General features: G+C 54.3%; 104 protein-coding genes, 1 tRNA gene, 6 pseudogenes and 1 riboswitch. Of the genes and pseudogenes, 63 read left to right on the forward strand and 48 right to left on the reverse strand.

The features are described 5' to 3' along the window. Window positions 1-449: 449 nt before the first annotated feature. The 3 genes from ACJBF3_RS18540 to ACJBF3_RS18550 are packed head-to-tail and all read right to left on the reverse strand — an operon-like array spanning window position 450 to window position 1,780. Window positions 450-917, reverse strand: coding sequence for a hypothetical protein (locus tag ACJBF3_RS18540; protein ID WP_045331848.1), 468 nt, complete (start codon window positions 915-917; stop codon window positions 450-452). After that, window positions 914-1,276, reverse strand: a complete 363-nt coding sequence (locus ACJBF3_RS18545) for a tlde1 domain-containing protein (protein ID WP_071994439.1) — start codon at window positions 1,274-1,276, stop codon at window positions 914-916. The genes ACJBF3_RS18540 and ACJBF3_RS18545 overlap by 4 nt, the downstream gene beginning before the upstream one ends. 12 nt (window positions 1,277-1,288) lie before the next feature. Further along, the gene (locus ACJBF3_RS18550; protein WP_045331878.1) at window positions 1,289-1,780 is read right to left on the reverse strand and encodes a type VI secretion system tube protein TssD; all 492 of its coding nucleotides are present in this window, start codon (window positions 1,778-1,780) and stop codon (window positions 1,289-1,291) included. A 578-nt stretch (window positions 1,781-2,358) separates the two neighbouring features. Here ACJBF3_RS18550 and ACJBF3_RS18555 point away from each other — a divergent pair. From ACJBF3_RS18555 to ACJBF3_RS18565, 3 genes are all read left to right on the forward strand, one after another. Next, window positions 2,359-3,783 (forward strand): integrase arm-type DNA-binding domain-containing protein, encoded by a 1,425-nt coding sequence (locus tag ACJBF3_RS18555; RefSeq protein WP_406545237.1) that lies wholly within the window; start codon window positions 2,359-2,361, stop codon window positions 3,781-3,783. Beyond that, complete coding sequence (locus tag ACJBF3_RS18560) at window positions 3,776-4,609, forward strand: hypothetical protein (RefSeq protein ID WP_052951236.1); 834 nt, start codon at window positions 3,776-3,778, stop codon at window positions 4,607-4,609. The genes ACJBF3_RS18555 and ACJBF3_RS18560 overlap by 8 nt, the downstream gene beginning before the upstream one ends. 141 nt (window positions 4,610-4,750) lie before the next feature. Continuing rightward, window positions 4,751-4,960: a helix-turn-helix domain-containing protein gene (locus tag ACJBF3_RS18565; protein WP_045341105.1), complete on the forward strand. Its 210-nt coding sequence runs from the start codon at window positions 4,751-4,753 to the stop codon at window positions 4,958-4,960. 330 nt (window positions 4,961-5,290) lie between these two features. Here the strand turns inward: ACJBF3_RS18565 and ACJBF3_RS18570 are convergent, their stop codons facing one another. Further along, window positions 5,291-5,587, reverse strand: coding sequence for a YlcI/YnfO family protein (locus ACJBF3_RS18570; protein ID WP_014072029.1), 297 nt, complete (start codon window positions 5,585-5,587; stop codon window positions 5,291-5,293). Window positions 5,588-5,780: 193 nt separating this feature from the next. On the opposite strand from ACJBF3_RS18570, the gene ACJBF3_RS18575 reads away from it, so the two are divergent. The 5 genes from ACJBF3_RS18575 to ACJBF3_RS18595 are packed head-to-tail and all read left to right on the forward strand — an operon-like array spanning window position 5,781 to window position 8,111. Continuing rightward, complete coding sequence (locus tag ACJBF3_RS18575) at window positions 5,781-5,993, forward strand: host cell division inhibitor Icd-like protein (RefSeq protein WP_047344599.1); 213 nt, start codon at window positions 5,781-5,783, stop codon at window positions 5,991-5,993. After that, window positions 5,986-6,171, forward strand: coding sequence for a hypothetical protein (locus ACJBF3_RS18580; protein ID WP_047723482.1), 186 nt, complete (start codon window positions 5,986-5,988; stop codon window positions 6,169-6,171). The genes ACJBF3_RS18575 and ACJBF3_RS18580 overlap by 8 nt, the downstream gene beginning before the upstream one ends. Continuing rightward, complete coding sequence (locus ACJBF3_RS18585) at window positions 6,164-6,385, forward strand: hypothetical protein (RefSeq protein WP_006178882.1); 222 nt, start codon at window positions 6,164-6,166, stop codon at window positions 6,383-6,385. Before ACJBF3_RS18580 ends, ACJBF3_RS18585 begins: the two co-directional genes overlap by 8 nt. Then, window positions 6,382-6,750 (forward strand): hypothetical protein, encoded by a 369-nt coding sequence (locus ACJBF3_RS18590; RefSeq protein ID WP_047723475.1) that lies wholly within the window; start codon window positions 6,382-6,384, stop codon window positions 6,748-6,750. The genes ACJBF3_RS18585 and ACJBF3_RS18590 overlap by 4 nt, the downstream gene beginning before the upstream one ends. Next, window positions 6,747-8,111 carry a helicase RepA family protein gene (locus ACJBF3_RS18595; RefSeq protein WP_063445318.1) on the forward strand — a complete coding sequence of 455 codons (1,365 nt, stop codon included), beginning with the start codon at window positions 6,747-6,749 and terminating at the stop codon, window positions 8,109-8,111. The genes ACJBF3_RS18590 and ACJBF3_RS18595 overlap by 4 nt, the downstream gene beginning before the upstream one ends. Before the next feature lie 628 nt (window positions 8,112-8,739). On the opposite strand, the gene ACJBF3_RS18600 is transcribed toward ACJBF3_RS18595, so the two are convergent. Further along, the gene (locus ACJBF3_RS18600; protein WP_047723477.1) at window positions 8,740-9,516 is read right to left on the reverse strand and encodes a hypothetical protein; all 777 of its coding nucleotides are present in this window, start codon (window positions 9,514-9,516) and stop codon (window positions 8,740-8,742) included. Between the two features lie 258 nt (window positions 9,517-9,774). Between ACJBF3_RS18600 and ACJBF3_RS18605 the strand changes: the two genes are divergently transcribed. From ACJBF3_RS18605 to ACJBF3_RS18655, 11 genes are all read left to right on the forward strand, one after another. After that, window positions 9,775-10,941, forward strand: coding sequence for a phage major capsid protein (locus ACJBF3_RS18605; protein ID WP_116609073.1), 1,167 nt, complete (start codon window positions 9,775-9,777; stop codon window positions 10,939-10,941). 51 nt (window positions 10,942-10,992) lie between these two features. Continuing rightward, window positions 10,993-11,553, forward strand: a complete 561-nt coding sequence (locus ACJBF3_RS18610; protein WP_021538173.1) for an HK97 family phage prohead protease — start codon at window positions 10,993-10,995, stop codon at window positions 11,551-11,553. A gap of 1 nt (window position 11,554) precedes the next feature. Next, the gene (locus tag ACJBF3_RS18615; protein ID WP_047723301.1) at window positions 11,555-12,790 is read left to right on the forward strand and encodes a phage portal protein; all 1,236 of its coding nucleotides are present in this window, start codon (window positions 11,555-11,557) and stop codon (window positions 12,788-12,790) included. Then, on the forward strand, window positions 12,787-13,125 hold the full coding sequence (locus ACJBF3_RS18620) for a phage head closure protein (protein WP_047723299.1): 339 nt from the start codon (window positions 12,787-12,789) through the stop codon (window positions 13,123-13,125). The genes ACJBF3_RS18615 and ACJBF3_RS18620 overlap by 4 nt, the downstream gene beginning before the upstream one ends. Next, a complete protein-coding gene (locus tag ACJBF3_RS18625) occupies window positions 13,118-13,411 on the forward strand; it encodes a head-tail connector protein (protein ID WP_001549740.1) in 294 nt (97 codons plus the stop codon). The genes ACJBF3_RS18620 and ACJBF3_RS18625 overlap by 8 nt, the downstream gene beginning before the upstream one ends. After that, window positions 13,411-13,854: an HNH endonuclease signature motif containing protein gene (locus tag ACJBF3_RS18630; protein WP_047723297.1), complete on the forward strand. Its 444-nt coding sequence runs from the start codon at window positions 13,411-13,413 to the stop codon at window positions 13,852-13,854. Before ACJBF3_RS18625 ends, ACJBF3_RS18630 begins: the two co-directional genes overlap by 1 nt. Window positions 13,855-14,129: 275 nt before the next feature. Next, complete coding sequence (locus ACJBF3_RS18635; RefSeq protein WP_000113647.1) at window positions 14,130-14,486, forward strand: phage terminase small subunit P27 family; 357 nt, start codon at window positions 14,130-14,132, stop codon at window positions 14,484-14,486. After that, a complete protein-coding gene (locus ACJBF3_RS18640; protein ID WP_406545238.1) occupies window positions 14,470-16,131 on the forward strand; it encodes a terminase large subunit in 1,662 nt (553 codons plus the stop codon). The genes ACJBF3_RS18635 and ACJBF3_RS18640 overlap by 17 nt, the downstream gene beginning before the upstream one ends. A gap of 13 nt (window positions 16,132-16,144) precedes the next feature. Next, window positions 16,145-16,759, forward strand: coding sequence for a tail assembly protein (locus ACJBF3_RS18645; protein WP_023304451.1), 615 nt, complete (start codon window positions 16,145-16,147; stop codon window positions 16,757-16,759). Beyond that, window positions 16,756-17,106: a hypothetical protein gene (locus tag ACJBF3_RS18650; protein ID WP_235836694.1), complete on the forward strand. Its 351-nt coding sequence runs from the start codon at window positions 16,756-16,758 to the stop codon at window positions 17,104-17,106. Before ACJBF3_RS18645 ends, ACJBF3_RS18650 begins: the two co-directional genes overlap by 4 nt. Window positions 17,107-17,156: 50 nt before the next feature. Beyond that, entirely contained in the window at window positions 17,157-17,492 is a 336-nt protein-coding gene (locus ACJBF3_RS18655; protein ID WP_047723294.1) for a lipoprotein, read from the forward strand. A 423-nt stretch (window positions 17,493-17,915) separates the two neighbouring features. Here ACJBF3_RS18655 and ACJBF3_RS18660 read toward each other — a convergent pair. After that, window positions 17,916-17,991: transfer RNA gene (locus ACJBF3_RS18660), tRNA-Ile, on the reverse strand. 124 nt (window positions 17,992-18,115) lie between these two features. Here ACJBF3_RS18660 and mug point away from each other — a divergent pair. Continuing rightward, a complete protein-coding gene (mug, locus tag ACJBF3_RS18665; protein WP_045330016.1) occupies window positions 18,116-18,622 on the forward strand; it encodes a G/U mismatch-specific DNA glycosylase in 507 nt (168 codons plus the stop codon). Window positions 18,623-18,704: 82 nt separating this feature from the next. On the opposite strand, the gene rpoD is transcribed toward mug, so the two are convergent. The 3 genes from rpoD to rpsU all read right to left on the reverse strand — a co-directional run bounded on the left by rpoD (window position 18,705) and on the right by rpsU (window position 22,794). Continuing rightward, window positions 18,705-20,552 carry an RNA polymerase sigma factor RpoD gene (rpoD, locus tag ACJBF3_RS18670; protein ID WP_023333459.1) on the reverse strand — a complete coding sequence of 616 codons (1,848 nt, stop codon included), beginning with the start codon at window positions 20,550-20,552 and terminating at the stop codon, window positions 18,705-18,707. 165 nt (window positions 20,553-20,717) lie between these two features. After that, window positions 20,718-22,463, reverse strand: a complete 1,746-nt coding sequence (gene dnaG, locus ACJBF3_RS18675) for a DNA primase (protein WP_045330019.1) — start codon at window positions 22,461-22,463, stop codon at window positions 20,718-20,720. Between the two features lie 115 nt (window positions 22,464-22,578). Beyond that, complete coding sequence (gene rpsU, locus ACJBF3_RS18680; protein ID WP_001144069.1) at window positions 22,579-22,794, reverse strand: 30S ribosomal protein S21; 216 nt, start codon at window positions 22,792-22,794, stop codon at window positions 22,579-22,581. 236 nt (window positions 22,795-23,030) lie between these two features. Here rpsU and tsaD point away from each other — a divergent pair, with 236 nt between their 5' ends. Further along, window positions 23,031-24,044 carry a tRNA (adenosine(37)-N6)-threonylcarbamoyltransferase complex transferase subunit TsaD gene (gene tsaD, locus ACJBF3_RS18685; RefSeq protein WP_045330021.1) on the forward strand — a complete coding sequence of 338 codons (1,014 nt, stop codon included), beginning with the start codon at window positions 23,031-23,033 and terminating at the stop codon, window positions 24,042-24,044. An 87-nt stretch (window positions 24,045-24,131) separates the two neighbouring features. Here the strand turns inward: tsaD and ureG are convergent, their stop codons facing one another. The 10 genes from ureG to plsY form a co-directional block, all read right to left on the reverse strand. Next, window positions 24,132-24,749, reverse strand: coding sequence for an urease accessory protein UreG (ureG, locus tag ACJBF3_RS18690; protein ID WP_008503187.1), 618 nt, complete (start codon window positions 24,747-24,749; stop codon window positions 24,132-24,134). Window positions 24,750-24,758: 9 nt separating this feature from the next. Continuing rightward, window positions 24,759-25,433 (reverse strand): urease accessory protein UreF, encoded by a 675-nt coding sequence (locus tag ACJBF3_RS18695; protein WP_045330024.1) that lies wholly within the window; start codon window positions 25,431-25,433, stop codon window positions 24,759-24,761. After that, window positions 25,433-25,972: a HupE/UreJ family protein gene (locus tag ACJBF3_RS18700; protein WP_045330026.1), complete on the reverse strand. Its 540-nt coding sequence runs from the start codon at window positions 25,970-25,972 to the stop codon at window positions 25,433-25,435. The genes ACJBF3_RS18695 and ACJBF3_RS18700 overlap by 1 nt, the downstream gene beginning before the upstream one ends. A 9-nt stretch (window positions 25,973-25,981) precedes the next feature. After that, window positions 25,982-26,446 carry an urease accessory protein UreE gene (gene ureE, locus ACJBF3_RS18705; RefSeq protein WP_045330028.1) on the reverse strand — a complete coding sequence of 155 codons (465 nt, stop codon included), beginning with the start codon at window positions 26,444-26,446 and terminating at the stop codon, window positions 25,982-25,984. A 9-nt stretch (window positions 26,447-26,455) separates the two neighbouring features. Continuing rightward, on the reverse strand, window positions 26,456-28,159 hold the full coding sequence (ureC, locus tag ACJBF3_RS18710) for an urease subunit alpha (RefSeq protein ID WP_045330031.1): 1,704 nt from the start codon (window positions 28,157-28,159) through the stop codon (window positions 26,456-26,458). Further along, entirely contained in the window at window positions 28,152-28,466 is a 315-nt protein-coding gene (locus tag ACJBF3_RS18715; RefSeq protein WP_045330034.1) for an urease subunit beta, read from the reverse strand. The genes ureC and ACJBF3_RS18715 overlap by 8 nt, the downstream gene beginning before the upstream one ends. A gap of 10 nt (window positions 28,467-28,476) precedes the next feature. Then, a complete protein-coding gene (locus ACJBF3_RS18720) occupies window positions 28,477-28,779 on the reverse strand; it encodes an urease subunit gamma (RefSeq protein ID WP_045330036.1) in 303 nt (100 codons plus the stop codon). Window positions 28,780-28,789: 10 nt separating this feature from the next. After that, window positions 28,790-29,617 (reverse strand): urease accessory protein UreD, encoded by an 828-nt coding sequence (locus ACJBF3_RS18725; protein WP_045330038.1) that lies wholly within the window; start codon window positions 29,615-29,617, stop codon window positions 28,790-28,792. Window positions 29,618-29,805: 188 nt separating this feature from the next. After that, the gene (locus ACJBF3_RS18730; RefSeq protein ID WP_045330041.1) at window positions 29,806-31,272 is read right to left on the reverse strand and encodes an MFS transporter; all 1,467 of its coding nucleotides are present in this window, start codon (window positions 31,270-31,272) and stop codon (window positions 29,806-29,808) included. 90 nt (window positions 31,273-31,362) lie between these two features. Next, window positions 31,363-31,977 (reverse strand): glycerol-3-phosphate 1-O-acyltransferase PlsY, encoded by a 615-nt coding sequence (gene plsY / locus ACJBF3_RS18735; RefSeq protein WP_008502955.1) that lies wholly within the window; start codon window positions 31,975-31,977, stop codon window positions 31,363-31,365. Between the two features lie 107 nt (window positions 31,978-32,084). Between plsY and folB the strand changes: the two genes are divergently transcribed. Both folB and bacA read left to right on the forward strand, forming a co-directional pair. Then, window positions 32,085-32,453 (forward strand): bifunctional dihydroneopterin aldolase/7,8-dihydroneopterin epimerase, encoded by a 369-nt coding sequence (folB, locus tag ACJBF3_RS18740; RefSeq protein WP_045330043.1) that lies wholly within the window; start codon window positions 32,085-32,087, stop codon window positions 32,451-32,453. A gap of 106 nt (window positions 32,454-32,559) precedes the next feature. Further along, entirely contained in the window at window positions 32,560-33,381 is an 822-nt protein-coding gene (gene bacA, locus ACJBF3_RS18745; protein WP_045330046.1) for an undecaprenyl-diphosphate phosphatase, read from the forward strand. Between the two features lie 13 nt (window positions 33,382-33,394). Here the strand turns inward: bacA and ACJBF3_RS18750 are convergent, their stop codons facing one another. Together ACJBF3_RS18750 and ACJBF3_RS18755 are read right to left on the reverse strand one after the other, a co-directional pair. Further along, a complete protein-coding gene (locus ACJBF3_RS18750; RefSeq protein ID WP_045330049.1) occupies window positions 33,395-34,636 on the reverse strand; it encodes a multifunctional CCA addition/repair protein in 1,242 nt (413 codons plus the stop codon). Between the two features lie 60 nt (window positions 34,637-34,696). Further along, on the reverse strand, window positions 34,697-35,317 hold the full coding sequence (locus ACJBF3_RS18755; RefSeq protein WP_024906484.1) for a TIGR04211 family SH3 domain-containing protein: 621 nt from the start codon (window positions 35,315-35,317) through the stop codon (window positions 34,697-34,699). Window positions 35,318-35,546: 229 nt separating this feature from the next. Here ACJBF3_RS18755 and ACJBF3_RS18760 point away from each other — a divergent pair, with 229 nt between their 5' ends. From ACJBF3_RS18760 to hldE, 3 genes are read left to right on the forward strand one after another with little or no spacing between them, the layout of a single operon-like run. Next, window positions 35,547-36,848, forward strand: coding sequence for an inorganic triphosphatase (locus ACJBF3_RS18760; protein WP_045330050.1), 1,302 nt, complete (start codon window positions 35,547-35,549; stop codon window positions 36,846-36,848). Between the two features lie 21 nt (window positions 36,849-36,869). After that, entirely contained in the window at window positions 36,870-39,725 is a 2,856-nt protein-coding gene (glnE, locus tag ACJBF3_RS18765) for a bifunctional [glutamate--ammonia ligase]-adenylyl-L-tyrosine phosphorylase/[glutamate--ammonia-ligase] adenylyltransferase (RefSeq protein WP_045330052.1), read from the forward strand. Between the two features lie 40 nt (window positions 39,726-39,765). Continuing rightward, the gene (hldE, locus tag ACJBF3_RS18770; RefSeq protein ID WP_045330055.1) at window positions 39,766-41,196 is read left to right on the forward strand and encodes a bifunctional D-glycero-beta-D-manno-heptose-7-phosphate kinase/D-glycero-beta-D-manno-heptose 1-phosphate adenylyltransferase HldE; all 1,431 of its coding nucleotides are present in this window, start codon (window positions 39,766-39,768) and stop codon (window positions 41,194-41,196) included. 113 nt (window positions 41,197-41,309) lie between these two features. Here hldE and ubiK read toward each other — a convergent pair whose 3' ends face one another. Further along, window positions 41,310-41,606 carry a ubiquinone biosynthesis accessory factor UbiK gene (gene ubiK / locus ACJBF3_RS18775; RefSeq protein WP_045330058.1) on the reverse strand — a complete coding sequence of 99 codons (297 nt, stop codon included), beginning with the start codon at window positions 41,604-41,606 and terminating at the stop codon, window positions 41,310-41,312. A gap of 119 nt (window positions 41,607-41,725) precedes the next feature. Then, window positions 41,726-41,876: riboswitch (FMN riboswitch) on the forward strand. A gap of 106 nt (window positions 41,877-41,982) precedes the next feature. Here ubiK and ribB point away from each other — a divergent pair. Beyond that, window positions 41,983-42,636, forward strand: a complete 654-nt coding sequence (gene ribB / locus ACJBF3_RS18780) for a 3,4-dihydroxy-2-butanone-4-phosphate synthase (RefSeq protein WP_045330061.1) — start codon at window positions 41,983-41,985, stop codon at window positions 42,634-42,636. Between the two features lie 44 nt (window positions 42,637-42,680). Here the strand turns inward: ribB and ACJBF3_RS18785 are convergent, their stop codons facing one another. The 5 genes from ACJBF3_RS18785 to zupT form a co-directional block, all read right to left on the reverse strand. Beyond that, the gene (locus ACJBF3_RS18785) at window positions 42,681-43,742 is read right to left on the reverse strand and encodes a fimbrial protein (protein WP_045330064.1); all 1,062 of its coding nucleotides are present in this window, start codon (window positions 43,740-43,742) and stop codon (window positions 42,681-42,683) included. Continuing rightward, complete coding sequence (locus tag ACJBF3_RS18790) at window positions 43,726-44,487, reverse strand: molecular chaperone (protein WP_045330067.1); 762 nt, start codon at window positions 44,485-44,487, stop codon at window positions 43,726-43,728. Before ACJBF3_RS18790 ends, ACJBF3_RS18785 begins: the two co-directional genes overlap by 17 nt. Before the next feature lie 6 nt (window positions 44,488-44,493). Then, window positions 44,494-46,932 (reverse strand): fimbria/pilus outer membrane usher protein, encoded by a 2,439-nt coding sequence (locus ACJBF3_RS18795; RefSeq protein ID WP_045330109.1) that lies wholly within the window; start codon window positions 46,930-46,932, stop codon window positions 44,494-44,496. Between the two features lie 74 nt (window positions 46,933-47,006). Next, entirely contained in the window at window positions 47,007-47,567 is a 561-nt protein-coding gene (locus ACJBF3_RS18800; RefSeq protein WP_045330069.1) for a fimbrial protein, read from the reverse strand. A 361-nt stretch (window positions 47,568-47,928) separates the two neighbouring features. Continuing rightward, window positions 47,929-48,702: a zinc transporter ZupT gene (zupT, locus tag ACJBF3_RS18805; protein WP_045330071.1), complete on the reverse strand. Its 774-nt coding sequence runs from the start codon at window positions 48,700-48,702 to the stop codon at window positions 47,929-47,931. Window positions 48,703-48,898: 196 nt separating this feature from the next. On the opposite strand from zupT, the gene ygiD reads away from it, so the two are divergent. Beyond that, window positions 48,899-49,687 carry a 4,5-DOPA dioxygenase extradiol gene (gene ygiD / locus ACJBF3_RS18810; RefSeq protein ID WP_045330073.1) on the forward strand — a complete coding sequence of 263 codons (789 nt, stop codon included), beginning with the start codon at window positions 48,899-48,901 and terminating at the stop codon, window positions 49,685-49,687. 77 nt (window positions 49,688-49,764) lie between these two features. Here ygiD and ACJBF3_RS18815 read toward each other — a convergent pair whose 3' ends face one another. The 3 genes from ACJBF3_RS18815 to tolC all read right to left on the reverse strand — a co-directional run bounded on the left by ACJBF3_RS18815 (window position 49,765) and on the right by tolC (window position 53,268). Further along, window positions 49,765-50,925, reverse strand: coding sequence for a glutathionylspermidine synthase family protein (locus tag ACJBF3_RS18815; protein ID WP_045330074.1), 1,161 nt, complete (start codon window positions 50,923-50,925; stop codon window positions 49,765-49,767). Between the two features lie 2 nt (window positions 50,926-50,927). After that, complete coding sequence (locus ACJBF3_RS18820; RefSeq protein ID WP_045330076.1) at window positions 50,928-51,596, reverse strand: DUF1190 family protein; 669 nt, start codon at window positions 51,594-51,596, stop codon at window positions 50,928-50,930. Between the two features lie 193 nt (window positions 51,597-51,789). Continuing rightward, complete coding sequence (gene tolC / locus ACJBF3_RS18825; RefSeq protein WP_045330078.1) at window positions 51,790-53,268, reverse strand: outer membrane channel protein TolC; 1,479 nt, start codon at window positions 53,266-53,268, stop codon at window positions 51,790-51,792. A 205-nt stretch (window positions 53,269-53,473) separates the two neighbouring features. Here tolC and nudF point away from each other — a divergent pair, with 205 nt between their 5' ends. From nudF to parE, 5 genes are read left to right on the forward strand one after another with little or no spacing between them, the layout of a single operon-like run. Next, the gene (nudF, locus tag ACJBF3_RS18830) at window positions 53,474-54,106 is read left to right on the forward strand and encodes an ADP-ribose diphosphatase (protein WP_045330080.1); all 633 of its coding nucleotides are present in this window, start codon (window positions 53,474-53,476) and stop codon (window positions 54,104-54,106) included. Next, window positions 54,103-54,525: a DUF1249 family protein gene (locus ACJBF3_RS18835; RefSeq protein WP_045330081.1), complete on the forward strand. Its 423-nt coding sequence runs from the start codon at window positions 54,103-54,105 to the stop codon at window positions 54,523-54,525. The genes nudF and ACJBF3_RS18835 overlap by 4 nt, the downstream gene beginning before the upstream one ends. Window positions 54,526-54,552: 27 nt before the next feature. Beyond that, window positions 54,553-55,380 carry a 3',5'-cyclic-AMP phosphodiesterase gene (gene cpdA, locus ACJBF3_RS18840; RefSeq protein ID WP_045330083.1) on the forward strand — a complete coding sequence of 276 codons (828 nt, stop codon included), beginning with the start codon at window positions 54,553-54,555 and terminating at the stop codon, window positions 55,378-55,380. Beyond that, on the forward strand, window positions 55,380-55,961 hold the full coding sequence (gene yqiA, locus ACJBF3_RS18845) for an esterase YqiA (protein ID WP_045330084.1): 582 nt from the start codon (window positions 55,380-55,382) through the stop codon (window positions 55,959-55,961). Before cpdA ends, yqiA begins: the two co-directional genes overlap by 1 nt. A 28-nt stretch (window positions 55,962-55,989) precedes the next feature. Continuing rightward, on the forward strand, window positions 55,990-57,882 hold the full coding sequence (parE, locus tag ACJBF3_RS18850; protein WP_032642071.1) for a DNA topoisomerase IV subunit B: 1,893 nt from the start codon (window positions 55,990-55,992) through the stop codon (window positions 57,880-57,882). Between the two features lie 114 nt (window positions 57,883-57,996). On the opposite strand, the gene ACJBF3_RS18855 is transcribed toward parE, so the two are convergent. Beyond that, window positions 57,997-60,138: a TonB-dependent siderophore receptor gene (locus tag ACJBF3_RS18855; protein WP_045330085.1), complete on the reverse strand. Its 2,142-nt coding sequence runs from the start codon at window positions 60,136-60,138 to the stop codon at window positions 57,997-57,999. Window positions 60,139-60,522: 384 nt separating this feature from the next. On the opposite strand from ACJBF3_RS18855, the gene ACJBF3_RS18860 reads away from it, so the two are divergent. Genes ACJBF3_RS18860 through ACJBF3_RS18880 form a run of 5 tightly spaced genes read left to right on the forward strand, consistent with a single transcriptional unit; the run spans window position 60,523 to window position 65,184 of the window. Beyond that, window positions 60,523-61,335 carry an ABC transporter ATP-binding protein gene (locus tag ACJBF3_RS18860; protein WP_045330087.1) on the forward strand — a complete coding sequence of 271 codons (813 nt, stop codon included), beginning with the start codon at window positions 60,523-60,525 and terminating at the stop codon, window positions 61,333-61,335. After that, window positions 61,332-62,315, forward strand: a complete 984-nt coding sequence (locus ACJBF3_RS18865; RefSeq protein ID WP_045330089.1) for an iron ABC transporter permease — start codon at window positions 61,332-61,334, stop codon at window positions 62,313-62,315. The genes ACJBF3_RS18860 and ACJBF3_RS18865 overlap by 4 nt, the downstream gene beginning before the upstream one ends. After that, entirely contained in the window at window positions 62,312-63,352 is a 1,041-nt protein-coding gene (locus ACJBF3_RS18870; protein WP_045330090.1) for an iron ABC transporter permease, read from the forward strand. Before ACJBF3_RS18865 ends, ACJBF3_RS18870 begins: the two co-directional genes overlap by 4 nt. Window positions 63,353-63,361: 9 nt before the next feature. Next, window positions 63,362-64,312: an iron-siderophore ABC transporter substrate-binding protein gene (locus ACJBF3_RS18875; protein ID WP_045330111.1), complete on the forward strand. Its 951-nt coding sequence runs from the start codon at window positions 63,362-63,364 to the stop codon at window positions 64,310-64,312. Beyond that, a complete protein-coding gene (locus tag ACJBF3_RS18880) occupies window positions 64,309-65,184 on the forward strand; it encodes a MurR/RpiR family transcriptional regulator (protein WP_045330092.1) in 876 nt (291 codons plus the stop codon). Before ACJBF3_RS18875 ends, ACJBF3_RS18880 begins: the two co-directional genes overlap by 4 nt. Window positions 65,185-65,275: 91 nt before the next feature. Here ACJBF3_RS18880 and ACJBF3_RS18885 read toward each other — a convergent pair whose 3' ends face one another. The 4 genes from ACJBF3_RS18885 to qseB all read right to left on the reverse strand — a co-directional run bounded on the left by ACJBF3_RS18885 (window position 65,276) and on the right by qseB (window position 68,302). Next, complete coding sequence (locus ACJBF3_RS18885) at window positions 65,276-65,590, reverse strand: putative quinol monooxygenase (protein WP_032642059.1); 315 nt, start codon at window positions 65,588-65,590, stop codon at window positions 65,276-65,278. Between the two features lie 31 nt (window positions 65,591-65,621). Continuing rightward, complete coding sequence (locus tag ACJBF3_RS18890; protein ID WP_023616895.1) at window positions 65,622-66,203, reverse strand: NAD(P)H-dependent oxidoreductase; 582 nt, start codon at window positions 66,201-66,203, stop codon at window positions 65,622-65,624. Window positions 66,204-66,308: 105 nt separating this feature from the next. Continuing rightward, a complete protein-coding gene (qseC, locus tag ACJBF3_RS18895; RefSeq protein WP_045330094.1) occupies window positions 66,309-67,646 on the reverse strand; it encodes a quorum sensing histidine kinase QseC in 1,338 nt (445 codons plus the stop codon). Then, window positions 67,643-68,302, reverse strand: a complete 660-nt coding sequence (qseB, locus tag ACJBF3_RS18900) for a quorum sensing response regulator transcription factor QseB (protein ID WP_045330096.1) — start codon at window positions 68,300-68,302, stop codon at window positions 67,643-67,645. The genes qseC and qseB overlap by 4 nt, the downstream gene beginning before the upstream one ends. 138 nt (window positions 68,303-68,440) lie before the next feature. Here qseB and ACJBF3_RS18905 point away from each other — a divergent pair, with 138 nt between their 5' ends. The 5 genes and pseudogenes from ACJBF3_RS18905 to ACJBF3_RS18925 form a co-directional block, all read left to right on the forward strand. Continuing rightward, on the forward strand, window positions 68,441-68,842 hold the full coding sequence (locus ACJBF3_RS18905; RefSeq protein ID WP_045330098.1) for a YgiW/YdeI family stress tolerance OB fold protein: 402 nt from the start codon (window positions 68,441-68,443) through the stop codon (window positions 68,840-68,842). 118 nt (window positions 68,843-68,960) lie between these two features. Beyond that, window positions 68,961-71,219 carry a DNA topoisomerase IV subunit A gene (parC, locus tag ACJBF3_RS18910; RefSeq protein WP_045330099.1) on the forward strand — a complete coding sequence of 753 codons (2,259 nt, stop codon included), beginning with the start codon at window positions 68,961-68,963 and terminating at the stop codon, window positions 71,217-71,219. Between the two features lie 163 nt (window positions 71,220-71,382). Further along, entirely contained in the window at window positions 71,383-72,120 is a 738-nt protein-coding gene (gene plsC / locus ACJBF3_RS18915; protein WP_024906505.1) for a 1-acylglycerol-3-phosphate O-acyltransferase, read from the forward strand. A gap of 58 nt (window positions 72,121-72,178) precedes the next feature. After that, a complete protein-coding gene (gene ftsP, locus ACJBF3_RS18920; RefSeq protein WP_045330101.1) occupies window positions 72,179-73,591 on the forward strand; it encodes a cell division protein FtsP in 1,413 nt (470 codons plus the stop codon). 159 nt (window positions 73,592-73,750) lie between these two features. After that, window positions 73,751-74,923: pseudogene (locus ACJBF3_RS18925) on the forward strand (YgiQ family radical SAM protein); the annotation flags it as partial. Between the two features lie 138 nt (window positions 74,924-75,061). Here the strand turns inward: ACJBF3_RS18925 and ACJBF3_RS18930 are convergent. Continuing rightward, on the reverse strand, window positions 75,062-75,697 hold the full coding sequence (locus ACJBF3_RS18930) for a hypothetical protein (protein WP_023279901.1): 636 nt from the start codon (window positions 75,695-75,697) through the stop codon (window positions 75,062-75,064). Between the two features lie 613 nt (window positions 75,698-76,310). Here ACJBF3_RS18930 and ACJBF3_RS18935 point away from each other — a divergent pair. From ACJBF3_RS18935 to ACJBF3_RS18955, 5 genes and pseudogenes are all read left to right on the forward strand, one after another. Beyond that, the gene (locus ACJBF3_RS18935) at window positions 76,311-77,558 is read left to right on the forward strand and encodes a site-specific integrase (protein ID WP_007897923.1); all 1,248 of its coding nucleotides are present in this window, start codon (window positions 76,311-76,313) and stop codon (window positions 77,556-77,558) included. Next, window positions 77,545-79,311 carry a hypothetical protein gene (locus ACJBF3_RS18940; protein ID WP_032607906.1) on the forward strand — a complete coding sequence of 589 codons (1,767 nt, stop codon included), beginning with the start codon at window positions 77,545-77,547 and terminating at the stop codon, window positions 79,309-79,311. The genes ACJBF3_RS18935 and ACJBF3_RS18940 overlap by 14 nt, the downstream gene beginning before the upstream one ends. After that, window positions 79,299-81,416: a hypothetical protein gene (locus ACJBF3_RS18945; protein WP_017384059.1), complete on the forward strand. Its 2,118-nt coding sequence runs from the start codon at window positions 79,299-79,301 to the stop codon at window positions 81,414-81,416. The genes ACJBF3_RS18940 and ACJBF3_RS18945 overlap by 13 nt, the downstream gene beginning before the upstream one ends. A gap of 3 nt (window positions 81,417-81,419) precedes the next feature. Continuing rightward, the gene (locus ACJBF3_RS18950; protein ID WP_017384060.1) at window positions 81,420-81,848 is read left to right on the forward strand and encodes a hypothetical protein; all 429 of its coding nucleotides are present in this window, start codon (window positions 81,420-81,422) and stop codon (window positions 81,846-81,848) included. Between the two features lie 90 nt (window positions 81,849-81,938). Then, window positions 81,939-82,627 (forward strand): annotated as a pseudogene (locus tag ACJBF3_RS18955) (IS3 family transposase); the annotation flags it as partial. A gap of 546 nt (window positions 82,628-83,173) precedes the next feature. Here ACJBF3_RS18955 and ACJBF3_RS18960 read toward each other — a convergent pair. After that, on the reverse strand, window positions 83,174-83,482 hold the full coding sequence (locus ACJBF3_RS18960) for a helix-turn-helix transcriptional regulator (RefSeq protein ID WP_032415288.1): 309 nt from the start codon (window positions 83,480-83,482) through the stop codon (window positions 83,174-83,176). Between the two features lie 95 nt (window positions 83,483-83,577). Further along, window positions 83,578-84,702: an alkene reductase gene (locus ACJBF3_RS18965; protein WP_023279877.1), complete on the reverse strand. Its 1,125-nt coding sequence runs from the start codon at window positions 84,700-84,702 to the stop codon at window positions 83,578-83,580. A gap of 260 nt (window positions 84,703-84,962) precedes the next feature. Between ACJBF3_RS18965 and ACJBF3_RS18970 the strand changes: the two genes are divergently transcribed. From ACJBF3_RS18970 to ACJBF3_RS18990, 5 genes are all read left to right on the forward strand, one after another. After that, window positions 84,963-85,895, forward strand: coding sequence for a LysR family transcriptional regulator (locus ACJBF3_RS18970; RefSeq protein WP_158002126.1), 933 nt, complete (start codon window positions 84,963-84,965; stop codon window positions 85,893-85,895). 82 nt (window positions 85,896-85,977) lie between these two features. Beyond that, entirely contained in the window at window positions 85,978-86,853 is an 876-nt protein-coding gene (locus ACJBF3_RS18975; protein ID WP_017384065.1) for an MBL fold metallo-hydrolase, read from the forward strand. A gap of 106 nt (window positions 86,854-86,959) precedes the next feature. Then, a complete protein-coding gene (locus ACJBF3_RS18980) occupies window positions 86,960-87,811 on the forward strand; it encodes a DMT family transporter (protein WP_023279882.1) in 852 nt (283 codons plus the stop codon). Between the two features lie 75 nt (window positions 87,812-87,886). Next, window positions 87,887-88,723: a helix-turn-helix transcriptional regulator gene (locus ACJBF3_RS18985; RefSeq protein ID WP_023279881.1), complete on the forward strand. Its 837-nt coding sequence runs from the start codon at window positions 87,887-87,889 to the stop codon at window positions 88,721-88,723. Window positions 88,724-89,017: 294 nt separating this feature from the next. After that, window positions 89,018-89,677, forward strand: coding sequence for an SDR family oxidoreductase (locus tag ACJBF3_RS18990; RefSeq protein ID WP_007897903.1), 660 nt, complete (start codon window positions 89,018-89,020; stop codon window positions 89,675-89,677). Window positions 89,678-89,718: 41 nt separating this feature from the next. Here the strand turns inward: ACJBF3_RS18990 and ACJBF3_RS18995 are convergent. Together ACJBF3_RS18995 and ACJBF3_RS19000 are read right to left on the reverse strand one after the other, a co-directional pair. Further along, window positions 89,719-90,315 (reverse strand): annotated as a pseudogene (locus ACJBF3_RS18995) (LysR substrate-binding domain-containing protein); the annotation flags it as partial. 447 nt (window positions 90,316-90,762) lie between these two features. Continuing rightward, window positions 90,763-91,089, reverse strand: coding sequence for a four-helix bundle copper-binding protein (locus ACJBF3_RS19000; RefSeq protein ID WP_022649401.1), 327 nt, complete (start codon window positions 91,087-91,089; stop codon window positions 90,763-90,765). Between the two features lie 431 nt (window positions 91,090-91,520). Here ACJBF3_RS19000 and ACJBF3_RS19005 point away from each other — a divergent pair, with 431 nt between their 5' ends. Together ACJBF3_RS19005 and ACJBF3_RS19010 are read left to right on the forward strand one after the other, a co-directional pair. Beyond that, complete coding sequence (locus ACJBF3_RS19005) at window positions 91,521-92,654, forward strand: glutathione-independent formaldehyde dehydrogenase (protein WP_022651297.1); 1,134 nt, start codon at window positions 91,521-91,523, stop codon at window positions 92,652-92,654. 569 nt (window positions 92,655-93,223) lie between these two features. After that, window positions 93,224-93,523, forward strand: a pseudogene (locus ACJBF3_RS19010) (transposase); the annotation flags it as partial. A gap of 71 nt (window positions 93,524-93,594) precedes the next feature. On the opposite strand, the gene ACJBF3_RS19015 reads toward ACJBF3_RS19010, so the two are convergent. Continuing rightward, entirely contained in the window at window positions 93,595-96,246 is a 2,652-nt protein-coding gene (locus tag ACJBF3_RS19015) for an excinuclease ABC subunit UvrA (RefSeq protein WP_012561117.1), read from the reverse strand. 616 nt (window positions 96,247-96,862) lie between these two features. Between ACJBF3_RS19015 and ACJBF3_RS19020 the strand changes: the two are divergent. The 3 genes and pseudogenes from ACJBF3_RS19020 to ACJBF3_RS19030 form a co-directional block, all read left to right on the forward strand. After that, window positions 96,863-97,548: pseudogene (locus tag ACJBF3_RS19020) on the forward strand (IS3 family transposase); the annotation flags it as partial. 672 nt (window positions 97,549-98,220) lie between these two features. After that, entirely contained in the window at window positions 98,221-99,729 is a 1,509-nt protein-coding gene (gene ltrA, locus ACJBF3_RS19025) for a group II intron reverse transcriptase/maturase (RefSeq protein WP_406545239.1), read from the forward strand. 80 nt (window positions 99,730-99,809) lie between these two features. After that, window positions 99,810-100,266 (forward strand): annotated as a pseudogene (locus ACJBF3_RS19030) (IS3 family transposase); the annotation flags it as partial. Window positions 100,267-100,465: 199 nt separating this feature from the next. Here the strand turns inward: ACJBF3_RS19030 and fghA are convergent. The 5 genes from fghA to ACJBF3_RS19055 all read right to left on the reverse strand — a co-directional run bounded on the left by fghA (window position 100,466) and on the right by ACJBF3_RS19055 (window position 104,039). Next, window positions 100,466-101,302 carry an S-formylglutathione hydrolase gene (fghA, locus tag ACJBF3_RS19035; protein WP_012561110.1) on the reverse strand — a complete coding sequence of 279 codons (837 nt, stop codon included), beginning with the start codon at window positions 101,300-101,302 and terminating at the stop codon, window positions 100,466-100,468. A gap of 64 nt (window positions 101,303-101,366) precedes the next feature. Continuing rightward, window positions 101,367-101,765 carry a VOC family protein gene (locus ACJBF3_RS19040; RefSeq protein WP_012561111.1) on the reverse strand — a complete coding sequence of 133 codons (399 nt, stop codon included), beginning with the start codon at window positions 101,763-101,765 and terminating at the stop codon, window positions 101,367-101,369. Window positions 101,766-101,808: 43 nt separating this feature from the next. After that, window positions 101,809-102,918 (reverse strand): S-(hydroxymethyl)glutathione dehydrogenase, encoded by a 1,110-nt coding sequence (gene frmA, locus ACJBF3_RS19045; RefSeq protein ID WP_017384070.1) that lies wholly within the window; start codon window positions 102,916-102,918, stop codon window positions 101,809-101,811. A gap of 34 nt (window positions 102,919-102,952) precedes the next feature. Further along, window positions 102,953-103,228, reverse strand: a complete 276-nt coding sequence (frmR, locus tag ACJBF3_RS19050; RefSeq protein ID WP_017384071.1) for a formaldehyde-responsive transcriptional repressor FrmR — start codon at window positions 103,226-103,228, stop codon at window positions 102,953-102,955. A gap of 113 nt (window positions 103,229-103,341) precedes the next feature. After that, window positions 103,342-104,039 (reverse strand): IS1 family transposase gene (locus ACJBF3_RS19055; RefSeq protein ID WP_223195083.1). Its coding sequence is split into 2 segments (ribosomal slippage): window positions 103,342-103,790 and window positions 103,790-104,039, totalling 699 coding nucleotides; the frame shifts between segments, so codons are not numbered across the junction. Window positions 104,040-104,439: 400 nt separating this feature from the next. Between ACJBF3_RS19055 and ACJBF3_RS19060 the strand changes: the two genes are divergently transcribed. Then, window positions 104,440-105,423 (forward strand): MDR family oxidoreductase, encoded by a 984-nt coding sequence (locus ACJBF3_RS19060; RefSeq protein ID WP_023280857.1) that lies wholly within the window; start codon window positions 104,440-104,442, stop codon window positions 105,421-105,423. 62 nt (window positions 105,424-105,485) lie between these two features. Here ACJBF3_RS19060 and ACJBF3_RS19065 read toward each other — a convergent pair whose 3' ends face one another. Both ACJBF3_RS19065 and ACJBF3_RS19070 read right to left on the reverse strand, forming a co-directional pair. Beyond that, window positions 105,486-106,142, reverse strand: coding sequence for a TetR/AcrR family transcriptional regulator (locus ACJBF3_RS19065; RefSeq protein ID WP_023280966.1), 657 nt, complete (start codon window positions 106,140-106,142; stop codon window positions 105,486-105,488). Window positions 106,143-106,565: 423 nt separating this feature from the next. Further along, complete coding sequence (locus tag ACJBF3_RS19070) at window positions 106,566-106,862, reverse strand: helix-turn-helix transcriptional regulator (RefSeq protein WP_017384073.1); 297 nt, start codon at window positions 106,860-106,862, stop codon at window positions 106,566-106,568. An 858-nt stretch (window positions 106,863-107,720) separates the two neighbouring features. Here ACJBF3_RS19070 and ACJBF3_RS19075 point away from each other — a divergent pair. The 4 genes from ACJBF3_RS19075 (at window position 107,721) to ACJBF3_RS19090 (ending at window position 112,777) form a co-directional block, all read left to right on the forward strand. Further along, window positions 107,721-108,209, forward strand: a complete 489-nt coding sequence (locus ACJBF3_RS19075; RefSeq protein ID WP_023280967.1) for a P-loop NTPase fold protein — start codon at window positions 107,721-107,723, stop codon at window positions 108,207-108,209. A 44-nt stretch (window positions 108,210-108,253) separates the two neighbouring features. Next, window positions 108,254-109,404, forward strand: a protein-coding gene (locus tag ACJBF3_RS19080) for an IS3 family transposase (RefSeq protein ID WP_087855188.1) whose coding sequence is annotated in 2 segments (ribosomal slippage) — window positions 108,254-108,512 and window positions 108,512-109,404 — 1,152 coding nt in all. Because the reading frame shifts where the segments join, the coding sequence is not laid out codon by codon here. Window positions 109,405-109,528: 124 nt separating this feature from the next. Further along, the gene (locus ACJBF3_RS19085) at window positions 109,529-112,243 is read left to right on the forward strand and encodes a P-loop NTPase fold protein (RefSeq protein WP_157843391.1); all 2,715 of its coding nucleotides are present in this window, start codon (window positions 109,529-109,531) and stop codon (window positions 112,241-112,243) included. A 204-nt stretch (window positions 112,244-112,447) separates the two neighbouring features. Next, complete coding sequence (locus ACJBF3_RS19090) at window positions 112,448-112,777, forward strand: hypothetical protein (protein ID WP_000140246.1); 330 nt, start codon at window positions 112,448-112,450, stop codon at window positions 112,775-112,777. The last annotated feature ends 35 nt before the right edge of the window (window positions 112,778-112,812 follow it).

Below are 112,812 nucleotides of genomic sequence, written 5' to 3' on the forward strand. Positions count from 1 at the left end.
ATTCAGCACTGAATTATCAGACGCCATCAGAGTTTGCAGCACGGTGGCGAAATGAAAAATGTGAAGGTAAACAAACCGACATTACTAACTGATAGTTGTATCTAATACTGGGGGCAGGTCAGTGAATGGCAGAGGCTGCGTTATCTGCCTTGTCCATTTTATCAACAGAAGTACAGTCGTTTGCATAAGCCACGCGCGATATCACTAACATAATCAAAAACAGCTGCATCGTTTTCATATCAAGTTCATTCCCGGTGGGATATAGATATTTTCAAATTTCTGCGTCGCACTCATGGCCGAGCAGGCGCTGTTATTTGATACGGTGATGGTTGAAAGGGAGGATTTGGCCATGTGCTCTTTTATTTTTGGATAAACTGGAGTGATATGTGGTTTATTATTTAATGGTTCAAAGATTAAGCGCTCAGAAGAGCGCTTGTTATAATATGATGCTAACGTTTTGAGTCCTTATCCTTTTCTTGCTTAACCTCATTGATTACATCTAGCATATTGCTTAAGCATTCTCTTGCTGGGGAGCCCGCTTTCTCCAATGCTGATTTAGCCTTTGCTAAATAGGTTTCAACCTCCGCATTAGTGCTGTGTATCATCATCGGTATGCTACATATCAAAGTGGTTCCAAACCGTTGCTGTAAAGGATCTGGGTTCAACTCAAATTGATTGGTGACATTCAGCACTAATTTGGGGGCGCGGATAAGCGCCATGCTGATGGCGGTCGCCAACTGCTCAGCATGCTCGTCATCCAGATTATCACCAGTGCTTTTAATCTTCGCTGGTAATGCCTGAATGGCTGCCTGGTCAGCGCTGGACACCCGCTTAATATAGATTATCCAGTCACTCTCTGACGCTATACAGGAAGCCGAAATAATGCAGACAATTAGATACAGTGCGTACTTTTTCAACGCACTACCTCAAGCGTACGATCTGACGAAAGAATTATTTTAGAGCGAATGTGAGGCCCCATGATTATGCAGCCCTCGGACGCAAAACCAGGAATGGCTGGTGCCTTTTTCTCGCCATGGATGCGAAAAAGCGATCGTCCATAACTCTCGCCAGAGGTTTGTTTAAGGTTGATTGTCATTGGCCCCCTTGAGGATGTATGGCCTCCTATGCGATACGTTCCGCGTGGTAATGGTCCCATCCCCTTAACGTGCTGACGGTCTGGATTATTTTTGTTTGTCAGGTTTCCGGAATATCCTGTGCCAATAAGTTTACCTTTATGCCAGAGTTCGCCAGTACTTTGGTAGTAGGTCCATGCCATGAGCTATTCCCCTTATGCCGCGCTGCGTTCTTTCCAGCTATCGGAATGGACAATGTTACCGTCCAGATATTTCCATGTTATTTTTTCATATGTCATTTCTATGGCTTCCATATGATCATAATGTGTGAAGTCGGGATCCTTCACATCTTCCATATAAGGCACAATGCAGGTAATACGTGCATTTTCCATAAAAATATTAAAATATTCTTCCTCCTGCCCTTCATAGTTGATTCGATAAAATTTTAGCTCAGCAGATTTAAGAACTCTTCCCGTACTAACGATCTGATAAAGGTAAGGACTTGAGACGTCTTGCGCTTTTGTAAAAACAAAAGGGGAATGTTGGCGTGTGGCTGTTATTTTTCCGGAGTAATCATCTGTAGGTATCTCCACGCCGTGTGACAGTCCGGTTATTTCAATGCTACCTTCGCGTCTATGTACATCAACGTCACCTTTTAACTGCTTCCCTTCTTCGCTGTAAAGCCAGAGATAAAGTGGTATAGCCATTCTGATTAACTCCATTTATTTCATTAATTGCTCTGACCTTACTCCTTCATGATTTTTCTGTTTGTAACATTTCGTGTCAATGTTGTTACGTATATTGGCGTGGTAAATGATCCAATAAAAAACATACTTTTAGGAAATATATTTAATCATCAACTTTGATGTGTATCTAAAGCCTGATTAGGTGACTGGCGACGTGGACTCATGTTAATCCCTTCATTGAGTAAAGTTAGAAGGGGGAGTTTTTTAAAGGTGCGGAGTCACGACAACGGCCCTATGTGTTCCACTATCGAAATCCCGATATGTATCCAAAAAAGCACATGGGCTGGAGATTTCTCTCCAGCCATTGCTGTATTTGGTGGCCCCTGCTGGACTTGAACCAGCGACCAAGCGATTATGAGTCAGGATGCAACTTCTTACCTAAAAATACTTATCTATAATTTTCATTAACTTAATGGCATTTAGTTTACTGTATAAATAACCAGAAATACTCTAAAATACTCGTTTGCGGTATCCTATAGGTATCCTAGAGCAAAACAAGCGATTTGCAGGATACCTTGATCGCTTGGTATGGGGTGTTTGTGGAAACATTCAAATTCACGAAAGCAAAACTCGAAAGCCTGCCGCCCGCCGAACGTGGCCAGGTGGAGTATGGTGATACCGTTGTGAACGGGCTACGGCTCCGAGTGGGGATCAGTGGCGCGAAGAGCTTTTGTATCTCCAGAAAACGTAATGGCAAATTTATACGGGCCACCTTAGGCAGATTTCCCGATCTTACTATTGATAATGCCAGGGCAAAGGCTCTCGAACTTCTGGGAGACGTAGCCACTACAGGCAGAAACCCTAACGTCGAAAAGCGCATCAATGAAAAGGCTTTGGTTACGCTTAATGATGCGCTGGACACCTATATCAAAAGCCGTGATGAACGGTTAAGCGCCGATACAGCAAAACAGTATCGTTCCATCCTGCAAAATTTCTCTGGTGACTGGATGAAACAACCAATCGCCTCTATCAGCCGTGAACGGGTGGAAACCAGACACAAAGCCGTTACTGATGGTTCTGTGTGGTTTGGTGCTGATAAATCAACGCTACGCGCAGGGGTTGGAAGCGGCAGTAAAGCACAGGCCGATCTCTGGGCTAGGGTGCTTCGTGCTATATACCGCTTCGCGCACGATCATTACCGTGACGAGGAAGGGAAAACGCTTCTTCCGGACCCGCCTACAATGGTACTGAGCACAAAGCGCAAATGGCATGGTACCGTGAGGAAGACTGAGCGTATCCGCACCAATGAGCTTGGAAGGTGGTTTAGCGCCTTATCGTCCGTGCGAGAGTTTGCCGAACAGGGGCGCGATGATATAGCAGCGGCGGTTTGCGATGCTGTGGAAATGGCTATTTTTACCGGACTGCGTAAGTCTGAAATTTTAGAGCTTAGCTGGGATAGAGTTAATCTTGGAGGCCGATATTTTTGGATTGATACCACAAAAAACGGCGATCCGCTTGAACTCCCCATTACTGAAACTCTACTGAAATTATTTCGCCGCCGAGCCAAGATGAAAGCGGCAGATGGATTATTGGTTTTTCCTGGGGATAAAGGTGTCATTAAAGAGTACAGGCACATTATCGATCGCATAAGTGCTGCCACCGTGCCAGACCCAAACCCAGACCTGCTAAAGCCTATTCCTTTCAAATGGCATGACGGCCGCCGAACCTTTGGTACCGTTGCTGAGCTGGTGGGGGTGGGTAATTATATCCTGAAACGCCTGCTCAACCACCGAACTATGAGAAGCGCGGATGTTACCCAGGGCTATCTGCATTTCAGTGCTGATGAACTTATGGAACCAGCTTCAAGAATAGAACGGGCAATACTCGAACACGCCGGGATTATTGAGAGTAAAAAATCTCTTGATGCGAAGTTATTACTTGCTCTTGAAGGTCTGAGCGAAGAAGAAAAGCGCCGTCTCATTTTTGATTTATCCAAAAATATTAAGGTTTCTGAAAATGAATAGACAAATTGAACTTTCTGAATTAATCAGTAAATCATTTATCGAGTCGACCAATAAGATGAGTCAAGACGATAAACTTGCGTTTTATCAGGCCATCTTAGATGGAGATAAAAATATAGAACGTGAAATTTTAAAAAAATATAACTATACAATGGTGACACCAGTTGAAAACATCATGAGCGATGAAGATGCTGAGGCGCTAGCAAATTCGCTTTTGAAGGATGAAAAAGGGGTGTTCAATGAAATCAATAATCTTTTTGTATCTGCCAGTAAAAAATATTGGTCAAATGCAGAAAGGTTGAGCGACTTACCTTTAGAACAGCATGACAAAATACTTAACCATGCAAGAGAGCTTCAAACTTCGTTCAATTCTAAAGAGCATGTTAACTCTGTATTGCATGGGATTTATGGAGAAAATGCGGGGACAATTGTTAAGGCCGCAATTATTGCTGACCTTATTGGTTGCCTTGATTTAAGAAATGATTTGATGGTTGTATTTGGTTCCATGGTTGAGAGTGCTCACAATAGCAAAGCTATGGATATTTTTAAGAAGAAAAAAGTTATAAGCGAAGACAGAAGTTTAGCCAAGAAAGGTAAAACAAACAGACACCATGCAACAGCAATAAAAATCGCTGCCGATACGTGGGGTAAGTATCCAAATGCAAGCCTTGCGGGACTTTCAGAGGACATATCAGCGCATTTGAGAAAGGCGTGGAAAGACGTGCCAGTAGCTGGAACGGTAGAGAAGTGGTTAAAAGATTCTGGGTTAAACCCTGCTGTTAAGCCGAAAAACAGAAATTATGAGTTAATCATATTAGAAGGGGAATAAATCTAGTTTTACGCCCCTTAATCTTGTAAGCAATGCAGTGAACCAGATATAGGAATTTATATCTGGTTTCGCTTTCTCCTAAAGTATATATATCAATAATAAAGTATCACCACTGTTAATCAGAAATACACGGTGATATATATGCGTTTAATTAATAATCCAACCATTCTTGAACGATTAACCCGCGCGGAGGCTGCTGCCTATCTCGGTGTGAATGCTCAGACTTTGGCTAACTGGGCTCATACAGGAAAGGTGGGGATTCCACATCATAAGGTTGGTCGCAAAGTCATTTATATGAAGTCAGACCTCGACAATTACCTTGCGGCGAACCGCCGTACTCAGACGGCTTAAGGTGGCGGGGATGATACATAAAACAAAAGCGGCCATGCAGGGCCGCCAATGTCACTACCAAAAACTTAAGCAAAGTCAGGATACCAGGGTTAATGCTGGTGGTCAAAGCCTGAGCGCTCCTGTGATTGCAGGAACTGCGCCATTGGCGAGGTTACGTGAAACTACCCAGAAATTGGGCTGTTTAGGGTGTGCGGCATTGGCGCACACCCCATTTCCCCAAATCTGGGGAGAACTGGATCAGCGTGCAGGGTGTACTGCAATGCAGCATACCCCGGGAAAATCCCGTAGTTTCGACCGTTATCCAGATATCGGGTATCACTCCTTGTCTGCTTACTTGGCCTTCCTGCGCTGGAGTTCGTCACGAACAACGCTGATAAGTTGTCCGATCTCTTCGGAGGCTTTGACTCCAATCTTTTCTACCTGCGCTAGCGTATCGAGGGAAGAAACAAGGATATTTTCCCCGTTTCCTTCTGCTTGGCGTCGGGCGATCTCCCCGCGCATGGCGGCTACGATGAACGCTGCATTGCTTTCGTCGTTCCGTTTGACGGACTCCATTCCCTCTATGACATCGTGTGGGATGCGGGCGGTTAATGATTGTGACTTCGTGTTTTTGGGGCCTGTAGCCATCTGCAATCCTCCGTATGCTGGTGTAAGACAATATACACAGAATCAGTCTTACACAAAAGCATTGACATGTAAGCCACCTAAAAATAAAGTTACTTACACCTTGGTTGATAATCAGGGTACAGAAAAGACGAAGCCCGCTGGCGCTACCAACACCAACGGGCCTCTAACCAAACCGTTATCTGAGGTAACAGCTATGGCTTTCAAGAAGTCTACCCAAACTCGCCCGGAATTTACATGGAGATTTCTCTCCGCTTCTGAGCACTACCCTACCGCCAAACCATTGGTGATCTACGTCAACGCATCCAGCGAACAGGAGGCCCGCGAGACTATGCCGGGGGTAAACCTCATTTTTGCTGCTCGCCTGCCATTTCATGATCTTCGGGTTGTGGAGGTTTGCCATGCGTGAATTAACCAATAAAAGCACGTCAATAGCCTGTGAACTGGCTGCGTTGTTGATGGTTGTCGAGGAGTGCGACGTAGATCAGGTTGAGCGTGAAAACCTTATCAGTCTGGCCAGACGAGTATCGGATCAACTGGCGGCAAGCATGGTCGAGCAGAATTCAAAGGGGGCGCTCAATGGATAACCTTTATACCTACAAGAGCGATCAGGACTTATTGACCACTGCTCAAGAGGTTTCGGCTCTTCTTTCGTGTGCAGCTTTTGTAGCTATAGCGAACGATGAAAAGAAGCGCATCCACCTGATGGCTTTAATGGATATTGCATCGCGCTTAGCTGATGATCTGGCTAACGCTTTGGATAAGTCATTCGTCCTTCCAGCTGAAGGGGAACGCAAATGATCAGTAACGTGAAATTCAACGAGCTGGCTAACCGCGTTGATCTGCTGGTTGAAAAGATTTTGCATCTTGAGGAACAGGTTAAGTCACTCACCGATAGTCAGGGAGGAGAAATCCCTCCGGGTATGACGCCAGTAGCAACACTGGCCGCTGAATACGGTATCTCAACCAAAAAGGCTGAGGAGCTGGCGAAAAACACAGGGGTGATGCTGGTTAAGCTGAAATCTGGCGGGTTCGTTGCGCCTGATGAAAAGTTCAGGGAAGCGGCGCGGCTGGTGTTGCGCAGTGCTAAGCGCAAATATGGCTCTGCGTACTGGTTCCATCCTCTGATCGGCAAATTCCAGATGAGCGGAGGCATACCAAAATGACGGTACAACTGACAGCTGTAGAAACTGTATCTGATGCCTTGTTCACCTGTTCATATCTATGGGCGCATGGCAAGCAGTACAGTCGCAGCGATTTGGATAAAGCCCTCCACCAGCATAAGGACCCCACTACCCGTTACGGAAAGCTGGTGGCTCGCCTCAACCAGATAGCAGCAATGCCGTATGAGGAGCTTTGTGATGCCGGGTATCTCGACACGGACCGCAAACAAATGATTACCGCGCGGCGTTCTGTGCTGGTGGAAGAGATAGGCGAAGGGGAAATGAATGCCATGCTGTCTGACGTGCAGCGCATTCACCGCGTCTTCCCTGATGCTGGAGCAAAGTTCAGGACAAAGCTGCCTCTCTCTCGCGGTTCTGAGGGCTTTGATATCCGTCAGGACTATATCCTTAAACACTTTCTTCCAGCTCAGTCTCTGTGCAGCATTTACGGCCCAAGCGGTTCGTATAAGAGTTTTCTTGCCGTATCGTGGGCCTGTCATATCGCTGCTGGTCTGCCATGGGCGGGGAAGAAGGTCACTCCCGGCGCGGTGCTGTATGTGGTTGGCGAGGGTGGTGTAGGTGTTCCCCGGCGTATACGGGCATGGGAACAGGTGCATGGCATACAGGCAGAAAACCTCTGGCTGGTCAATCGTCCGGTGTTCCCGGTGCGTGAGTCAGAGGTCACAGAAGTTCTTCTTGCTGCCAGGCAGATTGAAGTCGAATGTGGTGTGCCGGTTCGCATGGTGGTGATCGATACGCTGGCCCGTTGTTTTGGGGGGAATGACGAGAACGATGCTCGTGATATGGGGGCGTTTATTGAGGGGTGTGACGTTATCAAACAGAAAACGGGTGCAACGGTGCTGGTAGTTCACCACTCCGGCAAAGATGAAGGGAAAGGCGCTCGCGGTTCCAGTGCTTTCCGTGCTGCGCTTGATACTGAATTTAACGTTAAGCGTGAAGGGGATGGAAAGGCGCTTATTCTGACCTGTACCAAGATGAAAGACGCGGAGGAGCCAGAGCGTAAAGCGTATGACCTGAGAACGGCAGAGCTTTACACCGATGAAGATGGTGAGCTTGTTTGCTCTCTGGTTGTGCACGATCAGCCGAGAGAGGCTAAAGAGGTTGAGCCTGAACTGGCCAATGTCTCCCGTCTTAGCGATAACCACCATGCACTATGGCAGGCAGTACGCAGCCGCACAGCTAAGGGGGAGCCATGCACTATCTCCGTCATTAAAGACGATCTACGTGCAACGCTGGGTGCAGACAAAGTGAGAAAGTCATTCCCGCGCTGGCTGGACAAGCTGGAGAGTGAGCAAATCATTCGCATCGAGGGTGAGAACCTTTACCCAGTTACAGTCGAGTAAATGCGGCGGTAAGTGCGGCACGTGCGGCATTTAGTATGTTTTATGACCAAATGCCGCACTTAGTCCCTGTATACACGTGCTAAGTGCGGCATTTCACTGAAACCCCCGTCATTACTGGGTTTGCGTAATTTTTTGAGAAAACTGGTGCGGCGCTAAGTGCGGCATTGCTAAACGCGGCGCTAAGTGCGGCATCATGGACAACTCAGGAGTAAGCAAGGGAATTATAAAGACGACTATCGATCTGGCAAAGGGTCATGGCTCAAGCGGAGGAGGTATTAAACCGACTCCAGATGTCGCTTAAATATGGTAAAGATATGCCGGAACGCGGCGAAAAAATTCATTAAGGAGATTTTATGCCAATCACAATACAGGATATTAAAACTCACAAGGACCAATACGGGCTGCATGACCTGGACACGATGAGCACAGAGGAATACCGAAAGGCCTTGTCTGATGGGGCATTCTTCTGGATCGATCACCATGACTTTCTGCGAAGCACTTTATCAGAGGAGATCTTGACTACAAACCGGGAACAATTGGAAACGTTGATTGAATACTTACAAAGCATTAGTGACAAAATGTCATCCTAACCGCAAGTGATGAAAGATGGCCGCTTGTTGGCGGCTATCTAACAATACTTTTCAAGTATGCTTCTTAAATTAGAGTTTAATGTATATTCATAGCCTTTTTGCGGCTGTTCAAAGATGATGGAATCACTGAAATTTCTAAAAATATATTCGCTAGGTGAGTAATGTAATCTTCCACTGCGATCTGTCCATGTTGTTTTTGTGACATCTTTTTCTAAAAGTAATTTAAATGAAGATATTTCCTTTTCAGCCATGGCATTAAACGCTCTGGTTGCAGCGTTTTTTTCCAATTGAGAAATGTCATTATTGAATTTTTTTTCAAGTATATCTTTTGCGATACTTGTTAACGCCACACTCTGTGAGCGTTCTCCTGTTGCAACAACATAGGTGATATTTAAATTGCATAAAGAAAACAACGTAGCACCTTTAGCATGTGAAGCATTATTTTTGCCAATTAGTTTTTTTATTATGTAAAGTTGAAAGACATCCAGTTCATCAATGGAAGAACTAATTTTATCTTTTAGCAATTCTTTTTCACGCTCTTTGTTTTGTTTTTCAATTAGAGCTTGTGCTTCTAATTTTTGTTTCTCTATTTTCTTGGATATCATAGTGTGTATAGTATTAATGACAGAAAACACCAAGCGAATTGAAGTTACTAGGATTAAACTTTGTGGAATCAATTTGGGAACTGGATCTAAAATGAAATGGTCTGGTGAAGATAAGATGATAGCGGCTAAGCAAGTCAGCAATATAGCGATATTCAACCGAACGTCAGTCATTTTTTGTAAGGATTCTAAAAACTCTTTATATCCCTGCATCCACACACCCGTATCAATTTGGAGAGAATTGTAAATTACTTATACCTGATTCTACTCCTTCCTCCTTCTTACTCAAGAGGGGGTTTTATTTAATATTCTCATGTATATCTTGAAGAGTGGCACTCAGACGTGAGCCGCCACTGGCCGTTAAGTCAAGCTGTAGCGAGTACAGCCTGCGAGAGGCAGAAAAAGATTTAACGGCCTCCCCTCCAAGCGCTGGTTTCACGTCTCAACGTTAATTGTTACGGAAACCACTCCATGAAGAAACTACTCGAATTACGCCAGCAGAAAGCCGCACTCAAAACACAGATGCGTTCCATGCTGGAGAAAGCCGACACCGAAAAGCGCAGCCTGAACGAAGAAGAGGGCAAAAAGTTCGATGAACTCCGCGCCCAGGCTGATGCGCTTGAAGTTGAAATCACCCGTCTTGAAGCCGTCGCCGACGATCAGCGCAATCTGCCAGGTACTTCCGTTGAAGGTGAGCCAGTAAGCAACGACGAGCTGCGCCACTACATCATGACCGGTGATACCCGCTCTCTCTCCACGCTGGTGCAGGCTGACGGCGGTTATACCGTTATCCCTGAGCTGGACAAAGAGATCATGCGCCAGTTGCAGGATGATAGCGTGATGCGCTCGATCGCAACGGTGAAGACCACCAAAACCAACGAATACCAGAAGCTGGTATCTGTGGGCGGCACTACCGTTAATCGTGGTACCGAAGGTGAGGCACGTACCGAAACCAGTACGCCGAAGATGGAGCGCGTTGATATCAAACTCAACCCGATCTACGCCTACCCGAAAACCACTCAGGAGATTCTCGACTTCTCCGAGGTGGATATTCTGGGCTGGCTGTCTTCTGAAATTGCTGACACCTTCACCGCTACCGAAGAAAGTGACTTTGTGAACGGCGACGGTGATAAAAAATCCAAAGGGTTCCTGTCTTACCCTCGCGCGGCCAGTGCCGATAAAGCCCGTCCGTTCGGTACGCTGGAGAAGATGGAAGCCGCTGACGTTTCCTCTGATGGTCTGATCGACCTGCTGTATAAGCTGAAAGCCAAATATCGCAAAAACGCCGTATGGGTGATGAACTCCAACACCGCAGCCAAACTGCAAAAGCTGAAAAACGGCAACGGAGATTACATCTGGCGCGATCGTCTGGTTGCCGGTTCTCCCGATACGCTTCTGGGCCGTCCTGTTCAGTATCTGGAAACCATGCCGGATGCGGAGGCAGGTAAAGCATTCCTCGCGGTAGGCGACTTCAAGCGCGGCTATTTCATCGTGGATCACACCACTGGCGTGCGTACCCGTCCTGACAACATCACCGAGCCGGGTTTCTACAAGGTGCATACCGATAAATACCTGGGCGGTGGTGTGGTGGACTCCAACGCCATCAAGGTGCTTGAGCTTTCAGGCTCCGGTTCCTGATTTGACGTTTAAGGGGCTGCGGCCCCTTTTTGCCCTCTGTGGAGTCCAGTAATGAAAACAATCGATTTTGAAATCCGTACCTCCGAAGTGAGCGCCAGCAACAAAAAGCTGGTGGGCTATGCCGTGCGCTGGAACAGTCTCTCTGAAATTATCTGGGACGAGTTCCGCGAGCAGTTTGCGCCGGGCGCGTTTAAAGACAGCCTGGCATCCGGTAGCGATGTGCGTGCGCTGTACGAGCATAACTATACCCAGCTGCTGGGCCGCACTAAATCCGGCACGCTGGTGCTGTCCGAAGACGATACCGGGCTGCGCTTCGAGCTGACCCCGCCGAATACCCAGCTTGGTAACGATGTGCTGGAGCTGGTGGAGCGTGGGGATATCTCCGGCATGAGCTTTGGTTTCCGGGCGCTGAAAGAGGCGTGGGATATCGGCCAGTCTCCATACCTGCGCACTGTTACCGCAGCCGAACTGCGGGAGATTACCGTTACCTCTATGCCTGCTTATCCTGAGTCTGGAGTGGAAATCGCGCACCGTTCGCTTTTCTCCCAACATCCTGAACTGTGCCGCGCTGGCGATAACCGTCGCCGCTGGGCTGAATTAGCGGGGCTCTGATATGTGGAATATCTGGCCGTTTGGCCGTAAGTCTGAACCCTCTGAGCAGCGCAGCATGACTATTGATGAATTTCTGGCGATGGCAGGGATTCCAAATACCGGATCAGGCGAGTATGTGTCTGCGGGTACTGCGGAATCTCTGCCGGCGGTCATGAACGCCGTATCAGTTATCAGTGAGGCTGTGGCAACAATGCCCTGCTATCTCTACCGCGTGCGCAACGATAACGGGCGAGAGGCGCGGGAATGGCTGAGCAATCACCCGGTGGATTTTCTGCTGAACGAGCAGCCGAACGACTGCCAGACACCTTACCAGTTCAAACGCACGATGATGCGCCATTGTCTGCTGAATGGTAACGCCTATGCGGTGATCCAGTGGGGCCGCGACGGCCAGCCGCAATCCCTGCACCCGTATGCGCCGGGGGCGGTTGTTCCTGAGCGTATCGGCCAGCATAAGTACAAATACACCGTTACTGAACCGTTTACCGGGGCTGTGCGCACCTACCTGCAGGAAGAGATTCTGCACCTGCGTTACTCCACCGATGATGGCTTTCTGGGGCGTTCTCCTATCACCGTCTGCCGTGAGGCGCTGGGGTTAGGTCTGGCCCAGCAGCGGCACGGTGCCAGCATTATGAAAGATGGCATGATGGCGGCGGGTGTGGTGGTCACTAAAGAGTGGCTCGATAGCGTGAAGGGCAAACAGGCGATGGATGCACTGGAGCGCTACAAGGGCGCCAGAAATGCCGGTAAAACACCGATCCTTGAAGGTGGCATGGACTACAAGCAGCTTGGCATGAGCAATCAGGATGCCGAATGGCTGGCCTCCCGTCGCTTCACCATTGAAGACATTGCCCGCATGTTCAACGTGTCGCCCATCTTCTTGCAGGAATACAGCAACAGCACCTACAGCAATTTCAGCGAAGCGAGCCGCGCATTTCTCACCATGACGATGCGCCCGTGGCTGGCAAACTTCGAACAACAAATCAAATCTGCGCTGCTGGTGGCCTCTCCGGTTCCGGGAACCCGCTATCAGGTGGAATTTGACTCTGCTGACCTTCTCCGCGCCACGCCAACCGAACGTTATGCCACTTATGAGCGCGGCATTAAGAACGGGATCATGAACCCGAACGAAGCCCGTGAACGTGAGGGGATGCCGCCGCGTGAAGGTGGTGACGAATTCAGCCAGGCATGGAAGCAGGAAGTGAAGATCAGCAAAGACGGCAAGGAAGGTGGCGAATGAGAGCCGGAAAGATGAAACGCCGCATTACCTTTCAGAAGTCTGAATCTCACCGCGACCCGACTGGTCAGATTATCTATGAATGGGCTGATCTTGCCACCGTCTGGGCTGAAATTCGAGCTATCAGCGGGCGTGAGCGCATGTCTTCCGGGGCACTTTACTCCGAGGCTACCGTGCGAATCTGGACGCGCTACCGCGACGATATAACCACCGCAAACCGCATTCTGTACCGATCTCCAAACGTCTGGGGGCAGGTTTACGGCATTGTGGCCGTAATTCCTGATGTGGATCACACCCGGCTTGAGCTGCTGTGCAAGGGAGGCATTTTCAATGAGTGAGTTAATCGGCCTGGAAGAAGCAAAGCTGCATTGCCGTATTGATGATGATTATGAAGACACGCTGATACAGGCGTACATCGAAGCTGCGCTGGAGGTCTGCCAGAAGCATATTGGCAAGCGATTTGATAACGGTCTGGAGTTCACCCCTGCTATCAAGATCGGCTGTCTGATGTACGTTTCTCAGCTGTACGAGTACCGCACGATGATTGGTGACACCGACGCCAAAGAGATACCGATGGCTGTCTCTGCGTTGTGGTCTGTCTACCGAGATGTGGGGGTGTACTGATGCCGTGGCAACCACTACGCCGGTGCACAGAGCCGGGATGCAATAAACGGGTGAAGTCTGGCAAGTGTGACGAGCATAAGCGGGAAGCGTGGCGGGCAGAGGATGCCAGACGCGGCCACCGCCGCGCGCGTGGTTACTCAGCCTCATGGGAGAAGTACCGCGCTCAGTACCTTAAGCGCTATCCGCTGTGCGTTGAGTGTCAGAAGCTGGGCCTCTACGTGCCTGCAAAGATTGTCGATCACATCATCCCTATCAACGGCGGTGATGATGTTCTGTTCTGGCCTGAGTGGAATCACCAGCCGTTATGCCAGGCGCATCATAACCAGAAGACCACACAGCAAGACCCAACCACCAAAGCGAAGCGCAAAGCAGGGCTGTACCGTGAGCAGGAAGATCGTGCAGCCCATCGCAATGACTGGATGTATGAGGCTGACAATGACTGAGCAGGAACAGCAGCGGCTGATAAGTGGGCTGATAAAGCAGCGCGAGGCATGGCAACCATCCAGACAGAGAGCGCACACGAAGCCCGTAGCAAAGCGCATGAGCCAGCGTGACCGGGAGCTTATGGAATGCTTCCGCAACCGCTGACAGGCGGCATGGACGGGGTGGGGGAGGTTTTAAAGACAAACCCCCTGCTGCAAGGCACCGCCTGCCCCCTCAAATTTTTACGCACGGTGAATTTTTTGAAAATAAAACGCGATGGAAACGAGAAATTTTTATGGCAAGACCACCAAAACCGCCAGCTTACCTTGATGAGTTAGCCGCGCAGCAGTGGAAAGCAAAGGCGAAGCAGCTGGCCGAACGCGGTGATCTGACTCCCGCCGACTGGAACAACCTTGAGCTTTTTTGCGTCAATTATTCGATGTACCGCAAAGCCGTTGAAGACCTTGCCAGCCGTGGATTCAGCATTGTTAACAGCCAGGGCGGCGAGAGCCGAAACCCGGCACTGAGCGCAAAGGCCGACGCTGAAAAAATCATGATTAAAATGTCGTCGCTGCTGGGCTTTGATCCGGTAAGCCGCCGCCGGAATCCGGTGGAAACGGAAGAGGAAGACGAACTTGACCGTCTGGAATGACTACGCAAACGCGATAAAAACGGGCGAAATTCCGGCCTGTAAGCGCGTTAAACAGGCCGTGGAAAGGTACTTTTCAGACCTTAAAGACCCCCGTTATGAGTTCGATACGGCGACCGTAGAGCGGTTTATTGCGTTCTCGCGGCTCTGTCCTCACGTCAAAGGCCCGCTTCGGGGCCAGCCAATAAAGCTTGAGCCGTGGCAGCAGTTCGCCTTTGCTAACCTGCTGGGTTTCAAAGTCAGGGAGTCAGGCCGCCGTAAGTACAGCAGCGCATTTATTGAGGTACCGCGTAAGAACGCCAAATCAACCGTGGCCGCCATGCTGGCTAACTGGTTTCTGGTAATGGAGAAGGGCCAGCAGGATATCTACACGGCGGCGGTGAGTCGTGATCAGGCCCGAATCGTGTTCGACGATGCCCGCCAGATGTGCCTGCTGTCAAAACCGCTGAAAAAGCGCGTCAATATCCAGGCGCATAAGGTCATTTTCCCGAAGAGCAACAGCCTGTTAAAGCCGCTGGCGGCGAAAGCGGCCACCATTGAAGGGACTAACCCCAGCCTGGCGATTGTTGATGAATACCACCTTCACCCGGATAACGGCGTTTATTCCGCGCTTGAGCTGGGTATGGGCGCACGTCCGGAGGCGATTTTGTTCGCCATCACGACTGCCGGGAGCAACGTTGTCTCTGCCTGTAAACAGCATTATGACTACTGCTGCCAGATTCTGTCCGGGGAAGAGAACAACGATTCGCTGTTTGTCCTGATCTACGAACTGGACGACGAAAGCGAGGTTGAGCAGCCGGAAATGTGGATCAAGGCTAACCCTAACCTGCATGTGTCCGTTGATGCGGCGAAACTGGAGTCCACCATCCAGAAAGCGCGGGGTATACCGTCGCAGTGGGTGGAAATGCTGACCAAGCGTTTCAATATCTGGTGTCAGGGCTCCACGCCGTGGATGGGGGCCGGGGCATGGGATGCCTGTGCGCTCGACTATACCGAAGACGACCTGGCCGGAATGGAGTGTTATGCCGGGTTTGACCTGTCCTCTACCAGCGACATCACCAGCGTAAGTTACGCGTTCCCGTTCGACAGGGAGATCAGACTCCTTACCCGTCATTATCTGCCGGAAGCCCAGCTACTTAACGTCGCCAACAAAAACCGCGCCATCTACCGCCAGTGGGTGAAAGCGGGCTGGATACGTACCACCCCCGGCGACTGCATCGACTATGACCGTATCCGTGACGATATTCTGCGCGACGCTGAAACCTTCAATATCCGGCTAGTGGGCTTCGATACGTGGAACGCCACGCACCTGCGCACCCAGCTACAGGGGGCGGGGCTTGATGTGGAGCCGTTCCCGCAAACCTATCTCAAATTCAGTCCGGTAGCGAAATCCTTTGAGGTGTTCGTTAACCGCAGAGTGGTGCGCCACCGTGGCGATCCGGTTCTGGCCTGGGCGGTTGGTAACGTGGTGATGGAGTCCGACGCTAACGCCAACATTAAGCCCAACAAGAAGAAATCCTCCAACAAGATAGACCCGGCTGTATCTGCGCTGATGGCGTTCGGTACCTTCCAGGCTGAGCATGAGGATTTTGCTTTCGATATGAGCGACAGCCACAAGCAACGGCTGGCGACATTTAACGGTATCTGACAGGAGTAGAATGATGAATACAGCTAATAATGAAACACTTGCGACTATCCGTATGTTTGGCCCGCTCGGCAAAACCTTCGGTAGAACTCACCAGCGCCTTGTAAGGACTACGCATGAGGCTTTTCGGGCTCTGGCCGTAACAATTCCCGGATTCGAAAAATACATGAATACAAGCAGGGCTCGCGGTTTAACATATGCGATTTATGTCGGAAAAAAGAACATTGGGGCAGATGACCTGGAATTTCCGAACAATGGACGCGAGATTCATATCGTTCCGGTGGTAATTGGAAGTAAAAAAGCAGGGATGTTACAAACTATTCTCGGCGCGGTACTAGTGGTAGTTGGGGCAATTGGAGTTACGGTTGGTCAGGCATGGGGTGGCGGCACATGGGGGCCTGTCGCCTGGAAACTTGGAGCGGCCATGATCGCTGGCGGTGTTGTGCAATTACTTTCTCCACAACCTACTGGACTTGCAAGCAAACAAAGTGCGGACAATAAGGCTTCATACGCATTTGGCGGCGTTACGAATACTGCTGCGCAAGGTTATCCGGTACCATTGCTTTATGGAAAGCGCCGTATCGGCGGTGCAATCATATCGGCAGGTATCTATGTGGAGGATCAGCTTTGACAAATCAGATGCTACTCTGGCCGGAAGGTGAGGTATTTACCCTAGAGGTATTAATACCAACAAAATACGAGCCATTGCCGGTGGAGGTAACTTACATTGTTCCTCCTTTCGATAAGGTTGTGGAGACATGGCAGAACAGGGACCCGGCGAAGGCCTACCCTCTTTTTAGACAGTTCATTGTTGACTGGGATCAGCAGGACAAACTTACCGACGAAATACTTATGTGTTTTCTGACAGCATACCCTGGTACAGATCAAGCTATTTTTGCGGGTTGGTGTGAGCATATGAAGGCGCATCTTGAGAAAAATCAAGAGTCATTTATCCATTCGCCAAACACTATTAATTAAGCCCGCATATCCGTTATGCGGTTGGATTCAAACATAAAGAAGGGGATGAAGTGAGAAAGATACTTTCCTTGTTTGTCGCATCGATTTTACTGGCTGGTTGTTCAGTAGAAACTATTACTAGCAAACCTCCAATTTTCACTGGTAAAAGCCCAAAAAAACCAGCTGAGGTAGTTCGCTGCTTGGCACCCAAGATGTCAGATTTGAACCCATCGGCAACAACAATGGAGACTGAAACGGGCTACAGAATAGTGGTATCAGTTTCTGATGTAGGTGCTTCAGTTGTTGCCTTGGTGGATGCTGATGGTGAGGGCTCAGAGGTCAGAATGCACGCATTTACAGCCGGATACGGAAACCCGTGGGGTAAAATGGCTATGTCTTGTATATAAATAATTTGCTAATGGTAGGAAGGGGTGCCCGGCTTACGCCGGGCGGGCTTTTTACGCTATCTATGCAAAACATAAGAAAGGCAGACTGCTATAAACACTGCTAAAAGCGGAGCAACTCCGCCGGCAGCGAATGCCGTAAACAGCACAGCGATTACTTGTGCACGCTTAGACAGCAGGTCTGAGCCCATAATAGAGTCGAACATAAATTCTCCATCATGGTTCCTGCCGTCTCTTGATGAGTTGGGAGCAAGAGTCCAGACCCGTGGCGCTTTTAGTGTTGATCCAGCGACTTTGGCCGCCACGACCCAACTGGAAGTTTAGGCCTTTCGGCCAAACCGTTACTCCAAAATACCCACTTAAAGTATCCTATGGGTATCCTAGAGAATTGATAATACTTACCAGTTATTGTAAGTCTTTGATATTTGGTGGCCCCTGCTGGACTTGAACCAGCGACCAAGCGATTATGAGTCGCCTGCTCTAACCACTGAGCTAAGGGGCCGTGGCGGTGAATTATAAAGTAACTGCCCGCAGCAATCCAGCCATTCACACCTGCCTGCTGTTTTTATAAACAATGCATAATCAATCCTTTATACTTACCAGACGATGTATCAGCGGGAGTAAAGATGATCAACGATATTCTGGCCCCAGGCCTGCGGGTGGTGTTCTGCGGAATTAACCCAGGCAAGTCCTCGGCGCACACCGGTTTTCACTTCGCTCATCCGGGGAACCGCTTCTGGAAGGTGATTTACCAGGCCGGGTTTACCGACAGGTTACTCAAGCCTGAAGAAGAGCAGCACCTGCTGGACACGCGCTGCGGGATTACCATGCTGGTCGAGCGGCCGACGGTACAGGCGAGCGAGGTCAACCTGCATGAACTGCGTAGCGGCGGGCGGGAGCTGGTCAAGAAGATTGAGGATTATCAGCCCGACGCGCTGGCCATTCTCGGCAAGCAGGCCTACGAGCAGGCGTTTAGCCAGCGCGGGACGCAGTGGGGTAAGCAGAGCATCATGATTGGCGTGACGCAGGTGTGGGTGCTGCCTAACCCGAGCGGGCTGAACAGAGCCTCGCTGGATAAGCTGGTAGAGGCGTATCGTGAGCTGGATGAGGCGCTGATGGTGCGGGGGCTGTAGTCCTCGGCGGGCTGATGCTCTGGGAGAGGGAATAAACAAAAAAAAAGCTCCCGATTGGGAGCTTTTTCACTGTCAGGACAGATTAGTCGTCCAGGAAGCTACGCAGCACTTCAGAGCGGCTTGGATGACGCAGCTTACGCAGCGCCTTCGCTTCGATCTGACGGATACGTTCGCGGGTAACGTCGAACTGTTTGCCCACTTCTTCCAGCGTGTGGTCGGTGTTCATGTCGATACCGAAACGCATACGCAGCACTTTCGCTTCACGGGCGGTGAGGCCCGCCAGCACGTCGTGCGTCGCGGCACGCAGGCTCTCGGTGGTGGCAGAGTCCAGCGGCAGCTCGAGGGTGGTGTCCTCGATGAAATCACCCAGATGCGAATCTTCATCATCACCGATCGGTGTTTCCATGGAGATTGGCTCTTTGGCGATCTTCAGCACTTTACGGATCTTGTCTTCCGGCATCAGCATGCGCTCGGCCAGCTCTTCCGGCGTCGGCTCGCGGCCCATCTCCTGCAGCATCTGGCGGGAAATACGGTTGAGCTTGTTGATGGTCTCAATCATATGCACCGGAATACGGATGGTGCGCGCCTGGTCCGCGATAGAGCGGGTGATAGCCTGACGGATCCACCAGGTTGCGTAGGTGGAGAACTTGTAACCACGACGGTATTCAAACTTATCGACCGCTTTCATCAGACCGATGTTGCCTTCCTGAATCAGATCCAGGAACTGCAGACCGCGGTTAGTGTATTTCTTGGCGATAGAGATAACCAGACGCAAGTTCGCTTCAACCATCTCTTTCTTCGCACGGCGGGCTTTCGCTTCACCAATGGACATGCGACGGTTGATGTCTTTGACCTGCTCGATGGTCAGGCCGGTCTCTTCTTCAATCTGCTGCAGCTTCTGCAGGCCGCGATAGACATCGTCCTTCACGTCGTGCAGTTTTTCAGACCATGGCTTGTTCATCGCGATAGCCGCGTTGAACCAGGTTTCGCTGGTTTCGTTGCCGGTGAAGAGGGTGATGAAGTTCTTCTTCGGCATTTTGCACTGCTCAACGCACAGCTTCATGATGATGCGTTCCTGGGTACGTACGCGATCCATCATCACGCGCATGCTGTTTACCAGGTAGTCGAACTGTTTTGGCACCAGGCGGAACTGTTTGAACACTTCAGACAGCTTCAGGATCTCTTCCTGTGCGGCGGCATGGCTGCGGCCTTTCGCTTTGATGGTGTCACGCGTCACTTCGTACTGGGTACGCAGCTCGGCAAACTTCTCGCGCGCCAGTTCCGGGTCGATGCTGTTGTCATCATCCGCGGTGTCGTCGTCGCTCTCTTCCTCATCTTCGTCTTCGTCGTCATCCATCTCTTCCTGAGACAGTTCGGAACCGACGTGAGTGGCGGTAGGCGCCATATCTTCTTCAGCGTTCGGGTCGACAAAACCGGTGATCAGGTCAGACAGGCGCGCTTCTTCCGCTTCAACGCGATCGTACTGCTCCAGCAGATAGGTAATCGCTTCCGGGTACTCGGCAACGGAGCACTGCACCTGGTTGATCCCGTCTTCGATGCGTTTTGCGATGTCAATTTCGCCTTCGCGGGTCAACAGTTCAACGGTACCCATTTCGCGCATGTACATGCGGACCGGGTCAGTGGTACGCCCGATTTCAGATTCCACGCTGGACAATACCTGTGCAGCAGCTTCTTCCGCATCTTCGTCAGTGTTGTTGGAGGTTTCAGCCAGCAACAGATCATCGGCATCCGGTGCTTCTTCCATCACCTGAATGCCCATGTCATTGATCATTTGGATGATGTCTTCGATTTGATCTGAATCGACGATATCTTCCGGCAGATGGTCATTGACCTCGGCATAGGTCAGATAGCCTTGCTCCTTACCACGTTGGACAAGAAGTTTCAGCTGTGACTGCGGGTTTTGCTCCATAAGACGGTATCCACACTTAATTCGTTTGATTGGTGTCGGCGATGGGGCTGCCAACCTTTAAAGCGAGGGCGTACTTATATTTTTGCCGCTGCCTCTCAGTGCGGCTGCCGGGGGCTTCCCGATCGATATTCGGCACTTAAGCCGTTAAATACTGTTGTCTTTCACTTATTTTCTTGCCAGTTCCTGGTTAATCATCCAGAGCTCCCGGCGTTCTTCGCTGCTTAAACCGTGTGTGCGCTCGCGAGCTATCAACTCTTCCTGGCGCAGCTCAAGCATCGAATCAAACATATGGTTGAGTGAGTCGGTGAACGTTTTTTCTGCAATGTCCTTATCTGCTATATCGTCCCACATCGACAATTTTTCAAGGGTAGCGGCCTCTTTTGTGCCGCGATAATGCTCTAAAAGTTGTCCGGTGGTCAGACCTGGCTGAGACAAACAGGTGTTGACCAGCTCTGAAAACAAGCCAAGTCCGGGCAATTTTTCGTGGTCCAAACCCGCCAGCGACGGCACCTGCGGTGCAAGCTCGGGATTTTGTACCAGCAACCCTATCAGTATACGCATGGTTGTGCGTTTTAGCTGAGGCGCGGGGCGAACCGTGCCGTTTTCAGCCTGTTTTGGCATTAAACGTTCAAGCTGGCTGTCATCCAGAATGCCGAGCTTGTTGCCTAACTCCTGACGCAGGTAGATGCGCAGCGTTTCGCCGGGCACCTGGCTGATTAACGGCAGCGCCAGCGTGCTGAGCTGCGCGCGCCCGTCAGGGGTACTCAAATCGACCTGCGGCATCAGGCTGTTAAACAAAAACGTGGAGAGCGGCTGAGCCTGCTCCATCCGCGCTTCAAACGCCGCTTTGCCCTCTTTACGCACCAGCGTATCCGGGTCTTCACCGTCGGGCAGGAACATAAAGCGCAGCTGACGCCCGTCGGTCATATACGGCAGCGCGGTTTCCAGCGCACGCCATGCGGCGTCGCGTCCTGCGCGGTCACCGTCGTAACAGCAGATGACGTTGTTGGTCACCCTGAACAGCAGTTGAATATGATCGGCGGTGGTGGACGTCCCTAACGATGCTACCGCGTAGTTGATGTCGTACTGCGCCAGCGCCACGACGTCCATATAGCCTTCGACGACCAGAAGACGCGGAGGTTCCGCATTATTCTGCTGCGCCTCATAAAGACCGTAAAGCTGGCGGCCCTTATGGAAAATATCGGTTTCCGGGGAGTTGAGGTATTTCGGCAGGGCATCACCCAGCACGCGACCACCAAAACCAATGACCCGGCCACGCTTGTCGCGGATCGGGAACATCACCCGTTCGCGGAAGCGGTCGTAGCTTCGTCCCTGGTCGTTGGTGACCAGCATGCCTGCATCGATGAGTGACTTACGATCTTCGCTATTGCCGCCAAAACGCTTTAACACGTTGTCCCAGCCGGGCGGGGCGTAACCAATAGCGAAACGCGCAATGACATCGTCGCTCAGTCCGCGCTTGTTCAGATACTGACGCGCAGGCTCAGCCGCAGAGTGCTTAAGAGACTGTTGGTAAAACGAATTCAGGCCATCCATCAGTTGATACAGCGTTTGCCGCTGATGGCGCTCGATCTGACTTGGCCCACTGCCTGCTTCATACGGCACTTCAAGGTTATGCATCGCCGCCAGCTCTTCGACGGTTTCAACGAACTCGAGCTTGTCGTAGTTCATTAAAAAATCAACGGCATTACCGTGAGCACCACAGCCGAAGCAATGGTAAAACTGCTTTTCACCGTTTACGGTGAAGGAGGGGGTTTTTTCGTTATGGAACGGACAGCACGCATGGTAGTTCTTGCCCTGTTTTTTCAGCTTTACCCGCGCGTCGATGAGATCGACGATGTCGGTTCTGGCAAGCAGGTCATTGATGAAAACGCGTGGGATTCTTCCGGCCATATGCCCCAAAATTTTAAGCGACTTATAAACGAAAACAAGCCGCGCATTCCTTCCGGAAGCACGGCCTTACGACTATTACTCTGTCTGTCAATTGAGGGCTGAAGCCCTCAACCAATTAGTACAGACGAGTACGGCGTGCGTTTTCGCGAGCCAGTTTCTTCGCGTGACGTTTCACAGCGGAAGCTTTAGCGCGCTTACGTTCGGTCGTTGGTTTTTCATAAAACTCACGACGACGAACTTCAGCCAGAACACCTGCTTTCTCGCATGAACGTTTGAAGCGACGCAGTGCTACGTCGAACGGCTCGTTTTCACGTACTTTAATTACCGGCATGTAACTCTCACCTTTAATAAATTCGGTTTGCCGCTGGCATCAACGCCAGCTTATTTCAAAATGGTGCGGAATTTTACTGCAAATGCTGCTGCTTTGTAAAGCACCGATGCGATTTTGAAAGGGACTTTAATAAGGGTGAGGAGTATACACGAGCCTTCTTCCTGGGGCGAACAAAGTTTTACATCAACCCGCCCAGGCTCTACACTGCGCGGTATTGAAACGAGGTAAAACAACTCATGCGTGTACTGGGTATTGAAACATCCTGCGATGAAACCGGCATCGCGATTTACGACGACGAAAAAGGGCTTCTGGCCAACCAGCTGTATAGTCAGGTGAAATTGCACGCTGACTACGGTGGCGTCGTCCCTGAACTGGCCTCTCGTGACCACGTGCGTAAAACGGTTCCCCTGATTCAGGCGGCGCTGAAAGAAGCCGGATTAACGGCAAAAGAGATTGATGCAGTGGCGTATACCGCAGGCCCGGGCCTGGTTGGCGCGCTGCTGGTTGGCGCGACGGTTGGCCGTTCGCTGGCGTTCGCGTGGGATGTGCCGGCCATTCCGGTTCACCATATGGAAGGGCATCTGCTGGCGCCGATGCTGGAAGAAAACCCGCCGGAGTTTCCGTTTGTGGCGCTGCTGGTCTCCGGCGGCCATACGCAGCTGATTAGCGTAACGGGCATTGGCAAGTACGCGCTGCTGGGCGAGTCCATCGACGACGCCGCCGGTGAAGCGTTCGACAAAACCGCCAAGCTGCTGGGGCTGGATTATCCCGGTGGCCCGATGCTTTCGAAAATGGCGTCGCAGGGAACGGAAGGGCGCTTCGTCTTCCCGCGCCCGATGACCGACCGTCCGGGGCTGGACTTCAGCTTCTCCGGGCTGAAAACCTTCGCGGCCAACACGATTCGCAATAACGATGACAGCGACCAGACCCGCGCCGATATCGCCCGTGCGTTCGAGGATGCGGTGGTAGACACGCTGATGATCAAGTGCAAGCGCGCGCTGGATCAGACCGGCTTTAAGCGCCTGGTGATGGCGGGCGGCGTCAGCGCCAACCGCACGCTGCGCGCGAAGCTCGCCGATATGATGCAAAAGCGTCGCGGGGAGGTGTTCTACGCGCGTCCGGAATTCTGCACCGATAACGGGGCGATGATCGCCTACGCCGGGATGGTGCGCCTGAACGCGGGCGCAACGTCTGACCTGAGCGTGTCCGTGCGTCCGCGCTGGCCGCTGGCGGAACTGCCTGAGGCGTGAGTTTTTTTGCCCGGTGGCGCTGCGCTTACCGGGCCTACAAAACCGTAGGCCGGGTCAGGCGAAGCCGCCACCCGGCAACAAACCGCACTACACCCGCAGCATCCCTTTCTCTTCCAGAAACGCAATAATCGTCCCCAGGCCGTCACCCGCCTTCAGGTTGGTAAAGGTCCACGGACGCTCGCCGCGCATGCGGTTGGTGTCGCGCTCCATCACCTCCAGCGACGCACCCACGTAAGGCGCGAGATCGGTTTTGTTGATCACCAGAAAATCGGATTTGGTGATCCCCGGTCCGCCCTTGCGCGGAATTTTTTCCCCTTCGGCCACGTCGATCACGTAGATGGTCAGATCCGCCAGCTCCGGGCTGAACGTCGCGCTCAGGTTGTCCCCGCCGCTTTCCACGAAGATCAGATCCAGATTACCGAACTTCTCGCTTAACGCTTCCACCGCCGCCAGGTTCATTGAGGCATCTTCGCGGATGGCGGTATGCGGGCAGCCGCCGGTCTCCACGCCCACAATGCGCTCCGGCGCCAGCGCGCCCGCCTCGGTCAGAATGCGCTGATCCTCTTTGGTGTAGATATCGTTGGTCACCACCGCCAGATGGTACGTGTCGCGCATCGCCTTGCAGAGCGCTTCCAGCAGCGCGGTCTTGCCCGACCCAACCGGGCCACCCACGCCCACGCGCAGGGGATGTTTGTAATCAGCCATGTTGACTCCTCAGGAACGGAATAGTCGTGAATATTGGGTTTCGTGGCGCGCGGAGGCGATGGCGGACAGCGGCGTTGCGGCACCGATCTCGTCATCACTGCGCAAAAATGCCTGTTCGAGCCCGGTGGCAAAATGGTCGCTCAGTTCAATAATCAGCTGCTGCGCGGCCTGTTGCCCAAACGGCACCAGCTTAACGCCCGCCATAACCGCGCTCTCCATCCAGCTGTAGCCGAGGCTCAGCGCCAGCTCGCGCACGTTAATGTCCCAGCGCACGCCGAGCCAGGCCATGCCGCAGAGCTGGCTTTGCCTACTTAGTGCCAGCCATTCTGCCGGGCAGTCCGGCTCCCAGCTTTTAATGAGGCGCGTAAAGGCCGCCCCGCGGTTGCGCTCCTCTTCGCGCAGCTCGCGCGTCTCCCGGCAGGCGAGCAGCCAGGCGGTCCAGCGTTTGGCCGCAGCCAGATCGCGCCGCGTGCAGGCCTGATACAAACGAATAAACAGCGGCAGATCGACGCAGAAAAAACTTTGCTCCATCTGCTGAACTTGCCAGCGTTTAAAGGCGTCGGCGCTCGCGACCCAGCCTGCCTCAACGGCCCACTCCAGCCCCTGCGACCAGGTAAACGATCCGACCGGCAGGCTGCTGCTGGAGAGCTGCATCAGGCGCAGCCGCTGACGAACGTGCTCCATCAGCTCATCAGCGCCAGCAGGGCGGAGACGATCAGCCCGCCGCCGAAGGCTTTGCGCAGGCCGTCGTGACGGCGCAGCAATAATCCTGCCGCGAAGCTGGCGCACAGCACCGTGGCGCTGGCGAACATAAACCCGCTGGTGAAGAGCCAGAAGCTGTGGCCCGACATCTCCACGCCGTGCGCCCAGCCGTGGAACATCGCCAGGGCAGGCACCGCCAGCAGCAGACGGTTTTCGGTTTTAAACATCATCACGCCGCTGACCGCCAGCGAGGCGATAATCAGCATCTCCATGCCGCTAAAGCCGCCGAGCAGGCTGCCCGCAATCGCGCCCACGAGCATCATCCCGAGCGTGGCAAACGGCAGCAGGAGCCTGCGGCCGCTGAGCGCCGAGAGTACGCCCGCGCCGGTGAGCATCAGCAGGTGATCGAGCCCGGTCAGCGGGTGGAGAAAACCGGCCTGAAAGCTGTCGGCCCCGTGGCCGGGATGGGCGAGCGCCGGTACGGAAAAGGCCAGCAGTAACAGAGGTAAATACTTGCGCATGAGGGATCCTTAATGTGAATGGGTATGAGCGTGGCTATGGCTATGGGCATCGCTGGCATACGCGCCCGCTTCCGGTTCAAACGGCAGGCTGGCGTAGGTAACCTCCAGCCCAAACTGGCGCAGCATGTCGTCGAGAACGTGATCGTGGTGATAGCGCAGCTCGCCGGGCATGACCTGCAGCGGCACGTGGCGGTTGCCCAGGTGGTAGCAGGCGCGGGCGAGCAGGAACGGATCGGCGCAGCGCACCACGGAGACCGACTCTGCTGCTGCGATCACCTCGATCACTTCGCTGCCGTCGTCGGTGGTCAGCAGGTCGCCCCCGCGCAGCAGCAGGCCGCGCGGCAGCATCAGCCCGGCGTCGCGGCCGTCGTTCAGCGATACGCGGGCGCGGCTTTTGACCCGCACGTCAATCGGCAGCGTGACGCTGGCGGTTACCGGGTGGGCATGGTCCAGGCGTTGGGTTAAATAGATCATCATCACTCCTCAAAACAGGAAATAGCGTTGCGCCATCGGCAGAACGTCGGCCGGTTCGCTAGTGATCAGTTCACCGTCGACGCGCACCTCGTAGGTTTGCGAATCGACGGTGATGTTGGGCTGCAGGCCGTTGTGGATCATGTCCGCCTTTTTCACCGTCCGGCAGCCTCTCACCACCGCCGTGGCGCTCTGCAGGTTAAGCTGCTGCGGGATGCCGTTTGCCGCCGCGGCCTGCGAGATAAACGTCAGCCGCGTGGCGTGGCGCGCGGCACCCAGCGCGCCAAACATCGGGCGGTAATGCACCGGCTGCGGCGTGGGGATTGAGGCGTTGATATCCCCCATCGGCGCGCAGGCGATCATCCCGCCCTTGACGATGGTGGCGGGTTTTACGCCGAAGAACGCCGGGGACCAGACCACCAGATCTGCCAGCTTGCCCGCCTCAATCGACCCCACTTCATGGGCAATACCGTGGGTCAGCGCCGGGTTAATGGTGTATTTGGCGACGTAGCGCTTCACGCGAAAGTTGTCGTTCTCGCCGGTCTCTTCCGGCAGCGCGCCGCGCTGGACCTTCATGCGGTGCGCCACCTGCCAGGTGCGGATAATCACTTCCCCGACGCGGCCCATCGCCTGCGAGTCTGACGAGGTGAGCGAGAACGCGCCGATATCGTGCAGCACGTCTTCGGCGGCGATGGTCTCCCGGCGAATGCGCGATTCGGCAAACGCCACGTCTTCGGCGATATCCGGGTCGAGGTGGTGACAGACCATCAGCATGTCGAGATGCTCGTCGATGGTGTTCACGGTGTAGGGCAGCGTCGGGTTGGTGGAAGAGGGCAGAATATTCGGATGCGCGCAGGCGGTAATAATATCCGGCGCATGGCCGCCGCCTGCACCTTCGGTGTGAAAGGTGTGGATCGTGCGTCCGCCAATCGCCGCCAGCGTGTCTTCCACAAATCCGGATTCGTTCAGCGTGTCGCTGTGCAGCGCCACCTGAATATCCATCTCCTCGGCGACGTCCAGCGAGCAGTTGATGGCCGCAGGCGTGGCGCCCCAGTCTTCGTGGATCTTCAGCCCGATGGCACCGGCGGCAATCTGCTCGCGCAGGGCGTCCGGGCTGGATCCGTTACCTTTGCCGAGCAGGCCGATATTCACCGGCAGCGCATCGGCAGCCTGCAGCATGCGGGCGATATACCACGGTCCCGGCGTGCAGGTGGTGGCGTTGGTGCCCGCCGCCGGACCGGTGCCGCCGCCAATCATGGTGGTGACGCCGGAGACCAGCGCCTCTTCCACCTGCTGCGGGCAGATCCAATGGATGTGGGTGTCGATCCCGCCTGCGGTGACGATCTTCCCTTCGGCGGCGATGACTTCGGTTGCGGCACCCATCGGGATCGTCACGCCGGGCTGAATGTCCGGGTTACCGGCTTTGCCGACGGCGAAGATCCTTCCGTGTTTCACGCCGATATCGGCCTTCACGATCCCCCAGTGATCGACGATCAGCGCGTTGGTCAGCACCAGATCCACGCAGCCGTCTGCGGTCATCTGCCCCTGGCCCATGCCGTCGCGGATCACCTTTCCGCCGCCGAACTTGACCTCCTCGCCGTAGACCGTGAGATCGTCTTCCACTTCAATCCACAGCTCGCTGTCGGCCAGCCGCACCTTATCGCCGGTGGTGGGGCCGAACATATCGGCATAGGCCTGGCGCGACATCTCAGCCATGCTGCACCTCGCCCATTACCTCGCCGCGAAAACCGAAAATTCGCTGCGCGCCCGCAACCTGAACCAGCGTCACCTCGCGCTTTTGCCCCGGCTCGAAGCGCACGGCGGTGCCCGCAGGGATGTTGAGCCGGTATCCCCTGGTGGCTTCCCGATCGAACTTCAGCGCCGGGTTAACCTCATAAAAGTGGTAGTGCGATCCGACCTGGATCGGCCTGTCGCCGTGATTTTCAACAATCACGGTGTGGGTTTCGCGCCCGACGTTGATCGCAATCGTGCCGGGCTGGATCTGGTATTCGCCTGGGATCATTACGCGCTCCTTAAGCGATCGGGTTGTGGACGGTGACGAGCTTGGATCCGTCCGGGAAGGTGGCTTCGACCTGAATATCCGGGATCATCTCCGGGACGCCCTCCATCACCTGGTCGCGCCTCAGGACGTGGCGGCCCGCCTCCATCAGCGAGGCGACGGTTTCGCCATCGCGCGCGCCTTCCATAATAAAGGCGCTGATCAGCGCGACCGATTCCGGATAGTTGAGCTTTACCCCGCGCGCAAGGCGGCGCTCGGCAACCAGCGCGGCGGTGAACAGCAACAGCTTGTCTTTTTCTCTGGGGGTCAGTTCCATAACGTTTCTCTTATGTCTGCCAGATACGCGGCGAACAGGCGTTTTTGGTGGTGAGAAGCGGGCGAAGCGACCGCCAGACGTCGCGCATCACCCGCTGACAAATCAGGTTGTCGTGGGAGAGAAAACGCACCGACAGCAGGCCGTCGGTTAGCGTTGCGCCCGCAAAATTTTCCAGCGGCGCGAGCCGCTCGCGCACCGATTCCAGGTGCTCTTCACGGGCCGGATAGAACAGCAGGGTGCCGATCCACGGATGGCCGGCGACGGGGGTGAGATCGCCCCCGCTAAGATGCTGGCGCTCGATCAGGCGCGGTTCGTCGTCGACCCAAACCTCAAGGCGGCTCTCCAGCGTGCCGTGGCTGAAGGTCTCATTGATTACCGGGCGTCCCAGACAGTACAGCTCCCACGCCAGCAGCGTGCTGGAGGCTTTGAGGTGGAAGACTGAGCGCAGCGCGGCATTCGCGCCGGGAAAAATAATGGTGTCCTGCGGCAGCCACTCCAGCGTGGATTCGTCATCGAGATAAAAGTGCTGACTCAGGCGAGCCCGCGGGCCGCTGCTGCGATAGAACTTGCTGGCGCCGGGCATGGTGATAAGCGTATGGCTTTTGGCGTCCAGCCGCACGGAAATGTCCAGCGTATCGCCGCCCACAATCCCGCCCGGCGGGTGCAGCAGGTAGAGGTGACAGGTTTCCCCTTCAGGGTAAAACGGACGTTGAACGGTAAGGGGCCCGAGGTGGTGTGCGGAGTACAGGAGGGTTTTCTCAGGGGTGTGACAAAACTGCAGGGCAAGCGACGCCTGCCAGCCTTTATACGTATTATCAGTGACCTGAGCTGCTAACATGCTGCATCCATCTGCTCATCATCGGGTCATTTCAGTATGCCCTGGCAGAAATGAAGGCTGTCATATGAGTCGCTTATGGATAAAAAACGGCTCATGTGATTTTCGCCCGGCGGCGCTACGCTTGCACGGGCCTACAAGATAATGCGCAGTGTAGGCCGGGTAAGCGCAGCGCCACCCGGCAGGAAAGGCTAGCGATAATCCTCCGCATCCACATCATATCCGGACGGCTCCCAGCGGATCGCCAGCAGCGAGGCCAGGCCGATAAACGGCGCCAGCGCAATCACCCAGAATACGGCGGTGTCGAGTGACGCGACCAGCAGCGGGAACAGGAACAGCGACAGCGTGGAACTGCTGCGCATTAGCGTCTGGTTGAGACCCACGCCCACGCCGCGCAGCGAGGTTGGGTAGCTCAGCGAGGCAAACGTCATGGTATGCGCGCCCGGGCCAACGCCCTGACCAAACAGGAAAAGCGCCAGCATCGCGACGGCCAGCACGCCTTCAGAAGCGCCTTCCGGTCGTCCAATCAGCGCCAGTCCCAGCAGCGCGACCAGCTGGCAGGCATAACCCGCCAGCGACATCCGCCATGCGCCGAAGCGCGGTACGTAGCGTACCGCCAGCAGCCCGCCGACGAACGCAAACAGCAGGTTAAGCGCCAGAGAAATCAGGATGGTGGTGAGCATCGACTGGACAAAGAAGCTGGAGACGATCACCGGCAGTCCAAACGCTACGGCGTTATAGGCAAACGAGGAGACGACGGACAGCAGCGTGGCGAGCGTGGTGCGCCGCAGATAGCTCCCGCGGAACAGGTTCAGGTAGTTGGACCATTTCGCTTTATTCACCACGGGAGCTGGCTGGCTGAGCGCATCCTGCGGCACGTGGGCGTTGATGTTATAGGACTGGCGTAAAATGGACGCTGCCTCTTTCAGGTTACCCTGGTTCGCCGCCCAGACCGGCGATTCGCTCATATAGCGGCTGCGGATGGCGATGATGACCAGCGCGGGCACCGCGCCAAAGCCGAGGATCAAACGCCACAGCCAGTCGCTGTGGCTTGCCGGCAGCACGGTGTAGAAAAAAAGCACCAGCAGGTAGGAGATGCTGATGGCGGCATACCAGGTGGGGCACCACATCGCGACGCTGGAGGCCTTGTTTCCAGGGCCTTTCAGCTTCGCGAACTCGCTTAAGAACGCCATCGCCACGGGGAGGTCGATCCCCACGCCAAGCCCCATGACAAAGCGGGCGCCCGCCAGCACATATTCATTGGGGGCCAGCGCACAGGCGATGGCGGCCACCACGAAGAACACCATATCCGCCATAAAAACGCGGTAGCGCCCAATTTTATCCGTGAGGTAACCGCCGAGCAGCGCCCCGACAATCGCGCCAAAGGTGATCGCCGAAGCCACCATGCCGGTACCGGCGGGCGTCAGGTTAAATTCACGGGTAATATCTTTAATGCCGAACGCCAGCGCGCCCAGATCGTAGGCATCGAGGAATATCCCGCCCAGCGCGATACCGACCACGATACGGGCGTTTGCCCGGCCCTGAGAACCGTCATTAACGAGGCGGGATACATCCGAGGCGCTGCGCACCCACTGGATGTCGCCGTCGGGGTGATTTCCTGCCGTTGAAAGGGGAGTGGTTTCTGTAATTTCAGCCATTTTCTTCTTGTGTGGTTGTGTTGTGTCTCTCACAGTTACCACAGACAGAAGGTGACCAAAATCACATTTGGCTATAAGGCATAACTAACCTTATGGGGCGTCTTTTTTCTTCCTCTTGAGCTTCGTCCAAATCTTGGTTTCCTGACGACGCCACAGGCGCTGGATATTGTCGTGATGACGCAGCAGGATAAGACAGGAGAGCATCGACACCGGGAAGGTGAACTGGGGCTTGAACCACCAGACGTAGAACGGGGCGATCAGCGCGCTGACGATAGCGCCCAGCGACGAATAGCCGCTCAGCAGAATGGTCAGTAGCCAGGTACCTGCCATCACGCCGGTCAGATCCCAGCCGATGGGCGCAATGGCACCAAAGGCGGTTGCAACGCCTTTGCCGCCTTTAAAACCGAAGAATACGGGCCAGATGTGGCCGACGCAGGCGGCGATTGCGATAAGCCCGAGCCAGAACGGCGTGACGCCCAGCGCATAAGCGCCCCAGACGGGAAGCATTCCTTTCAGCACATCAAAAATCAAAACCGCTACGGCTGCTCCCTTGCCGCCAATTCGTAATACGTTGGTCGCTCCCGGATTCCCGGAACCGCTTTCGCGCGGGTCAGGTAACCCGGCAATGCGGCAGACCAGAATGGCGCTGGAGATTGAGCCGCAAAGGTAGGCGAGGAGGATCATTCCAGGCGCGATTGCACTCATAACGCTGTTCCGTTTTGAAAAGGTATCTGTATTCTCAGCATCTGTGGATAATACGCATAATTCGCCGGAAGTGGTATCCGGTTTAGCCAAAAAGCAGGCAGGTCGTGATGGATATTGTATTTATAGAGCAACTTTCGGTAATCACCACTATTGGTGTTTACGACTGGGAACAGACCATCGAGCAGAAGCTGGTGTTCGATATCGAAATGGGCTGGGATAACCGCAAGTCGGCAAAAAGCGATGACGTGAACGACTGTCTGAGCTATGCCGACATCAGCGAAACGGTCATCGGCCACGTCGAAGGGCAGCGTTTTGCGCTGGTGGAACGTGTGGCGGAAGAGGTGGCGGAACTGCTGCTGACCAGATTCAATTCACCGTGGGTGCGCATCAAGCTGAGCAAGCCTGGCGCGGTGGCGCGCGCCGCCAATGTGGGGGTCATTATCGAGCGTGGCACAAATCTGAAAGAAAAGATTTAACGTCATAATAGCTAAACCATTTTAGGCTATAACGGTCTCAAGACTGTATCTTATCGGTGGTCCGTTTGGGACACCGTTTTTTTATATCTTTTTTAGGGGTTTATAGATGAGCGATATGCACTCGCTGCTGGTGGCGGCAATACTGGGTGTGGTCGAAGGATTGACGGAGTTTTTACCGGTTTCCAGTACCGGCCATATGATTATCGTTGGCCATCTGCTGGGCTTTGAAGGCGATACCGCGAAAACGTTTGAAGTCGTGATCCAGCTGGGGTCAATTCTGGCGGTGGTGGTGATGTTCTGGCGCCGCCTGTTTGGGCTGATCGGCATTCACTTTGGCCGTCCGCCTCAGCACGAAGGGGCCGGTAAAGGCCGCCTGTCGCTGATCCATATTCTGCTCGGGATGATCCCGGCGGTGGTGCTGGGCCTGGTTTTCCACGACGCCATCAAATCGCTGTTTAATCCGATTAACGTGATGTATGCGCTGGTGGTCGGCGGCGTCCTGCTGATTGCCGCCGAAGTGCTGAAGCCAAAAACGCCGCGTGCGGAAGGTGTGGACGATATGACCTATCGCCAGGCGTTTATCATTGGCTGCTTCCAGTGTCTGGCGCTGTGGCCGGGCTTCTCCCGTTCAGGCGCTACCATCTCCGGCGGGATGCTGATGGGCGTAAGCCGTTACGCCGCGTCAGAGTTCTCGTTCCTGCTGGCGGTGCCGATGATGATGGGCGCCACCGTGCTTGACGTCTATAAGAGCTATCACTTCCTGACGGCTGGCGACATTCCGATGTTCGCTGTCGGCTTCATCACCGCGTTTATCGTGGCGCTGATTGCCATCAAAACCTTCCTGCAGCTAATTAAACGTATCTCGTTTATTCCGTTCGCGATCTATCGTTTTATCGTGGCGGCTGCGGTATACGTGGTCTTCTTCTGATGACCCACAGCCCTCAGTCTTTCGGCTGAGGGCAATGCTTTTCCTTCCACGCCGCGACGGCATCAATCCGCCGTTTTGTCAGCTCCTCGCGGATCTCCGGGCCTTTAAACCCCGCCTCGATAACGTCTTTCGTCGGCACCGCTTTTGCCACCTCCCAGGCTTTACGCAGTAAACGTCCCTGCGGGTAGTCGCACGCTTCAAACCCGGTCCGACCGCGCACGTCCGCTTCGCTGGTGAGCGCGATCTGCTCGACGCGCTGCGGCTTGCGCCAGGCGTCGATGTTATCGAACAGCTTCACGATGGTGGCCGGTTTCAGGATCGGGAAGGTGTGGATCAGGTCGTGGAACTCGGCCACCAGTTTCGCCAGATCGCGGATCTCGTTCGGCACGCGCAGACGCTGGCACAGCCCCTCGACCAGCTTCACCCCTGCCGGGCCGTGCCCGTGGTGGCGAGGCCAGAATTCTTTGGGCGTTAAGCCTTTGCCGAGATCGTGGCACAGGGTGGAAAAGCGCACGTCAACGTCAGGGCTAAGCATGGCCGCCATGCTCAGGGTCATCAGCGTATGCACGCCGGTATCAATTTCCGGATGCCATTTCGCCGGGGCAGGTACGCCAAACAGCGCATCGATTTCCGGGAACAGCACCTTCAGCGCGCCGCAGTCGCGCAGGACCTGGAAAAAGACCTGCGGATTACGCGTGGTGAGGGCATTCTCCGTCTCTTTCCAGACGCGCTCTGGCGTCAGGTGTTCAAGCTCGCCCGCCTCGGTCATGGCGGTCATTAGCGCCATTGTCTCATCGGCAATACGGAAGCTGAGATGGGCATAACGCGCGGCAAAGCGCGCCACGCGCAGCACGCGGAGCGGGTCTTCAGAAAACGCGGGGGAGACGTGGCGTAAAAGACGATTGCGCAGATCGTCCTGGCCGCCATAGGCGTCAACGATCTGCCCGTTTTCGTCCTGCGCCAGCGCGTTGATGGTGAGATCGCGACGCAGCAGATCCTGCTCCAGCGTGACGTCCGGCGCGGCATAGCAGGTGAAGCCGGTATAGCCCGAGCCGGATTTCCGCTCGGTGCGCGCCAGGGCGTACTCTTCACGGCTTTTCGGGTGCAGGAACACGGGAAAATCGCTTCCTACCTGCTGGTAGCCCGCGTCGAGCATCTCTTCCGGGGTGGCGCCAACCACCACCCAGTCTTTATCTTTGACCGGCAGACCTAACAACGCATCACGTACCGCACCACCGACCAGATAACTCTTCACGCCCCACTCTCCCGTTTTCTCTTTTCCAGAATGATACGTAAGTCTGGCAGAGAAGACGAATTAGTTCATCCAGCGGTCTTTACGCTTACGGCTAGGGATCAGGTGCGGCAGGACCAGACCCAGCACCAGACCGACGCCCAGCACGCCGCCGCCATACATAAACCACTGCATGATGATGGTGCGCTGTTTGTCATCGAGCTGCAGATTGGCGGCATTCACCTTCTTCTGCGCGACAATCAGTTCGTTTTTCAGCTTCTGGTTCTCTTCCTTCAGGCCGTTAATCACGCCGTCGCTCTGCGCCACTTTCTGCTGCATTTCAGCGGTGCGCTGGTTCCAGGTGCCGTCGATGTTGTTCAGCTTGTCGGTCAGGGTTTTCACCTGATTTTCCAGATCCGGCACGCGGGTGCGCAGGCTTGGCACGGTGCTCAGCTCTTTCAGCGGGATCCAGGACGTACGGCCGGTGCTGTCGCGCACCTGACCGTAATTAGTGTCGGCATTCGTCTGTAACAGGGTGACTTCCTCGCCGGCATTGACCGTGCCCACGAGGCGATAATTATCTCCGGGGCCACTGCGTACCCAGGTGTTCAGTTCGTCAGAAACGTAACGCTTCTCTTCAGCGTGCACTGCGGTTGCGGCGCTAAAAGCGAGTAAAGTAAGTCCAATCAGGCGTAATTTAAGCATCATTAGTCGTTATTTTCATAAATAGTGGAACGATAGTAGTGGCAACAGTGTCTCTACGCAAAGCATTCGTCAGCAATCGGAATCATCTGTGTCACGACTCTGGACATTTACGCCCGACAAATTGCTCATTGCATGGCAATTTGGCGCAAAATACTATGTACTGACAAACAAATGGCGAGGAAGTTCGCCCTCATTGACGCGTCTGTGACGCCCGCAAAAGTACAAGGCTATGGCTCAGGAAATCGAATTAAAATTTATCGTCGAAAAAGACAGCGTTGACGCACTCCGCCAGCATCTGCATACCCTTTCCGGCGAACACCATGCACCGGTACAACTGCTTAATATCTATTACGAAACGCCGGACAACTGGCTGCGTCGCCACGATATGGGCCTGCGCATCCGTGGCGCGAACGGCCGCTACGAGATGACGATGAAAATTGCTGGCCGCGTGGTCGGCGGTTTACATCAGCGTCCGGAATACAATATCGACATCAGCCAGCCAGAACTTGAGCTGGAACGCTTCCCGGCGGACGTCTGGCCGGAAGGTGGACTGCCTGCCACGCTGGCGGAGCAGGTGCAGCCGCTGTTCAGCACCGATTTCTGGCGCGAGAAATGGCTGGTGACGGAAGGTAAAAGCCGTATCGAAATCGCTCTCGATCTCGGTGAGGTGAAGGCGGGGGAGTTCCAGGAACCGATTTGCGAACTGGAGCTTGAGCTGCTGGAAGGTGACGCGAATGACGTCCTGAAGCTGGCGCGCAGGCTGGTGAACCAGTCCGGACTGCGTCAGGGAAGCCTGAGTAAAGCCGCGCGCGGTTATCATCTGGCCGCCGGGAATGCGCCGCGCGTCCTGAAAGAGACGACCATCCTGCACGTTGTGCCGAAAGCCAGCGTTGAACAGGGTCTGGAAGCCGCGCTGGAGCTGGCGCTTTCGCAGTGGCAGTACCACGAAGAGCTGTGGGCGCGAAACGTGAAAAACGCGAAATCCCACGTGCTGGCGGCGATTGCCCTGGTGCGCCATACCCTGGCGCTCTTTGGCGGTATCGTTCCTCGAAAAGCGAGCGCTCACTTACGTGATCTATTGACGCAAACCGAAACGCTGATGCTCTCGGACGTCTCTGCGCAAACGGCGATCTACAGCCCGCAAGCCGCTGCCGCAAAGCTGGCGCTGACCGAGTTTCTGGTCACGCGCGGCTGGCGCGCCTTCCTGGATGCGAAAGCAGAGTCCAAAATCGCGGAAAACTTTAAGCGTTTCGCGGACATTCATCTTTCCCGTCATGCCGCCGAGCTGAAAAGTACCTTTGCGTATCCGCTCGGCGATAAGTATGGCGATCAGCTTCCCCGTCTTTCGCGCAACATCGACAGCATGCTGCTGCTTTCCGGTGCCTACGACGGGCCACAGGCGCAGGCCTGGCTGGAAAACTGGCAGGGGCTGAAGCATGCCATTGAAACCCGCCAGCATATTGAGATTGAGCATTTCCGTAACGAGGCCATTTCGCAGGAGCCGTTCTGGCTGCACAGCGGAAAACGTTAACTCTGGCAAGGAACCCCCATAATGCCGCTTTCTTCGCAGTTACAGCAGCAGTGGCAGACCGTTTGCGAACGTCTGCCTGAGTCATTACCGGCGTCATCGTTAAGCGAGCAGGCCAGGGGCGTGCTCGCCTTCAGTGATTTTGTGCAGGACAGTATCGCCGCTAATCCGGACTGGCTGGCGGAGCTTGAGACCGCGCCCCCGCAGGCGGACGAGTGGCGGCAGTATGCCGGCTGGCTGCAAACCGCGCTGGCAGACGTGGCGGATGAAGCCACGCTGATGCGCGTTCTGCGCCAGTTCCGCCGTAGGGTGATGGTGCGCATTGCCTGGGCGCAGGCGCAGGCGCTGGTGAGCGAAGAGAGTACCTTGCAGCAGCTAAGCGAGCTGGCGCAGACGCTGATTGTCGCCGCGCGCGACTGGCTCTACGCCGCCTGCTGTAAAGAGTGGGGCACGCCGTGCAGCGAGGAAGGGGTTCCTCAGCCGCTGCTGATTCTGGGGATGGGCAAGCTGGGCGGCTGCGAGCTGAACTTCTCCTCCGATATCGACCTGATTTTTGCCTGGCCGGAGAACGGCTCCACGCGCGGCGGGCGTCGCGAGCTGGACAACGCCCAGTTCTTTACCCGCCTCGGCCAGCGCCTGATTAAGGCGCTGGACCAGCCGACGCAGGACGGTTTTGTCTACCGCGTAGACATGCGCCTGCGTCCGTTTGGCGACAGCGGCCCGCTGGTGCTGAGCTTTGCCGCGCTGGAGGATTATTACCAGGAGCAGGGGCGCGACTGGGAGCGTTACGCGATGGTTAAAGCCCGAATCATGGGCGACAGCGATGACGCTTACGCCAACGAGCTGCGCGCCATGCTGCGCCCGTTCGTGTTCCGTCGCTATATCGACTTCAGCGTTATTCAGTCCCTGCGCAATATGAAAGGGATGATTGCCCGCGAGGTGCGCCGTCGTGGGCTGAAGGACAACATCAAGCTTGGCGCCGGCGGCATTCGCGAAATCGAATTTATCGTTCAGGTGTTCCAGCTGATTCGCGGTGGCCGCGAGCCGTCGCTGCAGTCCCGCTCGCTGCTGCCAACGCTGAGCGCTATAGAACAGCTGCACCTGCTTCCGGACGGCGACGCGCAAACCCTGCGCGAGGCCTATCTGTTCCTGCGTCGTCTGGAAAACCTGCTGCAAAGCATTAACGACGAACAGACCCAGACCCTGCCGGGGGATGACCTTAACCGGGCACGTCTGGCCTGGGGCATGCGCGTGGACGACTGGTCAACGCTGACCGAACGGCTCGATGCCCATATGGCAGGCGTGCGCCGCATCTTTAACGATCTGATTGGCGATGACGAAAGTGAATCGCCGGATGATGCGCTTTCCGAGCACTGGCGCGAGCTCTGGCAGGACGCGCTTCAGGAAGATGACACCACGCCGGTGCTGACGCACTTGACCGACGACGCGCGCCATCGCGTGGTGGCGCTGATTGCCGATTTCCGTCTTGAGCTGAACAAGCGCGCCATCGGCCCGCGCGGTCGCCAGGTGCTGGATCACCTGATGCCGCACCTGCTGAGCGAGGTCTGCTCGCGCGCGGATGCGCCGGTGCCGCTGTCGCGCATGATGCCGCTGCTGAGCGGGATTATCACCCGTACCACCTATCTTGAACTGCTGAGCGAGTTCCCGGGGGCGCTGAAGCACCTGATTTCCCTCTGTGCCGCCTCGCCGATGGTGGCCAACAAGCTGGCGCGCTATCCGCTGCTGCTGGATGAGCTGCTCGACCCGAACACGCTTTATCAGCCGACGGCAACGGATGCGTACCGGGACGAGCTGCGCCAGTATCTCCTGCGCGTGCCGGAAGAGGACGAAGAGCAGCAGCTGGAGGCGCTGCGCCAGTTTAAGCAGGCCCAGATGCTGCGCGTGGCGGCCGCGGATATCGCCGGAACGCTGCCGGTGATGAAAGTGAGCGATCACTTAACCTGGCTCGCGGAGGCGATTATTGACGCGGTCGTGCAGCAGGCGTGGGTGCAAATGGTGGCCCGCTACGGCCAGCCGAAGCACCTTGCTGACCGTGAGGGGAGAGGATTTGCCGTGGTCGGTTACGGCAAGCTCGGCGGCTGGGAGCTGGGATATAGCTCCGATCTGGATTTAATCTTCCTGCACGACTGCCCGGTTGACGTGATGACCGACGGCGAGCGCGAAATCGACGGGCGTCAGTTCTATCTGCGTCTTGCCCAGCGCATCATGCACCTGTTCAGCACGCGCACCTCGTCGGGCATTCTGTACGAGGTGGATGCGCGCCTGCGCCCGTCCGGCGCGGCAGGCATGCTGGTCACCTCGACGGACGCTTTCGCCGACTACCAGAAGAGTGAAGCCTGGACGTGGGAGCATCAGGCGCTGGTGCGCGCCCGCGTGGTGTATGGCGATCCGCAGCTCAAAACGCAGTTCGATGCCATCCGTAAAGCGGTGATGACCACCGTGCGTGAGGGCTGCACGCTGCAAACGGAAGTGCGCGAAATGCGCGAGAAAATGCGCGCGCATTTAGGCAATAAACACCGCGATCGCTTTGATATTAAAGCCGACGAGGGCGGGATTACCGATATTGAGTTCATTACCCAGTATCTGGTGCTGCTCCACGCCCACGACAAGCCGAAGCTGACCCGCTGGTCCGATAACGTGCGCATTCTGGAACTGCTGGCGCAAAACGACATCATGGACGAGCAGGAGGCGCAGGCCTTAACCCGCGCCTACACCACGCTGCGCGATGAGCTTCATCACCTGGCGCTGCAGGAGCAGCCGGGCCACGTGGCGCTGGACTGTTTTGTTGCCGAACGCGCCCAGGTGACGGCCAGCTGGCAGAAGTGGCTGGTGGAACCGTGCGTAACAAAGCAAGTGTGATATTATCGCGCGCAAATTGTGAATCTTTCTGGAGTCAGGAATGAAAGTAACACTGCCAGAGTTTGAACGTGCTGGAGTAATGGTTGTTGGGGATGTGATGCTGGATCGCTACTGGTATGGGCCGACCAGCCGTATCTCTCCGGAAGCGCCGGTACCGGTCGTTAAGGTCGACACCATTGAAGAACGTCCCGGCGGCGCGGCAAACGTGGCGATGAACATTGCCTCTCTGGGCGCGCAGTCGCGTCTGGTGGGCCTGACCGGTATCGACGATGCGGCCCGCGCGCTGAGCAAGTCGCTGGCGGACGTGAACGTGAAGTGCGACTTCGTTTCCGTTCCGACCCACCCGACCATCACCAAGCTGCGCGTGCTGTCGCGCAACCAGCAGCTGATCCGCCTCGACTTTGAAGAAGGATTCGAAGGCGTCGATCCCGAGCCGCTGCACGAGCGCATTAATCAGGCGCTGGGCAATATCGGCGCGCTGGTGCTGTCTGACTACGCCAAAGGCGCGCTGGCCAGCGTGCAGACGATGATCCAGCTGGCGCGTAAAGCGAATGTGCCGGTGCTGATCGACCCAAAAGGCACCGACTTTGAGCGCTATCGCGGCGCGACGCTGCTGACGCCAAACCTCTCCGAGTTTGAAGCGGTGGCGGGCAAATGCAAAACCGAGGAAGAGCTGGTTGAGCGCGGCATGAAGATCATTGCTGACTTCGAGCTCTCCGCGCTGCTGGTGACCCGCTCCGAGCAGGGGATGACGCTGCTGCAGCCGGGCAAAGCGCCGCTGCACATGCCAACCCAGGCGCAGGAAGTGTACGACGTGACCGGCGCCGGTGATACGGTGATCGGCGTGCTGGCGGCGACGCTGGCCGCGGGCAACTCCCTGGAAGAGGCGTGCTACTTTGCCAACGCCGCGGCGGGCGTGGTGGTCGGTAAGCTCGGGACCTCAACCGTTTCCCCGATTGAGCTGGAAAACGCGGTGCGCGGCCGAGCGGACACCGGTTTTGGCGTCATGACCGAAGACGAGCTGAAGGTGGCCGTCGCCGCCGCGCGCAAGCGTGGTGAAAAAGTGGTGATGACCAACGGCGTGTTCGACATTCTGCATGCGGGCCACGTTTCGTATCTGGCAAACGCGCGCAAGCTGGGCGATCGCCTGATTGTGGCGGTCAACAGCGATGCGTCGACCAAACGCCTGAAGGGTGAAACGCGTCCGGTGAACCCGCTGGAGCAGCGTATGATCGTGCTCGGCGCGCTGGAGGCCGTGGACTGGGTGGTGTCATTTGAAGAAGACACGCCGCAGCGCCTGATTGCCGGGATTCTGCCGGACCTGCTGGTGAAGGGCGGGGATTACAGGCCGGAGCAAATCGCGGGCAGCGAAGAGGTCTGGGCCAACGGCGGCGAGGTGATGGTGCTCAACTTTGAGGACGGGTGCTCAACCACCAACATCATTAAGAAGATCCAGAAAGACAGTCAGTAAAAAAACGGGCCGAGTGGCCCGTTTTTCATGTCGGGTGGCGCTTCGCTTACCCGACCTACGCGTACCTGTAGGCCCGGTAAGGCGTAGCCGCCGCCGGGCACATCAGGACGCACTTATGCCCGATCGTCCACCGGCGGAATGGCCGGTGCCGGCTTCACTTCTTCTGCCGCATTGCGGTTTTCCAGCTCGGTCAGACGCTGTTCCAGCAGCGCCAGCTTTTCGCGGGTGCGCAGCAGCACCTGGGTCTGCACGTCAAACTCTTCGCGGCTGACTAAATCAAGGCGAACCAGCTGGGCCTGCAGCGTCTGGCGGATTTTCTTTTCGACGTCATCACCAAATTCACGAATGCCCTTCGGCATGGATTCGTGAACCTGACGCGCGATCTGCTCAATTTTCTTCGGGTCAATCATCGTGGCTTCCCTTGATAATACGGTGTTGATGAACATTGTAGCGCGTCATGCCCGGGGTAAACAAAATTGTTTGATGCTTATGCATTGCCCAGGATAATCAATAGCGTTATAGTTATCTCGCTTATTCTCAGGGCGGGGCGAAATTCCCCACCGGCGGTAAATCAGCTTAACGCTGAAAGCCCGCGAGCGCTTTGGGTGAATTCTCAAAGGTCAGCAGATCCGGTGTAATTCCGGGGCCGACGGTTAGAGTCCGGATGGGAGAGAGTAACGATCCAGTCGGGCATGGGCCCGCTCACGTTATCTTTTTGCCGCTTATACGGCGCTCCTAAGACTGCCCTGATTCTGGTAACCATAATGTTAATGAGGTTTTTTTACCATGAATCAGACGCTACTTTCCTCTTTTGGCACTTCAACTCAACGTGTTGAACATGCACTGGATGCGCTGCGCGAAGGCCGCGGTGTGATGGTGCTTGACGATGAAAACCGTGAAAACGAAGGCGACATGATTTTCGCCGCCGAAAACATGACCGTTGAACAGATGGCGCTGACCATCCGTCACGGCAGCGGCATCGTCTGCCTGTGTATTAACGAAGATCGCCGTAAGCAGCTCGACCTGCCGATGATGGTCGAAAACAACACCAGCGCCTTCGGGACCGGTTTTACCGTGACCATCGAAGCCGCGCACGGTGTGACCACCGGCGTGTCTGCGGCTGACCGTCTGACCACCGTACGTGCTGCGATTGCTGATGATGCGAAGCCATCCGATCTGCACCGTCCAGGCCACGTCTTCCCGCTGCGCGCGCAGGCGGGCGGCGTGCTGACCCGTGGTGGTCACACCGAAGCGACGATCGACCTGGTGACGCTGGCGGGCTTCAAACCTGCTGGCGTGCTGTGTGAACTGACCAACGATGACGGCACCATGGCGCGCGCGCCGGAGTGCATCACCTTTGCGCGTCTGCACAATATGCCGGTGGTGACGATTGAAGATCTGGTGGAGTATCGCCAGGCGCACGAGCGCAAAGCCAGCTGAAACCGCTGATGTGAAAAAGCCGGGGAAACCCGGCTTTTTTGTGCCTAGTGGTAGTTAATCTTAAACAGCACTACCGTTTCGAACGGGCCAGACTGAATGGCTTTTCCCGCAACAGGGGAGAGCTCTGCCGTGTAGGTTTGTTCATAGTTCAGCTTACTGCCGGTGAAATCCGCATACTCTTCATAATGGTTGTAGGTATAAGGTTCGGTTCCGTTGAGGATACGCAGCTTTAAGCCATTCCCAATCAACAGGGCGGTGTCGTTTTCTGACAGCGATTCCGTGGTGTAGAACGACGAATCCATTTTAAAGCCATCTGAACACTGGGCGTCCTGCACTTTGGTGGTTTTCACCGTAAAGGTGCGCTTGCGCGTCTGCTGATTCACGATGTCGCGGGCGCTGAAGGTCCCGAAATCAATCTCCTGGTTTTCAGGAAAAATGCTGAAGGTGGCCCCGCAGTCGAGAACGGTAATGTTATTCAGCCCGTTAATGTGGTACTTGAGGTTTTTGGCATCGGCCATCTGGTTGACCCCGCCTTTTCCGTCAAACTGAACCACGATGTAGTCCCCCAGCGAACTTTTGTAGCCGTAAGGTGGAATGGCCTTGAGGCGGACGTAAAGACGCAGTCGGGCCATGAACGTGCGCGTGGTGTGAATATCATAGGCATTGCCTGAGCATAGCCGGTTCTCCCACCCCATCTGCTTGATTTGCTCCGGGGTGTACATGGTGATGCTGTTATTATCAAGGCACTGGTGGGTATCTACGCCGTTTGGCTGCCCCGTCGCGTCATAATCCATGCCTTCATAGGAGACGCCCAGTTCGTAGTAAGGATCGGAAGCGGACGGATAGGGGTTGACCCAGGCATAGACGTCCTCTTTTTCGAAACTGCCCGCCACGTCGTGGTTACAGGTGACCGGGATTTTAATGTCGTCGGATTCCCAGATCTTTGCCCCCACCTGTGCGTTGCTGGGGATGGCGAACGGACTGATCGTGTTTGTCTGTTCCACCGGGCCGCCCTGAGCGCCCAGATAGCAGTCGAGCGCCAGCGCGGCTTTTAAGGGCAGCAGCACCAGCAGCGTGGCGATCAAAACGTTAGTGAGCTTTCGCATCGCTTTTGGCCTTCGCATCTTTCAGTTGGCAGATAGACGTGCCATGACAAGTTGCGTCAAGCTTTCTCAACGCGCCGTAATCGTCAATGTAGCCAATGCTGTAATAGCTGCCGTGATAGCCGCCGGTGGCGACAGAAGAGGTGGCAAAAGGTGCCAGCATCAGGCTGTCAAAGCCGGGCAGCATGGTTTTACCGTTTTTGCTCAGCCACGCGAGAGTGAGGTAATAGGGCGTAGGGTTGTGAATGGTCAGCCCGGTTGCCGTTGCCGTCACCTCCATGCGCATTTCAGAACGGTCGCCCGCTTTTTTCACGATGGCCTTCGGACGCCAGAACAGCTTGATGCGGCTCTGCATGGCGACCTGCATAACGCTGCGGTCATCGTTGAGGCTGGCGCTTTTTGGCGGCACTTCGCGAAGGTTGAAGTAGAAAAGCGATTCCCGATCTTTAGGCAGCGCGCTGGTGGCCGCCTGCTTAACGATCCTGACCTGGGATGACGATCCGGGCTCAATGCGCTGGATAGGAGGAAGCGCCATAAAGTGGTTGTCTTCCTTATGGCCATTTTCGTCTTCGATCCAGGAGAGCGCAAGATAGGGCAGCGCCTTGCTCTGGTTATCGACCTTCAGGCTGCTGGCCTTGTCGGTTTCGGGAAAGACGATGCGGGTGCGATCCAGGTTGATGGCGGCCTGGGTGGTGAATGCTGTGCCGATCAACATCAGGCACAGGCTTTTCAACGGAGTGAGTTTCATCATGATTTACTGACACGGCAGCATAAGCTGCGAAAGGTTAGTGAGGTGTGAAGGCAGCGTGAAGCGACACTGGCTGGCGTCGCCCCAGGTTACCAGGAATTGCTGCCCGGGCTGTACGGCGCCCAGCCAGATATGACCTTCGTCGGCGACGATGCCCACGTCTTTCCCGCTCTCCGCCAGCTGGACGCGCGCGCCCAGCGGCGGCGTGCCCGATGCGGTGCGCAGGATACCCGCGACATCATTTCCCGCCCGGGTGGCGATCTGACGGTAGCCAATAGCCCCTTCCGTCCAGGTTGAGGTCATGACGCGGTTATCCACGTCAACGCCTTCGGGGAGATCGTTCAGGTTGACCTGCACGCTCGACGGCGAGTAGCTGGAGAAGGACGGCAGCACCCCGATCCCGAACGCGTTGGTCTGGTCGCGCGACATGTTGAGCGGAATATTGCCGATGCCGTCCGTGCTCACCATGACCCGCGGCTCGTTGCCGTAGCTGCGACGATGCAGGGCCATGCCTTTTGCCGTGCCGGTGAACGATCCATTCCAGCTGGCGCTGAGGGAGCTGTACTCATTCGCCTTATAACTCCCTGAAACGTTGAGATCGCCAAGCGAGGAGTAGTGCTGGTAGTTTCCGCTGAACTGGGCGCCCGCGTCGCTCTGCTCGCTTTCGGTACCGGCAGAGACGCCCCAGGTGTTGTTTCTGTCGGCGGTGTCGTACCACGAAACGCTCTGGCTCAGGTTGTCGCTGTTGCGCAGGTCGTAGCTGAGACGATGGTCAGGATCCAGCGGCACGCTGAGGGACAGGTAGAACTGATTGTCGTCCTGGCGATCTTCATAGTGGGTTTTGCTGTACGACACCGAAACGCCGAGATTTTTCCAGCGGCCCAGATCGAAGTTATACCCCGCGGTCAGGCTTCCGGTGTTGGACGGCGCGTCATCCCACCAGGTCTGGCGGAGCAGGCTAAGGTAGAGATTGAGCGACAGCGCGGGAATGTACTGGCTGGCCGTGATGCTAAACGTCTGTTTTTCCGTCTGACTGTCATTATTGTCGCGGTCCACGTAGCGCGCGTAGCTCAGGAACTGCGGATCGGAGTAACGGTAGCTGGCAAGGGTGAGCTGGCTTCCCGTGGTATCAAAGCGTTTGCTGTAGTTTAAGCGGTAGCTGTACCCCGTCTGAGAAGCCTTGTCCGGGAGCTGGCTGGTCGCCTGGGTCACGTCGAAGGAGATGGCCCCGAGCAGGGCGAGGTTCTGCCCGATACCCGCTGCGACAGAGCGATAGTTATCCCCATCGGCGAGCGTGCCGCCGTACAGCGAGGTGTTGGAGAGTAATCCCCACGAGAACTCGCCGCTCATAAAGGCGCTGTCTTCAACGGCATGCGTCGCATTTTGCCGGGGTTTTCCTGCGGCAAGCTTGTAGCGAACCTGGCCCTGCCGCGTCAGGAAGGGTACGGAGGCAGCAGAGACCTGAAACGTGCTCACGCGGCCGTCTTCTTCGGTAATTTTCACGTCCAGCGTGCCCTGAACGGACTGGTTCAAATCCTGAATCACAAACGGACCGGGCGGCACCTTGGTTTGATAAATCACGCGGTCAGAAAGGCTAACCGTGACCGTGGCGTTGGTTTGCGCAATCCCGGCGATTTGCGGCGCATAGCCGCGAAGAGACCAGGGCAGCATGCGCTCGTCGCTGATCAGCGAAGCCCCGGTATAGGTAAAGGCATCAAAGATGGCGGACTGAAAGTCCGTCTCACCCAGCGTTAGCTTCGCGCCGAGCGTTGGCAGCGGACGGAACATGTACACGCGCGTGAAGCGGCCGTCATGGGTTGAACCACCGTCAGCGTGCGTCTGGGTGTACTGATAATCGCTGCGCAGCCGCCACGCGCCCAGGTTGGCGCCTGCCGTGCCGTAGGCATTGGCGTTGTCCGTGCTGCTGCCCTCCTGCGGCTGATAATGGCTGGCAAAGAGGTTATAGTCCAGCAGGACGCCGGCCACGCCGTTGTCCCAGGTGGAGGGCGGCATCCAGTCGTTCGGACGAAATTGCAGCATAGCCTGCGGCACCGTCACGTTCAGCGTTTGGGTGGACTGCTCGAAGCGAAATTTGATATCCGGTAGCGGCGTAAAATCAACGCAGCCCTGATTGAGCGTTAACGTCTGACGAATGTTGTCCTGCAGGCCAAAGGTATCGGCCAGTTCTGCGGGAATACAGACTTCTGCTTTACTGTTGACCTCTTTCCACGTCAGCTCCCAGCCGTTTGCCAGGGGCGTATTATTGATTGCGACGGTGACAAAATAACGCCCCGGCGTGACGGATGCTTCTTCCTTAAAGCGTGAGAGATCGATGCCCGATCGTAAGTCTTTATCGATAGCATTGATATTAAACTCAGTGCCCGAGGCGGCATGCGAAAGCATGAAGGCAGCAATGATGATTATTGATTGTGATTTATTTTTCATCATTCTGTTACTCGAAGAAATAAAAAGCCGACTGGCAGCCATCACCAGTCGGTCTAACGGTTCATGTTTAAAACTTATTTATACTGCAGCACATAGTTGGCGTTAGCTTCGACCTGGCCCGCGGTGGCCTTGGTGCCGGTCGGAACTTCCATACGTGCTTTAAAGTGCAGCGTCTGGGTGGCAGAACCCGCCAGCAGATCCACGGATTTTGCAGTACCGAGGGTGATGTTTGCTTCGGCGTTGTCCAGCAGGCGGACGCCAACGTTCTGCGCACCGTTTGCATAGGTGTTGCTCAGCAGGCTGGTATCTGTGGCGTTGGTGGCGGTGCTGGAGAAGGTCACTTCTACCTTAGTAATCGGATCCGCGGTTTCATCCTCCGGGTCTTGCAGCTGACAGTTCTCCAGGTTGATGTCTACCGCAACGGGGGTGGACTTCTTGTTCGCATTGATAACGGCGGTGGTTACTTCGCCGAGATCGACTTCTTTATCAACACTGTCTGGCGCAATGCTGCAAGGTGCGTCAATAACAACGCCCTTAAATTTAATTTTTCCGGAACCCTGATTGGCTGCAAATGCCGAACCAGAGACAATTGTCGCCATTGCAATGGCTAACAGTGCTTTTTTACCTGCATGCATGAAAATATCCTTTTCCAATGAATTCATAATCTGAATGATATATTTCAGAAAATTACCCTGAGATTATATCTTTGGAAAAAGAGGGAATGCGATTAGCTGCTCTTAAAAATAAATGTAGGTATTTTTAAAATATATGCCGAGGTGATCTTTAATGCGTGATTTTAAGCGAAAAATCGATTTTTCGTCCATTTGGTGAAACAATAATATTGTTATAATAATATCTTATTTAAATATTGACTTTCTGAAAATAAATAGATGTAAAAATACGTAAAAAAAAAGAAGCAATAAAGGCGTAAATTTCTTTTACCGGATTTATTAATTTTTGGTATGTTTGCCACCGCCACGCGGTGGCAGCATGATGTTAGCCGATACCCGCCGCCTGGAGCAGGACCAGGCTGAGGCCCATCACCGACATTCCGCACAGCACGCCGTAGCTTGGGTTGTTGTTCGGGTCGATCTCTTTCGCCAGCGGCATTAATTCATCCACGGAGAGCGCCACCATAATTCCGGCTACTGCAGCCATAATGGCTGCCATGACGACCGGCGAGACCAGGCTACCGAGTATCAGCCATGCCAGGACGCCTCCCAAAATTTCCGCCATCCCGGAAATCCCGGCCCAGAACACTGCGGTGCGTTTCGAGCCCGTGGCGGCATACACCGGACCGGCGACGGCCAGGCCTTCAGGTATATTGTGCAGGGCGACCGCTAGCGCGATGCCGAAGCCCATTTCAAGATTGCTGCTGGCCGTGACGTAAGTGGCGACCCCTTCCGGGAAGTTGTGCAGGCTGATGCCTAGCGTTAACAGCACGGCGGTACGCTTGATATTGCGCGGTATGGGCGTCACGTTTTTCTGCATTAAATCCTGCGGATGCGCGTGGGGTAGCATTCGATCGAGAGCAAAGTATCCCAGCAGGCCCAGGACAAACATGCCGTAGCCCAGCAGCGGAGACATGCCTTCCGTGCCCAGCGCGGCAGGCAGCATCTCCATCAGGGAGATGAGCAGCATGATCCCGGCCGCAAAGCCCAGCGAGAAGGCCAGCACGCGGTTAGAGGGCTTTTGGCCGAGCACGCCGAGGATCGCACCGATAAAGGTCGCGGCACCCGCCAGTATGGTCAGGATCAGGGGGACTGACATGCATTGCTCCTTATGATAATGATTCTCATTAATATAAATGATTCATTTCTGGCAAAGCGAGGGGCAAACCCCGGCTTTACACATTCCTTACATTCAAATTTCCTGATGATGATCTTCACGCTTATCTGCGTTCATCTTCGCCAGATTGCGCGTAATCTGGCACCATTAAATTGACACCTTCTGTAAGGATATCACCATGACTTCTTCCCGTATGCCAGCCCTGTTTTTAGGCCACGGTAGCCCCATGAACGTTCTGGAAGACAACGTCTATACCCTTGCCTGGCGCCATCTGGGCGAGACGCTGCCGCGTCCGAAAGCGATCGTGGTGGTGTCTGCGCACTGGTTCACCCGCGGCACGGGCGTGACCGCCATGGAAGCGCCAAAAACCATTCATGATTTTGGCGGCTTCCCCCAGGCGCTGTACGACACGCACTATCCGGCTCCCGGCTCGCCTGAGCTGGCTCAGAGGCTGGTGGAGCTGCTGGCACCCGTGCCGGTTGCGCTCGATAAAGAAGCCTGGGGTTTTGACCATGGCTCGTGGGGCGTGTTGATTAAGATGTATCCTGATGCGGATATCCCGATGGTGCAGCTCAGCATCGACAGCACCAAACCGGCCGCCTGGCATCTGGAGATGGGCCGCAAGCTGGCGGCGCTGCGTGATGAAGGCATTATGCTGATTGCCAGCGGCAACGTGGTGCACAACCTGCGTACCGCACGCTGGCACGGTGAGAACACGCCGTACCCGTGGGCGACCTCTTTTAACGACTACGTTAAGGCAAACCTGACCTGGCAAGGCCCGGTTGAAGCGCATCCGCTGGTGAACTACCTGGATCACGAAGGCGGCTCGCTCTCTAACCCGACGCCGGAACACTTCCTGCCGCTGCTGTACGTGCTTGGCGCGTGGGACGGCCAGGAGCCGGTTACGATCCCGGTTGATGGTATTGAGATGGGCAGTCTGAGTATGCTGTCGGTGCAGGTTGGGTGAAAACATGCCCGGTGGCGCTGCGCTTACCGGGCCTACAAAACCGTAGGCCCGGTAAGCGCAGCGCCACCGGGCAAGTTTTACTCCACAAAAATATGCGGATAGAACCGTGACAGATCCTGTGTGATCAGCGCGCGATCTTCGCGAATTCCGATCCCGGCTGGCTGGTCGTTGATGAGCCAGCTGCCAATCAGCGTATAGCTGTCGCCAAACTTCGGCAGCTGCCAGAACGCCTGGACGATCATCCCCTCTTCGCCGTACGGCCCTTCAACCGCTTCCAGCGTCTTACCGTTTTCGATAATCGACACGTTCGCGCCTTCGCGGGAGAAGATCGGCTTAACGACGTATTTCTCCATTTGCGGATAATCGTCTTCCGCAAAGTAGGCGGGCAGCAGGTTCGGATGATTCGGGAACATCTCCCAGAGCATCGGCAGCAGGGCTTTATTGGAGATGATGCTCTTCCAGGCCGGTTCCAGCCAGCGCACGCCAGCGTCTTCCAGCTTGGTGGAGAACATCTCGCGCAGCATGTATTCCCACGGATAGAGCTTGAACAGGTTGCTGATAACCTGGTCCTGCATATCCGTAAACTGGCCTTTTTCACCCAGGCCGATGTCCTCGATATAGAGGAACTCGGTCGCCACTTCCGCTTCGGCGGCGCAGTCCTGGAGATACTGAACCGTGCCACGGTCTTCTTCCGTATCGCGGCAGCAGGCGAGATGCAGCAGGTTGAAGCCAAACTGTTCGCGCAGCTCGGCAAAACGCGCAATCAGCTTTTCCTGCAGGCTGTTGAACTGGTCGCTGCCTTCCGGCAGGTTTCCGGCATTAGCCTGGTCTTCCAGCCAAATCCACTGGAAGAACGCCGCTTCGTACAGCGAGGTTGGCGTATCCGCGTTGTTTTCCAGAAGCTTTGGTTCACCTTTACCGTCCCACGCCAGATCGAGGCGGGAGTAAAGCGAAGGCTGATTCGTTTTCCACGACTGGCGGACGAAGCTCCAGGTGTGCTTCGGAATGCGGAATTTGGTCATCAGCTCGTCGCTGTCGATGACTTTTTCCACCACTTTCAGGCACATCTGGTGCAGCTCGGCCGTCACCTCTTCCAGTTTTTCAACCTGGGCGAGCGTGAGCTTGTAATAGGCGTCTTCACACCAGTACGGCTCGCCGTACATGGTGTGGAAGTTAAAACCGTACTCGGTGGCTTTTTCGCGCCAGTCCGGACGCTCGGTGATACTCACTCGTTCCATGATCAGCCGCCCATTGAGCGCGAAGAGGAGGTGCCTGTCGCACTGCGCTGCATGCTGGTCTGCTTCGCTACCGATTCACCAAACCCGCCGCGGGTAATGGTGCTGGTGGTCGCAGGCTTCGGCGCCATCGCCGTTTTCGGTACCGTTACGGTGCGGCCTGGCGTCGCTGCGCCGTAGCCTTTACCGCTGGCATCGGTGTATTGACCGTAAGCCGGGCTGGCCGGATTTTTCGAGCTAAACAGCGGCTGCTGCTGGTAGCCCGCGCCGCCGCCCATCAGACGACCCATCATGTAGCCTGCCATTAATGGCATCCAGAAGCTGCCGCTGGACTGTGCCTGGGCCTGATTTTCAGGCGCAGTGCCGGCCTGAGCCGGTGCCTGCTGGCACTGACCTTCACCGAACTCCGCCACGCAGTCTTCGCGCGAGGCATACTTCGGCGCGGTGCGTTCCGCTTCTTTCAGCGCGCTCGTGTAGGCCGTTTTACATTCAGCGGCTTTACCGGTTGCGGCAGAGCAGTCGTCTGCGTTTTGATACAGGGAAACCGTTTCGTCATTTTTCTCACAGCCTGCGAGCATAAAAACGGCCGTAACGGCCAGCGCGACAGGGGTAAGGTGACGCGCATTCCAGCTCTTGCGGAACGACGCGTGATTAATCGTTTTTGTCCGTTTCATATTTGTCTTCCAGGACCCAGTGGTAATAACGCTCAGGATAGAGGATGAGTGGTTGAAAATGAAGCGAAGAGGGGCGGAATCAGGGGGATCTTTACGTTGGCTTACGTTCGAGGCGGATTTTTCGCCGGGTGGCGCTGTGCTTACCCGGCCTACGATAAAGTAGGCCCGAGAAGCATAGCGCCATCGGCAATGCTTAGTTACGGAAAGGATTGTTGCCTTTGCTGGCCGGCGCGGTGGTGCGCGCGGCGGCTGGCTGTGCCGCAGGGGCGCTGCCGTTAGCGTTGAAGTTATCAACGGCGGCAACCTGCTGCGGGTTCTCCGGCGCAACGCTCTCCGGAGAGGTGGAGACCGGTTTGCCCAGCGCGCTGTTCAGCATCTGCAGATCCTGCTCGTTCAGCGTACCCAGAGCCTGCTTAATGTTCAGCTGGTTAATCAGGTACTGGTAGCGCGCGCTGGAGAGCTGCTGTTTCGCGTTGTACAGCGTGGTGGTTGCGTCGAGCACGTCAACAATCGTACGTGTACCGACCGAGTAGCCCGCTTCCATCGCGTCCAGAGAGCTCTGTGCAGACACAACGGCCTGTTTATAGGCGTTGATGCTGCTGATAGAGGCGTTCACGTTGTTGAAGGAAGAACGCACGGTCTGCACCACGTTGCGGTGGGCGCTTTCCAGCTTCTCGCTCGCGCCAACAAAGTTGTACTGCGCCTGTTTCACCTGAGAGTTGACCTGACCGCCCTGATACAGCGGCAGGGAGAAGCTCAGGCCCACTTTGTTCTGGCCCATATTGCTGTCGTCATACTGGGACGAATGGGTTTTAGAGCCGCTGTAGGAGGTGTCAGAGATACCGGTAGAGGCGCTCAGGCTCAGGGTTGGCAGGTGGCCGTCCTGCGCCTGGCGAATTTGCTCGCGGGCCAGGTCCTGGCTCAGACGCGCCTGCAGCAACGTCAGGTTGCGGTTTTCCGCTTCTTTCAGGAGGGCGTTAACGGCCTGCGGCTTATCCGTTTTGAAGCTGTCGACGTTCAGGGAGGCCAGCTCAGGGTAGTAGTTACCGGTGACCTGACGCAGGGATTCCAGCGCGTTGTCGAGGTTGTTACGCGCGGTCACTTCGTTGGCCAGCACGGTGTCGTACTGTGAACGGGCGTTCTGCACGTCGGTGATCGCCACCAGGCCCACGTTGAAGCGCTGGGTGGTTTGATCTAACTGACGGTAAATTGCCTGTTTCTGCGCTTCGGTGTAGGAGAGTGCGTCAATCGCGCTCAGCACGTTGAAGTACGCGGTGGCCGTGTTCAGGATCAGCGTCTGCTGATCGGTCTGATAGGTCACATCCTGAATACCCGCGCTCTTTTCCTGCAGGGTCAGGGCACGCCATTTGGACATATCAAACAGCGTCTGTGTTAATTGCAGTGACGCGCTGGTAGCATTGGAGTTTACGCCGTTAGCGTCGCGGAAGCCGTTGCTGTAGGTATAATCTGCACCTAAACCTAACTGAGGCAGCAGTGGGCTACGCGCTTCGTTAATCTTTTCAAACGCAGCATCACGATCGGCCGCTGATTTACGTAAATCAGGGTTGCCCAGACGTGCCTGCTGATAGACCTGTAACAGGTTTTCCGCCTGGCTCATTGCGCTGAAGCCCGTCAGGCTCAGGCCGATAAGGATGGGGAGCAATTTCTTCATTTGCATTCCTTGTTGTGAAGCAGTATTAGCGCTGATCAAATTAAAAAAATAATTGCCGATTCTAACAGAATCTTCCATACCAAAAGGTTGGCGTTACGTGCCATCTGGCGGTAATTTGCACCAATCTACCATATAGCCTTACAAACGGCAGCCAAACAGCCTTGAAATTCACAATTTCATCACCATTGCTACCAGGACTCGACTCATGCAAAAACCAGAAAAGTTGCCCGTGACATTCGCCAAAAACGATGTAGAAATTATTGCACGAGAAACGCTTTATAGCGGTTTTTTTTCAATGGATCTTTACCGTTTCAGGCATCGCCTGTTTAACGGGGAAATGAGCGGCGAAATCAGACGCGAAATTTTTGAGCGCGGGCATGCGGCAGTCTTGCTACCCTTTGACCCAGTGCGTGATGAAGTTGTGCTGGTGGAGCAGATCCGCATCGCTGCGTATGACGTCAGCGAGAGCCCGTGGCTGCTGGAGATGGTCGCCGGGATGATTGAAGAAGGCGAGACGGTTGAAGACGTCGTCCGGCGCGAGGCGCTGGAAGAGGCGGGGCTGGTGGTTGGCCGCGCCAAACCGGTGCTGAGCTATCTGGCAAGCCCGGGAGGTACCAGCGAACGCTTATCCATTATGGTGGGCGAAGTGGACGCCACGACCGCAGAAGGCATTCACGGTCTGGCTGATGAAAACGAAGATATTCGGGTTCATGTGGTAAGCCGGGAACAGGCATACCAGTGGGTAGAAGAGGGGAAAATCGACAACGCAGCGTCTGTCATCGCCCTGCAATGGCTGCAGCTGCATTATCAGACATTACGAAACGAGTGGAAAAAATGAAGCGCTATACGCCTGACTTCCCAGAAATGATGCGCCTGTGCGAAACCAATTTCGCACAGCTGCGCCGCCTGCTGCCGCGAAACGACGCACCCGGCGAAACGGTAAGCTATCAGGTGAGCAACGCGCAGTATCGATTAACGATAGCAGAATCAACGCGCTACACTACGCTGGTGGAGATTGAGCAAACGGCACCCAGCATTAGCTACTGGAGCCTGCCGTCGATGACGGTACGTCTCTATCATGACGCGATGGTCGCTGAAGTGTGTTCAAGCCAGCAGATCTTTCGCTTCAAGGCGCGGTATGATTACCCGAATAAAAAGTTGCATCAACGCGACGAAAAGCATCAAATTAACCAGTTTTTAGCCGACTGGCTAAGATATTGTTTAGCACATGGAGCAATGGCGATTCCGGTTTGTTAGCGTCATAAACCTACCTAAGGACACCATTTGGAAAGCCTGTTGAACCTGACTGTTGCTGGTGGGGCGCCAGTCAGGATATTACAAATCACCGATACCCACCTTTTTGCCGAAAAGCATGAAACGCTGCTGGGGGTCAATACCTGGGAGAGTTATCAGGCGGTACTGAGCGCCATTCACGCTGAACATCGTGCATGCGATCTGATTGTCGCAACCGGCGATCTGGCGCAGGACCAGTCTTCCGCGGCCTACCAGCATTTTGCTGAAGGCATCGCGAGCTTTAGCGCGCCCTGCGTCTGGCTGCCGGGCAACCACGATTTCCAGCCCGCGATGTACGGTTCTCTGCATGATGCGGGTATTTCTCCGGCGAAATGTGTTTTTGCGGGTGAACAGTGGCAGATCCTGCTGCTGGACAGCCAGGTATTTGGCGTTCCGCACGGTGAGTTAAGCGAGTTTCAGCTCGACTGGCTGGAGACCAAACTGGCTGCTGAACCTGAACGCCACACGCTGCTGCTGCTCCATCATCATCCTCTGCCGGCGGGCTGCAGCTGGCTCGATCAGCACAGCCTGCGCAACTCCGCGGCGCTGGATCGCGTGCTGGCGAAATTCCCGCGGGTGAACAACCTGCTGTGTGGACACATTCATCAGGAACAGGATCTGGACTGGAACGGGCGCCGCATGCTGGCGACGCCGTCGACCTGCGTGCAGTTTAAACCGCACTGCGCCAACTTTACGCTGGACACCATCGCGCCTGGCTGGCGCTGGCTGGAACTGCATGCCGACGGCACGCTGACCACGGAAGTCTGCCGTTTGACCGGTGCACAGTTCCGCCCGGACACCGCTTCAGAAGGTTATTGATGTCTACGCTCCTTTATCTGCACGGATTCAACAGCTCGCCGCGCTCCGCAAAAGCGACGCAGTTTCGCCAGTGGCTGAGCGAGCATCACCCCGACGTTGAGATGATTATCCCGCAGCTGCCGCCTTACCCGGCGGAGGCCGCGGAAATGCTCGAATCCATCGTGCTTGCGCACGGCGGCGAAGCTTTCGGTGTGGTTGGTTCATCGCTGGGCGGGTATTACGCCACCTGGCTTTCGCAATGCTTCATGCTGCCCGCCGTGGTGGTGAATCCGGCGGTACGGCCATTTGAGCTGCTGCGGGACTTTCTTGGCGAAAACGAGAACCCCTACACCGGCCAGCAATATGTGCTAGAGTCACGCCATATTTACGATCTCAAAGTTATGCAGGTCGACCCGCTTGAGGCGCCGGATCTCATCTGGCTCCTGCAGCAGACGGGTGATGAAGTGCTGGATTACCGCCAGGCAGTGGCGTATTACGCCTCCTGCCGCCAGACTATAGAAGAGGGCGGAAACCATGCTTTCACGGGCTTTGAGAATCATTTCACCCAGATTGTCGATTTTCTTGGACTGCACAGCCACTGACAATCAATGCGAATTGCTAGTTTAAATCATGACGCAAACCTATAACGCTGATGCCATTGAGGTCCTCACCGGGCTTGAGCCGGTTCGCCGCCGCCCGGGGATGTACACCGATACGACACGCCCAAACCATCTGGGCCAGGAAGTTATTGATAACAGTGTGGACGAAGCGCTGGCGGGACACGCCAAACGCGTCGACGTTATCCTGCACGCCGATCAGTCGCTGGAAGTCATCGACGACGGGCGCGGCATGCCGGTGGATATTCACCCGGAAGAGGGCGTCCCGGCCGTTGAGCTGATCCTCTGTCGTCTGCACGCGGGCGGTAAGTTCTCTAACAAGAACTACCAGTTCTCCGGGGGTCTGCACGGTGTGGGCATTTCCGTGGTGAATGCCCTGTCCAAACGCGTGGAAGTGAACGTCCGTCGCGACGGTCAGATCTATAACATCGCGTTTGAAAACGGCGAGAAGGTGCAGGATCTGCAGGTTGTCGGCACGTGCGGCAAACGCAACACCGGCACCAGCGTCCACTTCTGGCCAGACGAAAGCTTCTTCGACAGCCCGCGTTTTTCCGTTTCTCGTCTGACGCACCTGCTGAAGGCGAAAGCGGTGCTCTGTCCGGGCGTGGAAATCACCTTTAAAGACCACGTAAATAACACTGAACAAAGCTGGTGCTACGCCGATGGTCTGAACGACTACCTGTGTGAAGCGGTCAACGGCCTGCCGACGCTGCCGGAAAAACCGTTCGTGGGTAACTTTAGCGGCGACACCGAAGCGGTAGACTGGGCGCTGCTGTGGCTGCCGGAGGGCGGCGAGCTGCTGACCGAAAGCTACGTCAACCTAATCCCCACCATGCTCGGCGGTACTCACGTCAACGGCCTGCGTCAGGGCCTGCTGGACGCGATGCGCGAGTTCTGTGAATACCGTAACATCCTGCCTCGCGGCGTGAAGCTGTCGGCGGAAGATATCTGGGACCGCTGTGCCTACGTGCTCTCCGTGAAGATGCAGGATCCGCAGTTTGCCGGTCAGACCAAAGAGCGCCTGTCGTCACGCCAGTGCGCGGCATTCGTCTCCGGCGTGGTGAAAGATGCCTTTACCCTCTGGCTGAACCAGAACGTTCAGGCGGCAGAGATGCTGGCCGAAATGGCGATCTCCAGCGCCCAGCGTCGTCTGCGTGCCGCCAAGAAAGTGGTGCGTAAAAAGCTGACCAGCGGCCCCGCGCTGCCGGGCAAGCTGGCGGACTGTACCGCGCAGGATCTCAACCGTACCGAGCTGTTCCTCGTGGAAGGGGACTCGGCGGGCGGATCGGCCAAGCAGGCGCGCGATCGTGAATATCAGGCGATCATGCCGCTCAAGGGTAAGATCCTGAACACCTGGGAAGTCTCTTCTGATGAAGTGCTGGCCTCGCAGGAAGTGCACGATATCTCTGTCGCGATCGGCATCGATCCGGACAGCGACGATCTCAGCCAGCTGCGCTACGGCAAGATCTGTATCCTCGCGGATGCGGACTCCGACGGTCTGCACATCGCCACGCTGCTGTGCGCGCTGTTCGTGAAGCACTTCCGCACGCTGGTGAAAAACGGTCACGTCCACGTGGCGCTGCCGCCGCTGTACCGTATCGACCTCGGCAAAGAGGTTTACTACGCGCTGACGGAAGAAGAGAAAGCGGGCGTGCTGGAGCAGCTGAAGCGTAAGAAGGGCAAGCCTAACGTGCAGCGCTTTAAAGGGCTGGGAGAGATGAACCCGATGCAGCTGCGTGAAACGACGCTGGATCCGAATACCCGCCGTCTGGTGCAGCTGACCATCAGCGACGAAGATGAACAGCAGACCAACGCCATGATGGATATGCTCCTTGCCAAGAAACGTTCGGAAGACCGACGTAACTGGCTGCAGGAGAAGGGCGATATGGCGGATATTGAGGCCTGATGCTGAAAAAGCCCTGCGATGCAGGGCTTTTTTTTGCCCGGTGGCGCTGCGCTTACCGGGCCTACGATCGATCCCCTCGCCCCTATGGGGAGAGGGGAACCCCCCACTCTGACATCAAAACTCCATCTTCACCGTAAACTGCACTTCGCGCGGGTCGCCAATCTGGTTGCCCAGGTTGTTGGTCGCAATGGACGACGTGTAGTAGGTTTTATCAAACAGGTTCTTCACGTTCACCTGCAGCGTCACCGGATACTGCAGCTTCATCTTGTACGCCGCAAACGCATCCGCCACGAAATAGCCCGGCAGATAATAATCCGCGCCGTTGGTCGCTGAGCGACGGCTCACGCCGTGCCCGCCGCCGCCCAGCGTCAGGGTATTCCCGGCAAACGCATTATGAATATCGTAGGTGAGGAACAGCGAGCCGGTATGGCGCGGCACGTTCGGCAGCGGTTTGCCCGCGTAGTCCGGGTCTTCCAGCACCTTCGCGTCGGTATAGCCGTAGCTGGCGATAATGTTGGTGTTCTCCGTCAACGACCCGGCAAGATCCACCTCCACGCCCTGAGAGCGCACGCGGCCCGCGGTTTTAGCAACGGTTTCATCGCCGACGCTCTCGGTGTACAGCACGTTGCGTTTGTGAATATCAAACAGCGCGATATTGGCGGTAACCCCGTCGAACAGGTCGAATTTTGCGCCGATTTCGTAGGCGTTTGACGTTTCCGGCGGCAGGTCGCCGATGTAGCTCGCAATGGACGACTGCGGCATAAACGTCTGGGAATAGTTAGCAAACAGCGAGACCGCCGGGGTGAGCTTATAGACAAGACCCAGCTTCGGCGTCCACTGGTCGTCGCGGCTGTCGGTGTTCACGTTAAACGGACGTCCTTTCCCTGCGTACTGGGTGTAATACTGGTAGCGTAGCCCGGCGACGGCGATCCACTTATCGGTCAGGTACAGCGCGTCCTGCGCGTAGGCAGAGTAGCTCTCCTGCTTGATGGTTTGATCGCTGTCGGATGCCGAGACGGTAGTGCACTTGCCGAGGCTGCCGTAGCTCGGGTTGTAAATATTGAAGTCCTTCACGTTCTTGCAGCGGATCATGTCCGTGCGCAGCAGATCGTAATTCTCATACGACACGCCGGTGAGGATCTCATTGTAAAAGCCCGCAATGTCCACGTTCCCCTGCAGATCCGCTCGCGTCGAGTGCATGCGCTGGGTCGACCCCTGGGTGGCGTCCACGCGGCGGGTCAGGTTGCCGGTTTTTGAATCATAGGCCATCACGCGGGCCTGATTATCGCTGTACTTGTCCTGGCTGTAGCTGTAGTCGAACTTCGCGGTCCACTGGCTGTTAAGGCGGTATTCCGCGTTCAGCTGGGCGAGATCGGACTGGCCGTCGGTGATGTTAAACGGCTCGTCAAAGCGGGTCTTGCGATCGACGTTCACCGGCTGTTTGGTATTGAGGTCGAAGATCGTGCCGCGATCGAACGGCGTTTTATAGTCTCGGTGCGAATAGAGCACGGTCACGGTGGCATCGTCGCCAAACCAGGTGAGCGACGGGGCGATAAAGGTGCTGCGCTCGTTGCCAAAATTACGCCAGTAATCCTCGTCCTGATACTCGCCCGTCAGGCGATACGCCAGGCGCGTGCCGTCGATCGGGCCGGTCACGTCAACCTGTCCGGTTCCGCCGCCAAAGCTGGAGGAGGTGGCGGAAATCGAGCCGCCGAAGATCTTCTCCGGGCGTTTGGTGACGACGTTAATCAGGCCGCCCGGGTCTAAAATGCCGTAAAGCGTTGAGGCCGGGCCTTTCAGCACCTCCACGCGCTCGGTGGCGGCGTTAAAGCTGCGCGGCAGGACGGTGCGCAGACCGTTGGTCATGATCGAGCCGTCGCGGTTCGCGCCAAACCCGCGGCGCACGAAGGCATCCTGCGTGCCGCCCAGGGTGTTGGTCTGCACCACGTTGCTGACGTTATAGAGCGCTTCATCCAGCGTGGTGGCGTGCTGATCCTCCAGCACTTTATCGCTGACGGTATTCACCACCTGCGGGATATCCAGCATCGGCATGTTGGTTAACGTCGCGGTGGAGGTATTCAGCGGCTGATAGCCGTTGGTGGCCTCCGCCGTGGTATTTGGATCGGCGGTGACGGTAAGCGTTTCGCCGTCTTTCGCCGCAGTGGTGTCTGCTGCATGCGCCAGCGGCGCCATAAACAGCAGTGAAAAGAGCGCGCGCCCTTTTACGCCAGAGAGTGAAGGTGTGAACGTAGCCATTACATCTGTTATCCCGAAATATCCCGCGAATGCGCTCGCGGCAAACTGTATGAGTCATTGCCCTTTATGGTCTGCTCGTTAGCCAGAACCGGCATCGAACATGTAATTGAGAATCATTCAACCATGCACGAATGTAGTAGTAAATGGAAAAAAGAAAAAATTGGCTACAGCAGATAGCTATGGAGGTAAGCGCAGCGGATATGTTTTTAAGTTATTAAAATTGATGGTTTTTTAAACCTTCTTGCTTTTGTCTTTCCTCTGGCTTACCCCTGGTTTTTTCAGGGTGTTTCTTCTCTTGACTACTACAGGGCGCGGCGTCAAACTCTCAAAAGAGAATGATTTTTATTTATATTTATTGCTGTTTTTTATTACGTTGGCGTTCACGTGGCTCACAACACCCAAAAACCGGGACTGGTTCTGGAGAACCTCTCTGCGGGCTATCAGAAAAAAATCATCGTTGATGATATCTCCCTTACGATCCCTCAGCAGAAAATGACGGTGCTGGTAGGGGCGAACGGCTGTGGGAAATCCACGCTGCTGAGCACGATTGCGCGCTTGCTCCAGCCGCTTGGCGGCGCGGCCGTTCTCGACGGCAAGGCGATTCACGAGCAGCCGACTAAAGCGGTCGCCCGTCAGCTTGGCATTCTCCCGCAGTCTCCGCTGCTGCCGGAAGGGTTAACCGTTTTTGAACTGGTCTCGCGCGGGCGTTTTCCCTGGCAAAATTTCATGCGCCAGTGGAGCGACGAGGACGAGCGGGCGGTGGAAGAGGCGCTGCGCCTTACCGGTACGGCGGAGTTTGCCCATATGCCGGTGGAGAGCCTGTCCGGCGGGCAGCGTCAGCGCTGCTGGATCGCCATGGCGCTGGCGCAGCAGACGCCGTATATCCTGCTTGACGAGCCCACGACGTTTCTCGATCTCCGCTACCAGGTGGAGATCCTGGAACTGCTGCACACCCTGACCCGCCGGCACGGGCGTACCGTCGTGGTGGTGCTGCACGACCTCAACTTCGCCGTGAACTATGGCGATTCGCTGGTCTTTTTACGCCAGGGCAAAGTGGAAGGCGTCTTGCATGAGGGCGACGTCTGCACGCCAGCGCTGATCAAAGCGGTGTTTGATGTGGACGTGCATATGTCCATTAACCCCTTGACCGGCAAGCCGTTCTTTATGCCGTTTCGCCAGGGCAGCGTTCAGCCATGATGCGCTCCTCTCTGGCCTTCCTGCTCTTCGCCTTACTGCTGGCACTGGGTGCGATTCTGCACCTTGGGATCGGCGCGCGCTTTATCGCCCCGCAGACGGTGGTAGAGGCATTCATCCATTTCGATCCGCGCAATTTCGACCATAACGTCATTATCAAATTAAGGCTGCTGCGCCTCTGCGCCGCGATGGTGACGGGCGCCGCGCTCGGCGTCGCGGGCGTGCTGCTGCAGTCCGTAATCCGCAATCCGCTCGGCGAGCCGCATATTCTGGGGCTCAACGCCGGGGCGGCACTGGCGGTGGTGCTGACGAGCGCGCTTGGGCTCTCGCTGCCGTTTGGCCGTCCGCTGATTGCCGCCGCCGGTGCCGCCGCGCTGTTTCTGCTGGTGCTGACGTTCTCCTCGTCCGGCCGCACCGGGCTTACGCCGATGAAAATCACCCTGTGCGGCGTGGCGATGTCGGCGTTTGCCTCGTCGATTACCGCCGCGGTGTTAATCCTTGATGAGCAGACGCTGCTCGCCATGCGCACCTGGCTGGCGGGGGATCTGGCCGGGGTCAGCGTGCAGACGCTTCAGGGGGCGCTTTGGTCTGCAGCCGCCGGTTTTGTTCTCGCTATCGGGCTGTCGCCTTCGCTCAACATGCTGGCGCTGGGAGACCGAATGGCGCAGGGGCTCGGCGTGTCGCTGCTGAAAACCCGCCTGCTGGCCCTGCTGGCCATCGCGCTGCTCTGCGGCGCGGCCGTCTCAATCGCCGGGCCGATTGGCTTTATCGGGCTGGTCGTGCCGCAGCTTATTCGCCGTCTGGCGTCGGTCGATTTACGCGTGATGGTGCCGCTGTCCGCCCTGTGCGGTGCGCTGGTTCTGCTGCTGGCGGATATCGCCGCCCGCACGCTGTTTACGCCCTGGGAACTGGCAACCGGCATCATGACGGCTCTGGTTGGCGCGCCCGTGTTTATCCTGATGGCCGCGAGGATGTTCAAATGAACCGGGCCGGACTGCGTGCGTTACGCGTGGGTGCCTTCTCGACGCTGGTTCGTCCAAAAGCGCTGGCGTGTCTGGCCGTGCTGACGCTGGCGGCCTGCGTGCTGACCGCTTTTGGCCTGACGCACGGCTCATTACCCATTCCCGCCTCCGCCATCGGGCGCGCGCTGTTTTCGCCTGAAAGTCTGACGGCGGAGACGCGCTACATCGTGATGGATATCCGCCTGCCGCGCCTGCTGATGGCGGTGCTGTGCGGCGCGATGCTCGGCATGGCGGGGGCGGCAATGCAGTCTGTCACCCGCAATGGCCTTGCTGACCCGGGGCTTATCGGCGTGAAGGAGGGCTGCAGCGCGGCGGTACTGCTGCTGATTTTCCAGTTCCCGGCGCTTGGCCTGGCCTGGCGACCGCTGGTCGGCATGGCCGGTGGGCTACTCACCGCGCTGCTGGTGATTGCCCTGGCGCGCGACATCTCGCGACCGCGGTTCATCCTGATCGGGATCGGCGTGTCGTGGGCCTTCGCTGCGGCAATGGGCGTTTTTATGACCACCGCCGACGTGCGCGACGTGCAGACGGCAATGCTGTGGCTGGCGGGAAGCCTTCATGCGGCAAACTGGACGCTGGTGGGATTGGCCGCGCTCTGGGCCGCCCCCGCGTTTGCGCTGCTGCTCTTTACCGCGCGGTCAGCGGACGTGGCGCTGCTCGGCAACCACGCCGCGACGGGACTTGGCGTGCGCATAACCCGGCTGGCGCTGCTGCGGGTTCTTGCCCCGGTGGTGCTGACGGCGGCCTGCGTCTCCTGCGTGGGCAGTATTGGATTCGTGGGGCTGATTGCCCCGCACATGGCGCGCCTGCTGCTGCGAGGCGGGCAAAACGCGCTCCTGACGGGAAGCGCCGTGCTGGGCGCACTGCTGGTGCTGCTGGCGGATAACGTCGGACGCCTGGCTTTCCTCCCGCTGCAGCTGCCGGCGGGAATTGTGATTTCACTGATTGGCGGACCGTTTTTCCTGCTGCTGCTCTGGCAGCGTCGGGACAGATTTTAGGGGACTATGATGCGCATACTGTTTTCGATGCTGTTGCTGGTGGGCTTCGCGGTGAGCGCGGCGGAGCCGACGCAGGTATTTACCGACGATTTGGGACGCAAGGTTGCTGTGCCGGTTCACCCGAAGCGGATCGTCTCCTTACACGATCTTGATATCACCATTCCGCTGATAGAGCTTGGCGTGCCGCCGGTGGCGAGCCATGGCCGCACGCGGCCTGACGGCAGCCACTTTCTGCGTTCCAGCGGCATGCTGACCGGCGTCGACTTCGATAATTCCGACATCAAATTTATCGGTACGGCGGATATCAACATAGAGGCCATTGCCGCCGCAAAGCCTGACCTGATTATCACCGAGCCGACGCGCAACACCCCGGTGGAACAGCTGGAAAAAATTGCCCCGACGGTGAGCATCGATCATCTCGACGGCGGGGCGCCGGAAATCTACCGCAAGCTGGCGCAGCTCACGGGCACGCAGGCAAGGCTAAACATTCTGGAACGCCGCTATCGGGAACAAATCAGGGCGCTGAAGGCGGCCATCGACACGCGCAAAATCACCGTGTCGGTGATTCAGGCCAATCAGGGGAAAATCAACGCCATGCACAGCTACCACTCACTGGGCCGCGTCCTGCGTGATGCCGGTTTTACCTTCCCACCGCTGATTGAGTCCATCCCGGAAGGGGGACGGATAGACGTCAGCGCCGAGCGCCTGCCGGAGCTGGACGCCGATTTCGTCTTCGCCACCTGGCGCGGGGATACGGGCGGTAAACCGCAGGACGAGCTGGCGGCAATGGATGCGGTCATGCCGGGCTGGTGCCAGTTCCTGAACGCCTGCCGAACCGGGCACTACGTGCTGATCTCGCGTGAAGAGGCCATCTCAAATTCGTTTGCGTCTTTAGGGCTGATGGCCGCGCAGGTGCAGTCGCAGATTGCAGGGCGTCCTCTGCCGGAGGCATCGCGGTGAGCCGAAAAGTCGACGTCTTCGGCGACCGCCTCCGCTCGCGGGCGCACCAGCTGACGCCGCGCCTGCTGCAGGTGGCGCGCTACATCAACGAGAATCGTGAAGCGGTGATGGAACAGACGGCGATGGAGATCGCGACGTTGCTGAAAACGTCCGATGCCACCGTCGTTCGCGCCATTCAGGCGCTGGGCTTTGCCGGGCTGCGCGATCTCAAGCAGACGCTGGAGCAGTGGTTTGGTCCGGTGGTCACCTCCAGCGAAAAGATCTCCACGACGGTGAACACGCTCGCCAGCGACGTTAACGCAAGCATTGATTTTGTGCTGGAGGGGCATCAACACACCTGCGAGGTGTTATCGGAGCCCCACAACCGCTTCGCGATGGCGCAGGCGGTCTCTCTGCTGGCTCAGGCGAGGCAGGTTGCCATCTTTGGCATTGGCGCCTCCGGCATTCTGGCCGAGTACACCGCCAGGCTGTTCAGCCGTATGGGTTTACCCGCCACGCCCCTAAACCGGACCGGAATAGGGCTTGCCGAGCAGCTGATTGCGCTTCAGCGCGGCGACGTGCTGGTGATGATGGCGCAGAAATCCGCGCACCGGGAAGGGCAAACCACGCTCCGTGAAGCAAAACGTCTCGGTATTCCCACCATCCTGCTGACCAATGCCCTCGATTCGCGATTCAGCAAGGAGGCCAGCGTGGTGATCCACGTTCCGCGCGGCGGCGAAAAGGGCAAAATCCCGCTCCACGGCACGGTGCTGCTGTGTCTGGAGATGATTATTTTATCCGTCGCCTCCACCGAGCCGCAGCGCTCCATCAAGTCGATGAAGCGCATCAACGAGTTACATCGCGGGTTAAAGCCGGGGAAGAAAAGCAGCTAAAACAAAGCCCGGTGGCGCTAGCGCTTACCGGGCTACGGTGCAGTTTTAGTAGGCCGGGTAAACGCAGTGCCACCCGGCAAATACCACGAACTTACGCCCCTTGCTCCAGGATGCGGATGTGGGTTTCCAGCACGTCGCCTTTCACCGCGTCGCTCCACGCTTTCATATGCGCGGTCTGCAGGTGCGCTTCAAGATGCGCGACGGTTTCCCACTGCTCAACCATGATGATCGAGTCCGGCGCGGTGGCCTGGAAGCTTGCGTCAGTGGCGGCATCCACCATCGGCGCGTAGCCGTGGCAGCCTTCTTCTTTCAGTACGGTCGGGATAATTTTCGCGAACTGATCCAGCACCGCCTGACGGTGATGTTGACCTGGACGAGTACGGATTTCTGCGATTACGGTAAGCATGTTGACTACTCCTTTAATTCCAGGCTACCAGTTAAGCAAAAATTTCCGCGAGATGCTTGCGATATTCTGCGATATAGCGCGGGACATCAGGCATTTTAATCACGTCGTTGACGATAAAGGTCGGCAGCGGATCCATGCCCAGGAACTGATTCGCCTTGTGGAACGGCAGGTATGCGCCGTCCACGCCCACGCCTTCGAAGAACTGATCTTTCTCGGTGAAGGCTTCCAGCGGGGCGTTCCAGGTCAGCGACAGCATATATTTTTTTCCCTGAATCAGGCCGCCGGAACCGTATTTTTTGGACGCGTCAGAACGGGTACGACCGTCGCTGGCATACAGTGAGCCATGACCTTCGGTGAACACGTCGTCCATGTATTTTTTCACGGTCCACGGCGCGCCCATCCACCAGCCGGGCATCTGCCAGATCACGACGTCAGCCCACAGGAAGTTCTGCACTTCGGCCTTCACGTCGTAGTTACTGTCCGCGCGTACGACCTTAACATCATGCCCGGCGTCGCGCAGGAAACCGTCCGCGACCTCGGTCAGGGTGTCATTCAGCTGGCCTTTAGAGTGCGCAAATTCTTTTGCACCGTTGATAATCAGAATGTTGCTCATTACTTGTCCTCGATGATGAGAGTATGGCGGGTATTCTACGCGCGAGGACGGAGCGGAAAAATGAGCAAAATGTGCAAAGTCTTTTGCTCCAGATGCAACAATCCCTCACCAGCTGACCTTCACTTCAAAACCGCCTTCAGGGGCATTGCCCGGCGCGACGCGCATTCCGTGCAGGGTGGCGATGCGCTTCACAATGGATAACCCCAGCCCGCTGCCCGTGGCATCCTGACCCGGCGGACGGTAAAAGCGTTCGCCGATGCGCGCCAGCGCGTCGGGCGAAATGCCCGGGCCGTTGTCGCGTACGGTAAAGCGACGCGCGTCCAGCGTCACGTCCACCACGCTGCCGCGCGGGCTGTAGCGAATCGCGTTATCCAGCAGGTTGCGTACCAGCAGGCTCAGGAGCAGCTGCTGTCCCGTGCGCGTCACCTCGGGCGCGTTGATGTTGAGGCGGATATCAATGCCCGCCTGCTGTGCCGCAGGGTAAATATCCATTACCGCGGACTGCAGCAAATCGGCCATCGCGATCTGTTCTACACCGTCGAGGCTGTCCAGCGAGTCCAGACGCGACAGGGTGAGGAGCTGATCCACCAGCCGGGAAGCGCGGTCGATGCCCGCATGCAGCTGCATCAGCGCCTTTTCCCGCGCCTGCGGATCGTCCTGCGAGAGCTGCGCCACGTCGGTTTGCACCTTCAGGGCCGCCAGCGGGCTGCGCAGCTCGTGGGCGGCATCAGAGGTAAAGCGGCGCTCGCGGGTCATCATCTCCTGGGTACGCGCGAAGAGATGATTCAGCGCGTCGAGCAGGGGGCGCACCTCCATGGGGACGCCCTCAAGGGGCAGCGCATCGGTGGCGTCCGGCGAGCGGGAGCGCAGGGTCTGCGCCAGCTTTTTCAGCGGCTTCAGCTCCCGGCTGAGGAGGAGAATCAGCAGAAGCAACATCACGGGCAGCGCCACCAGCCACGGCGTGAGCTGCGAGCTGACCACGTCCAGCGCCATATCCTGGCGGTACTCCCACTCCTGGCCGACCACTACGCGGTATTTCCCGTCTGGCGAGGTCAGCCATAAAAAGCGCCATTCGTCGTTATCATCCTGAAGCCGTCCGTCGTCAAAGCCGTCACGGCGATAGTGGTACGGAATATCGCGGCCGTTTTCGCCGTCGTTCAGGAGCATCTTGCCGTCGACGGTGTAAATGGCAAAAGCCAGCGCGTCATCATCCAGACGACCGTGCTTCACTTTTTTGGGGATCTCACGCATGCGTTCGGGGGCGCGGATCTCGTTAAGATCCATCGTCAGCAGTCGTTTGGCAAACAGCATCTGCTGGGTATCGAACAGCTTATCGAGCTTGTGGGTCGTTTGCTGCCAGGCCACCAGGCTGGCGGCAAACCAGGCCGTCAGCGAGAGCAGCAGGAAGAGAAGCGTCAGGCGCAGCTTCAGGCTCAGCTTCATGCGTCACCCAGGGTGTAGCCGATGCCGTGCACGGTGCGGATAAACTCGCTGCCAAGCTTGCGGCGCAGGTGATGAACGTGGACTTCTACCGCGTTGCTGGAGACGTCGTCGTCCCAGGTATAGAGTTTTTCCTCGATCAGCTTGCGCGGCAGCACCCGACCCGCATTGCGCATTAACAGCTCCAGCAGGGCGAACTCTTTCGGCTTGAGCGTCAGCGGCTCGCCGTCCAGCGTGGCGATGAGACGGGTCGGATCGAGCGTCACCTTCCCGTGGCGCAGCTCGCTGCGCGCCTGGCCGTGGCTGCGGCGGACCAGCGCTTCGAGGCGGGCACCCACTTCGATCAGCGCGAACGGCTTACAGAGGTAATCATCCGCGCCGAGACGCAGCCCCTCGACGCGCTGGCTAAGCGCATCCCGCGCCGTCAGAATTAATACCGGCTCGCTGCGCCCGCTTTCGCGCCACGCGCGCAGGATCTCCAGACCGTCAATTTCCGGCAGCGTCAGATCCAGCACCACGGCATCATAGGGCGCAGACGAAAGCGCAGCCTGACCGGTTTTACCGTCGGTAAACCAGTCCACGCTAAAGCCCATTTTGCTTAAGCCCGCCTTGATGCCGTCGCCGATTAACCTGTCGTCTTCTACCAGTAAAATGCGCATATTCCCTCCTTGTTGTCGCCAGTAAACCTCCTGTGCCCGTGCGCTGTACAGAAAAAATAAATAAATTTTCCCCTTAAGAAGTTGTTAAGGATTACCCTGTTAAATGGACCGCGAAACCAGATTAAAGGGAGACTTAATATGAAAAAATTCGCTGCGATTGCCGCCATCATGATGATGACCACTGCCCCTGTTTTTGCCGCGCAGGGGGGCTTTAACGGCCCGTCCGCAACCGCGACCCAGACGCAAACCCAGCAGGGCGGTTTTGTGGATAACAACGCCAACCTGACGACGGCGGCAAAAGTGAAGGATCTGAAGGACGATGCCTGGGTGAAGCTGCGTGGGAATATCACCGAGCGCCTGTCCGATGACCGCTATACCTTCCGCGATGAAACCGGCACGGTAGTGGTTGAGATTGACCACAAGCGCTGGAACGGCGTGACCGTCACCCCGCAGGATAAGGTTGAACTCCAGGGTAAAGTCGATAAAGAGTGGAACGAGTTTGAAATCGACGTGAAGCAGGTCATCAAGCTGAACAACTAACCCGAAAAGGGCCGCTTAAGCGGCCCTTTTTCTTTGTGACTCAACTCGTCAGATAAGGTAGTATCTGCGGCAATATTGCCTGAAACCCTCCGGTTTCTGAGTTGAGGAATCACACGTAATGAGCGATATGGCAGAGCGCCTCGCGCTACATGAATTCACGGAAAACGCCTACCTGAACTACTCCATGTACGTCATCATGGACAGGGCGTTGCCGTTTATCGGAGATGGCCTGAAGCCCGTTCAGCGCCGCATCGTGTATGCGATGTCCGAGCTGGGGCTGAACGCCACCGCCAAGTTCAAGAAATCCGCCCGTACCGTCGGTGACGTGCTGGGTAAATACCATCCGCACGGCGACAGCGCCTGTTATGAAGCGATGGTGCTGATGGCGCAGCCGTTCTCCTACCGCTACCCGCTGGTGGACGGGCAGGGGAACTGGGGCGCGCCGGACGATCCTAAATCCTTCGCGGCGATGCGTTATACCGAATCACGCCTGTCTAAATATGCCGAAGTGCTGCTGGGCGAGCTGGGTCAGGGAACCGTTGACTGGGTGCCAAACTTCGACGGCACGCTGCAGGAGCCGAAGATGCTGCCTGCGCGCCTGCCGAACATCCTGCTGAACGGCACCACCGGGATTGCAGTCGGTATGGCGACGGACATTCCGCCGCACAACCTGCGTGAAGTGGCGAAAGCCGCCATCACCCTGATTGAGCAGCCGAAAACCTCGCTGGACGAGCTGCTGGATATCGTCCAGGGGCCGGACTACCCGACCGAAGCCGAAATCATCACCTCGCGCGCGGAAATCCGCAAAATCTACCAGAACGGCCGCGGCTCCGTGCGCATGCGCGCGGTGTGGAATAAAGAGGACGGCGCCGTAGTCATTACCGCGCTGCCGCACCAGGTTTCCGGTGCCAAAGTGCTGGAGCAGATCGCCGCCCAGATGCGCAATAAAAAGCTGCCGATGGTGGACGACCTGCGCGACGAATCCGACCACGAGAACCCGACCCGTCTGGTGATCGTGCCGCGCTCTAACCGCGTGGACATGGAGCAGGTGATGAACCACCTGTTTGCCACCACCGATCTGGAAAAAAGCTACCGCATCAACCTGAACATGATCGGCCTCGACGGACGCCCGGCGGTGAAAAACCTGCTGGAGATCCTCACCGAATGGCTGACGTTCCGCCGCGATACGGTCCGCCGTCGTCTGAACCATCGTCTGGAGAAAGTGCTTAAGCGCCTGCATATCCTCGAAGGTTTGCTGGTGGCGTTCCTCAATATCGACGAGGTGATTGAGATCATCCGTACCGAGGACGAGCCGAAGCCCGCCCTGATGTCGCGCTTTGGCATCAGCGAAACCCAGGCCGAAGCGATCCTCGAGCTGAAGCTGCGCCATCTCGCCAAGCTGGAAGAGATGAAAATCCGCGGCGAGCAGAACGAGCTGGAAAAAGAGCGCGATCAGCTGCAGGCAATCCTCGCCTCCGAGCGCAAGATGAACACCCTGCTGAAGAAAGAGCTGCAGGCCGATGCCGACGCGTTTGGCGACGACCGTCGTTCTCCGCTGCACGAGCGCGAAGAAGCGAAGGCGATGAACGAGCACGACATGCAGCCGTCCGAGCCGGTGACCATTGTCCTGTCGCAGAGCGGCTGGGTGCGCAGCGCTAAAGGCCACGATATCGACGCGCCGGGGCTCAGCTACAAGGCGGGCGACAGCTTCAAAGCGGCGGTGAAAGGCAAGAGCAACCAGCCGGTGGCGTTCATTGACTCCACCGGCCGCAGCTACGCCATTGACCCGATCACGCTGCCTTCCGCGCGCGGGCAGGGCGAACCGCTCACCGGCAAGCTGACGCTGCCGCCGGGCGCGACGGTCGACCATATGCTGATGGAAGCCGATGACCAGAAGCTGCTGCTGGCGTCCGATGCGGGCTACGGGTTTATCTGTACCTTTAACGACCTGGTTTCCCGCAACCGTGCCGGTAAGGCGCTGATTAGCCTGCCGGACAACGCCCACGTGATGGCACCGCTGGTGATTGAGAACGAAAGCGACATGCTGCTGGCGATCACTACCGCCGGTCGTATGCTGATGTTCCCGGTCAGCGATCTGCCGGAGCTGTCGAAAGGCAAGGGTAACAAGATCATCAACATCCCGTCGGCGGAGGCCGCGAAAGGCGAAGATAGCCTTGCGCACCTCTTCCTCCTTCCGCCGCAGAGCACGCTGACCATTCACGTCGGCAAGCGCAAAATCAAGCTTCGTCCGGAAGAGCTGCAGAAGGTGGTGGGTGAGCGCGGTCGCCGCGGCTCGCTGATGCGCGGCCTGCAGCGCATTGACCGCGTGGAGATTGACTCTCCTGCACGCAGCGCGGCGGGTGACAGCGAAGAGTAATGTCGTGATATCCCCCTCTGCCCGGAGGGGGAATTTCAAGAAAATTTCCCGTAAAATCGTTGTTAATTCGTGCGTTGCGATTAACAATACGCGCTCGTAATAAAGTCCTTACCTGGCCACAGGTGAAGTATAATTGTCAGCTGTTGGGGCTTCAGAGGTCGCTATGCTATACATTGTTCGTCTTATTCTTACCGTTATCTACTGTATTCTGGTCTGTATTTTCGGCTCTATTTATTGCCTGTTCAGCCCGCGCAACCCGAAGCATGTCGCCACCTTTGGCCATATGTTCGGGCGTCTTGCGCCGCTGTTTGGCCTGAAAGTTGAAAAACGTCTGCCGGAAGGGGCGGAGAACTTCGGTAACGCCATCTATATCGCCAACCATCAGAACAACTACGATATGGTCACGGCCTCCAATATCGTGCTTCCACCGACCGTGACGGTGGGCAAAAAAAGCCTGCTGTGGATCCCGTTTTTTGGCCAGCTGTACTGGCTGACCGGTAACCTGCTGATCGACCGTAACAACCGTGCAAAAGCGCACAGCACCATTGCGGAAGTGGTGAACCATTTTAAAAAGCGCAAAATCTCCATCTGGATGTTCCCGGAAGGAACCCGCAGCCGCGGTCGTGGCCTGCTGCCGTTTAAAACCGGTGCGTTTCATGCCGCAATTGCGGCAGGTGTTCCAATTATTCCTGTGTGCGTTTCGAATACTTCGAATAAGATTAATCTTAACCGCCTGAATAACGGGCTGGTGATTGTCGAAATGCTGCCGCCCGTCGATACCAGCAAATACGGTAAAGATCAGGTGCGCGAGCTGGCAGCGCACTGCCGCGATCTGATGGCTGAGCATATTGCGCTGCTCGATAAAGAAGTCGCAGAGAGAGAAGCCGCAGGTAAGATTTAACCCGGCGTTGAAGGAAAAACGAATTCCCGCGTTGTTAGTCGTTTCAGATGGAGCTTATATGTCACTCAGTCGGCGTCAGTTTATTCAGGCTTCGGGTATCGCCCTCTGTGCGGGTGCGATGCCGCTGACAGCCAGCGCCGCCGGGCAGCAACAGCCGCTGCCCATTCCGCCACTCATTGAATCCCGTCGCGGTCAGCCGCTTTTTCTGACGCTGCAGCGCAGCCACTGGTCCTTCACCCAGGGGACGCGCGCGCCGGTCTGGGGGATTAACGGACGCTATCTCGGGCCGACCATCCGCGTGTGGAATGGCGATGACGTAAAGCTCATCTACAGTAACCGTACCCCTGAAAACGTCGCCATGACCATCAGCGGCTTACAGGTGCCCGGCCCGCTGATTGGCGGCGCGGCGCGAATGATGTCACCCAGCGCCGACTGGGCGCCCGTGCTGCCCATTCGCCAGAGCGCGGCCACCCTGTGGTATCACGCCAACACCCCTAACCGCACGGCGCAGCAGGTCTATAACGGCCTGGCCGGCATGTGGCTGGTGGAAGATGAGGTCAGCAAATCCCTGCCGATTCCGAACCACTACGGCGTCGATGATTTCCCGATTATCATCCAGGACAAACGTCTGGATAATTTCGGTACGCCGGAATACAGCGAGCCGGGCAGCGGTGGCTTCGTCGGCGATACGCTGCTGGTGAACGGCGCGCAAAGCCCGTATGTGGAAGTGTCTCGCGGCTGGGTGCGCCTGCGTCTGCTCAACGCGTCTAACTCGCGCCGCTATCAGCTGCAGATGAGCGACGGCCGTCCGCTGCACGTGATCTCCGGCGATCAGGGCTTTTTACCGGCGCCGGTCTCCGTGAAGCAGCTGGCGCTCTCGCCGGGTGAGCGTCGCGAAGTTCTCATTGATATGACCAACGGGGATGAAGTGTCCGTGACCTGCGGCGAAGCGGCCAGCATCGTTGACCGTATTCGCGGGTTCTTTGAACCGTCGAGCATTCTGGTCTCAACCCTGGTGCTGACCCTGCGCCCAACCGGCCTGCTGCCGCTGGTGACCGATAGCCTGCCCATGCGCCTGCTGCCGCAGGAGATCCTGAGCGGCTCGCCGGTGCGCAGCCGTGATATCAGCCTGGGCGACGATCCGGGCATCAACGGCGCGCTGTGGGACGTCAACCGCATCGACATTACCGCCCAGCAGGGCACCTGGGAGCGCTGGACGGTGCGTTCAGATATGCCGCAGTCGTTCCATATTGAAGGGGTGTCGTTCCTGATCCGCAACGTTAACGGCGCGATGCCGTTCCCGGAAGATCGCGGCTGGAAAGATACCGTCTGGGTGGACGGCCAGGTTGAGCTGCTTGTCTACTATGGCCAGCCTTCGTGGCCGCACTTCCCGTTCCTGTTCCACAGCCAGACGCTGGAGATGATGGACAGGGGCTCCGTGGGGCAGATGCTGGTGAATCCGGCACCGTAAAACGAGTCGGGTGGCGGCTTCGCCAGTCCCGTAACGCGTAGGCCGGGTAAGGCGAAGCCGCCACCCGGCATAAAAACCTCCGCACAATACCCCTTCATTTCCCACAATGTTCCAGCGTATAATCCCCGCCCTTTTGTCTATTTTTTCTTCGGAAGCATTATGAGCGCAATTTCCCTGATCCAGCCGGATCGTGACCTCTTCTCCTGGCCCCAGTACTGGGCGGCCTGCTTTGGACCGGCACCGTTCCTGCCGATGTCCCGGGAAGAGATGGACCAGCTGGGCTGGGACAGCTGCGACATCATTCTGGTTACGGGCGACGCCTACGTTGACCATCCGAGCTTCGGCATGGCCATCTGCGGCCGTATGCTTGAGGCCCAGGGCTTCCGCGTGGGGATCATCTCCCAGCCTGACTGGAACAGCAAAGACGACTTTATGCGTCTGGGGAAACCGAACCTGTTCTTCGGCGTGACCGCAGGCAACATGGACTCGATGATCAACCGCTACACCGCCGACCGTAAGCTGCGTCATGACGATGCCTACACGCCGGATAACGTGGCGGGTAAACGCCCTGACCGCGCGACCCTGGTGTATACCCAGCGCTGCAAAGAAGCCTGGAAGGACGTGCCGGTGATCCTGGGCGGCATCGAGGCGAGCCTGCGCCGTACCGCGCACTACGACTACTGGTCAGATACCGTACGCCGCTCGGTGCTGGTGGATTCTAAAGCCGACATGCTGATTTACGGCAACGGCGAGCGTCCGCTGGTGGAAGTAGCGCATCGTCTGTCGCAGGGCGAGCCGGTGAGCAGCATCCGCGACGTGCGCAATACCGCCATCATGGTGAAAGAGGCGCTGCCGGGCTGGCGCGGGGTGGATTCCCGCATCATCGATATGCCGGGCAAAATCGACCCAATCCCGCACCCGTACGGCGACGATCTGCCGTGTGCCGATAACAAGCCGGTAGAGCCAAAGAAAGCGGAAGCAAAGGCTATCGTCGTGCAGCCGCCGCGGCCGAAGCCGTGGGAAAAGACCTACGTGCTGCTGCCGTCCTACGAGAAGGTGAAAGCCGACAAGGTGCTCTACGCCCATGCCTCCCGTATTCTGCACCATGAAACCAACCCGGGCTGCGCCCGCGCGCTGATGCAGAAGCACGGCGAGCGCTTTATCTGGATCAACCCGCCGGCCATCCCGCTCTCCACCGAAGAGATGGACAGCGTCTTCGCGCTGCCGTATAAGCGCGTGCCGCACCCGGCGTACGGCAACGCCCGTATTCCGGCGTATGAGATGATCCGCTTCTCGATCAACATCATGCGCGGCTGCTTCGGCGGGTGCTCGCTTACTCTTGTTTTTATGTATTTAGAGTTAAACTCTACTTTTCTATTTTTAGAATTCAAGCTATTCATCGTAATTGAGAGATATCCTTTTAATGTTCAGCAAGCCTGTTAAAAGCACTTTATCTGAACCGCGTTTTGCCTAAATCCTGCTCAATATATACTCTCCCTGAGTTCTGAAATCCTCAAATTCCCCAATCTTAAAGCATTGATACATAGATGATGTCAGATAATGCGCAATCATCTCACCGCCAATATGGATCCGTTCCGGGTGTGAGTATGTCGCCTGTATAGCCCTTTGTTCATTCATCATTACAGGAATTGTCTGCAACAAATCCCCATCCAGGATTTGGCACTCAGGTTTTACTCCTGTTCCGTATTGTAATTGCTCTGATTCGAAATCATGGACTGAGCGATAGGCGAACGAAACGATATTTCCTGTTTCCTCGCAAATTGCGAACTGATAAACACTGGTTGTCACCGTTGAAGAAGAGGGAATTGCATGGTCATGCTTGTATTGTTTCCACAGCCTCCTTAGACAGGCCGATGTATGATAATTGAGATTTTGTATACCTGATACGACCATTCTGGTTGATGCTTCAAGCAACCAGGTGTTAGAAAATCCACCTGCCCCCGTACCTGCTATGATGGTTCTTAGCTGGGGGATGTAACCTGCTTTGGAAACAAAAGATAACGGCTCCCCATTATCGGTGACGGCAAGGGTATCTGTTACAATCAGTGCTTGTGCTTCGTCTGTATAAAATATCAGTGATGACATATTTTCCTCATCCAGAAAAGACATTACATGAATCACAGAACAGGTCACTACAACCACGTGAAAGGGAGTCAGACCATTTTCCAGAGGTAAATATATTCTTGTGTTTGGACGCGTTGCGGTTCTCTGTAAAAAATATATAGCACAAACAAAAGTCCCCGCAGGGATAAATATAGTTATATGCGCTTTTTCTGCTGGCTTTTACAATTGAAAGTGACAGGTAAACGAAATGTGTTACAGGTTTCTTTTGCTTTTCGTTGGGTTCTGTATATGCGAATTTACCCTGTGTGTTATTTTTGCAATGGACTCAGGCTGTATTCAATCAATTAAGGTTTACTTCTGGCATTAAGATGTATCCGTTGCCTGTTTTTTAAGGGCACGGTTTGTGCCGGGAAATGAAAATCACATCTTAAGTTCTTCACTCAAAGGATTTGTGATGTTTATCACGTATGGTCCGGGTAACGTGTTGAGGTCAATGTATTGCATCGTGATGGTGTCGTTACATCTTTTACTTTCCTCCTGATTTGCATATTCACTCCCGGCAACCTGGTTGTTTGTTTTTTCTTCTTCCGGATTTATAGTGTAGGCATGAGGTGGCGTTTCAGGGCGACAGACTGTGAGGATAATCACTAACATTCATGCGCGTTATGGGCGTGTCAGCAAACTGGATGCAACAGAGCCGAAACTGAAATTTGAACCCGGATTTCTGTATGCTGAAATACCTTATATTAGCGGCATCCAGAATCGAAAACTGAGCCGATATGTACACTTTTATCTTATGGATAAAGCTATCCTGCAGGCCAGGGATTTAAAGCCTTTAGCCCGGGCATTTTTACGCTGGATAAGGTGGCTGGAGGATAACGGACTTGACCCTTTCACCCCGGGAACGTTGAAATACCAAAGCCCTACATATGGCTTCAGGGAGTATCTTCTGGGGGCCGTAAGGCAGGGGCGCATCGCCTCATCCACCGCGGCGGTGTACATCAGCGTTATCCGACGGTTTTACGTATTTCTGGGCAAGTGTGGTGAGCTGGCTGCCAGCTCATTTTTTACGTTGGTCGAAAAAGTCGTTGACGGGCGACGCAAGGTGATAAGTTCGGATCTTGCCATCAGGATAACCAGCACAACAAAAAGGACAATCAACCCACTGAATGATGCAGAGGTTCATATCCTGGATGAGGCACTGAAATCTGAGTCCGGGTTGTTCAGTTTAATGATTGTGCTGATGAAAAATTGTGGGTTACGGCTGGATGAAATGCTGACCCTGCCGTCGTCACTCTTTACTGAAGAGTACCTTGCCAGTGTCCCTGTATCTGAGTTGACCATCAGGGGGCTTCATATTGGTCCGAGATGCGGAGTTCATACGAAGTTTGGGATGACGCGAGAACTCTTCATCACCAGACGATTGTACGAGCAGGTTCTGGATTATCTGGCGGATGAGGAGTATGAAAAGAAGATCCAAAAATGGCGTGCACGACAGGGTGGGGAAGGGCGGCACGAGCCTTTATTTTTAATGGCAAACGGGAAACGGATGTCTGAAAAAGCCTTTTACTCCCGCTGGTACAGTTTTCGCCATCGCCTGGCCCGGTCTGCTCCGGGAAATGTGTTCAGACATAAACCCCATGATTTGCGGGCAACGTTTGCGACCCATTTTTTACGCTCGGCACTGAGTTGCTATCCCGATCAGGCCGCAAATGCGCTGGGTACAGTAAAATACTGGATGGGCCATAAAAGCGAAAATACGACGATGAAATACATCGTCTTTCTTCAGCAAAACCAGATTTCTGATGCAGTCGCCGGGGTCATGGACGCATTGATTGACGGTGCTGCAGGTCGCGATGGAGCCATATATGAGCCGGAGTGAAACGCAGATAACGTGGATGGCCGAAAATGTGCTGTCATGGGAGACGGTCAGCGGACACATCACTCAGCGGGATCTGAACCGATATTATTTACTTGACGTTTATCTTCAGGCTCATTTTTCAGATTATGTGTTGCTCCCCGGATGGTTTAGTGAACATTCGCATCTTGCCCGCCCTGAAAAACGCGATTTTATTGCCTCTCTGAAACGATTTCTTCTGTCTTACCGTCCCGCCGGAAGGTTAACCATTTTCCGTTATCTCAATATGTTTTTTATATGGCAGTCAGTCAATCAGTATGACTATGGCACGGCTGAAGGCGTTGAAATGTATATTAAACATCTCATGAACGATATTCGTCGGCGAAAAATTTCAGTCAGGATGGCAAGACACTACTTGTCCGTGGTCAACCGGTTTTTGCTTACGGGCGGGCAGATTCAGAGGCGGTATGAATATGAATTCTTACCGAAAGGAACGTATCAGCAGCAGGGAAGGGATAGCTATACCAGGAATGAACTTTCCGAGATCCTGAGGCAGTTGTCATCCATGAATGAGTTCCTTGCGGGATGTATCCGGGAGCATATCGCTAAATCGGAAAAAGGGGTGCGGCATTTCTCACCGTCTTTGCTGGCACCTGTTTATGAAGCGTATTTCCGGTATCCGGGAGAGAACGGGGTCAGCAGGGCAGAGATCATCATCAGGGACGTTCTGGAAAATTACTTTCTTACTTCTTTTTTTCTGTTCTGTTACCACACATGGGGAAACACCTCTCAGGTTCTGGGTCTGACGCGGGATGATATACATCTGGATGAAAAGGGTATCAGCACTGATTATGTTTATAAGGGGAGAGCGAATAAGTATATACGTCTGACGATAGGTAAATCGGAGTATGTGACCAAACGTGCGGGCTATTACTGGTTTCTGTCTTTTATCAGGCTCAGGGACGACATCGTTAACTATCTGGTTTCCGCAGATAACTTCCCTCCGGTACAGGCGCTGTTTCTGAGTGAGCCGCAGGTGAAATTCCGTAAGCTTTATTCTCTTAATCCCAGTCATCTGACTAAATTTTCTAACTCTGAGGGGGCGTGGGCCACGATGCGGCAGCTTAATCCCTCGCTTCCATCAATTACCGTTTCTGGCTTGCGCAAAACGTCTGAGCAGTATACGGACAGAACATTAAAGAATGGTCTGATTACGGCGGAAAAAGCACAGCATAACTGGGGCACTTACAGGCGGAATTATGCTGCAGGTAACCCACAGGGGGCGAAGGAAAACTTCAGTGCTGCACTTGATACGCTTATGAATCAGGGGATTGCGACACGTGCGTTATCCGAGCGGGTAAAAGTTGCTGATGAGCTGGGGATCGATCTGCGTGGAAGCGATGAGGGTGTGGATCTTTTATTGAATGGCCTGGGATGTCGATCGCAGGAGCCGCCTACAGATATTGAATTGCGCTTTATAAAAAAGCAAAAACGATTTGGCCGGACACCAAAGGCTTGTGCGGATTTTTCTCATTGTGTCGAATGTTCAAAAAGTTGCGTTGTGGAAACGCTGGAGTCTGTATGGCTCCTGCTGTCATTCAGGCATGCTATCGAGTATGGAAAACCGTTGTACATCGGTTCGGTCAATGCTGTGGAGCGTTATGAAACGTTACTCCTGAAGATTGATTTACGGCTTGGGCTGGTAGATGAGGCGATCCTGAAAAAAGCGCGCGTTAAACTTCAGCGAGAAGGTGTGGCTCCGGTATGGCAGATTTGAAGAAAAAAGAGGTAAGCCGTAGTCGAATGGCGGAGTTTCCTGCCGGAACGCCGCTTCGTTCAGGGGATGAGTTTCCGACTGAGGATATCATCTGTGAGGCACTAGAAAACAAAAGCTTTGAACGTCTGAATAACTGCCTGGTTATCGCCAGCTCAGATGAACATGATATGCGTTTTATCAATGAGGAGACGCTGAATATTTATTTCAGGGATGATGTCTGGACCAATCGCTATGTCAGAACCCATATTGGTGAAACGTTAAGAACCGTTAATTTTTCAGGCATACGGGATCCTGAACTGCGTCTTGAAGCCAAAATCATCTCAGCCAGCCTGCTCTGGATTGTCGGCAGGACCGCGAAGACGCAGTCCCTGATCCGGAAATGTGCAAACATTGTGGCGGGAGCCCGTATTATTGAGTCTATGGGGTATCGCAGTCTGTTTCAGCTTCGTTTTCCGCTTGTCCGGAATGCTTTCATTGTAAAGATGAAGGAGGAGGATGAGCACGGCAGGAAGCGTTCTGAAAGAACATTACGTAATTACTTTATGGACCTGGCGGATATCTCGCTGACAGGTCATACCCGTCTTCGAAAATACGGTTACTTTCCTGATATTAGCTTCGACAGTTACAACAGTGTGGATGATTCAAACCAGACATATTGTATGCCTTTCAGTCTTATGATGTCTGTCTGGGAAGGGCTGATTACTGAACTGGATGCTGAAATCAGTGATTTCGATTTTGACGGGTTTTCCCGGCTGTGCGCTATCATAAACGGTTTTTATGATTCGCCTTACTATACGTCGATGCTGGAAGCCCGTAAAAGAGGGACAGCAAAAAGCATACCGGATTACCGGGCCGCGTATTACTACAATATTGTTGCCGGGGAAATTCGGGCGCTTTTCGCGACACTTGGCCCCGGGATGCAGGGCTGGTTCTCGGTACATAAAAATAAGCGCTGGAGATCTGATTTTATTGGCGTTGATCACATAAAGCTGAACACCTGGCATTTTGAGCTGACGTTAAAAGTCATGAATGTGATACAGGCCATGTCGGGGATGAGACACAGCGAAGTGCTTGGCGTGATGCACGGTTCACTGATTTATGATGGTGATATCCTGGGACTTCGTTCGGTGTTGCATAAGTTCGCCCCGGAAGGTGGAAGTCACGAAGACTGGGTTGTTTGTCGCTATGTGGAAAAGCCTTTTCAGCATTTACGCAGAATTAATCAAATCATGACAGGCCTGGACGGGAAGACGCTGGACAATGTTCCATTGTCTTTAAATATCAGGTCGTGGTTCTCGGAGCAAAAACTCTCTTTTATGGGGACGCAGCGCCAGACTGAGTGGGCAAAGAAATTTGTGAAAAGACACCATCTGTTCATCCGACGTGACCATATTGATGAGTTCAGGCTTTTAAATCCAAACATACGTGATGATGAACGCGTTGCGATGGAGATTCGGGAGGGGGCTTTCTGGCCATTGCGAACCCATCAGTTTCGCCGTTCACTTGCTGTACACCTCAGGCGTCTTGATCTGATTTCTACTAATGATCTTATCCGGCAGTTTAAGCACTTAATCAGAGGCATGACGGAGTGGTATATGTCCGGTGCACTCAACGCTTCGCATTTTAGCCGGGCGATCCCTCAGGCATTCGCTGCCGAGATTGAGAGGGTTGATACCGAACTCTCAGCTTCCAGGGCTGTTTCTTATCAGCATGAAGGCCTGCTTTATGGCGAAGGCGGGAAGTTACTGATGTCCCAGAGAGGTGGGCACTTACATCAGATGACGTTTCCTACACTGAAAAAAGCGATGAGCATGGCTAAACGAGGCGGGCAAAAACTGGTATCTCTTGGAAACGGTTTTTATTGCATGAATGGCCATGACTGCGAGTTTAAGGCGGTTGTTCAGTCAGCGTCCTGCAATCCGGGATGTGAGAACATGCTGGCCGGAGCTGATTCTGTTCCCGTGTGGAAACGCAGGATGGCTCATTATGACAACCTTCTGGAGATTGCCGTGCGAAATAATGCTCCTCAGGCTGACAGGGATTTTCTGATGCTTGAGAGAGATTTTTATGCAGATGCTGTCCGTTTTTTTGAAAAGGATGAATAGAGCATGACGAACGAACAGTCGGGGGTTAAAAAAACACAGGCAAGAGCAGAGCAGGCCCTGAGGGAACTGATGTTATCAGGGGAGCGTATCAGCCAGTATGCTGTGGAAAAACGAGCGGGGCTGGCAAACGGCACCCTGAATTATAACTGTCCTGAGTACAGGCAGGTCAGGGAGGCTATCCGCAGTCTGAAAAAAACGTGCCAGGGCACCGCGCCGGTTGATGAGCAGGGCATTGAGCAGCAGATCAAGCTGAAAGAAAAGTATCGCCGTCAGAGAAATGAGCTGAGGGAAGAAATCAAAAAGATGATGGCTGAAAATGTAGAGCTGTTACATAACCTTATACTTTTACAGCAGTATGTCAGGGAGCTTGAACGCAACACCGGGAGGGAGAAAGGGGACGTCATTCCGTTCTCGGGTGGTGTCAGGGACTGAGGCTATACTGAACGGAAGGACGCGAGGTGAATCGCCACAGGTTTAACAGACACCTCAGAGTCATTTAAGATGACTTAAAGAGAGGTGCCCATGAGCGGTAAGCGTTATCCTGAAGAGTTTAAAATTGAAGCAGTCAAACAGGTTGTTGATCGCGGTTATTCTGTTGCCAGCGTTGCAACGCGTCTCGATATCACCACCCACAGCCTTTACGCCTGGATAAAGAACTACGGTCCGGATTCTTCCACTAATAAAGAACAGTCAGATGCTCAGGCCGAGATCCGCCGTCTTCAGAAAGAGCTGAAGCGGGTTACCGACGAACGGGACATATTAAAAAAAGCCGCGGCGTACTTCGCAAAGCTGTCCGACTGAGGTACGCCTTTATTCGTGACAACACCTATTGCTGGCCTGTTCGCCTGCTCTGTCGGGTGCTGGATGAACATCCCAGTGGTTTTTACGCCTGGCTTCAGCAGCCGCATTCACAACGCCATCAGGCAGACCTGAGACTGACAGGACAGATTAAACAGTTCTGGCTGGAATCGGGATGCGTCTATGGTTATCGCAAAATCCATCTGGATCTGCGGGACAGCGGGCAACAGTGCGGAGTGAACAGAGTCTGGCGACTGATGAAACGTGTCGGGATAAAGGCTCAGGTCGGATACCGGAGCCCGAGGGCATGTAAAGGCGAGGCCAGTATCGTGTCGCCCAACAAGCTCCAGCGACAGTTCAATCCGGATGCTCCGGATGAGCGTTGGGTAATCACAGCGTGGTTTCCTCAAACCCTCGCTGTGAATTAACTGAAATACTTCATTGAAGCTGTAACCAAACAGTTAACTGAAAGAATGAGCCCGCAGAGCATTGCACAGCGATGACACCATTTGTTGAGCTTCACCGTTTTCGCATACAACCGTCCGGAATTTGGAAAAGCACTGTCTTTTTGTACTGACCGATCATGATTAAGTGACACCTCTTCGAAAAAGAGAGCGCGATGAGCGATTAATATATGGCTCGAAAGACAATTATGTTGGGCTTTTATGACCGCTGTCAGAGGTATTATCTTACCCGGACGGCAACAGGGTCGGAATGTCATCAGCGGCACTGTAACAAGCTATCCGCCATCTTAAATATCTGCAGGTCCTTGCACCGAGTATGCACACCAACCGACAGAGTGATTTGACCCAAACTGGTGGATATTTTGCAAAACTATTAGCCTCTTATGACCGGTCTGCAGCCTGATATTGAGGAATTAGTGCGCTTTCATGGAATGCCTGCCGGGATCGCAAGTACGAACCCCCGGTACTGTTACACTGAATGTGCTCAGTCCTGTATCAGATTGTATTTTTCAGCAACTCAAGAACAACCCTTATTTTATCATTGTCACGTTTGTAGTACGTCCAGGGACCGATGCGCTGAGAAGTAACAAGTTGTGCCCGTTGAAGAGCTGAGAGGTAAAGAGAAACGGTAGACTGTGAGAGCCCGACCTTTTCCTGAATGATACTGACACACACACCGAACTCGTCCGCATCAGCATAAGGCTGATGGAAGTGTATTTTCGGTTCCTTGAGCATATGCAGAATTTTTCTTCTAACAGGGTTTCCCAGCGCCTTAATCACGTCATTCAAATCAATATCAGGCATAAACTCTGTCACTTGTCGCATTGAGGAATTGCAATGTTACGATACTTCTCTACGTTAAGCATCAGCTTTTGAAAAGCTGATGCTCATAAGAATGGTTAGCCAAAGGCGGGATAATCTGTGTAGCCTTTTGCCGTTCCACCATACATGGTTGTTGGATCGACCGGATTCAGTGGCCATTCATGATAAAGGCGCTGCGGTAAATCCGGATTAGCTATGAACGGGCGGCCAAATCCGATAATGTCTCCCCAGCCAGCACCGATAATCCGTTCGGCTTTTTCTTGCGTATATCGCCCGGCATACATAATTACACCGCTGAATAACTTACGGACTTCAGCTCTGAATGCTTCAGGCAATTCGGGAGCATCATCCCAGTCGGCTTCAGCAAGAGAAATATAGGCTATTCCGATTTCTTCAAGAATTTTAACGGCTTCGGTATAGGTTTCATGGGGATCATCTTCCACCAGGCCAAGATAGACCCTTACTTCATCCGTGGTCTGAAAGAGCGGAGCAAAACGGACTCCCACACGGTCTTTACCGACCACATCAGCGACAGCCTGCGTCACTTCGCGCAGAAACCGCAGCCGGTTATGTAATGAGCCACCATATTCATCCTCTCTTTTGTTGCTATGGGATGACATGAACTGGTTAACCAGGTATCCATTTGCACAGTGAATTTCCACACCGTCAAAACCGGCATCAAGGGCGTTCTGAGCTGCCCCGGCGTACATCCTGACAATCTCACTAATTTCCTCTTTTTCCAGTGCGCGGGGGCAGGAAGCGGTAGCCAGCGCACCCTCTCCCGGCCCGGTTTCGATGAATACCTTAACGTTTTCCCCTGCCGGTATCGCCGACGGAGCGACAGGCGAGGCGTTACATGGCTGCAGGGAGTTATGGGATACTCTTCCGACATGCCAGAGCTGGGCAAAAATGATGCCTTCTTTTTCATGCACTGCCCGCGTCACTTTCTTCCAGCCTTCCACTTGCCGTGAGCTGTAGATCCCCGGGGTCCACGCATAACCCTGCCCACGAGGTTCGATTTGTGTTCCTTCGGTCACCATAAACCCGGCACTGCTGCGCTGTGCGTAATATTCAGCCATCAGTTCGTTCGGAATATCACCCGGTTGTGAGCTCCGTGAGCGGGTTAAAGGCGGAAGTACAACACGATTCTTCAGGGTGTAGGGACCTAGTCTGGTGGGAGAGAACAGGTTTTTCGTCTTCATTACATATCCTGATATAGCGAATTTTCAATATCACTGAAACGCCATGTCTCAGCATTTACGACCTGGCATGTCGTCGTTCGGCCGATGTAGCCGCAGAACCACGACACTTTATTCCACATATTGAGATTTACCAATATCTAGATTTATAAAAATTATGATCGGATGAGCGGAACGGGGGGGTTGCCTGATGGCTCACAGAATCGGCATCATGAACCTAAATGGTTCTGATAATGTTATCGGAGATCCTGAACGGGAACGGTATGCGTCACGATTTTAATGACTATGTTGCATTCATGGCAGTAGCACAGGAGTGCAGTTTTTCACGGGCTGCTGTCCGCCTCGGGATCTCGGCATCCACGCTTTCACACACGATACGTCGTCTCGAGGAGCGCGTTGGCATGCCGTTACTTATGCGTACAACCAGGCGGGTGGCTGTCACCGAAGCCGGTAAACAATTATTACTGACGCTTGAACCCGGTCTTGCGCGCATTGAAGCGGGCGTGACAGCTCTTCAGAGACTGCGCCATACACCGGCTGGGCTGGTCAGACTTACGGTATCAGATCACATGATTCATGAATGTCTCTGGCCACGATTGTCACCGTTACTAAAAAAATATTCGGATATCAAGGTGGAAATGTCGCAGCAGAACGGTTTTGTCGACATTGTTGAGGGCAATTTTGATGCCGGAGTCCGAATTGGTGATGACATATTAAAGGATATGGTGGCCGTCCGAATCGCACCGGACATACGGTTTGTCGTCATTGGATCGTCCACCTATCTTGCAGAAAGAGGTCTGCCGCTACATCCCTCTCAGCTGGAAAAACATGACTGCATCAATATACGTCTGTCACCCACAGGCCCGCTGTATGGCTGGGAATTTGTCAGGCAGGGGGAGATTGTGAAAAAAGTGGACGGGCAGCTTACTTTTTCAAGCATTTATCCAATGCTTCAGGCAGTAAAAGATGGCTACGGCCTGGCCTACCTGCCGGAGTCTTCTGCCCTGGCGGGGATTGAGGCGGGACACTATTGTCGGGTGCTTGAGGACTGGTCAGAGGCTTTTCCCGCCGACATGATAATTCCAATAATGTCCATTACAGGCTCCGGTAAAGATAATACCGACACCTTACATGAGAAAGGCAAAAGCAATATAACCTGCTGTGCTCCGGATTTTAAGAATGAGCGGTTTACGTAGCAGGATGAGCAGTTCGAACCAGAAATTTCGTTACTATTGCTAAAGTAAAACCTGATGACCTCTAATCGTAACGGAGACCAATATGACTTCACAACTGAACTGGCAGGCCCCGGCTATCAATCGCAAAAAAGTAGGTGACATGACTGTGACCATGCTGAGTGATGGCTATCTGGACGTATCTTTTGAGCTGCTGTCTGGTATTGACGGCTCACGTGCCGAGGATTTACTGCAGAAGCGCGGTGTGCCAGCAGTACCCCGTATTAATATCAACGTCTACGTTATCCAGACGCCTGAGCGAACCATCCTGATTGACAGTGGTGCCGGAGGTATCAATGGCTGGGGCGGTCGGCTTCAGGTAGCCCTGGCCGCGGCAGGCATTGACCCGCTTCAGATTGATACCCTTCTCCTGACTCACGCGCATCCTGACCATATCGGCGGGCTTGCAGGCCCCCTGCAGACTCCCGTTTTCCGCAATGTTCAGCAGTTGTTTGTGCATGAGAAAGAACTCGCTTTCTGGCGTGATGAAACCATTTCCGCTGGCGCGCCTGACGCATTCAAGCCGTTCTTTGAAGTAGCAAGGAACGCCTTCAGCGCTTATGACGACAAACTGGTGCCATTCCGCGAGGAAGCGATTTTACCAGGTATTCAGACTGTACCGCTGTTCGGCCATACACCAGGACATACCGGTTATCTGCTGGGTGATGAAAAAGAGTCGCTGCTCATCTGGGGTGATATTGTTCACTTCCCGCACATTCAGGTTGCTCAGCCTGACGTTACTATCGCGTTCGACAGCGATCCTGCGGCGGCGGCGGCCATCCGTAGCAAAGTGCTTGACCGCGCAGCGAGCGATAACCTGGCTGTCAGTGGTATGCACTTCAACCTGCCTACTACCGGTAAGGTTATCCGTGAAGGTAACAGCTTCGCACTGAATTACGACCTGTGGTCACCCGCAGTCTGATCACCTTCCTTCCCGGTGCACACAATAGTGACCGGGAAGATCCCCTTTCATATCGCCCGACAAGAACCCACCTGCAATACTATGAATATCACTGCCTCACAAAAAAATGGCTCATTACTCTTGCGCCCTGGCTTTTTGTATTCCTCTGGAGTCAGGGTTTGTCGCAGCCAAATTTACCGTGCAGTACAGCGCGCCGTTTCATCTTTTATTCCTGCGTGGCGCATTTTCCTGTCTGGTCCTTCTGCTGCTTACACTGGGGTTCAGGGCCCGTTTTCCGTCCGGCAGAGGAATGGTTCGCAACCTGATTGTCGGACTTTTCCTGCAGAGCTTCTTTCTGGGCGGATGCTTTTATGCCATCCATCGTGGCATGCCGTCAGGCATTGTGGCGCTCATCACCGGCCTGCAGCCGGTACTGACTGCAATACTGGTTTCACTCATGCACCGTCAGTCCCTGCATCCCCGGAAATGGCTGGGTATTGCGATTGGCTTTGCGGGCGTTTTCCTGGTGCTCTCGCCAGGCCAGCATAGTTTTGCACTGGATCCTGTGGCTTTTGGGTCGGTCATGCTGGGGTTATTTGGCGTAACGATCGGAGCGCTTTATCAGCGCCGTGCTCAGGGAGATGGACATATCTTTGCGAACACGTTTTTACAGTACGTCACTTTGACAATATCGATGGGTGCAATTAGCCTGATGTTCGAATCTGCTCCGACGCAGTGGAGCTTATCATTTGCGCTGGGTCTGGGCTGGCTGGTTATTGGCGTATCGGTTCTGGCGATTATGTTGCTGATTTTTATGATACGAAGCGGTGAAGCAACCAAAGTCGCTACTTACTTTTACCTGGTTCCCATTCTCACGGCAGCTGAAGCGTGGTTGCTGTTTGGAGAGGCCATTACATTGCCCATGCTTGTGGGTATGGCAATAACTATAATCGGCCTGATTTTTGTCATCCGGGAATAGACAACCGCACGCGTCGCTGTATGCTTTTGTATATGGCGACGTATAATAGCGGTCAAAGTCAAATTCCGGATGAATATGCAAACAGTCAGCTTTTCCGATTCTCCCGTTGATGATCTCCTCGCTGAGCTTCTTACCCTGGCACGCTCCCGTTTTCCACTTCCCTGCGATTGCCTTCGCGCAGAACAGACGCATCAGGTAAAGAAGTTCGAGGTGGAAGGTGCGACCCTTTCCTTCCCGCTGGAAGGAGAATTCCGGTATCGTGAAAATGAGAAATGGCACCGGGTGATCCCGGGCGAGATTATGGTCGTCCCGAATGCCCGTAGCATCGATATAGAATATGCCCCTTCAGAACAAAGTGGTGAGTTTGTTGCCCTGAGCGTGGTGCTCGCGGAGGAACAGCTTGAAGCAGCCAGGCTGTTACTTGCCGCACCACCACCACAGGACACCGGCAGCATCGCAGCCATTTCCGTATCAGCTCTTCTTTCACCCCTTAACCGCTGGACAGCCGCAATGCGGGAAGGGAAGCGTCCGCTTTCCCTGCACGCCATGGTTGAAGTGGTGCTCTGGCTTTATGGCATGGGATACCATGCTTTGCTGCGAGCCCGGCAGCCAAGTCTGGCCATGAAAATCCGTCAGATGGTAGCGGACAAACCGGCTCATCCCTGGAGTGCTGCTGAAATTGAAGATCTGACGGGACTCAGTGGCCCCACGCTTCGGCGCCACCTGGCCAGTGAGTCAACCAGCTTACGCTCAGTTATCGCCGATGCACGTATCGCGGAGGCTCTCCGCCTGCTGATGACATCGACGCTGCCGGTAAAAACGGTCGCGGGGCGGGTGGGTTACAATTCACTATCGAGCTTCAGCAAGCAGTTTTCTGAACGCTATGGAATCGAACCTTCAGGGTTCCGCTGACTTCAGTTCGTTCAAGGTACACATTGCGTCCCTCGCACTTCAGTAACTTGCGTGGATCTTTCGAATATAACGGAAGATATTGGCCGGCATTGCGTGTAACCGGTTCAGGAGTTCTCATCGTGACGGGAGAGCTAAATCGGTACGGCTGTTGTTCTCAGCTATAAGAACAACTGAGTATCTGACCAGCTGTCTGGTGCTGGCAGCAGCATGCAGTGCAATCGGTCAGGCTCAAAGGAACTGACCTGATGTCAGGTTATAATTTCGGACACATCATAACCCCAGAAGGAGACAACTGTGGTTCATGTTTTCATTATCGGTGGTGCAGGCAAAATCGGCCAGCGTCTGTGCAGGATCCTTTCAGGTAGGGGGCATGCTGTTCGTGCCCTCTACCGTAAGCCAGAGCAGCAGGCATTGCTAGGCGAGCTGGGTGCTGAGCCCGTCAGTGGGAGCCTGACAGAGCTGGATGCAGCTGCGCTGGCGATGCACTTTGCAGGTAGTGATACAGTGGTGTTTACTGCCGGTGCCGGCGGTAAGGGGGGACAGGAGATGACCAATGCGGTCGACGGCGAAGGGCTGAAAAAGTCGGTAGCTGCCGCCCTCAGTGCCGGTGTGTCTCGCTTTCTGCTCGTTTCTGCATTCCCGGAGTCCGCACGGGGAGAAACCACTTCTGAATCATTCGAAAATTATATGCGTGTTAAAAAAATGGCCGATGTGGAACTAGCACAAAGCGAGCTTGACTGGGTGATCCTGCGCCCCGGCGCGCTGCAGGATAAGACTGGTACGGGTTATGTACGTGCCGGCCTGGCCATCCCGTATGGTAACGTGCCCCGTGATGACGTGGCGGCTACGCTGGCTGAACTCATTGAGCAACCTGCCGTCAGCCGCGTCATCATTGAGCTGACGTCTGGCGATGCTCCTGTCCGTGAAGCCATACAGAAGCTGGCGGGCCGATAAAAGGCAGCGCACGTACCAGCAGGCTGCAGGCCCCCAGGCGTTTACAATAAACTTTCCAGCCAGTCGGTAAACGCCCGTACTTTTCGGGAGAGATGGCGGTGCGGATACAGAAGTTACAGTTTGCGATTCGGGGACGTATTATCTGGCAGAACCTCTACCAACAGCCCGCGATCGAGATAAGGCTGCAAAAAAATATTCATGCCCTGTAGTATTCCCAGCCCCGCCAGGCCTGCTGCAATGTAGGCTTCTGAGTTATCCACGACAAGCCTGCCTGGAAGTTCAATTTCGGTGGAGCCCTCTGACGTCCCGAATGTCCAGGGCATAACTTGTCTGTTGCTGCTGTTAATCCAGTTGACGGCCTGATGCTGCTGCAACTCGTCCATTGTTTCCGGGGTGCCGTGTTGATCAAGATACGCAGGACTGGCGCAGGTCGTCATTTTAACGGTTCCCACCTCCTTTGCGATATAGTCGCCATCGTCCAGCTCCCCCACCCTCAGTATGCAGTCCAGGCCATCATGCAGCATATTCCGTCGGCGGTCTGAGCTGCTCAGGATAATTTCAATTCCGGGATGCTGGCGATAAAAATCAGGCAGGTTGGGTATAACAAGTAAAGCCGCAAACGCGACAGGCATATCTATGAGCGAATAGCGGGCGTCAAAATGATAGCGACAGGAAAGTTCTGCCATATTAAACATAACAACCCTTGGGCGCACCGCCGCAGGCGCCCTCAGCACGTTTCTGCGGCCTCCCGCCTGTTTCCGGCACCTTTCAAACGCCCCTGATGATTTCTGCGCGTCTGCATGGCTATGCAGTGAGATCTGCTCTCCACCGATTAGTGCATGCAGATTTTGGAAACGTCCAATTCTGGCACGAAGCGGTCACCCCGGCGGGGTGCAGTCCGCTGTCAGCGAAAACGGACATTGAGCCAATCAAATAATCTGTGCCAGAATTTGTCATTGAGGCTAGTACTTTCGAGTAGATCTATTTCCCGCCCGTACTCTTAAACTCATCTATCTCATCCTTCTACGACTTATTACCGGGAATATAAAACCCCGCCGAAGCGGGTTTGGTAATTTGAGTTTTTCTCAGGCGGCCATCTTTCTGCATTGTTCGGCGCAGTGATGACAAGCGCTTGAGCAATCCTGACAATGGTCATGTTCATGCTTTCCACACTCGTCACCGCACTTCTGACAAACATCAGCGCAAAGACGGCAAAGATCCTGGGCAGACCCGCTATTTAGTGTCATGAATTGAGCTGCAAGACGGCAGATATTTGCACACTGCATATCCAGTTTTATGCACTCGCGCATCATCTCCAGATTCTCTTCGTCGAGACACGAAGCCGCACAGTTATCACATGCCGTTGCACATAGATAACAGGCTTCGATGCATTTTTTGTATTCGTCTAACATAATTTCTCCTTAGCTAAGGTTACGTATTAAGCATGGAAGAGATAACTGATTATTCAAATTTTGAATTAGTTAATTACCTTTTCAGCATTTCATATCATTGATTCAAAGTGCATCTCTAGGGTTACCTAATTCACCTATGTCTACTTCTGGCACAATGCAGAAATGAGATAGATTTACTTTATCCGCTTCTCGCTCAAAGCTGTCCGTAATCCCTTGCCTGCTTAAAAAAACCGGATTAACGTGTGATGTTTTTACGTTTTCCAGGCAGCCTTCATCGGTAAGTACCTGTCTTACAGACTTCAATGCACTTAGTTAAGAAACATCCTAATCGTCCTTTCGCCGATCGCGAGATCTGTTATGGCAGCTAAACTCGATTGATACCCCAATCCGCGGGGCAGCATTTCCTTTCCGCACGCAAGAAGGAGAAGATCATGAAAGCAGTAATTTACAACGGTCCTTATGATGTAAAAGTAAAAGACGTACCGGATGCGAAAATTGTCCGCCCCACGGATGTACTCGTCCGCATCACCACCACCAACATTTGTGGGTCGGACTTGCACATGTATGAGGGCCGGACCAGCTTTGAACAGGGACGGATTCTGGGTCACGAAAACCTGGGTGAAGTGGTCGAAATTGGCTCAGGCGTTGAACGTATTAAGGTGGGCGACTATGTTTGTCTGCCGTTTAACGTGGGATGTGGTTTTTGCGAAAACTGTGAAAAAGGTCTGACCGGCTTTTGTCTCACTACCAATCCGGGTACGGCAGGCGCAGCTTATGGTTTTGCTGAAATGGGTCCCTGGGAGGGAGGTCAGGCGGAACTTCTTCGGGTGCCATTTGCCGACTTTAACTGCCTTGTTCTTCCCCCTGATGCGGCAGAAAAAGAAGATGATTATGTGATGCTCTCTGACATTTTTCCTACCGGCTGGCATGCAACAGAACTTGCCGGATTGAAGCCTGGTGAAAGCGTGGCCATTTATGGCGCGGGGCCGGTCGGTTTGATGGCAGCTCATTCGGCGATCATTAAAGGTGCTTCACAGGTGTTTGTGGTTGATACGCACACAGACCGGTTGGCTCTGGCTGAAAAAATGGGGGCGACGGGCATCAATGCTACTGGCGATGAAGCTGTACAAAAAATTCTCGACCTGACGGATGGACGCGGTACGGATTGTGGCTGCGAATGTGTTGGCTATCAGTGCTGTAACAAACATGGCCATGAAGATAACTCTGTTACCATGAACAGTCTTGTTGCGTCGACGAAAGCAACCGGGGGAATTGGTGTGGTTGGCGTCTTTATTCCTCAGGATCCGGGGGCTGAATCGGAGCTTGCCAGAGAGGGTAAGATGCCATTTGATTTTGGGAGTTTCTGGTTTAAAGGACAGGCAATCCGTACCGGCCAGGCGAACGTTAAGGCCTATAACCGTCAGCTGTCTCGCCTCATCCATCACGATAAAGCCAGTCCGGGCAAAATAATTTCTCATCGTCTTTCGCTTGAAGAGGCTCCTGCCGGATATAAGCACTTCGATGAGCGGGATGAAGGATGGACGAAGGTTATCCTTAAGCCTTAAATAGAGTTATCCGGTATGAGAAAGCAAAAACCGGGAAAGAATGTATGACTTTTGACAGGGTGCAATAAAATATCCTGTCAGGGCGTTATTATTCATACTTTCAGCTGCCAGGCGCTTCCATATCCAGACTTGTTCCCTGATTTTGCCGACGAGATAGCAAAATTAATACATTCAGGAGGAGGCATCTGCGGTTGATCTGTTCCGTATTTATTAACGCCCTGTGCTGTAAGTATTGTCTGCCTCTACCACATAGCAGACATGTGCGCAGGAACGGTCCGCTATGAGCGAAAAGCGGACTTCCGGTCCTTGCGCAAACTCCCGTTCCGAGAAGTTGCAGTTCACAAATCACCTGTTAAAGAAGGTATGGTAGCCCACAGCATTAATTTTGCTTCCATCTTCAGTCAGACTGGCCGGTACCGGCTTCCGATAAGTTTCGTCGGCTGAGGCCCGCTAAAGTAGAGAGGTCAAAAAATAACCTTGACGTACAATAATTTTCGATATCCAAACTGACCCCTAATTAGGTGGACACCTGATGACTGACTTAAAATTTCTATCACGCCAGCGTTACACATCCGCAGTCGCATCTTGCGGGGTTCAGCGGGGTGTTGCAGGCGGACGTGCACGTGCGGACGCCCTCTGACACCACGACCGAAGCGCTGTGCCGTATCGGCGAGCTGTATGGCATCGAGGCGGGCATCCGGGGCAAAAGCGCGGCGGAACGGCTGGCCATTCGGCAGGAAAAAGCGGTACCGCTGCTGACCGCGCTGGAGGGCTGGCTGCGTGAAAAGCAGAAAACGCTGTCACGGCACTCGGAGCTGTCGAAGGCGTTCGCGTACGCGCTGAACCAGTGGGATGCGCTGAAATTATACCTGCGGGAGATTACTGATACAGAACACGCCGGGAATGTGCCGCCATTGACGCAATGACGACACAGCCCTTTTTAACCGTTCCGTGAGAGTTCCCTGGCAATATACTGTGCGGTACGGCTTTCTTTGACCTGCGATACCTGTTCGGGAGTTCCTGCGGCAACCAGGCGTCCTCCCTCATGTCCCGCTCCAGGACCGATGTCGATAACCTGGTCTGCCTGAGTAACCGCCCGCATATCGTGTTCAATCATTATCACCGTATTTTCTGCATCAACAAGCCGCTGCAGCTGCACAAGGAGGCGGTCGGCGTCTGAAGCATGCAGGCCGGTTGTCGGTTCATCTAGGATATACAACGTGTGGCCACGTTGGCTACGTTGTAGTTCGGTTGCCAGCTTGATCCTTTGCGCCTCCCCTCCGGATAACTCGGTTGCTGGTTGTCCCAGACGCAGGTAGCCCAGACCAATTTCACTCAGCAGACGGAGGGGACGAGCCACTGGTTCTTCAGTCGCAAAGAACTGACTGGCTTCATCCACCGTCATATGCAGGACCTCCGCGATATTTTTGTCCTGCCAGCAGATCCTGAGAGTATCCCGGTTATACCGCGCGCCATGGCAGGTCGGGCACGGTGCATACACGCTCGGCATAAACAACAGCTCCACGCTGACGAATCCTTCACCTTCACAGGTTGCACAGCGGCCTTTTGCCACATTGAAAGAGAATTGACCCGCATCGTAATGATGGAGTTTGGCGTCAGTCGTTCCGGCAAAGAGCTTACGAACAGGATCAAACAACCCGGTATATGTCGCCAGGTTTGAACGGGGGGTCCTGCCTATCGGTTTCTGGTCAACCTGAACCAGACGCTTTACCAGTCCGGTATCACCGGTCAGGGTACCGTACGTTTTCTCCGTTACGGATGGCCCCTCAGCGTCGCTGGCTTCGGAAAGCACGTCTTCTGGCTCACCGCCAAGTGAAGAAAGCACCAGTTCCGGTAAGGCCTGGGCAATCAGACTGGATTTACCGGAGCCAGAGACTCCCGTCACGGCTGTCAGCACACCCAGAGGAATATCAACATCGATCCACTTAAGATTGTGGCGATGGATCCCCTGCAGTTTCAGCCACCCGGATGGGATACGGGCAAAAGATTGTGGTGGCCGGACTTCATCAAATAAATAACGCGCGGTACGAGATTGGGTGACGGCTTTCAGATCTTCAGGAATACCACTGTAGAGAACATGTCCTCCCTGTTCACCAGCCGACGGTCCCACATCAACAAGCCATTGCGCCCGTCGCATCAGGTTAAGATCATGTTCAACGACAAACACCGAGTTGCCGGCATCACGAAGGTTCTCAAGCGCATCGTAAAGCGCTTTACTGTCTGAGGGGTGCAGACCCGCAGACGGTTCATCAAGAACATAGACCACACCAAACAGCATCGAACTGAGTTGCGTGGCAAGACGCAGTCGCTGAAGCTCTCCTGCAGATAGAGTTGGGGTTGCTCTGTCCAGCGTAAGATAACCCAGCCCCAGCTTCTGCAACTGATACAACCGGGCCATGACACCACCGGTCAGCCGTTGTGCCGCCAGTCGTTTCTCTTCCGATAACGCCGATGTCCGGCAGACATCGGCGTTATCGGAATGGACCGCTTTTCCGGATGCAGCACGCTCTGTCAGATCCCGACGGGTGATATCCCTGTCGGCATCTGCGCCGGCGTGGTGGGCACTGAAATCCCCCCGGGAGATTGGAAGGAGCAATTCCGCCAGCTGGTCTAAGGGCATCTGCATAAATTCACCAATGTCCACACCGGCAAAGGTGACGGACAATGATTCTGACTTCAGTCTTTTCCCGTGACAGACCGGACACAGCTTGCCTTCCATAAAACGGGAGACTCGTTTTCTCATCAACGCGCTTTGCGTGCTGGCGAAGGTATGTAGCACATAACGACGTGCCCCGGTGAAGGTCCCCATATAACCCGGCGTCATTTTTTTCCTGACGGCTTCGCGCGTATCTTCCGGACTCAGTCCCGGGAAAACCGGTACAGTGGGGGTGTCTTCGGTAAAAAGGATCCACTGACGGTCTTCCGCTGGCAGATTTTTCCAGGGAGTGTCGATGTCATACCCCAGCGTCACCAGAATATCCCGCAGATTCTGTCCGTGCCAGGCCGGGGGCCAGGAAGCAATAGCCTTTTCACGGATACTAAGTGAGGGATCGGGCACCATCAGTGTTTCAGTTACCTCATAGATATGGCCCAGACCATGGCAAGAAGGGCATGCCCCCTGCGGCGTGTTGGGAGAAAAATCCTCGGCATACAGCATCGGTTGTCCGGCAGGATAAGCGCCCGCCCGTGAGTACATCATTCGCACCAGACTGGATAAGGTGGTCACGCTGCCGACAGAGGAGCGCGCGTTACTGGCACCGCGTTGTTGCTGAAGCGCAACGGCTGGCGGCAGTCCGTCAATGGCATCCACATCCGGAACCCCGACCTGATCAATGAGGCGACGAGCGTAGGGGGCAACCGATTCAAAGTAGCGCCGTTGCGCCTCAGCATAAATGGTGCCAAAGGCCAGTGAAGACTTACCCGAGCCTGACACACCCGAAAAAACAACCAATGCGTTGCGCGGAATGGAAACATCCACCTCTTTAAGGTTGTTCTCGCGAGCACCGCGAATCACAACTGAATTGTTGTCGTCAGTCAGGATGGGATGATAACCGAAAAGTTTCTTTGCCATAGAATTTCCTGTGCTAGGTGTGTCCGCTCTTAATAAGGCCACCTCTTGTGACGGTATCTGGTGTGCCGGACCGCTCGATCAGAAAGCCCGTCGAAAAAAGCGTTTGTGTGACTGGAAACAGATTGCTGAAGCTGGGCCCGGTGGTACCATGTGGGACACCGCTGAAGTTTCAGCGGTACCCTGCGGATCCGCCTTCTGTATGAGAACTGGCTGGCGGCGTACCCGGGACCGGAGATTTGGCTCCCGTGATAATGCGGGCTCCCCGGTACGCGACGCTGTGGTTCCAGACCCAGCTGATGGCGACACTCAGGCGGTTTCGGGTACCAATTAAAAAATACAGATGAATAATGCACGTGATTTCATATGTCATTTCCTTTCATTACAGTTTTAGACCCCATCAGACATCTGCCTGGCAGAGTTAACGGAGATAGGAGCGGACTATCGAAATGGTGTCGTCGATTGACCTCTTCTGCGACTCATTTCGTTTGCCCGTATCGGGGAATTCCTCCCGAAGATAGCTTTCCAGAACAACCGCCATCAGGTCGTTAACGGCTCCCTGGACTGACCCCGCCCCGGTAGACGATCCTGCCCTATAGTTTGAGTATAGGAGGAGCGTATGGGCACACCACGATTTACACCTGAATTTAAGGAAGAAGCCGTCCGTCAGATAACGGAACGCGGTTATTCCGTCGCCTAAGTATCTGAGCGTCTGGGCGTCTCTGCACACCGCCTCTACAAGTGGCTACGGGCTATCAAACCTGATAACAGCGAGCAGCATGCCCGGGATTTACTGGAAGCTAAAAGCGAGATCCTGAAACTCCGGGCGCAGCTAAAACGCACCGAAGAAGAACGGGATATCCTGAAAAAGGCCGCGCGGTACTTTGCAAAGGAGCCCGACTGAAGTACCGCTTTATCAATGAGCACCGAACTGTATGGGGTGTGATGACGATGTGTCGGGTACTGAATGTCGCCCGGGCCGGGTTCTATGCGTGGCTGCATAACCCTGTCTCGGCGCGTGATAAAGATAACCAGCGCCTGCTGATGCTTATCCGCGACTCATATTCCCTGAGCGGAGGCGTATACGGTTACCGGCGGGTTCATGGCGATCTGAACGAAATCGGGGAAACCTGTGGTAGAAACCGGGTGGGTCGGATCATGCAACTGGACCGGATTAAAGCTGTGCGCGGCTATAAAGCGCCACGTCGTATCGCTGGCAGGCCTTCAGTCGTTGCTCCTAATCTCGTGCAGCGGCAGTTCACCGTTGTCCGGGCCACCCAGGTCTGGGTCACCGATATTACTTATAGTGTGCCCGGAGTTCAGGGCGGGCATGGATGCTTAAATGAACCGCGAGTCTGTCTGGAATATTGAACCGGTAACTCACGATGAGAAACCCAACAATCCCACCGGGTGTGACGGTGGAGAACCTGAGCGGCAGTGACCTGCGGCATGCCCGCAGGGTGATGTAACCCGCTGACAACGGGGATTGAGGCGAGATCACTAAGCCGAGATGATCCTCAAGGTTAAGTACTGAAAGGCTGAAGAACATGAACCCGTTAATCCGCCTCTGTGGGTTGAAAACGTCACCACGGCCTACGTGATCTGACAGGCCGTGCAGGAGGAACTGGCAGTGATACGTAAGCACTGCCGGTCGAAGGTGTTTTGACATGTATGCGAAACACCGGGGCAGCAGCGTCTATCACGCTTGCGATGCTGACTTCTGCCAACTTGCGGCAAGCAAGGATAAAGAGTGCGACGGGCAGCCTCCTCAGTATGCCTGAGTCCAGGCAGGTAAACCGGGGAAGGTCAGCGACGGATGTTAAGGGGGCATGGCTCCGATGACGCGCTGGCTGGCGGAGCTTCCGTAGTAGTCCGCGATGGGGAAAGCCCATTACATGGCGAAGGGAAGCAGTTTGAATGTGTTTGCGACGTGAATTAACTGACCTAACGAGGTGAAGACCTTTGATAATCAGCGAAATGCAACGCAAGCTTGCCACATGGGCAGCCACCGATCCGTCCCTACGGATTCAACGGCTGCTGCGTCTGATAACACAACCAGAATGGCTGGCTGAAGCGGCGCGGATCACGCTTTCATCAAAGGGGGCGCATACCCCCGGTATTGATGGCGTGAACAAAACAATGCTACAGGCCAGACTGGCTGTTGAGCTGCAAATCCTCAGGGATGAATTACTCTCAGGCCACTACCAGCCCTTGCCCGCCAGACGGGTTTACATCCCTAAAAGCAACGGCAAACTGCGACCACTGGGTATCCCCGCGTTGCGGGATCGTATTGTTCAGCGGGCCATGCTGATGGCGATGGAGCCGATATGGGAGAGTGATTTTCATACGCTCTCATATGGCTTCCGGCCTGAGCGCAGTGTCCACCACGCGATCCGCACGGTGAAATTACAGCTCACAGACTGTGGTGAAACCCGGGGACGCTGGGTGATTGAAGGCGACCTGTCCAGTTACTTCGACACCGTACATCATCGACTGCTGATGAAGGCTGTACGCCGCAGGATCAGTGACGCACGTTTCATGACTCTGCTGTGGAAAACCATCAAGGCGGGACATATCGATGTCGGTCTCTTTCGGGCGGCCAGTGAAGGTGTACCACAGGGCGGTGTTATATCGCCGCTATTATCGAACATCATGCTGAATGAGTTCGATCAATACCTGCATGAGCGCTACCTGAGCGGGAAAGCCAGAAAAGATCGGTGGTACTGGAATAACAGTATCCAACGGGGCCGAAGTACGGCGGTCAGAGAAAACTGGCAGTGGAAACCCGCGGTGGCGTACTGCCGCTATGCCGATGATTTTGTCCTCATCGTCAAAGGCACCAAAGCACAGGCGGAAGCCATCAGGGAGGAGTGTCGGGGTGTGCTCGAAGGCAGTCTGAAACTCAGGCTGAACATGGATAAGACTAAAATCACCCATGTTAATGACGGCTTTATCTTTCTGGGGCACAGGATCATTCGCAAACGCAGTCGTTATGGCGAGATGCGAGTGGTCTCAACGATCCCGCAGGAGAAAGCCAGAAACTTCGCCGCATCGCTGACAGCACTGTTATCAGGCAACTACAGTGAAAGCAAAGTCGATATGGCTGAACAACTCAACCGAAAACTGAAAGGCTGGGCCATGTTCTATCAGTTCGTTGATTTTAAGGCCAAAGTCTTCAGTTATATCGACCGTGTCGTGTTCTGGAAGCTGGCTCACTGGCTGGCCCGCAAATACCGTACAGGTATCGCTTCCCTGATGAGGTGGTGGTGTAAATCACCGAAACCGGGTCAGAGCAAAACGTGGGTTTTATTTGGTAAAACCAATCACGGCAAGCTCAGCGGCGAAATACTGTACCGGTTGGTGGGGCAAGGCAAGAAGCTGTTCCGCTGGCGGCTACCCGAAGGTAATCCCTATCTGAGGACGGAGACCAGAAACACGTATACATCGCGCTTTACAGAAGTGGCAATGGCGTTCGCCAGCATTTAAATGGAGAGCCGGATGCGCTGAAAGGTGCACGTCCGGTTCGGGGAGGAGAGGCAGGGAAATAGTCCGACTACGCCCTGCCTCTTACTCTACTCCGCACCTGGCAGGGCTGGCTGTATCTGGCGGTGGTTATCGATCTCTTCGCCCGTAATGTGGTCGGCTGGTCGATGAAACCCACTCTCTCACGCGAACTGGCGCTCGACGCGCTGATGATGGCGGTCTGGCGCCGAAAACCAGACAGCGAGGTTATCGTACATAGCGATCAGGGCAGCCAGTACGGCAGTGACGACTGGCAGCGCTTCTACCGGGCCAATAACCTGGCGCCGAGCATGAGCCGGCGTGGCAACTGCTGGGATAATGCGGTGGCCGAATCGTTCTTCAGTTCGCTGAAAAAAGAACGGATCAGAAAACGCATATATAAAACCAGGGATCTGGCCCGGGCGGATCTTCGATTACATTGAAGTCTTCTATAACCGGTCCCGGCGCCACAGCCACCTCGGCGACGTCAGTCCGGAGGCCTTCGAACAGGCCTCGTCGTGAGGACAGGATTTGTCTACAGGCGTGGGGTCAGTCCAAACTATAGGGCAGGATCGTCTACCGGGGCGGGGTCAGTCCATCAACGGCTCGGAAGTGTCTAGATTATCCGTGGCGATTCAGTTACAGTACATCTCAGGTCTGCAGGGTTCAGGCCCTGTTCAGGCCTGAAAATTAAGCACATTTTCTGAGGCTGGAAATCAACTCATGCTGACAGCCTGAGCCTGTTGGCATGGTAAGCAATGTGCTCACCAATAAAGCTGGAAATGAAATAATAGCTGTGGTCGTATCCAGTATGATATCGGAACGACGCATTGAGGTTCATCTCATTGCATACTCTCTCAAGGATTTTGGTGCGCAGTTGCTCTTCATAAAAGGCGTCACTCAGCCCCTGATCAATGAAGATTTCTGGTAATTTTTCACCCTGTAAAATGAGGCTGACTGGATCGTAGGCTTCCCACGTTTTTCTGTTTTCACCCAGGTAAGCGCTAAATGCCTGTTGCCCCCATGGCACCTGAGAAGGCGATACTATCGGGGAAAATGCTGATACGCTCACATATTCACCAGGATTTCGCAGAGCCAGCACCAGAGCACCCAGCCCTCCCATAGAATGACCGGATATAGATTTTCTTGCCGTTGCAGGAAAATGATTCATGACGACATCCGGAAGCTCTCTGAGAATATAGTCATACATCCTGTAATGAACATTCCACGGCTGTTCCGTCGCGTTCAGATAAAAACCGGCCCCCTGGCCAAGATCGTAACTGTCGGCATCCGGGACATTATTACCCCGGGGACTGGTATCCGGGACAACAACGATGACGTTATGCCGGGCTGCATAATGCTGCATACCTGATTTGGTGATGAAATTCTGCTCAGTACAGGTCAGGCCCGACAACCAGTATAGTACCGGCAGTTTTTCTGTTACTGCTTTGGGAGGAAGATACACACCGAAATTCATTTCACAATTAAGGGATTGTGAATAATGCCGGTACACGTTTTGCCAGCCGCCAGAGCTGGCATGCTGCTCAATGAGTTCCATCAGCCGTTATCTCATGGTTATTTCCCCTGACCGAAGCCAGGGGAAGTATCTTTAAATCCGGACGTCAGATAAACGTATACGCCGTGATTTTGTTACCCGCCGGATCCCGCAGGTAGGCAGCATAGGCCCCGGGAAGGTGACCACGCGGGCCAGGTTGACCTTCATCAGCTCCACCGGCGGCAAGGCCGGCAGCATGGAAAGCATCAACCTCTTCCGGGGTGGCAGCAGCGAAGCCGACAGTCACCCCGTTAGCGGAAGGTGCTTCACCGTTGCCCGGACGGGCAATGATAAATGCCGGCTTTTCGCGGCCATAGAGTACCCAGCCGTTGCCAAACGGGCCGAGGTTATTGATACCAAGCGTGCCCAGGACGACATCGTAAAATGCGGAGGATTTCTCGACATCGGCTGCGCCAATGAACACATGAGAAAAGATGCCGTCACCAGAAATTACCGGAGTTGTCATTTTCCACTTCCTTCAGTTTGAGTTGATTAAAATTCTGATGGGATCAGTAATGAATCACTGTCCGGATAGATTTGCCTTCATGCATAAGCTCGAAGGCGTCATTGATTTCATCCAGTGTCATCGTATGGGTTACAAATGGCTCAAGGTCAATATCCCCCTTCATGGCATCCTCGACCATACCGGGGAGCTGAGTGCGGCCTTTTACTCCGCCAAACGCGGAACCTTTCCATACGCGCCCGGTGACCAGCTGGAAAGGACGGGTGGAAATCTCCTGTCCGGCCCCTGCGACACCAATGACAACGGACTGCCCCCACCCACGGTGAGCACTTTCCAGCGCTGCACGCATGACGTTAACGTTACCGATACATTCAAAGGTATGGTCAATACCCCACTTGTTGATATCCAGCAGAACATCTTTAATCGGTTTGTCATAATCATTCGGGTTAATGCAGTCAGTGGCCCCGAACTGACGGGCCAGGTCAAATTTTGTCGGATTAGTATCGATAGCGATAATACGTCCCGCTTTTGCCTGACGGGCCCCCTGTACCGCAGCCAGACCAATTGCCCCCAGACCAAAAATGGCAACTGAATCGCCCGGCTGCACTTTAGCCGTGTTATGGACGGCGCCAATACCGGTAGTCACGCCACAACCCAACAGGCAGACGTGTTCATGGTTCGCCTCCGGGTTAATTTTTGCCAGAGAAACCTCGGCCACAACGGTGTATTCACTGAATGTGGAACATCCCATGTAGTGGTAAAGAGGCTGACCGTTGTATGAAAAGCGAGTGGTCCCGTCAGGCATCAGTCCTTTGCCCTGAGTCTCGCGAACCGATACACAGAGGTTCGTTTTACCGGACTGGCAGAATTCACACTCCCCGCATTCAGCGGTGTAGAGCGGAATAACATGGTCACCCGGCTTCACACTGGTGACGCCTTCACCAACTTCAACGACGATACCGGCTCCCTCGTGGCCGAGAACCACCGGGAAAACGCCCTCAGGGTCATTCCCTGAGAGGGTAAAGGCATCGGTATGGCAGACACCTGTGTGGGTGTTTTTAATCAGCACCTCGCCTTTTTTAGGCGGAGCAACATCAATTTCAACAATCTCCAGGGGCTTCCCTGGTGCAAATGCAACAGCGGCACGTGATTTCATACGTAATATATCCTCAATGTAATAATGGCCTCACCTATTTAAGATAGGCACGAACCAGCTCAATCGTATCGTCAACTGATTTACTGACTTCATGACTGTAGCTGTCATTCTGGTCAAAGGTTTCCCGTATGTGGCTCTCCAGCACCTCTGCCATCAGTCCGTTAGCGGCGCCCCGGACGGCGGCGATTTGCTGGAGAACGGAACGGCATTCAGCGCCACTTTCAAGTGCTCTTTCCAGAGCATCAATCTGACCCCGGATACGGCGAACCCGGGTTAGGACCTTTTTTTTCTCTTCAGGAGTACTGGGCATTGCTTACCTCACTGCTCTGTATTTCTTATACTATAGGGGAGTATTACATTAAGATCAACACATACCCCACTATAGTATAATAAATATATCAGAGCACCGGTAATGACTCCAACTTACTGATAGTGTTTTATGTTCAGATAATGCCCGATGACTTTGTCATGCAGCTCCACCGATTTTGAGAACGACAGTGACTTCCTGCCCAGCCTTGCCAGATGCTGCCTCAGATTCAGGTTATGCCGCTCAATGCGCTGCGTATATCGCTTGCTGATAACGTGCAGTTCTCCCTTCAGGCGTGATTCATAAAGCGGCCAGCCATCCGTCATCCATACCACGACCTCAAAGGCCGACAGCAGGCCCAGAAGACGCTCCAGCGTGACCAACGTGCGTTCACCGAATACGTGCGCCACAACCGTCCTCCGTATCCTGTCATACGCGTAAAACAACCAGCGCTGGCGTGATTTAGCGCCGACGTAACCCCACTGTTCGTCCATTTCCGCGCAAACAATGACGTCACTGCCCGGTTGTATGCGTGAGTTTACCGACTGCGGCCTGAGTTTTTTAAGTGTCGTAAAATCGTGTTGAGGCCAACGCCCATAATGCGTGCACTGGCGCGACATCCGACGCCATTCATGGCCATATCAATAATTTTCTGGTGTGTACCGGGCTGAGAGACGGTGTAAGTGAACTGTAGCTGCCATGTTTTACGGCAGTGAGAGCAGAGATAGCGCTGATGTCCGGCAGTACTTTTACCGTTACGCACCACGCCTTCAGTAGCTGAACAGGAGGGACAGCTGATAGAAACAGAAGCCACTGGAGCACCTCAAAAACACCATCATACACTAAATCAGTAAGTTGGCACCATTACCCGAATTACCAGCGTCTGCTCTTGGCACGGAGCGGACCTATTTACTGAGCCGAAGGTCCGCTCAGACTAACTCATTAAAGCCTGGTTGTTTTATCGCATCATCAGCCGTGTTCTGAAGCATTAGCTATGTATCTTCAGGGATGCTGATTTTCCCTCTGCACCAGATAAACCAGAATACAGTTTGATGTCGGTCAAAAAAGACAGCTTTAAGTGCATGAAATGAATAATGTTTCTTGAATGCTGGCAAAGCACTGGGATAGTAGTGTTGATTATTAGACGATCGGTCAATATTATTTATTGACGACTTAATGACTGAACGGTAAACGCCCGGACAAACGAGGTGAACGTGTTTAAATCTTTATTAATCAACAAAACAGATGGACGCTATAGTGCGCAACTTGCTGAAATCGCTGAAAGTGAACTACCGCAGGGGGATGTGGAGGTCAATGTTGACTATTCATCCATCAACTACAAAGACGCACTGGCCATTACGGGCCGGGGCCCAATCGTCCGACGCTTTCCCATGGTGCCCGGCATTGATTTTACCGGTACAGTGTCCGCCAGTTCACATCCCGAATATCAGGCCGGAGATAAGGTTCTCCTGACCGGCTGGGGTGTTGGGGAAAAACACTGGGGCGGACTATCCGAAAAAGCACGGGTAAATGGAGACTGGCTGACGCCGCTCCCGGCTGGCGCTAACGGCAAACACGTAATGGCAATCGGAACAGCTGGGTTTACCGCGATGCTGTGCGTAGACGCACTTCTGAATCATGGTATTAAGCCTGAAGATGGTCCGGTACTTGTTACCGGTGCCAGCGGCGGCGTCGGGAGCATTGCGGCCATGATCCTTGCATCAATGGGGTACCGCGTTACGGCGTCTACTGGACGCCCGGAAGAGGCTGCCTGGCTCTATAAAACGGTCGGTGTGGACGAGATTATTAACCGTTCCGAGCTCTCCTGTCCCGGAAAACCGTTACAGAAAGAACGCTGGGCTGCCGCCATTGATACAGTCGGTAGCCATACGCTCTGCAATGTATGCGCCGGGGTGCGTTATGGCAGTATTGTTGCAGCCTGCGGCATGGCACAGGGGATGGAACTAATGGGGAATGTGGCTCCGTTTATCCTGCGTGGCGTCACGCTGAAAGGGATTGACAGTGTCATGTTCGCGAAGGAAAAAAGAGCGGCGATCTGGCAGCAGGCGGTACAGTATTTACCGGAGTCCAGACTGGATAGCCTGACCACCGTTTATCCGCTGAGTGATGCCATCAATGTGGCCGAAAAACTTCTGAGTGGCGGAATTCGTGGCCGGGCAGTAATTCAGTGTAGCTAATGAAGTGGAAGCCAGGCTCAGCCTGGGTTTGATAATTATTATCAGGGGCTGCGGCCCCTTTTTTACTTTTCAACAGCCGTGTCCTTAGAGGGCTGATAGCGTACTGACTTTTTGAAATAGCTCCAGAAGTCGTACACAGGCTGGGTTGAGCAATAAAGTTTGGCACGCATTACGGCACCCTCCCAACTGCTCCAGAAAATGGCCGCCAGTTGCGTATTATTCATATCGGAACGGATTTCGCCCGAAGATAACGCGTCGGACAGACAGCACGCCACAAGCGCCTGCCAGCGCTCAAGTATTTCGTGGAGCTGTTTGATAAAGGACAGTGGAAGACCCGGACTCTCCTGCATCATATTGCCAACCAGACAGCCCCGGGTGAAATTGTACTTTTTAATGCCGTCGCAGGCATCGTCGATGAAATTTTCCAGACGCATCATTGGTGTGAAGGATGATTCATACAGATGTTTTTGGAGTTTATGCACAAAGAAACTGTCATAGGCGCTCAGAACAGTCTGGGCATACTCTTCTTTGCTCTTGAAATAGTAATAAAATGAGCCTTTAGGAACACTGGCATTTTTGACAATGGCATCGACTCCCGTTGAAAGAAAACCATTCTGCGTGAGCAGTTCAAGCCCGCTTCGGATCAGGTCATTACGGGTATCTGTATAGGTACTCTCTGTTTTTCGTGGCCTGCCTCGCCCACGAATTTCGCCAGTCATGACTTTGCTCCTGCATTTTATTAACGGAAAAGAATAAGTGATTTTGCGCGGAGGCTTCAATCAGTTTATCCCCGGCGGTGACGAGGTGGCCACCTATGCCGACTGGACAGGGGACTGACTATTGCCATAACGCCATCGCAGGTTGCTTCAGTAAACCTGCTAATCCCGTACAATGGCGAATTCGCTATATCCGCTTCTCGCACTTAGCTGCCATAAATCGGCCAGGCAATCACAGGTCATTTCTGTCTCGCAAAGAAGGTGCCGTTTCTGCTTTGCGTTGACACCCCTAAATATTAGAATTAAAAGGAGAGAGTTACTGGAAAAAGGCAGCGGAGGCAGTGACAATCGTGGCTTGAAGCCACTACTCGATGGATGCGGACATGTAGTTGGCGTCATTCGACAAAACTAGCAAACTTCTAATAGTCACCATTTCTCCCGTCTGGCGGGAGTGCTGTCAAATGCCCCCCTCATCTCTGTGTGGGAAATGAAGGGTGAAGGGGAAATAGATGACAGCGTTATTTCTACGCCCAGAATACTGAATACCTTGTACAGACGATCAATACTGGCGCTAGCAGGGTTTGCTTCCAGGCGGGCATAGGTTTGCTGCGTTACGCCAAGCCTCTCAGACACATCTTTTTGCGTGAAGCCCTTGATTTTGCGAAACCCGATTAGCACAGGTCTGAGCTGGTTCAGCGTTTTTATCGGGAACTGATTATTCATAAGTGACCTGCCTCGCAGACTGAGTAGGGAGTACCGCCCTGTAATACAGCAGGTAAGGTGTATTTTGTGTTATACAGACTATAGGCTGTAAAACCTTTATTGAAAAGATGCTGATGTTCCAGGGGCATGCCGAGCATGGACGATTTTCTGCGGGGCGGTATTTCGCTACGGGGGAGATTGCGTTCGGGCAATGTACCGGTGTAAAAAACGTCAATTTTTCAAAACCGCTGTTATCGGGATAAGCTGAAAACTCCGAAGGCAGACACAGCCACGAATAATGTCAGACTTAAACTCTGTAGCTGTCTTCTTTTGCCTGTAAATAACGTCTAGTTTGACTCTGATGAAGGCTGTACCAGGCAGAGAACATGTCACTCTCGGGGCCGGATGATAAAATGTGTTCAACTGGCTGGGCAGGGTAATAGCGAAGAACGTTCTCTGAAATTCGATTCAGCTCAGCGTAACGTGCGCTGTAGGTATGTATAATCCATTGCATCAATTTTGCATCCGTATTATTCGCAGATTACACACAAGAAGCTTAACAATGGCTGAAAGAGTGAGCAGGGATATGTAACAAAAACAAGGGCTTCAAGATGAACTGGATAAAACCGGAGCAGAGCAAGCCCTGTTCCGGTTTGTCAGGCTTTGGAATTTCTTCCAGGCCCCTGCAGCTAGTCACAACAAACACATTAATGTTTTCATTGCTTCAATTCAATATTATTGTGTGAAAGGGATTCCATCGAAATCGGCTTATGCATGCTTAAAACTAAACTGCCCCGGCTGCAGTCATTTGGTTGCTGTGGGCTCTGTACTGTGTCTAATAGTGAAAGAATCTTACGTTATAACGAAGGAAATTGCTGAATGACTCTACGATTGCAGACGGAATCACCCGCTGACCAGGATATGTTTAGAGGCAGCAGTCATGAAAAAGTTGCAGAGAATGTGGCTCAGATCATCAGGACACCTGATGTCAATATTATTGGTCTGGAAGGTGAGCTGGGTTCAGGTAAGTCAACAATATTGAAGTTCCTGCAGAAAAAGCTTAAAGATGATTTTACGTTCATTAACTTTGATGCAGAACGTTACCATCATGGCTCAACTAAAAAAGCGCTTATCGATGTCATCCACCACGGGGTCAGCCTACAATGTCCGGGCTCCCGGGATGTGTTGGATAAGTATAAAAATCTGGCTCTGGGTAACATCGTTGAATACGACAAGAGGGTCAGCAGCAGGCTAAGCTGGTTGACCGTCGTTTTTATTTTACTGTCATTGCTTTCCGTGCAGATGCTTCGTTATGTGCTAACAGACCTTAATCAATATTTTACTAACAATGATCTTACCCACGAATAGTGGACACACGACTAAGTGAGTAAACTCTTAACCAGAGGTGACTCATGACAAAACCAGCATCAACCAGTAAGAAGCCCCGCAAACAGTACACGCCTGAATTCCGCAACGAAGCCCTGAAGCTTGCGGAACGTATCGGTGTTGCTGCCGCTGCCCGGGAACTCAGCCTGTACGAATCCCAGCTCTACGCATGGCGCAGTAAGATTAACAATGCCCGCAGCTCTTCCGAACGTGAGCAGGAAATGTCCGTTGAAATTGCCCGTCTTAAGCGCCAACTGGCGGAACAGGCAGAGGAGCTGGCCATTCTCCAAAAGGCCGCGACATACTTCGCGAAGCGCCTGAAATGAAGTATGTCTTTATTGAAAAACATCGGGCTGAGTTCAGCGTCAAAGCCATATGCCGGGTACTGCGGGTCGCCCGTAGCGGCTGGTATGCGTGGCGTCTGCGTCGTCAGCAGATAACACCACGTCAGCAGTTCCGGCTCGTCTGTGATACTGCTGTCCGTCAGGCATTCACTGAGGCAAAACAGCGTTATGGTGCGCCTCGTCTCGCTGACGAACTGCCTGAGTACAACGTCAAAACCATTGCCGCCAGCCTGCGGCGTCAGGGGCTTCGCGCAAAAGCGGCCCGGAAGTTCAGCCCGGTCCGATACCGCGAACATGGCCTGCCGGTGTCTGAAAATCTGCTGAAACAGGATTTTTACGCGAGTGGCCCGAATCAGAAGTGGGCGGGTGACATCACGTACTTGCGCACGGACGAAGGCTGGTTGTACCTGGCGGTGGTCATTGACCTGTGGTCCCGTGCTGTCATCGGCTGGTCGATGTCGTCGCGGATGACAGCGCAGCTGGCCTGCGATGCGCTACAGATGGCACTCTGGCGACGTAAGCGCCCGGAAAATGTCATCGTGCATACGGACAGAGGCGGGCAGTACTGTTCGGCAGACTATCTGGCGTTACTGAAGCGGCATAATCTGCACGGTAGCATGAGTGCCAAAGGATGTTGTTACGACAATGCCTGCGCGGAAAGCTTCTTCCACTCGCTGAAGGTGGAATGTATCCACGGGGAACGCCTTATCAGCCGGGAAATCATGCGGATGACGGTGTTTAATTATATCGAGTGTGATTACAATCGGTGGCGCCGACACAGTGCCTGTGGCGGACTCAGTCCCGAACAATTTGAAAACCAGAACCTCGCTTAGGGCCGTGTCCACATTACGTGGGTAGGATCACAAGGAGTCATTATTAGGGTGGCTTTTTTATGTTGAGGTGGCCGCGTTTCTTTCTCCTGCCATTATGGTCGCAGGACTGGCATGCCTGCAGAACATGGAATGGTACAGAAAGAAAGGGTATTCGAGTATTGGTGATTTGTTCAAACGCAACAGTACTGACAGGATTGAAGAGACTTGGCTAGTTAATAAGGAGGTCGGAGCTATTGAGCTGGCTGAAGCTCTGCAGGGATTTACCTCCAAAGAGGTCATTTCCCATGGAGATCGCTTCATCCTTATCATTGATAATCTGGACCGAATCAGTGCAGACAAAGTGAAAGAGCTCTGGAGTGATATGGAGCTTATTGCCGGAGCCACTCATGAACACTTCAGGATAGTGGTGCCCTATTCGGCAAGACAGGTTTCAGCCTCACTTTCTGTGGCGGGTTTCAGCGGGCGTGAGTTTATTGCAAAGCGGATTCCTGTAAGTTTTCAGGTTCCTCCTCTTATTTCGGCAGGATGGCAGGAAGCGTTAAGGCAGTACTGGAAAGAAACAGTAAATGAGGATGCAGGGATAGCGTGCCGGGAAGCAACGGTGTTGCTTGAGCGCTGGAAACCCTCTGAGTATCCTCGTATCACACCGCGATTAATGAAGAAGTTTGTTAATGATATTCATATTCTGAACCTTACCGTTCCTGCAACAGAAGATCATCGCCATATTCTTATTGCTCTCTACTTACTGGTGGTCAGATACGGGGAGCGAGATATTAAAGTATTACTTCGCGATCCCAAAGCTAGTCAGACCGAACCCGGTATTGCTCCGGATGATTTTGACGAGATGCTCTCGCTAACTTATCAACAAATATCCCGAATTTTTAATAACGATACAGAAAGATGGAGCGAATTTCTGATGAGCATCCACTATCAGTCCACGGTGGAGCTTGCCAGGAGCGAGTTGCTTGATACGCCTCTTAAAGACGCGATTGGTGCTATAAATATCCCACGGCTTGAAGAACTGACGGCCTTGTGGGGTTTCGCTGAAGCATGGCAGCGAGTGGCACCACATATTCAGATGCGAGACTGGCTGGTTTCTTATAGCCGGATGGATGAGAAGTGTCAGGCTCTCGCCGAACCGCAACTCAAAGTCGCAGTGCAAATGCTGAATCAGAGTTATGCTGTTTCACTCAGAGAAAAGAATGATGAAGGTTTCGTATTGAGTCTGCAGAAACTGATGGCTGACGGGCGGATAAGCCTAGAGCCTTTCGTCGAAAGGCAAATATCGTTTATTGTGAGTAAACTTGATGAAATTCAGGATTCAGAAAAATTGGAGGCTGAATCCACGCAGACGTTGCTGCAGGAAGCTGATTCATACTCTGTTCTGGCCGGTGAATCACTACTGAATAAAATGGAGAATTTTGTAGATGGCGTATTTTATGTGGAATACCTTGTCAATAATGAAGAGACCTTGTCAAACCTGAAAATTGGCACACTAGATATCGGAAATCACGGTCGGGAGGAGATGTTACGCTATGGAGCTGAGCAACCTCAGATAGACCTTTTTAATCCGGGAATTATCCGGCATATCAATATTGCATCGAAGGCGGTACAGAACGTAATTGGAAAGAATGATGGTACAGGTGGGGCTCAGGTTAGCTCTGCAATAATGACGCTTAAAAATCGTCAGGTTGTTGAGGACGTTATCCATTTCAGAAAAATTGTTCTGAGCCCGGACTGGAATAATAATGTTTTAAATCAATATTATCTTAATAATACGGCGACGAGGAATCTCTTCCCTGCGGAATTTGCTGCACAGGCTGTTGCTCACATGGTGCTCCATGGTAACTATGCCGGTATCGAGTCGTACAGTGAACATATTGGTGAGGAACGGTTTGACCTGGCTTTGGCTGCATATCTTCGTTATCTACGTACTGCCGAGAGTATCTTTATAGCACTTAAGGATAAAAATGTTCTGCCGTACATCAAAAATGCTGTTGGCAGGATTGTTGATTTAGGTCTTCTGGTGAATATACCTGTCCTGAGCTTTGTTAAAGGTCAGTATGACGTCATCAAAGAAGCTACAAATGCAACCTCTCTTTTAATATTTGTGCGAGAGCGTCAAAAAGCACTGTCAGAGAAAATAATTGAGTCTGATGTGAATGCTATGGGTCCAGTATTTCTCCATGACGTATATCAGTCAGGTGAGCAGTTTGATATTTTGAAGAAAAAGCTGAACGCCCTGGCATGTGGAGTATTTAGTTCTTCTGAAAGGCTTATTGAGTGTTTTACGGTTCTTCCTGTGAACATGCGCTTTATCCTTGAACAAATGCAACTTCAGGGGCAGCATATCCGGATGGAAGGTAGTGTGGGTATCTTTGCATCATGGTTCCGTGATGCAGAGCCAGACGTTGTCACAAATGCCGAGAACATTCATTTCCTGTGGTCTTGCCTCGACGATACCCAGAGAGAGACTGTACTTGATGAGTTGCACGATGTCTTACTTGAAAGACATATTCGTATTGACAGCCGTATTGCGATTATTACCCGTTTTCATAATGAGTTGTCGTTTATTGAACCTGAGAAGGCCGTTGAACGCAGGGCTATTGCGGCGCTGTTTAGCGCTTCTGTTGATAATGTATTATTGTCTCAATGGCTTGACCGTCAGACGTTTTCATTTTCATCATGGTCTCCGGAGGACGCCCGTACGGCAACGAGTTGTATAATGAATAACTCGGAGATTTTTCCTCTCATCTGCAGGAATTCACAGTATATTAAAAACAGAATGTTACCAGAGAAAGCGGACGTTACAGAAGATAGTGATACGTTTCCGGACTGAGTTCGTTCTTTAAATCCTATACCTGAAGACCACAGCGGTGGTCTTTGGGAGTTTTTTTATTGCCTGATATACATTAAGCATGTTATATCTTGCTAAGAAATAATCATTCAGGGATTAATCATAACTACTGAAGTTATGTTGTGTTCTTTTCTTTTAAAAATAAATTATTCAGATTTATTTTCTATTGATTTAATGAGGTAGGGAATGACAGAAAGTGCTTTGCTTTTGCGAGAGGCATTTAATGAATCGGTTAACTATATGACATGGTCTTTTTATTCACTGATAACTGCTTACGTTTCGATGGCTTTTTATGATAGAGTTGAGGTTAAGACCCGAATAAATAATTATCTGAATAAGTTACTTTTCGTGATTGCTATGTCCGTTTTTATCCCAAATATGTACTTTGTTTCAATGGTGTTCAGTCAGAAGTTAGGCACCGCAGCTGGCGTTGCGTCATTCATTATTGGGCTACTTTTCATGATGTTAAACTCGGCGCCTGTAATTACTGGTATCGTACAGCAGCGCAAAGATTGAGTTTTATGAGTATAGTCAGTTGGGTTTTCATCTGT

It is taken from the genome of Enterobacter sp. PP-008-ECC_S150 (genome assembly GCF_045257065.1).
Classification (GTDB): Bacteria; Pseudomonadota; Gammaproteobacteria; order Enterobacterales; family Enterobacteriaceae; genus Enterobacter; species Enterobacter chengduensis.

What these genes read in the sequence shown, in the direction of transcription:
- ACJBF3_RS18885 (WP_032642059.1), bottom strand. Translation starts at nt 65,590, where the DNA reads ATGCTTACCGTAATCGCAGAAATCCGTACTCGTCCAGGTCAACATCAC.
- ACJBF3_RS18945 (WP_017384059.1), top strand. Translation starts at nt 79,299, where the DNA reads ATGGCAGATTTGAAGAAAAAAGAGGTAAGCCGTAGTCGAATGGCGGAG.
- ACJBF3_RS19085 (WP_157843391.1), top strand. Translation starts at nt 109,529, where the DNA reads ATGGAATGGTACAGAAAGAAAGGGTATTCGAGTATTGGTGATTTGTTC.
- ftsP (WP_045330101.1), top strand. Translation starts at nt 72,179, where the DNA reads ATGTCACTCAGTCGGCGTCAGTTTATTCAGGCTTCGGGTATCGCCCTC.
- ltrA (WP_406545239.1), top strand. Translation starts at nt 98,221, where the DNA reads ATGCAACGCAAGCTTGCCACATGGGCAGCCACCGATCCGTCCCTACGG.
- ureC (WP_045330031.1), bottom strand. Translation starts at nt 28,159, where the DNA reads ATGGCTGAGATGTCGCGCCAGGCCTATGCCGATATGTTCGGCCCCACC.
- ACJBF3_RS19090 (WP_000140246.1), top strand. Translation starts at nt 112,448, where the DNA reads ATGACAGAAAGTGCTTTGCTTTTGCGAGAGGCATTTAATGAATCGGTT.
- ACJBF3_RS18760 (WP_045330050.1), top strand. Translation starts at nt 35,547, where the DNA reads ATGGCTCAGGAAATCGAATTAAAATTTATCGTCGAAAAAGACAGCGTT.
- ACJBF3_RS19040 (WP_012561111.1), bottom strand. Translation starts at nt 101,765, where the DNA reads ATGACAACTCCGGTAATTTCTGGTGACGGCATCTTTTCTCATGTGTTC.
- ACJBF3_RS18695 (WP_045330024.1), bottom strand. Translation starts at nt 25,433, where the DNA reads ATGGAGCACGTTCGTCAGCGGCTGCGCCTGATGCAGCTCTCCAGCAGC.
- ACJBF3_RS18755 (WP_024906484.1), bottom strand. Translation starts at nt 35,317, where the DNA reads ATGCTTAAATTACGCCTGATTGGACTTACTTTACTCGCTTTTAGCGCC.
- ACJBF3_RS18875 (WP_045330111.1), top strand. Translation starts at nt 63,362, where the DNA reads ATGCGCATACTGTTTTCGATGCTGTTGCTGGTGGGCTTCGCGGTGAGC.
- bacA (WP_045330046.1), top strand. Translation starts at nt 32,560, where the DNA reads ATGAGCGATATGCACTCGCTGCTGGTGGCGGCAATACTGGGTGTGGTC.
- hldE (WP_045330055.1), top strand. Translation starts at nt 39,766, where the DNA reads ATGAAAGTAACACTGCCAGAGTTTGAACGTGCTGGAGTAATGGTTGTT.
- ACJBF3_RS18790 (WP_045330067.1), bottom strand. Translation starts at nt 44,487, where the DNA reads ATGAAACTCACTCCGTTGAAAAGCCTGTGCCTGATGTTGATCGGCACA.
- tsaD (WP_045330021.1), top strand. Translation starts at nt 23,031, where the DNA reads ATGCGTGTACTGGGTATTGAAACATCCTGCGATGAAACCGGCATCGCG.
- ACJBF3_RS18730 (WP_045330041.1), bottom strand. Translation starts at nt 31,272, where the DNA reads ATGGCTGAAATTACAGAAACCACTCCCCTTTCAACGGCAGGAAATCAC.
- ACJBF3_RS18835 (WP_045330081.1), top strand. Translation starts at nt 54,103, where the DNA reads ATGAAGCGCTATACGCCTGACTTCCCAGAAATGATGCGCCTGTGCGAA.
- ACJBF3_RS18930 (WP_023279901.1), bottom strand. Translation starts at nt 75,697, where the DNA reads ATGTCATCACTGATATTTTATACAGACGAAGCACAAGCACTGATTGTA.
- ACJBF3_RS18635 (WP_000113647.1), top strand. Translation starts at nt 14,130, where the DNA reads ATGGCAAGACCACCAAAACCGCCAGCTTACCTTGATGAGTTAGCCGCG.
- ureE (WP_045330028.1), bottom strand. Translation starts at nt 26,446, where the DNA reads ATGATCTATTTAACCCAACGCCTGGACCATGCCCACCCGGTAACCGCC.
- ACJBF3_RS18865 (WP_045330089.1), top strand. Translation starts at nt 61,332, where the DNA reads ATGATGCGCTCCTCTCTGGCCTTCCTGCTCTTCGCCTTACTGCTGGCA.
- ACJBF3_RS18820 (WP_045330076.1), bottom strand. Translation starts at nt 51,596, where the DNA reads ATGAAACGGACAAAAACGATTAATCACGCGTCGTTCCGCAAGAGCTGG.
- ACJBF3_RS18965 (WP_023279877.1), bottom strand. Translation starts at nt 84,702, where the DNA reads ATGAAGACGAAAAACCTGTTCTCTCCCACCAGACTAGGTCCCTACACC.
- ACJBF3_RS18605 (WP_116609073.1), top strand. Translation starts at nt 9,775, where the DNA reads ATGAAGAAACTACTCGAATTACGCCAGCAGAAAGCCGCACTCAAAACA.
- ACJBF3_RS18590 (WP_047723475.1), top strand. Translation starts at nt 6,382, where the DNA reads ATGATCAGTAACGTGAAATTCAACGAGCTGGCTAACCGCGTTGATCTG.
- ACJBF3_RS18800 (WP_045330069.1), bottom strand. Translation starts at nt 47,567, where the DNA reads ATGCATGCAGGTAAAAAAGCACTGTTAGCCATTGCAATGGCGACAATT.
- ACJBF3_RS18940 (WP_032607906.1), top strand. Translation starts at nt 77,545, where the DNA reads ATGAGCCGGAGTGAAACGCAGATAACGTGGATGGCCGAAAATGTGCTG.
- ACJBF3_RS18815 (WP_045330074.1), bottom strand. Translation starts at nt 50,925, where the DNA reads ATGGAACGAGTGAGTATCACCGAGCGTCCGGACTGGCGCGAAAAAGCC.
- ACJBF3_RS19000 (WP_022649401.1), bottom strand. Translation starts at nt 91,089, where the DNA reads ATGTTAGACGAATACAAAAAATGCATCGAAGCCTGTTATCTATGTGCA.
- ACJBF3_RS18905 (WP_045330098.1), top strand. Translation starts at nt 68,441, where the DNA reads ATGAAAAAATTCGCTGCGATTGCCGCCATCATGATGATGACCACTGCC.
- ribB (WP_045330061.1), top strand. Translation starts at nt 41,983, where the DNA reads ATGAATCAGACGCTACTTTCCTCTTTTGGCACTTCAACTCAACGTGTT.
- ACJBF3_RS19015 (WP_012561117.1), bottom strand. Translation starts at nt 96,246, where the DNA reads ATGGCAAAGAAACTTTTCGGTTATCATCCCATCCTGACTGACGACAAC.
- ACJBF3_RS18975 (WP_017384065.1), top strand. Translation starts at nt 85,978, where the DNA reads ATGACTTCACAACTGAACTGGCAGGCCCCGGCTATCAATCGCAAAAAA.
- parE (WP_032642071.1), top strand. Translation starts at nt 55,990, where the DNA reads ATGACGCAAACCTATAACGCTGATGCCATTGAGGTCCTCACCGGGCTT.
- nudF (WP_045330080.1), top strand. Translation starts at nt 53,474, where the DNA reads ATGCAAAAACCAGAAAAGTTGCCCGTGACATTCGCCAAAAACGATGTA.
- zupT (WP_045330071.1), bottom strand. Translation starts at nt 48,702, where the DNA reads ATGTCAGTCCCCCTGATCCTGACCATACTGGCGGGTGCCGCGACCTTT.
- tolC (WP_045330078.1), bottom strand. Translation starts at nt 53,268, where the DNA reads ATGAAGAAATTGCTCCCCATCCTTATCGGCCTGAGCCTGACGGGCTTC.
- ACJBF3_RS18575 (WP_047344599.1), top strand. Translation starts at nt 5,781, where the DNA reads ATGGCTTTCAAGAAGTCTACCCAAACTCGCCCGGAATTTACATGGAGA.
- ACJBF3_RS18715 (WP_045330034.1), bottom strand. Translation starts at nt 28,466, where the DNA reads ATGATCCCAGGCGAATACCAGATCCAGCCCGGCACGATTGCGATCAAC.
- ACJBF3_RS18985 (WP_023279881.1), top strand. Translation starts at nt 87,887, where the DNA reads ATGCAAACAGTCAGCTTTTCCGATTCTCCCGTTGATGATCTCCTCGCT.
- ACJBF3_RS18580 (WP_047723482.1), top strand. Translation starts at nt 5,986, where the DNA reads ATGCGTGAATTAACCAATAAAAGCACGTCAATAGCCTGTGAACTGGCT.
- ygiD (WP_045330073.1), top strand. Translation starts at nt 48,899, where the DNA reads ATGACTTCTTCCCGTATGCCAGCCCTGTTTTTAGGCCACGGTAGCCCC.
- ACJBF3_RS18565 (WP_045341105.1), top strand. Translation starts at nt 4,751, where the DNA reads ATGCGTTTAATTAATAATCCAACCATTCTTGAACGATTAACCCGCGCG.
- ACJBF3_RS18855 (WP_045330085.1), bottom strand. Translation starts at nt 60,138, where the DNA reads ATGGCTACGTTCACACCTTCACTCTCTGGCGTAAAAGGGCGCGCGCTC.
- frmA (WP_017384070.1), bottom strand. Translation starts at nt 102,918, where the DNA reads ATGAAATCACGTGCCGCTGTTGCATTTGCACCAGGGAAGCCCCTGGAG.
- plsC (WP_024906505.1), top strand. Translation starts at nt 71,383, where the DNA reads ATGCTATACATTGTTCGTCTTATTCTTACCGTTATCTACTGTATTCTG.
- folB (WP_045330043.1), top strand. Translation starts at nt 32,085, where the DNA reads ATGGATATTGTATTTATAGAGCAACTTTCGGTAATCACCACTATTGGT.
- ACJBF3_RS18970 (WP_158002126.1), top strand. Translation starts at nt 84,963, where the DNA reads ATGCGTCACGATTTTAATGACTATGTTGCATTCATGGCAGTAGCACAG.
- ACJBF3_RS18600 (WP_047723477.1), bottom strand. Translation starts at nt 9,516, where the DNA reads ATGCAGGGATATAAAGAGTTTTTAGAATCCTTACAAAAAATGACTGAC.
- ACJBF3_RS18560 (WP_052951236.1), top strand. Translation starts at nt 3,776, where the DNA reads ATGAATAGACAAATTGAACTTTCTGAATTAATCAGTAAATCATTTATC.
- parC (WP_045330099.1), top strand. Translation starts at nt 68,961, where the DNA reads ATGAGCGATATGGCAGAGCGCCTCGCGCTACATGAATTCACGGAAAAC.
- ACJBF3_RS18615 (WP_047723301.1), top strand. Translation starts at nt 11,555, where the DNA reads ATGTGGAATATCTGGCCGTTTGGCCGTAAGTCTGAACCCTCTGAGCAG.
- ACJBF3_RS18795 (WP_045330109.1), bottom strand. Translation starts at nt 46,932, where the DNA reads ATGAAAAATAAATCACAATCAATAATCATCATTGCTGCCTTCATGCTT.
- ACJBF3_RS18785 (WP_045330064.1), bottom strand. Translation starts at nt 43,742, where the DNA reads ATGCGAAAGCTCACTAACGTTTTGATCGCCACGCTGCTGGTGCTGCTG.
- dnaG (WP_045330019.1), bottom strand. Translation starts at nt 22,463, where the DNA reads ATGGCCGGAAGAATCCCACGCGTTTTCATCAATGACCTGCTTGCCAGA.
- ACJBF3_RS19065 (WP_023280966.1), bottom strand. Translation starts at nt 106,142, where the DNA reads ATGACTGGCGAAATTCGTGGGCGAGGCAGGCCACGAAAAACAGAGAGT.
- qseC (WP_045330094.1), bottom strand. Translation starts at nt 67,646, where the DNA reads ATGAAGCTGAGCCTGAAGCTGCGCCTGACGCTTCTCTTCCTGCTGCTC.
- ACJBF3_RS18645 (WP_023304451.1), top strand. Translation starts at nt 16,145, where the DNA reads ATGAATACAGCTAATAATGAAACACTTGCGACTATCCGTATGTTTGGC.
- fghA (WP_012561110.1), bottom strand. Translation starts at nt 101,302, where the DNA reads ATGGAACTCATTGAGCAGCATGCCAGCTCTGGCGGCTGGCAAAACGTG.
- ACJBF3_RS18585 (WP_006178882.1), top strand. Translation starts at nt 6,164, where the DNA reads ATGGATAACCTTTATACCTACAAGAGCGATCAGGACTTATTGACCACT.
- ACJBF3_RS18570 (WP_014072029.1), bottom strand. Translation starts at nt 5,587, where the DNA reads ATGGCTACAGGCCCCAAAAACACGAAGTCACAATCATTAACCGCCCGC.
- ACJBF3_RS18700 (WP_045330026.1), bottom strand. Translation starts at nt 25,972, where the DNA reads ATGCGCAAGTATTTACCTCTGTTACTGCTGGCCTTTTCCGTACCGGCG.
- ACJBF3_RS18620 (WP_047723299.1), top strand. Translation starts at nt 12,787, where the DNA reads ATGAGAGCCGGAAAGATGAAACGCCGCATTACCTTTCAGAAGTCTGAA.
- ACJBF3_RS18960 (WP_032415288.1), bottom strand. Translation starts at nt 83,482, where the DNA reads ATGCCTGATATTGATTTGAATGACGTGATTAAGGCGCTGGGAAACCCT.
- yqiA (WP_045330084.1), top strand. Translation starts at nt 55,380, where the DNA reads ATGTCTACGCTCCTTTATCTGCACGGATTCAACAGCTCGCCGCGCTCC.
- ACJBF3_RS18890 (WP_023616895.1), bottom strand. Translation starts at nt 66,203, where the DNA reads ATGAGCAACATTCTGATTATCAACGGTGCAAAAGAATTTGCGCACTCT.
- ACJBF3_RS18870 (WP_045330090.1), top strand. Translation starts at nt 62,312, where the DNA reads ATGAACCGGGCCGGACTGCGTGCGTTACGCGTGGGTGCCTTCTCGACG.
- ACJBF3_RS18630 (WP_047723297.1), top strand. Translation starts at nt 13,411, where the DNA reads ATGCCGTGGCAACCACTACGCCGGTGCACAGAGCCGGGATGCAATAAA.
- ACJBF3_RS18625 (WP_001549740.1), top strand. Translation starts at nt 13,118, where the DNA reads ATGAGTGAGTTAATCGGCCTGGAAGAAGCAAAGCTGCATTGCCGTATT.
- rpoD (WP_023333459.1), bottom strand. Translation starts at nt 20,552, where the DNA reads ATGGAGCAAAACCCGCAGTCACAGCTGAAACTTCTTGTCCAACGTGGT.
- ACJBF3_RS18980 (WP_023279882.1), top strand. Translation starts at nt 86,960, where the DNA reads ATGGCTCATTACTCTTGCGCCCTGGCTTTTTGTATTCCTCTGGAGTCA.
- ACJBF3_RS18720 (WP_045330036.1), bottom strand. Translation starts at nt 28,779, where the DNA reads ATGGAACTGACCCCCAGAGAAAAAGACAAGCTGTTGCTGTTCACCGCC.
- ACJBF3_RS18725 (WP_045330038.1), bottom strand. Translation starts at nt 29,617, where the DNA reads ATGTTAGCAGCTCAGGTCACTGATAATACGTATAAAGGCTGGCAGGCG.
- ACJBF3_RS18610 (WP_021538173.1), top strand. Translation starts at nt 10,993, where the DNA reads ATGAAAACAATCGATTTTGAAATCCGTACCTCCGAAGTGAGCGCCAGC.
- ACJBF3_RS19075 (WP_023280967.1), top strand. Translation starts at nt 107,721, where the DNA reads ATGACTCTACGATTGCAGACGGAATCACCCGCTGACCAGGATATGTTT.
- ubiK (WP_045330058.1), bottom strand. Translation starts at nt 41,606, where the DNA reads ATGATTGACCCGAAGAAAATTGAGCAGATCGCGCGTCAGGTTCACGAA.
- ACJBF3_RS18545 (WP_071994439.1), bottom strand. Translation starts at nt 1,276, where the DNA reads ATGGCATGGACCTACTACCAAAGTACTGGCGAACTCTGGCATAAAGGT.
- ACJBF3_RS19070 (WP_017384073.1), bottom strand. Translation starts at nt 106,862, where the DNA reads ATGAATAATCAGTTCCCGATAAAAACGCTGAACCAGCTCAGACCTGTG.
- qseB (WP_045330096.1), bottom strand. Translation starts at nt 68,302, where the DNA reads ATGCGCATTTTACTGGTAGAAGACGACAGGTTAATCGGCGACGGCATC.
- mug (WP_045330016.1), top strand. Translation starts at nt 18,116, where the DNA reads ATGATCAACGATATTCTGGCCCCAGGCCTGCGGGTGGTGTTCTGCGGA.
- rpsU (WP_001144069.1), bottom strand. Translation starts at nt 22,794, where the DNA reads ATGCCGGTAATTAAAGTACGTGAAAACGAGCCGTTCGACGTAGCACTG.
- ACJBF3_RS18550 (WP_045331878.1), bottom strand. Translation starts at nt 1,780, where the DNA reads ATGGCTATACCACTTTATCTCTGGCTTTACAGCGAAGAAGGGAAGCAG.
- plsY (WP_008502955.1), bottom strand. Translation starts at nt 31,977, where the DNA reads ATGAGTGCAATCGCGCCTGGAATGATCCTCCTCGCCTACCTTTGCGGC.
- frmR (WP_017384071.1), bottom strand. Translation starts at nt 103,228, where the DNA reads ATGCCCAGTACTCCTGAAGAGAAAAAAAAGGTCCTAACCCGGGTTCGC.
- ACJBF3_RS19005 (WP_022651297.1), top strand. Translation starts at nt 91,521, where the DNA reads ATGAAAGCAGTAATTTACAACGGTCCTTATGATGTAAAAGTAAAAGAC.
- ureG (WP_008503187.1), bottom strand. Translation starts at nt 24,749, where the DNA reads ATGGCTGATTACAAACATCCCCTGCGCGTGGGCGTGGGTGGCCCGGTT.
- glnE (WP_045330052.1), top strand. Translation starts at nt 36,870, where the DNA reads ATGCCGCTTTCTTCGCAGTTACAGCAGCAGTGGCAGACCGTTTGCGAA.
- ACJBF3_RS18950 (WP_017384060.1), top strand. Translation starts at nt 81,420, where the DNA reads ATGACGAACGAACAGTCGGGGGTTAAAAAAACACAGGCAAGAGCAGAG.
- ACJBF3_RS18595 (WP_063445318.1), top strand. Translation starts at nt 6,747, where the DNA reads ATGACGGTACAACTGACAGCTGTAGAAACTGTATCTGATGCCTTGTTC.